The sequence below is a fragment of the Candidatus Eisenbacteria bacterium genome (assembly GCA_016235265.1).
Lineage (GTDB): Bacteria > Eisenbacteria > RBG-16-71-46 > RBG-16-71-46 > JACRLI01 > JACRLI01.
In genome coordinates this window covers 283,650-378,915 of the sequence record JACRLI010000014.1, presented here as the reverse complement: position 1 = coordinate 378,915, position 95,266 = coordinate 283,650, and the positions used below count along the sequence as shown (strand labels likewise).

Below are 95,266 nucleotides of genomic sequence, written 5' to 3'. Positions count from 1 at the left end.
CTGGGGTGGAAGAAGCCGATCTTCTTGAATCGCCAGCCGCTTGTGTGGCAATGGAATGGGCAGGACGGGTTGGGGCAATGAGGCGGACGGAAGGTGGCCATGCAGGGCATACCCTGCATGGCTCATGCTAGACACATTCTTCGAAGCACAACCTCTGTGTTATGGCGCGTCCCCGGGCCCGCCGCACTCAGATCCCGCCGCCCTGGTCGAACCGGTCCGGCACCGGACGGGGCTCCTCCAACGGGTCGCTCATGGCCCGGAAGGCCTCCTCGATCTGCTCCATGGTGAGACCCTCGGGAATCGTCAGCTGGACCGGCTTCTGGCGCAGCTCCGCCACCTCGCGCCCCAGCTCCTGGAGCTGCTCGTGCAGCGCGGTGATGGCCCGCGCGGTGGGGTCGGGAATGCGGTTGTGCTCCAGTTCGTGCCCGGGGCGCTGTTCCTCCGCCTTCGACTCCTCGAGCACGCGGCCGGGGATGCCCACCACCGTGGAACGCGGCGGCGTGGACTTGATCACCACCGAGCCGGAGCCCACGCGCGTGTGGTGGCCCAGCGTGATGTTGCCCAGCACCTTCGCTCCCGATCCCACCACCACGTGCTCCTCCAGCGTGGGATGGCGCTTGCCCTGGCTCAGGCTGGTACCCCCCAGCGTCACCCCCTGGTAGATCAGGCAGTCGTCGCCGATCACGGACGTCTCGCCCACCACCACGCCCATGCCGTGGTCAATGAACACGCGCCGCCCAAGGACCGCGCCCGGGTGGATCTCGATGCCGGTCAGGAACCGCGCGAGGTGCGAGATGAACCGCGGCAGGATGGGCACGCGCCACCGCCACAGCCGGTGCGCCCAGCGATACATCCACTGCGCGTGCAGGCCCGGGTAGCACAACAGGATTTCCAGGGCCCCGCGTGCGGCGGGATCCTTGGAGCGGATGGTGCGGATGTCCTCGACGATTCGCAGCATGCGGCCTCGATGCGCGGCCCGCGCGTCCTGCGGAGAATGGCGCCGGCGCGGCGGGCGCGGTCCACGCCCCGGTGGTCCGGATTCCCCGCCTACGGCCCGACCGGCGCGGCGTCCTCCGGGAAATCGAACAGCGGCGTCGAGAGGTAGCGCTCCCCGTGGCTGGCGAGCACCGCCACGATGCGCCTGCCGGCCATCTCGGGCCGCTTCGCCACCTGGACCGCGGCCCACGCCACGGCGCCCGAGGAGATGCCCACCATCAGGCCCTCCTCGCGGCACAGCCTGCGGGCGAACTCGAAGGAGTCCTCGTTGGTCACCTGGATCACCTCGTCAATCACCGCGGTATTGCGCACCTTGGGGACGAAGCCCGCACCGATGCCCTGGATCTTGTGCGGTCCGGGCGCCCCGCCGGAGAGCACCGGCGAATCCTTGGGCTCCACCGCGATCACCCGGCACGCCGGGCTCCTCGCCTTCAGCATCTCCCCCACGCCGGTGATGGTGCCTCCGGTGCCCACGCCGGCCACCAGCGCGTCCACCTTGCCGCTGGTGTCCTCCCAGATCTCCACCGCGGTGGTCACGCGGTGGATTTCCGGGTTCGCGGGGTTCTCGAACTGCCCGATGATGATCGAGTTCGGGATCTCCCGGTGCAGCTCCTCGGCCCGCGCGATGGCCCCCTTCATCCCCTTCGCGCCCTCCGTCAGCACCACCTTCGCACCGAACGCGGCCAGGATCTTGCGCCGCTCGAGGCTCATCGTCTCGGGCATGGTGAGCACCAGCGGGATGCCCTTCGCCGCACAGATGAAGGCCAGCCCGATCCCGGTGTTCCCGGAGGTCGGCTCCACCACGGTGGTCACGCCCGGCTTGATGAGCCCGCGCGCCAGTGCGTCCTCGATCATCGAGTACCCGATGCGGTCCTTCACCGACGACATCGGGTTGAACGACTCCAGCTTGAACAGGAGCTCCGCCTTCACCTCCTTCTGGAGCACGCGGGTGCGCACCAGCGGCGTGCGGCCGATGGTTTCGAGGACGCTGTCGAAGATCCGAGGCATGGTGGGATTCTCCCGCGGCCGGAAGTCGGTCGGTGCTAGGGACCGGGTTGCACGCCCTTCACGCGGGACGCGTTGATGAGCACCCGGATGTTGTTGCTCGCGGCGTCCAGCGGCAGAACGAAGTAGTACGCCCGCGTGGGCGGGAAGTGATGGGTGATGCCAACGATGGTCTCTCCGTCCTCGAAGGTCACCCGGATGGTCCTGGCGCCCCGCAGCCGCGCGTCGGCGGGATCGGGGCGGGTCGCGTCGGTATACTTGGCGTTGCCCGAGAGGTCCTTGACGAAGAAGAGGGCCTTGAGGTCCGCCAGCCTCACGTCCACGGTGACGCCTTCGGGCGTGCGCACGTGGCACACGGGACGCGACGGATCCACGTCCATGCTCGTGCCCTTCACCACCCTGCCGTCCGCGTGTCGCGCTACGACGAAATTCGGCATCCGTGCCCTCCCGGGGATCGTGTTGGCTTGGATGATTCCCGCGCGGCGGGGGTGCGCATCGGGGCCGGTTTCCAGGCCGCGCGTGCGTTCAATCCCGCGTTTTCAGTATGTTTCAGCGTCGGGAGCCCGCCGCGTGCGCCGCGGGGGCTCCCGCCGGCCTCAGGAATGCAACTCCACCACGTCCCGGTCCACCAGCACGTGGTGGCGGTCCACCTGCTGCCCGTCGAAACGGGCATGGCCCCAGATGCGCGCGTACTTCATGCGCCCGGCCACGTCCTTGTGCACGTGCAGCGCCAGCTCGTGCACCGTGGCGCCCTGCGGCAGCACGAACGGGCGCTCCATGTCCGGCTTCCTGCCCGGCTCCTTGGCGTAGACGCGGATCATGTGCAGGTCGCGGAACAGCAGCGCGCGCAGGTCTTCGAGCCCGGAGCCGCGCTCGGCCGACACGCGAAACACCGGGATGTCGGCGGGCAGCGACTCGCGCGCCATTTCCAGGAATGTGCCGTCGTCGTCCAGGTCCGCCTTGTTCAGCAGCGTGTAGACGGGCCGCTGCACGATCAAGGGCGAGACGTCCGCGGGCAGCGGGCGCGTGAGTGGCCACACGCGGGCCTTTTCCAGCACCGCGGCGCAGGCCTCCACGGCCTCCGCCAGGCCGTCGTCGGTGGGGTCGAACACGAGCAGCACCCCGTCGGCGTTGTGCGCCACGTTGGCCATGTACGGCTCGGTGCGGTGCGCGGCGACAGCGGGTGTGTCCACCAGTTGCACCTGCACGTCCTCGAAGGGCATCATGCCCGGTTGCGGCACGTGCGTGGTGAACGGGTAGGGCGCCACCTCGGGGTGCGCGTGGGTGAGCGCGCGAAGCAGCGCCGACTTGCCGGCGTTGGGCGGGCCCAGCAGGGCCCACTGCCCCGCGCCCTCCCGCTTCACGTGGCCGGGATCGGCGCGCTTGGTGCCGCCCTTCGCCCCGTGCTCGGCCTCGTCCTCCAGCTTGGCGATACGCCGGCGGATGTCCGCCTGGATCTTCTCCGTGCCCTTGTGCTTGGGCAGGAGTTGCATCATCTCGCGGAGCGCGGCCAGCTTGTCCTCGTGGCTCACCGCCGCGCGGAAGCGGTCCTCCGCCTCCTTGTACTGGGGCGTGAGATTCGCGGGCATTGGTAGATCCTACGTGACACCGTGGGTCACACGGTGCGGGGTAGAACCCCCTTTCAGACCGTGCGTGCGGATTTCCCGCACACGGCTTACGGGTGGGATCTCGGATGGCTGCATTACGCGGTCCCCGGGTAACAGACGGTGCCTCGCAGGCGGTGCAGCCCGTGCTGATGGAAGAACTGGCGAGTCCAGAGGTCGGCTTCGCCCGCTCGCAGATGGCGACCCTTGCGCTTCACCATGAAGCCATGGAGCCGCTGCCAGACGTACGTGTCGACCCGATTGAACTTGTTGTTGGCGTTCCCGGTCTGGAAGTAGGTGCCCCAGCCACGAAGCACCGGGTTGAGGTCGCGGATCAAGACCCGCACATCCTTCACCCCGTTGCGTTCCCGGCCGGTCAACTCCTTCACCCGCTGCCGTACCCGTTGCATGCTGCGCTGCGAGGGCCACCGCTGGAGAAAGTACACCCTTTGGCGTTCTCTCGCCCAAATCGGTCCGCTCAGTCGCTTGCGCAGGTGACAGCCGAGGAAATCAAGCCCCTGCTGTCCCCAGCTCAGATCCAGCCGCTTCGTCTTCTCCGGGTGCAGCTCCAGCCCCAGCCGCGTGAGGATCCCCTTCACCCGGCGCTCGGCCTCCTCGCACGCCGACTTCGTCCGACACATCACCACGAAGTCGTCCGCGTAGCGCACCAGCATGCCCAGATGGGCCCACCGGCGTTCCCACACCGTGTCGAGAGCGTTGAGGTAGATGTTCGAGAGCAGCGGCGAAATCACTCCTCCCTGGGGTGTCCCAGAGAGGTTCTCCCGCATCTGTCCCTCTTCCATCACCCCGGCACAGAGCCACTGCCGCAGCAGCTTGAGTACCCGCCGATCCGAGACCCGCTGTTCCACCAGAAGCATCAGCTTCCGATGGTCGATGCTTCCGAAGTAATCTCGAATGTCCGCATCCAGTACGTGGTTGTAGCCCCGAGATCCCAGCTTGCGCAGGCTCTCCAGGGCCCCGGTGGCGCTCCGCCTCGGCCGGAACCCAAACGAGCACGGACGGAAGTCCGCCTCGAAGATCGGCTCCAGCACCAGCTTCGCCGCCGCCTGCACCACCCGGTCCCGTACCGTCGGTATGCCCAACGGCCGCTTCTTGCCATCCGCCTTCGGGATGTACCGGCGCAACACCGCTGCTGGCCGGTACCTGCCTGCTCGCAGCATCTCGCCAAGCTCTTCCAGGAAGCGCTCGACTCCGTACTGCTCCAGCCCGGCCAGCGTCTCTTCATCCACGCCTGCCGCGCCTCGGTTCCGCCTCACCCGCTTCCACGCTTCCCGAAGGACGTCACCCCTCCAGATGCGGTCATACAGCGCGTGGAATCGGCGCCCCGGCTGCCGCTTGGCCGCCACCCACAGCCGACGTTGAAGTTGTCGCACTTTGTCGCGGGACTCGCGCCCCGCGGGGTTGTTGGGTCCGGTCTTGCCGGCCATGCCCTTGCGCTTACCTCCGCCTTCGGCTCTCCCGCCCCAGGGGCCCTTTCCTCCAGCGGCGTTCTTCGTCACCGCCATCCTCGGCACTACGACCCCCTCGGACTCCCGCTGTGCAGCGCTCGACTTCACCTTCGGCTTATACGAGCCACCTCGCCCCGACGCGGGGCCACACAGACGGGCCTCTCCTGTTCCGCACCGAACCTTGACCGCGTGCCGCGCCCCCTACCCCGGCAGGACTCGCTGCGCGTGTTCCTCGAAGTCTCGCGCTGCGAACATGGCCTTCGCCGTGACATGCTCGGCTCGGCTCCCGCATTGTTTATCTGTCGAGGCGGCAGACTTCACTTCATGTTGCGGCCCGCAATCTCGCTTCCTCCGTAGAGGCTCTTGACGCCCCGCTCAGACGCAGGAATCTCTCCCAACGCCCGGGACCTGCTACCAGAGGCTTCGATCTTCTCTGGGCGGGACTCTCACCCGCTGGCTCGGTGCAGCGTGAACGGCTGGGAGCCGTTCGTCAGGACGCACCATGGCGGGATGATAGCAGGATACCGGGCGGGGAGTGTAGCGGGGGCTGCTCGGGGTGGATCGGCCGCGGGCCTGGTCGACCGCGCGGGGCGGATCGGCTGTGGCGCCCGGGCTATTGCCCCGACCGGGCGGCCCGCGGCGATGCGTGCCGGTCAACGCGACGGCAGAATCCGTGGCACCGCCTCCGCGGCGGGCATCCGGAGCGCCACGTCCACCTCCAGGGAGGTGTCCTCCGGGTTCACCTCGATGGCCTTCGCGCCGCTCGAGCGGACCGCCGCCACGATGCCCGCCGCGGGGTACACCGCGCCGCTGGTGCCGATGACCAGCACCGCGTCCGCGCCCGCAACCGCGAGTTCCGTGGACTTCACCGCCTCCGAAGGAATGGCCTCCCCGAACCACACCACTCCCGGTCTCTCCGGCGCGTGGCAGCAGGGCGATCGCGGCAGTTCCGGGTACTCGAGGTCGGCGACCAACCGCTCCTCCCGGCACTCCCCGCACCGGTTGTGCCACAGCGAGCCGTGAAAGCGCACCACCGCCGAGGTGCCGGCGCGCTCGTGCAGGCCATCCACGTTCTGGGTGATGAGCGTGCCGCGCCCCAGCTGCGACCACGCCGCGATGGCCCGGTGCGCGGCGTTCGGCTCGCAGGCGCGCACCGTGCGGCGACGCTCCAGGTACCAATCCCATACCAGCCGGGGGTCCGCAGCGAACGCCTCGGGCGTGGCCAGCTCCATGAAGCTGCGGTTGCGCCAGTAGCCGCCGGCGCCACGGAAGGTGGGAACGCCGCTCTCGGCGGAGATGCCCGCGCCGGTGAGGATCACCAGGCGGCGCGAGGCGCGGAGAACTGCGGCGGCGAGACTTGGTGCCGTCGGGGAATCGGCCATGGCGGGAGTGTAGCATGGGCCCGCAGCGCTGCCGGCCCGCCCCCTACTTCGGCCGCCTTCCCGCCCTCGCCTCCGCCACCGTGAACCCCGCCGGCTGCACGTGCCCCGGGCTCCGGCCCGGCGTCACCTCGGCAGCCCAGTCTCCGCGGCCCACCGCGTCCTGGATCGCAGCGACGGCCTCCGCGGGGAGCCCGTCCACGATGCCCGTCTCGCAGCCGTGGGCGAAGGCCGCATAGGCGAGCTGGAGTGCGAACATCGCGTGGGCTTCGTCCGGATGCCCCTCATCCACGATGTCCACCGCCAGCGCCTCCGGCTGCCCGATGACTCCCGTCACCTGGTGCAGGGAGTAGTCCTGGTTCGCGGAGCACGCGGCGGGAGTCGCCTCCCGTTCCTCCGGGCTCTGCCACGAGCGAATGATCATCGGCTGCCGGCCGATCCCCTCCAGGTCGGAGAGGATCGCGCGCACCTTCTCGGCGAATGGCGGGTACACCTCGGCCAGCTTCTCCCGGTTGCGCGCGGCGCGTTCGAGATCCCGGGCCCCTCGCGAGCGTCCCTGTGTGATTGGCATTCGATACTCCGTCTCGGGCTCTTCCCGCTTCGGGCCCGCTCCCGCCCACCGGGAACCGGCGGATGGGCAGCGTGAGCCCAGTCTTGCGTGCTCGACTCGAGTTTCGCCGGCGGCCATGGCCCCGGGGTGTCCCAGTGCGGAGAGCCAGGTGGCGCGTCGCGGAGCCGATCTGTCCGCGAGATTGCTCCACCCAACCGAGCGCCCCCCTCGGGCCATGGGCCTGCCGGACGATGCCTCGGCGGAACCGGATTCCGCCGGTGTCATGGCCGGAGCGGGCGCACCCCCGCGGGTTCGTGACCGGAGCCCGCCCTCGGCGGGGTCGTCCCTGCCGGCGCCCCTCCCGGGCGCTTTCCTGCCCTGGCCTCTCCCAGGGACAGCCCGGCAGCCTGGACGTGCAGCGGGTTCCAGCCCAGCTTCACGCGCGCGCCCCAGTCGCCGCGGGCGATCGCGGCCGTCACTGCTTCGGCAAGATTGTGAGGAAGGCCCATGAGGATGCCGGTCTGGCAGGAGTGCGCCTGGGCGGAGCTGGCGAGCTGGAGAGCGAAGGGAATGCGGATTGCGTCCGGATCGTCGTTCTCGACCACGTCCGCCGCGAGCGACTCGGGTTGATTCAGGCGCCCGGAGATGCCGTGCATTCCGTGCACGCTCTGGCTGATGCCGGCCTTGTACGCCTTGAGCTCCTCTTCGGGACTGCGCCACGCCACCTGGATCCGGGGCCGGAAGCCGGCGGCTTCCAGTTCCGACAGGATGGGTCGAACGCTGTCCGCGAAGTGCGGGTACAGCTCGGCGAGCTTCTCGCGGTTGCGGGCCGCGCGCTGCGTTTCCTTCTGGCCGATCTCCGGCTCCGTCCCGATGTTCACGGCTCACCACCTCCTTGCGTGGCACGCGGCGTGTGGAGTTCCCGCGCGCATTGCGGCCGGTGCTGCAGCTACCTGAGGTCGATCCTCCACTTGTCCAGGCTGTCGAGCAGCGCCGGCAGCAGCCGGTGCGCGCCGCTGAGTTCGCCGAAGGGCGCGTCCAGGCCGGCGACCAGGCGCCAGGGCGCGCCCAACGAGCCGGTGCGGACGTCTCGCGCATCGAGCCAGGCCAGCAGCCTTCGCTGGTCCGGAAGCCGGAGTCGGTCCACCGGGTCCACGAACAGAGTCCCACCGGCAGCTGGCGAGTCCGGGTGCCGCAGGATCGAGAAACTGGTGGCCGGCACAGGGGAGGACCCGTCCACGCATCGGAACGCCCCCCCCGGTCTGACCCACTCCCGGTGGAGAAGCCGCGCGAAGCTCTCGCGAATCCGCGAGGATCCGCCGATCACCAGCACCGGGCCACTCCACCGGGAGGTCCGATCCGCCCACACCTCGAACTCTCGAAGCCTGGCGGACCGGCCGCCGGCCACCGGGTACCCGGTGAACTGCGTGCTCACAGGGGGATGCTCAATACGGTTGAGGTCGCGGTCAGGATCATGAGATCGAGCAGCGACAGCGAGGTGGAGGTGGTGCACGTCGCGGGAATCGGCTGAGGATTGTCAGGCTCTCCAGCCAGGGCCGCTGCGGGAGCAAGGAGTGTCGCGACGCAGACGAGCACGAGGCCGGTGCGGAGCAAGCGGGAGCGGATCGAGGCCATGGGCTACCTCCAAAGTTGCGGTTGTGGACCGCGCGATGATCACGCGGCCGACCTAAGCCGGTGCCGGCCTATAAGGCACCGAACGTGCCGCCATGAAGCGATGGGTCTTCGGTTCAAGATCGAAGTAACTATCTATTTTATCATAATACGAGACAGCATGTTACGGCTGGGGTTGAGATTTTGCCGTTTCTTGAGAGCGAGCTCTCTGGGATGGTATTCGTAGAGTTCTACGAGGAGTGTGCGGTAGTGAGCCGACTTCGAGATAGTAACTGATGGTATTACAGCATATTACGGTCATGTAACATAGATTCGTAAGGATTTACGACAATTCGTGAGGATTTGCGTCTCACGCGCCTCCGCGGGTCCTCAGCGCGCCACTTCGTTGGCCGCAGCCGAGTTGACCTTGCCCCTTCCCGCTCCTAGACTCATCCGCATGCCTTACGGTTCTGACTGGCTGCCACCGGGATTCTCATGGCAACGCGGCCTTGGGCATGGTGCGGAGGGAGAGGTCCACCTGGTGCTGGATCTCGCTTCGGGCACACCCCGGGCGATCAAGGTGCTTTCCAGCTCCGAGGACGCGCAGTCTCGCGCTCGCTTCGAGCGAGAGTTCGAGACGCTGGTGTCGCTGCGCCATCCGCACATCGTGGCGGCTCACGATTTCGGCTACCTCGCGGACGGCCGGTTGTTCGTCGTTCTCGATCACCTGCCGGGCGGCAGCCTATTGCAGCAGCAACTGCCGGCCGCACCCGCTATCGCGGACCTCTGGCTTGCCCAGTTACTGGAAGCGCTGGAGTTCCTGCACCTGCAGGGACTCCTCCACCTGGATCTCAAGCCTGCCAACCTGTTGTTCACCGAGCCCGCTGGTGACGGTCCGCCGACGCTCTGCGTAAGTGACTTCGGTCTGCTGGGCCGGCTGGGCGAGGTTCCCCTTCGGGCCGGCACACCCGGCTACGTGGCACCCGAGGTGCTGCGGGGCGAGACCGCCGATTCGCGGGCGGATCTCTACGGCGTGGGCACGCTGGCGTACGAGCTCTATACCGGCCGGGCGTGTTTTCCGGGCGCGACCCCGCAGGAGCGGACGGAACGGCAGCTGACGGACCGGTGGGACGCGGCTCCGCTGCGCGGTCGGCCCGAGCTGGTGGCCATCCTGCGCAGGCTCCTGTCCCCGCGACCGGATCTGCGGCCGGCAGATGTGGCGACTCTCCGTCGCCTCCACCCCGAGTGGGCTACCCCTGCGGAGGACGCAGGGGTCACGGCAATCCCTGGCTCCCTCCCCGGCGCAGAGTTGGCCGCGGTCCTGGAGGCGACCTCCGCGGACTCGCCCCGCGACGTGCGCATCACCGCTCCCCCGGGCACGGACCCCGGCGCGCTGTTGCGGACCGCACTGGGACGTCTGAAGACCTCGGGGCGGCGCACAGTGCTGCTCGACCGGGAGGTGCGGGACGCCTGGCGACTGCTTTCGCGCGAGCCGGCCGTCGAGATTGCCCTCATCGACGGGTTTCACGAACTTCCGGAACGGGTCCTCGCGGATCTCGGGCAGTGGCGGGAGACCGTTTCCGCGTCTCGCGTGGTGGCATCGTGCGACGAGGCGCTGATGGATGCCTCCCACCGCGCGGCCCTGCGTCGCCTCGCTCCGAAGGCAACGTTTGTCAGGCTGGAACCGCAGGCCGGCGGAGGCGGCGCGGCAGGGACAGGTCCAGGCGATCCGCTCGCGGAGATACTCCTGCGGCTCCCGGGGGACGTGCGGCGGTTCCTCTTCGTGGCCGCCTGGATCGGAGAAGCGGAAGCGCGCCGTCACGCCGGCGAGTTCGCGCCCCCGCTGGCGCCCCCGGCATCGCTGCGCGAGCTGCGGGGGTGGTTACGTACCCCTCCGAGACTTCGGGCAGCCGCGAAGCGCGCATTGGAGCAGGCCGAATCGGCGGAGCTCGCCACGATGTGCCTGCGGCTTTCCGAAGCCCTGGATCCCCGCGACCGCGCCGACCTGGCGGAGCTCTGCAGTGATTCGAGCACCCGGCAGGAGTGCCTTCTGGACGCAGCCCGGGCCTCGCGCCTTCCTCTCATCTGGGGACGGGCCCTGGATGTGCTTCCTCCGGGCGAGCAGCGGACCGCGATCCTGGACGAGGCCCTGGAAGCCTTCTCCGCGGCGGGAGGAGATCCGCGGGAGGAAGCGTGCCTGCGCGAGCGGCTCCAGGGCCGGCTGGAATCCAGGCGCCGCTGCGAGCTGCTGCGGAGGCTCGCATGGTGCCGGCTGCGGGCAGCGGACACGAGTGGGGCGCGGGAACCGTTCGAGCAGGCCGTGGAGGCCGCCGGTCAGGATGCCGTTTCGCGTGCCGCGGCGCTGGCGGACCTGGGATGGCACCGGGCCGTGGCCCACTCTCCCGGGGAGGCCCGCGCCTGCTACGAGGAGGGCCTCCGGGCGGCGCCAGGGGACGCGCACGTGACCCGCAGCCGCCTGCTGAACCGTCTCGGGGTCCTCACATGGCGCGCGGGCGAGCGGCGGCACGCGGAGGACTTCCTGCACCAGGCTGCCATCGAAGCGAGGGCCGCCGGGGATGTCGACGCGGAAAGCGCGAGCTGGTCGAACCTGTGCCTTCTGCTGCAGGAAGAGGGCCGCCTCGAAGAGATCATGATTCGAGGGAAGGAGCAGCTGGCGAGGTTCGAGGGCGAACCCTCGGCGACAACCCATGTGCCCTACCTCCTGTACCGGATGGCGGTCGCATCCCACCGAGCCTTCCGCTACGGCGAGGCTGTGAAGCTCATCCGGAAGGCCCTTGAGGCGGCCGAGCACGCCGGCTCCCGCCAGATGACGTCCCTGTACCTGGTGGTGCTGGCAAGTTACGAATCCCACCTCGGCAACCTCGACGAAGCCGACTCCCTCCTCGCCGAACTCCCCCGCGACGGCGGGGGCCCCGACCGCGGCTACGCGCTGGAAGTACGCGGCGAGATCACTCTGCGCCGCGGCGACGCAGGCCTGGCTCGCCGCCTGCTGGAAGGCGCTCATCGCGTGCGCATGCGACACGGCGAGGTCGCCTCAGCCTCATCCCTCCTGCCCGGGCTGCTGGAAGCGGCCATCGCCGCAGACGACCGCGCCGGCGCGGAGAGGTGGCTCGGCACGGCCGGCAAGGTTCTCGAGTCCGGCCTGCCTCGGCGCACCACCCTGCTCGTGCGTGCCGGCGCACTCGCAGCGCGGGCGGCCCTGGGCATCGACGCCGAGGGTACGCGGGCCGCGCAGCGAGCCCTGGCCCTCGAGTTGGACTCCACCGAATTCGCGGAGATCCGCTTCCGCAACGCCGTGACCGGCGCCGAGCTGGCCCTGGAGGAAGGCGACCTGGGCCGTGCCGAGGCCGCGATCGAAACCATGGAGGCACTGCTGGAGGGGGCCGGAGCCCCCGTGGAATCAACCCGCGTGGAAGAACTTCGCGGCGCCCTGCACGCCGCCCGCGGCGAGCGGGAGCTGGCTCGAGACACGCTCAACTCCTCGGCCCGCCGCTTCGCCGCGCTGGGCCACAAGCTGGACGAGGCCCGGGTGCGCGAGCGTCTCCTGGGGCTCCTCTGGGACGCCGGCGAAGGCGCCGCCGTGGGCGAGAACGTCCTGCTGGAACTCGCCCGCCTGGTGCACTCGCTGAACTCCCTGGAGCAGCTCTTCGAGCGCACCATGGACCTGCTGCTCCAGACGCTGCCGGCGGAGCGCGTGGCGCTGTTCCTGCTCGACCCGGCCCGCGGCACCATGGAACTGGCCGCCGCGCGCGGCGTGGGCGACGAATGGCACCACCAGGCGAAGCGAGCCAGCGCGTCGGTGGTGTCCCAGGTGATGCAGTCCGGCAAGACCCTGGTGGTCTCCGACGCCATGGGCGACGCCCGCCTCTCGGGGCAACCCAGCGTGATGGAGCTGGGCATCCGTTCCGTCCTGTGCCAGCCGCTGTTGCTCGAGGACGCCGTGATCGGCACCGTGTACTTGGACCATGTGAGCCGCGCCGGGATGTTCGGCGAGCACCACCGCGCGCTGCTGCGCGGGTTCTGCCGCCTGATCGCAGTGGCCGTGGAGCAGGCGCGCAACCGGGCGCGGCTGGCCCGCGCCGAGGAACTGCTGCGCCGCGAGAACCAGCACCTGCGGCAGAACACGCGGGGGGTGGCGCGCGCCACGAACTTCGTCAGCAAGTCCCCGGGGATGAGGCGCATCCTGGAGGAAGTGACCCGCGTCGCGGCACACCGCACCACCGTGCTGCTGCTGGGCGAGAGCGGCACGGGCAAGGAGCGACTGGCGGAGATCCTGCACGCCGGGAGCCCGCGCGCCGAGGCCCCGCTGGTGCGCTTCAACTGCGCGGCCGTCGCGCCCAACCTCATGGAGGCCGAGATCTTCGGCATCGAGGCCGGCACCGCCAGCGGAGTGGGCTACCGCGTGGGGATCTTCGAGTGCGCCGACGGCGGCACGCTGCTGCTCGACGAGGTGGGCGACATGGACCTGAGCCTGCAGGCGAAGCTCCTGCGGGTGCTGGAGAACGGCGAGGTGAGGCGTGTGGGTGGGCGGCGGACGAGCCAGGTGGACGTGCGCGTGATCGCGGCCACCAACCGCAACCTGCGCGGGTGCGTGCAGGCGGGCACGTTTCGCGAGGACCTGTACTTCCGGTTGAGCGCCGTGACGCTGGAGATCCCGCCGTTGCGCGACCGGCGCGAGGACATCCTGCCGCTGGCGGAGCACTTCCTGGAAGTGTTCGCGGGCCAGATGGGCCTGCCCCGGCCGGAGGTCTCCCCGGCGTTCCGCGAGTACCTGCTGGACCATCCCTGGCCGGGCAACGTGCGCGAGCTGCGCAACGTGATCGAGCGGGCGCTGGTGTCCCAGGCCGGGCCGCTGCTCACCGTTCCGCAGCCACTCACCGATTCCCGGCCCGCGCCCGAAACGATGGGCATGGGCGAGCGCCGGGCCCGGGCCGAGTCCGAGGCGCTCCGATACACGCTGGAGAGTTGCGGGTGGAACCAGACCCGGACGGCGCGGAAGCTGGGGGTTTCGGAGGGAACGGTGAGGTACAAGATGCGGGCCTACGGAATCACCCGTCCCGAGTGAGGAGAATCTCGTCCATGCCCACCTTCACATTCGACCAGCAGCAGGACGACGTCTGCGACGCCACCCGCGCCATGATCAGCATTCAGCCCGGCGCGCGCGTGGCGGGAGCCATGCTCCTCCTGCTGCCGCTGCTGGGATTGGTGTCGGCGCTGATGTTGCACTGGAAGGCGGGGGCCGCAGTCCGGACCCTGCTGCCGGTCGCCGTCGGCGCCTGGGGGATGCTGTTCGTGGGACGGCCCCTCTCCTGCTGGTGGATGGCCCGGAGCGCGCAGCGCGCCGCCGAGGCCGCCGGACCGCGCCGAACGGTGATCGTGGACGACGCGGGCGTGGAATTGCAGACTCCGGGAGGCTCGGGGCGCCTGCGCTGGAACGAGGTGGCACGGGTGGATGAGACGCGGCGGTTGTTCCTCTTCCACGTCAGCCCGGGAAGGGCGGTGATGCTGCCGAAGCGTGTGATGTCCGAAACGGAGGCGGAGGGGATCCGGGGGATCGTGCGGCAGCGAACCTCCGGCTGAAGCCCGCGTCGAATCCACGGAGCCGCGCCTGCACCTGCCGCTCGAAGGTCCGGAAATCTACCGCCGCTTCTTCCCGCCCCCGGTCATGCGCTCCATCAGCCGACCCCACTTCGAAGCCGGCTTCTCGGGCTCGGTCTCACGCTGGATCGAGCCGGACCGCGCCGCGCCGGGCCGCCCACCGTGCACGCCGCGCTCCGGTCGCCTCGCGCCGGAAGGCTGGCTTCCGCTGCGCGCGCCCTCGTGCCTCGCACCGCTCGCGGGTCGCTCGGGGCGCGAACTTCCGGGCCTGCCGCCGTGCTGCGTACCACTCCCGCCACCGCCGCGACGCGCCTCGCCCTGCGCGGGACGCCCGCCGCCGTAACCGGACTCCCGCCGCCCGCCGTCGCCGCGCCTGCCGGGCTCGCCGCCCGGACGCCCGCCGCGCTGCCCCTGCGGCTGGCGCGGTCCGCGCTCGCCGCGCGGCTCGGACGCTTCCGCCTGCACGGCCTCGTCCACCGGCCGGCGCGGGATGCCGCGGCCGATGAACCTCTCCAGTGTGCGCAGCTCCCCGTGGTCCTCGGAGGTGACGAAGCTCAACGCGTCGCCGATGGCCGCGGCCCGGCCGGTGCGGCCGATGCGGTGCACGTAGTCCTCGGGTGCCGCCGGAAAGTCGTAGTTCACCACGTGCGAGATGCCGTCCACGTCGATGCCGCGGGCGGCGATGTCGGTGGCCACCAGCACGCGGTAGCGGCCCGACTTGAAGCCCTTGAGCGCCACCTGGCGCTGGCTCTGACTCTTGTTGGAGTGCAGGGTCGCCACCGTCACACGCTCGTTCTCCAGCTTGCGCGCCAGCTTGTCGGCACCGCGCTTGGTGCGCGTGAAGACCAGCACCGTGTCCAGGCCCTTGTCCTTCAGCAGGTGCACCAGCAGCGGCGTCTTGCGCGAGCGCGACACCTCGTAGACGAACTGGGTCACGGTGTCCACCGGCGTGGCGCGCTTGCCCACGCCGACGGCCTCCGGCTGGCGCAGGAACTCGCGCGACACCTTCTCGATCTCGTCCGAGAACGTGGCCGAGAACAGCAGTGTCTGCCGCTCCTTGGGAAGCTGGCGGACGATCTTGCGGATGTCCGGCAGGAAGCCCATGTCCAGCATGCGGTCGGCTTCGTCCAGGATCAGGACTTGAAGCCCGTTGAACACGCCGGGGTGCCGGTCCATGAGGTCCAGCAGGCGCCCGGGGGTGGCGGCGATGATGTCCACGCGCGCCCGCAGCGCCTTGATCTGCGGGACCTCGGACACGCCGCCGTACACCGCGGCGCACTGCAGCGGCAGGTGCTTCGCGTACGTGCGGACGCTGTCTTCCACCTGTACCGCCAGCTCGCGCGTGGGCACCAGGACCAGCACCCGGATGGAGCGCGCGGACGCCGGGGTGGCCGTCCGCACGGGCGCGGGCGAGCCGGGGCGGGCGGGCGCGTGGGCGGGCGCGGGTGTGCCGGCGCGGGCGGGAGCATGGGCGGGCGCGGGTGAGACGTGCCGGGCGGGCATGGCCGCGGCCAGCTTCTCAATCACCGGCAGCACGTACGCCGCGGTCTTGCCGGTGCCGGTCTGCGCGGTGCCGATCACGTCCCGGCCCTTGAGCACGATGGGGATGGCCTTGGACTGGATCGGGGTGGGCTCGGTGTAGCCGGCTTCCTGGATGGCCTTGAGAATTGCGGGCCGGAGTCCGAGGGAGCTGAAAGGCATGCAGGGCTCCTTGATTAGGGTAGCCCCCATGGTACATGGGGGCGGGCGGGGCGTCCAATGAGCCGCAGCCGCCAGGCCCCGCGCACAGGCGGGCCACCCGGGCCCGCAGGCGCTGCCTACGCCCCGTACTTCTCCAGATCCACCCGCCCCAGCGCGTCGAACCCCACGCCCTCCCCTTCCAGCAACCCGCGCTGCTCCCCCGGTCCGCGTCCGGGGCGCGGGCTGATGCGGCCCTGGCTGTTGATCACCCGGTGCCACGGCACGAACCCCGGCGCGCGGGACATGGAACTGCCCACCCACCGTGCCGCCACGCCCGCGTAGGTGCGCGCGGCCACGCCCGCGGGCCGCTTGAGCTGCTTCGCGATTCCGCCGTAGGTCATCACCTTTCCGCGCGGGATGGCGCACACGACGGCATACACCGCGGCGTCGAATTCCTGCGGGCGGGGCGGCGAGGTGAAAGCCATGCGGGTTCCCCGGGAGGGAGGCGCCCCCTACCGGTCCATCTCCCCCAGCAGCACCGGGTACACCTTCCCGGGCCGGGCGTAGGGCTGATCCGGGTCGGCCAGGTCGTGGCCCACCTGCATCGAGCGCGGGAACTCGTGGACGCGCACGCGCGCGCCATGGCGGCTCCAATCCCGCACCACGGCGGAGGTGACGGAGTTGCTCACCGCGAGGTCGCTGCCGGAGGTGATCACCGAGATCTCCCCGGCCGCCGGGGTCTGCCGCCGGGCGGCAGCCTGCACCACCAGCCCGAAGTGGAGGATCTCCGCGAGGGCGCGCGTGGAGTAGCGAGGGTACACCTGCTTCGGGCCGGCCAGATTCTCCCGGGCCCGCGGGTCCCACCACAAGTAGCGGTTGGGCAACGTCCGGAGCACGCGGATGAAACCGGGGGTCAGAAGGGGGTGGATCACCGCCACGCCGAACACCGGCGAGATTAGCACCGCCCGGCTCACGTCCTTGCGGTACTGCCCCACCCATGCGGCCTGCAGCCCGCCCGTGGACAGGCCGGCCACCACCACGCGCTCCCCCAGGCCCTGCGCGATGTCCACGGCCTCGTCCGCGGCGCGGGCGAGGTCCCAGGCAGTCAGGTTCGCCTGCTCGTCGGTCATGCGGTCCACGTTGCCGTGATAGGGTGCTCGGGGGACGAGCACGTTGCAGCCGCGCGCAAACAGCGAGTCGGCGAGGCGCTCGAACTGCTTCGGGCAGTTGGCCAGCCCGTGGAACAGCACCACCACGCGGGCGGTGCGCCGGCCCTGGAGCATGGCCCGGGCGCGGCAGTCGGGCCGGACCGAGATCCCGTCCAGCGCCGCCATGGCGTCCCAGCGCCTCACGGCTTCCGCGTAATCGCGGACGGGCGAGGGCGCGGGGACAGGCCCGCGCGGTTCGTACGGGCGGCACAGCACCGCCAGCGCGGCGAATGCGAACACCAGGCACACGACCAGCATGCGGCCCCCCAGGTTCCCTTTCGTGTCATGCACGCGTGGACTATACTACACGCCGTGCCAACGATCCTCCATCTGCTCGCTTCCAATCCACTGCTGCTCCTGTTCGTGGTCGTCGGACTGGGCTACCTCGTGGGCAATCTCCAGTTCGCGGGCTTCAGCCTGGGCGTGAGCGCGGTGCTGTTCGTGGGACTGGCGTTCGGAGCGCTGGATCCCTCCATGGCCCTTCCGGACTACGTCTACGTCATCGGCCTGGTGTTGTTCGTGTACGCGGTGGGGTTGCAGTCGGGGCCGGGGTTCTTCGCCTCGTTCGGGCAGCGCGGGCTGAAGATCAACCTGGTGGCCACCGGGGCGGTGGCCGCGGGAGCCGCGGCGGCGGTCGTCTTCGGCAACCTGTTTCATCTCCCCGGCGCGGATATCGCCGGCATGTTCTGCGGCGCCCTCACCAACACCCCCGCGCTCGCTGCCACCGTGGAGGCAATCAAGCAGCTCGGCGGCAGCCAGCCGGCCGGGCAGCTCACCGCGCAGCTCAGCCGGCCGGTGGTGGCCTACGGCCTGTGCTACCCCTTCGGGGTGCTGGGCGTGATCCTGGCCTTCTGGATCTTCGCGAAGCTCTCCCGCGCGGACTTCGCCCGGGAAGAGGCCGAACGGCGCAGGGCATCCGGCACCGGCGAGATCGTGCACCGCGCCTACCGCGTCACCAATCCGGGCGTGTTCGGCCTCACCGTGGAGGAGGCGCTCCGCAGCCTGCACGAGCCGGGATTCCTGATCAGTCGCCTCCGGCGCGGCGGGGTGACCCAGGTGGCGCTGCCCGACATGCCGCTGCTGGAATCCGACGAGATCGTGGCCGTGGGCACGCCCGCGTCGCTGCTGCGCGCGCGGCTGCTGTTCGGGGAGGAGTCCGCGGACGCGGAGGTGGCCCAGGATCCCGGCATCATCTTCCGGCGCATCTTCGTGTCGAATCGGGACGCGGTGGGCCGCACCGTGGGGCTGGTGCTGGCGGAGAAGGCGTTTCACGGCGCCATCACGCGGCTGCGCCGCGGCGACGTGGACTTCGTGCCCACCCCCGGCACGGTGCTGGAGCTGGGGGACCGGGTGCGCGTGGTGGCGCCGGCCGCGGAGATGGACGACATCACGCGCTTCTTTGGCGACTCGGTGCGCGCGCTCTCCGAGACCGACTTCCTGAGCATGTCGCTGGGGATCGTGCTGGGGGTGCTGCTGGGAATGGTGCCGCTGCCGCTGCCCAACGGGATGAGCTTCAAGCTGGGCTTCGCGGGCGGACCGCTTATCGTGGCGCTGGTGCTGGGACGCCTCGAGCGCACCGGGCCCATCACCTGGGGGCTCCCCTTCAACGCCAACCTGGTGCTGCGCCAGCTGGGACTGGTGTTCTTCCTCGCGGCCATCGGCACGCGCGCCGGGCAGGGGTTCGGCTCCACCTTCACCCACGGGGGCGGGCCGTTGATCGCCGCGGGTGCGCTCGTCACGGCGTTCGTGGCGGTGGCGGGTCTGCTGGCGGCCACCCGCTACCTCAGGCTGCCGGTCTCGGCGGCCATGGGCCTGGTGGCCGGCGTGCACACGCAGCCCGCGTGCCTGGCGTTCGCGGCGCAGCAGGCCGGGAACGACATGCCCAACGAGTGGTACGCGAACGTGTACCCGTCTTCGATGATCGCCAAGATCCTCCTGGCGCAGGTGCTGGTGACGACGCTGCTGCGGGTGTAGGGGAGCGGCGGGAGCCGCGCGGACAGGGGTGATGCGGGCAGACGGAGGACCGGGCGGCCCTAGGCCGCGTTTCGCACTTCCCGCCCGTCCAGTGCCGAGCGCACCGCCGCCAGCATGTCGCTCGGCAGGAACGGCTTCTGCAGGATGATCGAGCCCGGCGGGAGCTTGCCCGGGCCGGTGATGCTGGCGTCGGCGTAGCCGCTCATGAACATCACGAGCACGTCCGGAGCCAGGGCGCGCACGCTCTCCAGCACTTCCTTCCCGTTCATTCGCGGCATCACCAGGTCGGTGAGCACCAGCGAGATCTCCTCCCGGTGGAGACGGAAGAGCTCCACGCCCGCCTCTCCGTCCTCCGCTGCCAGCACCCGGTAGCCGCCCGCGGTGAGTGCGGTGGTCAGCAGCCGGCGCACGGATTCCTCGTCTTCCACCACCAGCAGCGTCTCGTGACCCCGCGGAGCCGACGCGGAGAACGGGGATGCCGACTCCGCGCCGGGGTCCTCCGCCACCGCATCCACTCGCGGCAGCAGCACGCGGAACCTGCTCCCCCGTCCCGGTTCGCTCTCCACCTCGATGTGCCCGCCACTCTGCTGCACGATGCCGTAGACCGTCGAGAGACCCAGCCCGGTGCCCTTGCCCTGTTCCTTGGTGGTGAAGAAAGGCTCGAAGATGCGCCGCTGAAGCTCGCGGTCCATTCCGACACCCGAGTCGGACACCGAGATCACCACGAACCGGCGCGGCCCCTCCCCGGTGCACGGCTGCATGGAGTCCGGCTGGCGCACGGTCTCCCCGGTCTCCACCACGAGGCGCCCGCCGTCGGGCATGGCATCGCGGGCGTTGACCACCAGGTTCAGCACCACCTGCTCCAGCTGTCCCGGGTCCGCCTTCACGTTCCCGGGCGATTCGGACAGGTGCGCCACCAGCTCGATGTGCTCGCCGATGAGCCGGCGCAGCATCCGCTCCATGTTGGTCACCACGGCGTTCACGTCGAGCACCTGCGGCGCCAGGATCTGCCGGCGGCTGAATGCCAGCAGTTGCCGGGTCAGGCCCGCCGCGCGCTTGGAGGAGGCCAGGATCTCCTCCACGTAGCCTCGGAGGGGCGTGTCGCCGGGCAGCCGGTGCAGCAGCAGGTCTCCATAGCCGTGGATGGCGGTGAGCAGATTGTTGAAGTCGTGGGCCACGCCGCCGGCCAGCTTGCCGATGGCCTCCATCTTCTGCGACTGCAGCAACTGCTCCTGGCTGTGCCGCAGCGCCTCCTCCGCCCGCTCGCGGTCCAGGATCTCCAGCTGGAGTTCGCCGAGGCGCCGCTCGAGCTGCTCCTGCGCCTCGCACAGCGCCCGGTCGCGGACCTGGATCTGGGACACCATCTCGTTGAATGCGTCGGTAAGCCGGCCCACTTCGTCCTGGCCGTGCTTTTCCACGCGGATGGAGTGGTTGCGGTCGGCGGACACGGCGCGCGCGGCCTCGGCCAGCTCCACGATCGGCCCGGACACCACGCGCTGCGCCCGGCGCGAGACCAGGAAGGCGCAGCCGATGGACACCAGGAGCACCACGAACCCGACCAGGACGTAGCGATTCGAGCGCTCCGTCGCCTCGTCCGTGTCCGCCAGCAGGCACAGCGTGCCCAGCCGCTCGCCGCGCAGGCGGACGGTGTGGACCAGGCGCAGCTGGTGGCCCTGGATGGTGGATCCCTCCGCCAGGCCGCGGCCGGAAGCGGGCAAGGGCAACCCGCCGGGGCGGTCGTAGCTCGCGAAACGCGTTCCGTCGGCAGCATACAGCGCGGCGCCCTGCAGGTGCTTGCGCGCTGCGAGCGCCACCAGCACCTCCTCCGCAGCCCTCGGGTCGCCGAACATCAGCGGGGCCTGGCAGTTCTTCTCCACGATCTCGGCGAGGCTGTCCATGTCGGAGATCATCCGGCTGCGGAAGGTCTCGAGGTCGTACACCACGAAGGTGCCGCACGCGAGCAGCAGCACCGTGGCGCTGGTGAGGGTGATGATGGCGGTGAGCTTCTGGCCCAGGGGAGCGTCCCGGAAGTGCATGGGCTACTCCTCCTTCCGCGCGTCCGGGTGGACGGTGCGGGCCACCTGGAGGAGCCGGGAGCTGATCTCGAGGTGCGCCTCCGAGGCCGGGGCCAGGCTGACGTCGAACTGGACCCGCTCCTGTTCCGTGCGGAACCGGATCATGCCGCCACCGCGGAGGAACCCGCGGCAGTCGCCCACGGTGAGCACCGGCAGGCCCCTCAGGCGCTCGAAGAGCGCGGCCAGCCGCTTTTCCTCCCCGCCGGCCAGGTACACCAGCTGGCAGGCGGCGGCCTCCTCGGGCGTGTTCACGCGCCGGATGACGATGCGCATCCCCTGCACCGTCTTGCTCTCGAGCGCCCGGGTGACGGATGCGCCGAAGGGATCCTCGCCCAGGACCCCGATGGCGAACACGCCTCTTGGGGGGCTCTTTTCGGGCCAGGTGACGAACTTGGTGAAGTTGTAGAGGTAGGCGGCGCGCACGTCGAACTCGCCCGCGCCCTCCCCCTCGCGCGCGGAGACCTGCGCCGGAGCGGCGCGACCGGGCGCGACGGAGCCGGCGATGGCGAGGGCGATGAGCGCGAGGGCGGCGAGCGCCGCCGCGTGTCTCGAGACGGTTCGCATCAGTGGGCCAGTGACACCCCGTAGCCCAGCACCACGTTGAATCCGGGCGCGTCCATGCCGGAGCCGTGGTAGCGGTAGGTCTTGTCGAGCAGGTTTTCGAGCCCCAGGGTGAGCCGCCCCGCGCGGCCCAGGTCCATGCCCCCGCGCACGTTGAGCGTCACGTATCCCGGGGTTCCGTGGGGGGACATGCGCGGATCGGTGAGGTCTCCCGGCGCCAGGCGGGCCTGGGTCCCCCCGAACAGCGAGTACAACTCCGCCCACGCGGTCCGCGACGGCAGCCACTTGAGCCCCGCGGCGCCCATCACCGGCGGAATCCTGCGCATCGGCTCGTCGGTCTGCGGGTCGGAGCCGCGCGTCCAGCCCAGGTTCGCATAGCCGGAGACATCGTGCCTCAGCAGCACCTCCAGCTTCGCCTCGATGCCGTGAACCCGCGCCCGGCCCTGGTTCTGCCGGTCGAAGACCAGCGGTTCCCCGGGGTCCTGCACCCCGTTCCCGTTGGAGTCCAGGAACGGCAGGCCATTCTGGGTCGTGGGCCGGCGTTCGATCAGGTCGTGGATGTCGCTGAGGTAGTAGAACAGGGTGCCCGCGAAACCGCCGCGCTGGGCCTTGATCCCCACTTCGTAGTCCACGCTGTGCTCCGGCTGCAGCCGGGGCGACGGGACTTCGTATCCCCCGCCGAACGTGCCCACGACGGTGCCATCGTTGAGGCTGGGAGCCCGGAACCCCTGCCCCACGCCGCCCACCAGGTGCACGTTGTGCGAGATGCGGTACAGCGCGTGCACGCTGCCGGTGAGCGCGGACGGATCGAGGTTGATGCTCCGGGAGTCGGGCGCGGCCGAGGAGTCGTAGGCGTCGAGGTCGATCCAGCTCTGGCGCAGCCCCAGGGTCACGTGCAGGGCTTCGGACACCTGCAGCTCATCCTGCACGTACACCGCGACGGTGCGGTACGAGGACTGGTCCAGCACCGTGCCGCGCTTGCTCTGCCCCGCCCCGGTGACGTCGTCGTGGTCCGTGCGGCTGCTGGTGATCCGGTCGCGGTAGGCCTCGGACCCGTAGGTGAACAGCTGGTGCGCCCCGATCCGGGAGCTGGCCTGCACCGCCAGTCCCCACGTCTTCACCCGGTCCAGGTAGTGGCGCGTCACCGTGGGAGCGGACGCCAGGACGCGTTCGACCTGCTCGCCCTGCACGTGGTACGAGAGGCGCAGCGAGAGCGTGTCGGCGAAGGCCCATGGCCGCGTGGCCCCGAGGTGGAGGTAGCCCAGGATCCGTTCCTCCGGGCTCCAGTCGTAGCGGATGTGATCGCCGCGTGGCGCCACCATGTCCGTGCGCGGCAGGTCCGACTGCCGCACGTACTGGAGCGCCGCGGTGGCCCGGGCCCTCGGTGCCAGCGCCGCCTCCAGCTTCAGGTCGCCGTCCAGCTCGTGGTAGCCCGTGTGTGCCTGCCGGCCGACGAGGCTGCCCGCCCTCAGGTCCCCGAAGGACCGCGCGCCGATGCCGCCCACCACGCCCAGCGAGGCGGATGTGGAGGAGAACTCCAGCCGGCCGCCGAGGCTGCGATCGGCGGTGGCGGCGCGCACGCGGGATCCGCTGCGCACCGCCGCGGACGAGCCGCCGGGATGTGCATCGCGGGTGAGGATGTTGACGATGCCGCCGAGCGCGTCGCTGCCGTAGAGCGTCGAGCCGGTGCCATGGATCACCTCGATGCGCTCCACCTGCGCGATATCGATGGTGTTCAGGTACTGGTTCGGGCCCAGGCGGTAGAAGCCGTTGTTCATCCGCACGCCGTCCACCAGGATCAGGACCTGGTTTCCGATGAGGCCGCGGATCACCGGTGAGCCACCCCCGTAGTTGGTCTCCTGCACCAGCACGCCGGCGAGACCCACCAGCGCCTCCGGCACGGTGCGGAAGTTGCCGCGGCGGAGGTCCTCGGAGGTGATCACCGACACGGAGCGGGGAGAGTCGATGCGGCGCTGCGCGTGGCGCGCGGCGGAGACCACCGTGACCCGCGTCAGCTGCTCGAGGCTCAGCTGCATCAGGTCCGAAACGGAGTCGGCGTCCTGCGCGAATCCCGGGCGAGCGGCGGGACCTGCCGTCGCCAGGGCAAGCGCGAGCGCGGACACGGTCCGGAGGGGAATCCGAACGTTCATGCGGGGCTCCTGGGTGGTGGATCGCATGCACCGGGGGCGGAGCGTGCAGGAACCTGGTCCGTGGCGCGGCTCCATGAAACCGGGAACGCTTCGTCTGCTTCACGGTTCTTATCGGCCGCCGTTCGTGCGGAATTGAGCGGAATTGAGACTGCGAAGGCTTGTTTCGGGGCTGCCGCTCCCGACATGCGCAGGGCGCCCGGGCCGCGACGGACTGCGGCGGGCGCCCTGCGGGAACCGGCGGGGAATCAGGGGGATCCGGGATTCGGGAAGCCGGGGTTACTCCGACATCGCCGGTGGCTTCCCGGGCTCCTCGTGCTTCTCGCGTTCGGTGAAGCGCGCCAGCATCGTGTACACCACCGGCACGAGCACCAGCGTGAGGAACGTGGAGAACAACAGCCCTCCCACCACCGCGATGCCCAGCGGCCGGCGGGACTCCCCGCCCTCCCCCAGGCCGATGGCGATGGGCAGCACGCCAAACACCGTGGCGAACGAAGTCATCAGGATGGGCCGCAGCCGGATCTTGGATGCCTCCACCACCGCCTCGGCCACGGCCATGCCGCGGTGCCTCAGCTGGTTGGAGAATTCCACGATCAGGATGGCGTTCTTGGTGACCAGCCCGATGAGCATGATCAGCCCGATCTGCGAGTAGATGTTGAGGCTCTGGCGGAACACGAACAGCGAGACCAGCGCGCCCACCACCGCCAGCGGCACCGAGAGCAGGATCGTGAGCGGGTGCACGAAGCTCTCGAACTGCGCCGCCAGCACCAGGTAGATGAACACCACCGCGAGCAGGAACAGCAGGTACAGGCTGTTGCTCGACTCCCGGAAGTCGCGCGACTGCCCGCCCAGCTCGTGCTTGACCGTGGGCGGCAGGCTGGTGCGGGCGATGCCGTCCAGGGCGTCCAGCGCCTGTCCCAGGCTCACCCCCGGCGCCAGGCTGGCGGTGAGGCTGGCGGAGCGCACGCGGTTGTAGTGGTTGAGCTCCTTGGGCGCCACCGACTCCCGCACGCGAACCACGTTGGCCAGTTGCACCAGCCCGTCGCGACCCCGCACGTACAGGTCGCGGATGGCGTCGGGCGTGGTGCGCTCCGCAGGGCGGAGCTGGGTGATCACGTCGTACTGCTTCGCGGCGCGCTTGAAGTTGCCCACCACACGCCCGCCCAGGTAGGTCTCGAGGGTGGTGCCGATGTCGGTCACGGACACGCCCAGTTGCGCGGCCCGGTCGCGGTCGATGGAGATCTCCAGCTGCGGCTTGTTGAGACGCAGGTCGGAGTCGAGGTTGATCAGGTAGCCCAGCTTCTGCGCCTGGCCCATCATGGAGGCCACCGAGGCCTGCAACTGGTCGTACGAGTCGGCCTCCAGGACGTACTCCACCGGCGAGGACGAGAAGCCGCCCCCCAGGCTGGGCGGGTTGATCACGAACGCCAGCACGCCGGGGATGGCGAAGAGCTGCGGGAACATCTCCCGGACGATCTGCTGCTGGCTCCGCTTGCGCTCCTCGTGGGGCTTGAGGCTCAGGAACATGAACCCGTTGGTGACCCGGCCCGGCCCGCCGAAGCCCAGGCCCACGGCGCTGAACAGCCCGCGCCGCTCGGGCAGCGCCATCAGCTTGCCCTCCACTTCGTGCATGTAGCGGTCGGTGTAGGCCAGCGTGGAACCTTCGGGCGCGATGAGGATGCCGAAGGCGGTGCCGCGGTCCTCCACCGGCACCAGCTCCCGCGGCAGCATCTGCGCCACCCCGACGCTCAGCAGCACCAGGAGCAGGGCCACCCCCAGCACCGCCCAGCGGCGGCGCAGCGCCCCGTTCAGGATGCGGTCGTACACCCGGTTGAGCCCCTCGAAGAAGGCGTCGAAGGAGCGCGTGGCCCACGAGTTGCTCGCACCGTGCAGCGGCTTGAGCATGCGGGAGGAGAGCATCGGGGTGAGCGTGAGCGCCACGAACCCGGAGATCAGCACCGCCACCGCCACGCTGATGCCGAACTCGTTGAACAGCCGTCCCACCGCCCCGGTGAGGAACGCCACCGGCACGAACACCGCGACGAGGGTGATGGTGGTGGCCATGACCGCGAATCCGATTTCCTTGGAACCGTCGAAGGCCGCCTGGCGGCGCGACTTGCCCATTTCCATGTGCCGGAAGACGTTTTCGAGCACCACGATGGCGTCGTCCACCACCAGCCCGATGGCCAGCACCATGGCCAGCAGGGTGAGGATGTTGATGGTGAACCCGGCGAAGAACGCCACCGCCAGCGTGCCGATGATGGACGTCGGGATGGCCAGGGTGGGGATCAGGGTGGCGCGGAAGCTCTTCAGGAACACCAGGATGACGAGGATCACCAGGCAGATGGCGATGATCAGCGTGTGCACCACCTCGGTGATCGAGTTGCTGATGAAGGTGGAGGAGTCGTACGCCACGCTGAGCTTCATGCCCGCGGGGATCAGCTTCTGCAGCGCCGGGAGCGCCTCGCGCACCGCCCGCGCCACGTCCAGCGTGCTGGCCTTGGACTGCTTCACCACGCCCAGCCCCACGGCCGGCTGGCCGTTGAAGCGGGCGGTGCTGCGCTCGTCCTCCGCTCCGACCACGACCTGGGCCACGTCCGAGAGGCGCACCGTGCCGCCGGCGCCCTGGGTGACGACGATGGCCCCGAATTCCTCCGGGGTCACCAGGTCGCCCTGCGTCTTCACCGAGAACTCGCGCGTGGCGCCTTCCACGCGCCCGCCGGGAATCTCCACGTTCTCCCGGGCCAGCGCGCGCTCCACGTCCTGCGTGGTCAGCCCGAAGGCGGCCATGCGCCGCGCGTCCAGCCACACGCGCATGGCGTAGCGCCGCTCCCCACCGATGAACACCGCGCCCACGCCGGGCAGGCGCTGCAGGCGCTCCTTGAGCACGCGGTCGGCGACGTCGGAAAGCTCCAGGTTGCTGTGGCGGTCGCTGGACAGCGCGATCCAGAACACCGGCTGCGCGTTGGCGTCCACCTTGGAGACCACCGGGTCGTCCACCTCGCGCGGCAGCCGGCCGCGAATGCGCGCCACGCGGTCGCGCACGTCGTTGGCGGCCTCGTCCGGCTTGCGCTTGAGCTCGAACTCGACGGTGATCACCGAGCCCTGCTCGCGGCTGGAGGAGGTGATGGTCTTCACCCCTTCCAGCGTGGCCAGCTGCTCCTCGATCACGTCGGTGACCTCGGTCTCCACCACGCTGGGGCTGGCGCCACGGTAGAGGGTGACCACCGAGACGATCGGCGGGTCAATGTCCGGGTATTCCCGCACCGGCAGGCGGGTAAACGCGATCACGCCGAAGAGCACGATCGCGAGGCTCATCACCGTCGCGAAGACGGGGCGCTGGATGGACAGTTCGCTCAGCTTCATCGCTTCGTTCCCGCCGCCTTGCCGGGTGCCGCCGTCTTGCTGCCGGCCGCGGGGGCGCCACCGGGCTTGCCGGGGGCGCCGGCGCCGGGCTTGCCGCCCGGCGGGCCGCCGGCGCTCATCATCTTGAGCATCTCGGCGGTCATGGGCATCACCTTGGCCCCCGGGAAGAGCTTCTGGTGCCCCGCGCGCACCACCAGCGCGCCGGCCTCCAGGCCCTTCACCACTTCCACGGCACCGGCCTGGCGGCTGCCCAGCGTGAGGTTCGTCTTGAGCACCGTGCTGTCGGGCTGCACCACGTAGACGACCGACTGGTCGCCCTCCTCGAACACCGCCTCGCTGGGCACGGTCAGCGCGGCGGGCCGCGCCGCCAGCACCACCGAGACGTTCGCGGACATGCCCGGCAGGAACCGGCCGCCGGGGTTGGCGATCCGCGCGGTGATGCGCGCGTTGCGCGTGCCCGGGTCCAGCACCGGGTCGATGACGTCGATCCGCCCGCGCACCTCGGAGCCGGGCACCGCGGGCGTGGACACCGTCACCGGCGCGCCCTGGCGCAGCACGCCCAGGTAGCGCTCCGGTGCGGAGAACTTCACCCGCAGCTCGCTCAGCTGCGCGATGTCGGCGATGGGCTGTCCGCTGCGCAGGAACGCCCCCTGGCTCACCCGTCGCGCGCCCACGCGCCCGTCGAAGGGTGCGACGATGCGGGTCTTGGCCAGCCGGGCCTTCGCCACGTCCAGGTTGGCCTCCGCCACCTTGAGGGCGGCGGCGGCGTTGTCCAGGTCCTGCTGGGAGCCGGCATTCTGCTCCACGATGGACTTCACGCGGGCGAAGGCCACGCTGCCCTGCACGCGCAGCGCCTCGGCGCGGTTCACTTCCGCGCGGAGCTGCGAGTCGTCGAGCTGGGCGATCAGGCCGCCGCGGCGCACCGTCTCGCCCTCGCGATAGGAGATGCCCACCACCGAGGCGTCAATCTCGGAGACCAGCGTCACCTGCTCGGCGGCCTCGAGCGTGCCCACGGCCTCGAAGCGGTCCGTCACGCCCTCGACCTTCGCCTCCGCGACTTCCACGGGCGTCGGCGGCATCTGGAATCCGCCACCGCGCGGGCCGCAGCCGGCCAGCGCGGCCAGCAGGGCGGTCGCGACCAGGGTTCTTCCGGGAATCTTCATGGATGGCGTCCTCACGGGTGGGTCGCGGCGGGGAAACCGGCCCCGGTGAGCCGGCGCAGTTCGGCGACGGCCTTCGCGGCCCGCACCAGGGCCTGGGAGTAACGTTGCTGCGCGGCGGCCAGGTCGGCCCGCAGGCGCACGATTTCGAAGGCGGTGGTCCGGCCCGCCTGGTATTCCAGGGAGCCGATGCGCACCTGCTCGGTGGAGGCCTCGGCCCCTCCGCGCGCGGCCTCGAGCCGCCGCGTGGCGTGGCGCAGTTCGCGCGAGGCGGCGCGCACCCGCTCCTCGAGCGCCCGCTCCGCGGCCAGCCGCTGCTGGCGGGCCCGCTCGGCCTCGGAGCGCAGCCGGTCGCGCTCGCCGCCGTCCTGCCGGAACCCGATGGGCACCGAGACGCGCACCCCCGCCACCCACGCCGGGTATTGCCGCTTGCGCACCTGGTCCCAGGTGTCACCGAAGCCGCCGGTGGCGCTGTTGTGCAGCGTGTCGGCGCCGAAGATGATGTCGTGCCCGGTGCCCGCGACGCCGTTGGCGGCCAGCGTGCCGAACACGTCCAGCCGCGGCAGCGCGTCCCAGCGTGCGCCTCGCGCCAGGGCCCGCGCCGACTCCTCGGACTGCCGCGCGGCGCGCACCACTCCGTTGTCGCGGAGCGCCCGGGCCACCAGCGTGTCCTCGGGCTCCACGGTGAAGTCCCCGGGTGGCTCGGTGGCGGGACGAAAGCGCGACCCGCCCTCGGGTCGGCGACCCATCAAGGAGCCCAGTTGGTCGGACACCTGGTCCAGCCGCTCCTCGCGGTCCAGCACCGCCTGCTCCTGCTCCGCCAGGAAGACGCGCGCGTTGGCCGGCTCCACCGGCCCCGCCAGTCCCGCGCGGGCGCGCAGCTCGGCCTCCTTGAGGAATGCCGCGGCGCGGTTGCGGCTGAGCTGCTGCACCGCCAGGTCGCGGCCCGCGGCGTACAGGTCCCAGTAGACCTGCTCCACCTGGGAGCGCACCGCCAGCGTGGCGTCGTCGTAGAGCGCCTCGGCGGCGAGCATTCCATGTTCGGCGGACGCCAGCCGCTTGCGCGCGGAGGGCCCGAAACCCTTCAGCAGCGGCTGTGTGAAGGTGAGCGCGCCCACCGTGGTGTATCCGGGGTTGAGCGAGGAGAACGACGGGTTGCTCTCCAGGCGCACCGTTCCCAGCGACAGGTCCAGCTCGGTGCCCAGGCGCGTGCGCATGCGGGCGCCGCCGGCCACGCGGCTCTCGTCGCTCTGCACCCCGGCGCTGCCCAGGAACGGCGAGGCGCTGGGCCGCTCGTCGTGCGACTTCTGCGCGCTGGCGTAGAGCTCGGGGTCGAATACTCCCCGCTCGCGACGCAGCGCGCCCCGGGCGGCGTCCAGGCCGGCGCCGGCTTCGCGGGCCTGTGTGGCGTGCTGCAGCGCCAGCGCCACCGCCTGGTCCAGCGTGATGGGCGAGCCCGGGATGCCGGCGAGCGTGCGCGCCAGGGCGCTGTCGGGGTTGGCGTCCGAAGCGGACGCCATCTCCGCGGCGCGAGACTCCCGGAATGGGGCCAGACATAAGACAAGCAGCATCCCCGCCAGCCAGGGGGGCCGGCGCCGGGGACGGATGGGGGAAGAGATCATTCGCGCCTATCCTCGGTTAAGTGACTGTGCTGCGACGATATAGGTTGGATGCGCGGGCTCCTGCGCGGTTGCGATTCCCGCGGCCTATTTCAGCCCGGCGAGCTCCCGGAACCGGGAGGACTCCCGGACCGGGGTGAAGTCGGTATCGGTGCGCGCCTGGACCCCCAGCTTCGGGTCCCTCGCCACCGCCCGGGCCAACTCCTCCAGCGCCGCGTCCGGCTTGCCCGCGCGGCACAGGTAGCATGCCAGGTGGTAATGCGGCGCCCCGGTGATGCTGTCCACCGCCAGCGCTTCGCGGCCCAGCGTGAAGGCCAGTTCGAACCTGCCGGAATCGCAGGCGGTGTAGCCGTCGCGGATCAGCGCCTCGGGCTTCCACAGGTTGTAGAGCCGCCGCAGCTCCGAGAACGGGTTGGCCGCGTCGTCCACGCGCAGGTCGCAGTAGCGATCGTTGAATCCGCCGTAGCCGCCGCCCGCGCGCACGATCAGCAGCGCCGCGGACTGCATCCCGCGGCTGTCCCCGCCGGCGGCCTGCCCGGCGTCCAGCGCCGCCAGCAGGCGATCGCCCAGCAGCCCGCGGGTCTGCTCGAACGCCCGCGCCATCCCGTCCACCACGCCGGGGCCGGCCAGGATGTTGCCCTGGCAGGCGTAGTGGCGACCGGTGCGCCCGCCGGCCCACTTCTGGCATTCGGTGCCGGTGAACGTCGCCGAGGTGCCGCGGGAATTCACGACGCCCACCTGGCGCTGCTTGCCCTGCGCGTCCGTGGAAAGAAGCGAGTCCAGCACTTGCGCGGGCGGGATCCCGGCGGCCAGGAGCGCCAGCCCGCGCGGGCCGAACGTGGTGTTGCCAAACGCCTGCGTGGCAATCGCCCCCGCGCCCGCGCGCGCCCACGGCACCACCGAGCCCACGGCGAAGAAGCGCGACTGCACCGCCACGCCGAGGTCGCCGGTGGCGGAGTCGCAGGCCACGATGGAGAACGTGGCGATGTTGGAGTGCAGGTCGGCGGCAGCGGCGGAACCGGAACCACATGCCGAACCGAGCAGGGCGGCGAAAAACATCAGACAGCGGACCGACACGAGAACCCTCCCTCGCCAGCACCGCGGTCGCGGCGGTGGCGCTCGCAGAATACCCCCTCCCACCAGCTGCGGGAAGGGCGCCCCACCTCACCGTGGCCACTCGTCCCCCACACTGCCTCAGGCCCGCGTCACGATCGTCACCAGGATCCGCCCGCGCGCCACGCGAATCCACGCGGGCATGGCCTCCACCACGTTGGAGACCGAGTCCTGCGCGCCCATCTCCAGGCGCGCGCCGCTCAAGGGGTAGCGCAGCCCCTCGGTGCTCACCCCCTCGGCGGGTTCGCCGAGCGCGAAGAAGGACACCACCGTACCCGCCGGCTCCACCAGGCGCACGTCACCGGCGGCGGCCCAGGATCGTCCGTGCTCGTCCTCGAGCACCAGCGGCGCACGGCCCAGGTAGCGCAGCAGCACCGAGAGGTTCCCGAGGATGTGATCCAGACGCCCGGCGCCGGCCCCGAATACCCGGATCTGCTCGAAGGGGCCGCGGGCCAGCACCAACTCCACCGCTTTCTCGAAGTCGGTGCGCGAGGTGTCGGTGTCGCGGTGCACGGGCACGTCGTGGTAGTGGGCGAGAGTCTCCGGGGTGATGGAGTCCAGGTCTCCCACGATGGCGTGGGGCGTCACGCCCAGGGCGCGCGCGGCGTCTGCGCCGCCATCGGCGCACACGAACAGCGCGGCGGACGCCACCGCCGGGCGGAGCAGGTCCGCTCCGGGGGGCGTGCCGTTGGCCAGGATCACCGCCGTTCGAAGGTTCTTCATCGCACCCGGCAGGGTACAGGAGACTTGACAGCATTTCCACGCCGCCGCATGCTGGTTCCTGCCGTTAGGGGTGGCCGGATTTCCGGCCTGAGAAAACACCCTAAGGAACCTGATCTGGGTCATGCCAGCGTAGGGAAACGGCGACAGTGAAGGCTTTCTTTCCTGCCGCGCTCCCCTGCCTGGGCGCGGTTTCCGTTTTCCGGAAGGAAGGCCAGCCCATGCGTAACCTCCCACTGTTCATTGCTGCGGCGCTGCTGCTCGCGGCCGCGGGCCCTTCGTGGGCCCGCCAACCGGATCCTCCCACGGTTCTCCGCGGGCGGGTCTTCGATACCGCCGGCGCGCCGCTCGCCAACGCGCGGGTCCGGGTGCTCGACCCCGCCATCGAGACCTTCACCGACTTCCAGGGGAGCTTCCTGCTGGCCGTGCCCGCGCCTCCCTCCGCGCCGTGCGTGGTGGAGGCGTCCCGGGCGGACTACAGGGCTTCGCGCCAGGCCGTCGCGCGCCTCGACGCCGGCGAGGCGCTCGAGTTCCGCCTGGAGCGCCGCCCCATCCCGGTTCCCCAGGTGGAAGTCACCACCACGCGGGCCGTGGAACGGAAGTCCGCCGTGGGCTTCACCGAGCTGGACCGCGCCGGGGTCTCGGAGAAGTACTGGGCCCAGGACGTCCCGATGCTGCTGGCCGGGACCCCCAGCGTGTTCGCCTACTCCGACGCCGGCAACGGCGTGGGCTATTCCTACGTGCGGGTGCGCGGCTTCTCCCAGCGCCGGGTGGCGGTGAGCATCAACGGTGTGCCCGAGAACGACCCCGAGTCTCACGAGGTGTACTGGGTGGATCACCCGGACCTGCTGGCCAGCACCTCGCTGCTGCAGGTGCAGCGCGGCGCCGGCACGGTGCTCTCGGGCGCCAGTGCGGTGGGCGGCTCCATCAACCTCGAAACCCCGCTGGTCACGCCGGAGCGCGCCTTCCGGCTCTCCGCCGGCTATGGCAGCTTCAACACGCGGCGCTACGCCGCGGAGTACGAGTCGGGGCTGTTCGAGGACCGCTACGCGGTTTCCGCGCGTTACTCCCGCATCCTGAGCGACGGCTACCGCGACCAGTCGTGGTCCAGCCTGTGGTCGTACTTCCTCTCGGCGGTGCGTCTCGACAAGGGCCTCACCTCGCGGCTGAACATCTACGGCGGGCCGGAGCAGCTCCACCTGGCCTACTACGGCGTGGATCGCCCGTACCTCGACGGGGCCGTGAGCGGGGACCGCGACCGGGACCGCCGGTACAACCCGCTGGAGTGGAAGGGCGAGACCGACAACTTCTTCGAGCCGCACTACGAGCTGATCCAGAGCGCGCGGCTCTCCGACGCGGCCACGCTCACCTCCACGCTGTTCCTGTACACCGGCGAGGGCTACTACGACGACATGCCGTGGGGCCCGCAGGACCTGGCCTCGCGCCACTTGCCCACCTTCGAGGTGGCGGACTCCGCGCTCTTTCCCTCGGGGTACTACGAGGCGGACACCGCGGGAAACCCCGTGCGCCTGCCGGACGGGAAGTTCCGGGTCACCGCGTCCGAGCTCACCCAACGGCTGTGGGTGCAGAACCAGCACTACGGCTGGGTGCCGCGGGTGAGGTTGGCGCACGCCGGCGGCCGCGGCGAGCTGACCGTGGGCGGCGAGGCCCGCGGGCACAGCGGGCGCCACTTCGGCGAGCTCACGTGGGCGAGGGCGCTGGCCCCGGGCGTGGAGCCCAACCAGCGGATGTACGACTACACGGGCCACGTGCGGGTGCTCTCGGCGTTCGCGCAGGAGACATACCTTGCGCGCCCCGACCTGCGGGTCACCGCCAGCCTTCAGCTGCGCAGCACGCGCTACGCGGTGGACCAGGACCGCTTCAACGGCTACGACTTCGCGCTCGACTACACCTTCCTGAACCCGCGCGTGGCGGCGAACTGGAACCTGGACCCGCGCTGGCACGCGTTCGCCAGCTTCGCCCGCGTGGCGGCCGAGCCCATCCTGGGTGAGATCTACCGGGCCGACGATCCCTCCAGCAAGCCGCTCTTCGGCGAGCTGGACCCCGCGCGGGGCATCTACAACGACCCGCTGATCCACCCGGAGAGGATGAACGACTTCGAGGCGGGTGGCGGCTACCGCTCGGGGGCGGCCTACGCGCGCCTGACGGCATTCTGGATGGACTTCCGCGACGAGATCGTGCCCAACGGGCAGGTGGACCGCTATGGCGTGCCCATCACCGGCAACGCGGCGCGCTCCTCCCACCGCGGGATCGAGCTGGAAGGCTCGTGGCGCGCGAGCTTCGGGCTCTCGATCGAAGGCAACCTGACCGTGAGCCGCAACCGCTTCGGCGCGTACCTGGAGCACGTGGACTCGGCCACCACCAACGATTACTCGGGCAACGTCATCGCGGGCTTCCCCGGCCGGATGGCGAACCTCACCTTGGCCTGGCGGCGCGGCGGGTCGCGCGTGGGCCTCACGCTGGCGGGCGTGGGCACGCAGTACCTCGACAACACCGAGGACAACCGCAGGACGCCGGAACTGCGCGCCGTCCCCGGCTACGCCGCGCGGATCGTGCCGGGCTACGCCCTGCTGAACGCCTCGGCGACGCTGGACCTGGGGGCGCTGGCGGGCGCACGGGGCCTGCTGCTGGACTTGCGCGCCAACAACCTGCTCGACAGGCGCCACGAGACGTCCGGTTACGTGTACGGCGACGTGCCGTACTTCTACCCGGCGGCCACCCGCAACGTGTACGCCGCGGTGAAGGCGGAGTTCTGAACCCGTCGCTGCACCCGGTGGACCTGGCGCTGATCGGCGCCTACGCCGCGTTCCTGCTGTACGTGGGCGTGCGGCTGTTCGGCACGGCCCGTCGGGAAACCGCCGAGTACCTGGTGATGGGCCGCACCCTGGCGCTGCCCTCGTTCGTGGCCACGCTGGTCACGACGTGGTATGGCGGCATCCTGGGCGTGGGCGAGTACAGCTATCGCTACGGCATCTCGAACTGGCTGGTGTTCGGGGCGCCCTACTACCTGGGGGCTGCGCTGTTCGCGATGTTCCTGGCGCGGCGGGCGCGGCGCTCGCGGCTGTATTCCGTTCCCGACCAGCTGCACCGCGCCTACGGCCGGTCCGCGGGGCTGGCCGGCGCGGCGGTGCTTCAGATCCTCTCCTCCCCCGCGCCCTACGTGCTGATGCTCGGCGTGCTGATCCAGATGCTGTTCGGCGGGCCGCTGTGGGTGGCGGTGCTGGTGGGCACCTTCTTCGGCACCGCCTACTCGCTGCGCGGCGGCATGCGCTCCGTGGTCAACGCGGACAACGTGCAGTTCGTGCTGATGTTCGCCGGCTTCATGGTGGCCCTGCCGCTGCTGGCGGCCCGCTTCGGGGGCTGGGGCTTCCTCAAGACCCACCTGCCCGCCGCGCACTTCACCTGGCATGGCGGCAATTCCGCGCAGTACGTGTTCGTGTGGTACTTTATCGCGCTGCAGACGCTGGTGGAGCCCACCTTCTACCAGCGGGCCTTCGCCGCGAAGGACGAGGCCACCGCGCAGCGGGGGGTGCTGATTTCCATCCTGTTCTGGGCGCTGTTCGACTTTCTGTCCACCTTCACCGGCATGTACGCGCGGGCCCTGCTCCCGCACCTCCCCAACCCGGCGCAGTCCTACCCGGCGCTGGCGCTGGCGTTCCTGCCCCCGTTCCTGCAGGGCCTGTTCTACCTGGGGCTGCTGGCCACGGTGATGTCCACCGTGGACGGTTACACCTTCATCGGCGGGGTGAACTTCGGGCGCGACCTCGTGTGGCGCTGGCGGCGCGAGCCGGACGAGCGGCGGGTGAACGCCTACGTGCAGGCGGGCTTCGTGTTCACGGCGGTGGTGGCCGTGGCGCTGGCGCTGTTCTTCCAGTCCGCGGTGGACCTGTGGCACGACGTGGGCTCGGTGGGCGTGCCCGCGCTGCTGGTGCCGCTGGCGGCCTCCTACAGCGAGCGCTTCCGGATGCGGCCCGGCTTCGCCCTGGCCTCGATGCTCCTGAGCGGCGGGACCTCCCTGGCGTGGCTGCTGCCGGCCCGGCTCTCCGGGGCGACTGCTGGATACGCGCTGGGGCTGGAGCCGATCTACGCGGGGTTGAGCGTGAGCGTGATCCTGTATGCCGCGGACACGATGGGGCGCGGGCGCACTTCCGGGAGCCGCTTGCCCATCCCGCCGCCCGGCCGCTAGCATTCCCCCCATGGAGAACCTACAGGACAAGTACGCGCCCCGGAATCGCTGCTACGGCTGCGGCCCGGACAATCCCGAGGGACTGCAGATCAAGAGTGTCGTCGAGGGCGACGAGGTGGTGTGCCGCTGGAAGCCGAAGCCGCACCACCTGGCCTACGAAGGCGCGGTCAACGGTGGCATCTGCGGCACGCTGCTGGACTGCCACAGCAACTGGACCGCCGCGTGGCACCTGATGAACCAGGCCGGCGCCGACACCGTGCCCTGCACCGTCACCGCGGAATTCCACGTCAAGCTGCGCAAGCCCACGCCGATGGACGCGGTGCTGGAGCTGCGCGCCAAGGTGGTGGAATCCACGCCCGACCGCGCCTGGGTGGAGACCACGCTCTTCGCCAACGGGGTGCCCACCGCCACCTGCCGCGGGCTCTTCGTGGCGGTGAAGGAAGGCCACCCGGCTTTTCATCGCTGGTAATCGCCGCGCGCGGGAACGGTCGCTTCGGCGCGCGCGGGAGCCCGTCGGGCCGCCGAGCCGTTCATCAGAGGGGAAGAAACGAATCCGGGGCCACCCTGGCGGCGGCCCCGGACGTGGTGCGGGTGGGGAGTTCCCGACCTTGCTAGCGCTTGCGGAACCTGCTCATCGCCAGCACGCCCATGCCCAGCAGCGTGAGGGTGGCGGGCTCGGGCACCGGCGAGGCAGGGTTGCACAGCGGGTCGACGACCGTCGGCGTGATCCAGCCTTCCGACGGCTGGCCGCCGCCGCCCTCACCCACGCTGGGAGAGCTGCCGATGGGCGTGGAGAGCGTGGTCGCGAATGACGGGACATTGCCCGGGGCCACGGGCGTCAGCTCCTGGCTGTCCCCGCCGTTGGTCAGGCCCAGATCCTGCAGCATCATCGCGCCGGCGGGGCCGGCGAGGGCTCCAACCAGAACCGCAACTGCCGCAGCGATAACAAGATGCTTCATTTATGAACCTCCTGGATGGGGGTGGATCCCATGGAAGTGCGGATGGACTTCCGACTCCCATGATTATACGATTTATTTATATGCCGTCAAGTTTATTTTTCACGGATTCCAGCCTCGGTATCCGCGGCCGCAAGTGCTGCCGCCCCATCCGGACCCTCCACGGCGCACCTGTGGTACCCTCAGCACGAAGTTCCGGGCTTTCCCGAGCGGGAGGGCCTTTGCGAGCGTTCCGAGCCCGGGAAACACACCTGTCTGGAGGCAGCATGAATCGACTTCTGGCTCTCGCCCTGTGCCTCGCCATCCTGCTGCCCGCGGCCGCATGGGCCGGAGAGTGCGGGGGTGGCGACGCTCCCGGATGTTGCCGGGTAGGCCATGACCGTGACCGCGGCGAATGCCGCGGCAGTGACCGCGACGAGTACCGCGGCAGCGACCGCGGAGAGGGCCGCGGCGGGTACCGCGGTGAGCACGGCAGGCGGGATTACCGGCATCGCCGCGACTGGAGCCACAGGCAGCGCGGGGGCACGGAGTTCCTGTTGGGCGTGGGGTTCGCGGGCGTCACCGACACCCGCGATTACATCGCGTACATGGACATGGCCGGGATGGGCCACCGCGGTGACGGGCTCGAGGGGGGCCTCGCGGTGGATCTCGGCTTGCGGCACTGGCTCACACCGGAACTGGGGCTGGGAATCGAGGCCGGCTACCACGGACTGGGACGCGGCGCGATCCAGGACGGCGGGATCATGCCGCTGGCGGGTGGGACCGCCACCCCGTTGGTCCCTTCCCCAGGCATCGCGCCTCCCCCGTACCCGGTGTATTCGCACCGCGACCACGACTACGTGATCCCGATCACCGCGGTCGCCACGCTCCGCGCGCTCCCGTACTCCTCCGTGCGGCCCTACGTGAAGGCCGGGGCCGGTGCATACCTGGTGCACGGCGCACCGGATCGGGCCGACATCTGGGGTCTCGGCCACCGTGGCCTGGACGTCCGCTTCGGCGGGTTCGGAGGCGCCGGCCTGGAGTTTCGCTCCCGCGGGCTGAGCTACGGCATCGAGGGGAACTGGCACATGGTGGACGCCGGCCACGGCGAATTCGACCACCTCACGCTTTCCGCGGGGATTCGGTTCCGGTAGGGGTTGATTCCCGCGGGAGATTCGCCAGCAGGCAACGAGATCGGCCGCCGGGGCTCCCCCGGCGGCCGATCTCGATCTTCGCGGAAGGGCGGGCGCCCCCATCCTCCGTGCGCTCAGCCCACGCGACGGCGGGACATCCACCCCGCTCCCGGGAGCCCCGGGCCCATCACTTCGAGGCCAGCGGCGCCCCGCGGGCCGTCTTCCCCGCGACCGGCGCGGATCCAACGGTTTCGGCCTCGGCCGGCGGCTCCCCGGCCTTCGCGCCGGCCAGCTTCACCCGCACGTCCACCGCCACGGCACCCTCCCCGGGGCGCTGCACCCGCAGCGGGTTCACCTCCATCTCGGAGATCTCGGGGAAATCGGCGGCCAGGCGCGAGAGACGCAGCAGGGCATCCAGCGCGGCCTCGCGGTCCGCGGGGGCGATGTTGCGGAACCCGCGCAGGCGCCGCCCCGCGAACGTGGCGTCGATCATCGCCTCGGCTTCGCCGCGCGACAGCGGACAGAGGCCAAACGCCACGTCCTTCGCCCCTTCCACCTCCACCCCGCCGGCGCCGAACATGGCCAGCGCACCGAACTGCTCGTCGCGAACCGCGCCCACGATCACTTCCTGACCGGTGAGGACCATCCGCTGCACCGTGGCGCCATCGATGTGCGCGGCCGGCACGGCCTTGCGTCCGGCCTCGGTGACGCGTCGGAACGCCTCGCGCGCCGCCGCCTCGTCGGCCACGCCCAGCACCACGCCACCCACGTCGGACTTGTGCGAGATGTCGGCGGAGGCCACCTTGATCGCCACCGGGAAGCCGTTCTTCGCGGCCCACGCGGCGGCCTCGTCCGCCGTTCGCGCCAGCGTCTCCGCGGGGCCGCGCAGCCCGTAGGCGGCCACCACCTCGGTGGCGGCGGTGCCCAGCAGCAGCTCGCCGGGGGCGTCGCGCAGCAGCCGGCCCACCGCCGGGGCATTCACGCCCTCCAGGACCGGCGCACGGTGCGGCGGGCGGTCGAGGAACGCCTGTCGCTTGTGCAGCGCCGCGAGCGCCGAGGCCGCGTGCTCCGGGAACTTGTAGTCGGGGATGTGCGCCGCCCGCAGCACGCGCAGCGTGTCGCCCACGGTGGCGTCGCCCATCACCGCCACGACCACCGGCTTGCCCGCGTGCCGGGTGGCCGCGACCACCGCCTCGGCCACCGGGGCCTGGTCGCCGATGGGCGGCGGCACGCTGATCACCAGCACCGCGTCCACGCCGGGATCGGCCAGCAGCGGCGGCAGAAACCTCGCGTAGTCCGCCGGGCCGCCCGAGGCCAGCATGTCCACCGGGTTGTGGAGCGCCGCGTGCGGATGCGCCACCGCGCGCATGGCCTGCACGGTGGGCTCGGCCAGGGAGGCCAGCTTCAATCCGAAATCCTCGATGGAGTCCGCCGCCAGGATGCCCGGCCCGCCCGCGTTGGTGAGCACCGCCACGCGGTCGCCCTTCATCGGCGGACTCCACGCCAGCGCCTTGGCCCACCCGAACAGGTCCTCCACCGAGCCCGCGCGCAGCACGCCGCTGCGTTCGAACGCCGCGACGTAGGCGGCCGCCTGCCCCGCCAGCGCGCCGGTGTGCGACGACACCGCCTTGCGCCCCGCCGCGGTGCGCCCCACCTTGAGCGCCACCAGGGGCTTGGCGCGCGACGCCAGCTCCGCGGCGCGCAGGAATGCCACCCCGTCCTTCACGCCCTCGAGGTACATGGTGATCACGCGGGTGCGCTCGTCGCGCGCCAGCGCCCCCAGCATCTCGTGCTCCGAGACATCCGCCTGGTTGCCCAAGGACGCCACGTAGGAGAACCCGAAGCCCATGCCCGCGCCCCAGTCGATCACCGCCTGGCAGATGGCGCCCGACTGGGACACGAACGCGACGTCGCCGCGCACGGGCTTGCTGATCAGGAAGGTGGTGTTGACCGGAAGGTGGGTGTGGATGACCCCGATGCAGTTGGGCCCGATGAGGCGGATGCCGTGCCGCCGTGAGATCTCCAGCGAGCGCCGCTCCAGCTGCCGGCCGTGCGCATCGGTCTCGCCGAACCCGCCCGAAACCACGATCGCCCCGCGAATGCCCCGGGCGCCGCACTGCTCCAGCACCTCCGGGACCTTCTCGGCGGGCACGATGATCACGGCGAGATCGGCGGGATCGGGCACATCGGAGATGGAGCGCCAGCAGGGATGCCCGAGGATCTGGTCGGCCTTTGGGTTGACGAAATGCATGGCGCCGCGGAAGCCCGATTCCACGAGATTCCGCACCACCCCGTAACCCAGCTTCCCCTCGTCCCGGCTGGCGCCGACCACCACCACGCCTCGAGGGGTGAAGAATGGATCGAGCGTGTTCATGGTCGGGGGCATGGTAGCAGATGGCCCCGGGGAAGCGAAACCCTCGCCTGGCTCACGGCCGGGGCCATGAAGTCAGGCGAGGGTTCCATGAAGCCAACCGGACGGAGCTAACGGACGAGCACGATCCGGGCAGCCCTCTCCGCGCCACCCGCGCGCAGCTTCGCGAAGTAGAGCCCCGCCGCGGCCACCCTGCCGTCCGCGTCGCGCCCGTCCCACGAGGCGCTGTGTTCTCCTGGAGGCTGGTGGCCGTCCGCGAGCGTGGCCACGCGCCGTCCCGAAAGGTCGAACACCTCCAGGCGCACCGCGGCCGAGGCCGGCAGCGAGTAGCGCAGGGAAAGGCGCCCGCCGGCCGGGCGGAACGGGCTGGGTGCCGGGCGCTCGAAGCGCACCGCGGCGGCGAACCACCCGTCCACCGCGGTCACGATCGGCGTGGTCGGGTACACCGACACGTTGGTGATGACACCGCCGCCGGTCAGCACGCAGTCCACGTACACGTGCGCCTTGCCACCCTCGCGGATCACCTGCGCCACGGTGCCACCGGTGGCCGCGTAGTTCGAGTCGTGATCCACCATGTGGAACACCAGCCGCGAGTGATCCCAGGTCTCGTTGACGCGGTTCCGCACCGAGCAGGTGAGCTGCGTGCGCGTGCCGTCGTTGGGCCCGGTCCAGGATTCGCTGAGCGAGTCGGTGGTGGTGCCGGCATACAGGATCCGCGTGGGTGTGATCACGCTGTTGTGCACCCGGAAGATGCGGTAGGCCCGCCGGTTCGACGAGGCGCACTGCAGGCCCAGGTCGAACGGGATGCTCCGGTTGGTCTTGTCCGCCACGCTGTGCACGTGGCCCCAGATGGCGCCGTCCAGCCCCAGGGTGGCGAGGTTGATCTGCTTGCCGGAGTTCCCCTGGTTGAAGTCGTAGTGATAGAAGAACAGCTTGCGCTTCCCGGTGGCCGCTGCCAGGTCCGCCTGCAGCCAGTTCATCTCCTCCGCGGTGAAGCTGTCCGTGCCGTAGGTGCCGGGCAGGTAGTTGTCGTAGTTGTTGTACGCCTCCATGCCGGCCACGTGCAGCGAGTCGTAGTCGAAGCTGTACACCTGGGAGTGGTACGGAAACCCGGCGGGCGGGCTGGCGAACGAGGGCCAGCCGAAGAACCGCCACCAGTCCACGCGCGCCGTGCCGATGGGCACGGGCGTGGCGGTCCATCCACCCACGTCGTGGTTGCCCGCCACCAGGAAGATGGGGTCGCGCAGCCGGTACATCAGCTGCTTGGCGCGCGCGTACTCGTACATGTGGTAGAGCCGCTGCAGCGCTCCCTCGTTCACCAGGTCGCCGGTGTGCAGCACGAACTCGGGGTGGATGTAATTGAAGTCGTTGACCACCGCGTTCCAGTCGGCCACCTGCGCGGTGTCGCAGGTGGACCAGCCGTTGTTGCTGGAGAAGTTGTTTGAGGGCAGGTGGGTGTCGGTGATCTGCGCGAAGTAGTAGTCCTTGCGGAACGCGGGGATGACCTTCACCGCGTGGCGCGCGGTGTCGGTGGCGGTGGCGTTGGAGGCCAGCACCAGGTCGTACACTTCCTCGGCGGTGCCCGCGGGAACGGTGAAGCCGAGCACCCAGAAGTTCCTGCCCGCGTCGAATCCGCCGCCCGCGGCCGGCAGGGGAATCACCAGCGCCCCGAACTTGAGCGAGGCCGCCCAGCCGGTCACCGAGGACGCCGCGTTGGCCCACACCGTGAGGGTGTCCCCCGGCCGCAGGATGGTGGGCACGTTCACGATCGGCTTCCAGATCACCTTGAGCGCGCCGGTGGTGTACATGCCGTCGTCGTACTTGCAGGTGGAGTCGAGGGCGGCGGTGGCGGCCCGGGAGGAGGCGAAGCATGAGGGCAGCAGGACCAGGGCGAGGGCGAGCGCAACCAGGTGCGAGGGAATGCGACGCATCAGGGGATACCTCCGGCGCGGAGCGGCCAGGTTGTGATGATCCGTACCTTGATTCGCCGGTAAGAAGTGGTCCGGGAAAGAAAAAGCACCTTGCCGACCGCTCCAGGAGCGGTTAAGTGAAGGAGGAGTTCCGAGGCTTCCCCTTCACCAGCGAGGTGCACGGATGAACCTACGCCAGGCCCGCCTCCCGTTTCAAGTCCAATTGGTTGATTCCGCCGATTTCCTGACCGCCCACGCCGGGCTTCCCCTGCTCCTGGAGGCCTTCCGGGCCCTGGGTCTGCGGGACGCCGTCCACAGGCACTTCAACTTCAAGCAGCGGGCCCGGGGTTACTCCGAGGCGACCTGCATCGAGACCCTGGTGGCCCTGCTGGCCGCGGGCGGCGAGTGCGTGGACGATGTCCGGGTGCTGCATGCCGACGGCGGGCTGAAGCGGTTGATGGGCCGTAAGGCCCTCCCAGCAGCCGAGACCCTGCGGACCTTTCTCAACCGCTTCCACGACCCGGCTGCGGTGGCTGCACGCCTGCCCCACACCGCCTTTGTGCCTGCCGACTCCGAGGGCCTCCGGGCTCTCGGCGCCATCCAGCAGCAACTGCTCCGCGAACTCCAGAAGCGCTCCCCTCAGAGCTCCGCCACACTGGATGTGGATGCCAGCATCATCGAGTCGGACAAGCGCACCGCCCTACCGGTCTACGAAGGCGGCACCGGCTACCAGCCGCTGCAGGTGTGGTGGACCGAGCAGGGGGTGTGGGTGAAGAGCCAGTTCCGGGACGGCAATGTTCCTGCCCAGAGCGGGATCCTCGGGATCCTCAAGGACAGCGTGGCCCGCCTGCAGGAACTGGACATCACCGACTTCGCCGTGCGCAGCGACTCTGCCGGCTACCAGCACTCCGTGCTCGACTGGCTGCGGGAGAGCCGGATCCCCTTTGCCATCAGCGCCGACATGAGCCCGGAACTGCGCCGCAAGATCGTGGCCCTGCCGCAGAGCGCCTGGAAGCCCTTCCGGCAATGGAAAGGTCCCGAACTGGTGCATGCCGATCGCGACTGGGCCGAGGTCGAGTTCGTCCCCAGCGACGGCACCGTCAAGAACGGCGTCCTGCCCGACCGCTACCTGGTGATCCGGGCCCGACTGCGCCAGGGAGAGCTCTTCGCCGACGGAGCCCTCGTTCACTACTACGCCACCGTCACCAACCGCTGGGACTGGGACGGCGAGAGACTGCTGCGCTGGTCCCACGAACGCTGTGGCACCGTCGAACAGGCCCACGATGTGCTCAAGAACGAACTCGGCGGCGGAGTGCTGCCCAGCCAGCGCTTCGGAGCCAATGCCGCCTGGTGGCAACTGGCCATCCTCACCGCCAACCTGCTCACCGCCCTCAAGAAGATCGCCCTGCCCCAACACTGGAATGCTCACCGGCCACGGAGACTGCGCTTCCTGCTGCTGCACTTCGCCGGGCGGCTGGTCCAGCATGGCCGACGCCTCATCCTGCGCATCGCCAGGAACCACCCGGGAGCCGAAGCACTCCTCAGCGCTCGCGAGAAGCTCTTCGCCACCTGAGCACCCGAGGCCGCCCGGCTCCGATCGACCCCGGGAGCAGACTGCCCGCACGCCGGCTCGAAGCGCTCAACGGGGCTGCCCCCACCCCCACACCTGCCGAGCGCTCAACGGGGCTGCCCCCACCCCCACACCTGCCGGGCTCGCCACCTGACCCTGGCAAAAACTGCGTTCCGAGCCTCACCAGGCCAACAACAAGCCTCGCCACCACTACTCCAACTGGCTTATCGACGGATTACGGGGTGACGGGTGGCGCGCACCACGCTTCGGCGCCGGCATCCGTGCCTGGCCCACATCCGCTACTCGATCACGCCGCCCGCCAGCACCCTGTCCCCTGAGTACAGCACCGCGGACTGCCCGGGCGTGATGGCTCTCTGCGGCTCGTCGAACCGTGCATCGAATGAGTTGCCATGTCGCACTGCGGTTGCCGGCTGGGCGTGGTGCAGGTATCGAATCTGGCACTCCACGCGGCGCGTCTCCCCATCGGGCCAGTGCACCAGGAAGTTGGCACCCGCGGCACGGAGTGTGGCCGAGCGGAGGTCCTCCTCCAGGCCCACCACCACCTGGTTCCGCTCCGGAAGGACCTGCACCACGTAGTGGGGGCCGTCGCCGCCCAGGCCCAGGCCGCGGCGCTGGCCGACGGTATAGCGCGCGGCCCCGGCGTGGCGGCCGAGCACGCGGCCCCGGCGGTCCACGATCTCGCCCGGCTCGAGCCCCGGCGCCGACCCGGCGCGGTGCTTCAGGAAGGCTCCCAGATCGCCGTCCACGACGAAGCACACGTCCTGGCTCTCCTGCTTGTCGGCGACCGGGAGGCCCATGTCGCGGGCCGCCTCGCGCGCCCGCTCCTTCGTCAGGTCCCCCATCGGGAAGCGCACGCTGCCCAGGTCGGCGCGGCGGATGCCCCACAGCACGTAGCTCTGGTCCTTGGCGCGCTCGCAGGCGCGCAGCAGCGCGGGCTCGCCGTCCACGATGGCGGTGCGCGCGTAGTGTCCGGTGGCGGTGAATGCGGCGCCCAGCTCCCGGGCCCGACGCAGCAGGAAGTCGAACTTCATGTGGGTGTTGCAGCGCACGCAGGGATTGGGGGTGCGGCCGGCCAGGTAATCGTCCACGAACGGGTCCATCACCTTCGCGGTGAACTCGGCCTCGGCGTCCAGGACGTAGTGCGGGAACCCGGCCCGATCGGCCACGCGCCTGGCGTCGGCGATGGACTCGATGGAGCAGCACGGCCGGTCCGAGGCGCCCTCGCCGAAGCACCACAGCTTGAGCGTGATGCCCACCACGCGCTCGCCCGCGCGCGCCAGCAGCGCGGCGGCCACCGAGCTGTCCACGCCACCGCTCATGGCGACGGCGGTGAGCGGGGCGCTCACCGCGCCGGGCCGCCCGGGGCCATGGCGCGCAGCCGCTCCAGGCAGGCCGGCAGGATCTCCAGCACCCGGTCCACGTCGGCGCCGGTGGTGCCGCGACCCAGGCTCAGGCGCACCGCGCTCTGGGCCAGGTCCGCCGGAACGCCCATGGCGGCCAGCACGTGCGAGGGGTCGGTCGAGCCCGCGGCGCACGCGGCGCCGCTGGAGACCGCGATGCCCTCCATGTCCAGCGAGAGGATCACCGACTCGCCGTGCACGCGCTCGAAGCAGCAGTTGAGCGTGTTCGGAGTGCGCGGCGCGCCCGCGGACATCACGTGGATCCCGGGCACACGCTCGCGGAGGCCGCGCTCCAGGCGGTCGCGCAACGAGGCCATGCGCGGCCCGGAATCGGCGAGTTCGCGCCGCGCCAGCTTCGCCGCCGCCCCCAGGCCCACGATGCCGGGCACATTCAGCGTGCCCGGGCGCAGGCCCTTCTCCTGCTCGCCGCCGTACTGCACCGGACGCACGCGCACGCCCTTGCGCAGGTAGAACGCCCCCACGCCCTTCGGCCCGTAGAACTTGTGCGCCGAGAGCGCCAGGGTATCCACTCCCAGGGCCTCCACGTGCACCGGCACCTTTCCGATGGCGTTCACCGCGTCGGTGTGGAACAGGATCCCCCGCCGGCGCAGGTCCGACGCCACCGCCGCCAGCGGCTGCAGCGCGCCGGTCTCGTTGTTGGCGAGCATCAGCGCCGCGACGGTGGTGTCCGGGCGCAGCGAGTCGAGGAAGCCGGCCGGGTCCGTCACGCCGTCGGGGCCCACCGGCGCCAGGCTGTGCTCGAACCCCTCCGCCCGCATCGCCTCCAGGGCGTGCAGCACCGCGTGGTGCTCCACGGCGGACGCCACCACGTGCCGGCCGCGCTCGCGCCGCGAACGGGCGCCGCCGAACAGCGCCAGGTTGTCGGCCTCCGTGCCGCCGGAGGTGAAGGTGATCTCGCCCGGTCCGCACCCCAGCAGTAGCGCCACCTCGGCGCGCGCCTCCTCCACCGCGGCCCGGGCGCGCTGTCCGAAGGCGTGGGCGCTGCTGGCGTTCCCGAACTCGTCGGTGAGCCAGGGGCGCATGGCGTCGAATACTTCGGGGGCCACGGGCGTGGTGGCGTTGTGATCCAGGTAGATGCGGGACATCCGTTCTCCTGCGGCGGCGGGTTGGAGGATAGTATAGCATTCGGGCGGCGGCCCGCGTGGGACCGCCGCTCACCCGTGTCCCGGGAGGTCCATGACCCCGATTTCGAGCTTCTTCGCGCACCCGGCACGCCCCGGCCGCGGATCCCGCCCGCGGCGCTGCCTGGCGGCGGCGCTGGCCCTGGTCGCACTCGCCTTCTCCGCACCGCGGACCGGTCGCGCCTCGGAACCGCTGGACGAGCGCCAGGTGCTGGCCCGCTGGCTGGCCGCCCTGGGCGGCAGCGCGGCGGTGGAGAGCGTCCGGGTCACCTACGTGTGGGCGCGCATCGAGGGCGCCGGCCTGCGCGGGCGCAGCGAGGAGTGGAACACCGCCCGCGGAGAGCTGCGTTCGGTGGCGGACTTCAACACGTTCCGCCGGATCACCGGCTACGACGGCGCCCGCGGCTACGTGGTGGACGAGAACCGAAAGGTGCGCGAGCTCACCGGCACGGCGCTGGCGAACCTGCGCACCGAGGTGTATCTCGCCTCGTACTCGCCGTTCTTCCCGGGCCGCGTGCCGGGCTCCATCCGCTACCTGGGTGAAGAGACAATCGCCGGAGCCCGATTCCACACGCTGGAGGCCCACGCCGAAGGCGGCCACCCCGTGCGCGTGTACCTGGACGCCGGCACGTTCCTGCCCGCCCGTATCCGGCGGGTGGACGACACGGACACCAGCTGGACCCTCTACCAGAACTACCGGGCCGTGGACGGCGTCATGGACGCCTTCCTGCTGCGCGGCGTGGCCCCGGCCGGCGGGGACACCACGCGCTTCGTGGTGGAGGCGCTGCTGCACCCGAAACAACCGCCCTCGCCGGGGCTCTTCGACATGCCGCCGGACACGCTGCGCGATTATGTCTTCGCGGGCGGAGCGGACTCGGCGGAGGTGGCGGTGGAGAGCTGGGGCGAGCACCTGGTGGTGCGCGCGGCCTCTCACGGGGACGCGGGCCTGCCGTTCCTCCTCGACACCGGCGCCGAGGCGTCGAACCTCGAGGCGTCGCTGGCGCGCCGCTGGCGGCTGGCTTCCCGGGCGCCGCTGCAGATCCGCGGCACCGGCGGCACCGAGGACGCCTCGCTGGTGGCCCTCGACACGCTCCGGTTCGGCGGCGTGGCGCTGCTGAGCCAGCACGTGGCGGCGGTGAACCTCTCCGGAGTGCGCCCCACCGACCGAAGACTGGCGGGCGTGCTGGGCTACGACTTCTTCAGCCGCTTCGTGGTGAAGCTGGACTTCGAGCGGTCGGTGATGACGCTCTACGCGCCCCACCGCGCGCCGGTGGCCGCTGGCGTGGTTATCCCGATCGCACTCGACACCTTCGTCCCGCGCGTGGAGGCGGTGGTCAACGACACCCTGAAGGCGAGACTGCAGGTGGACACCGGCGCGCCCGCCAGCGTGGTGTTCTTCCGGGGCTATTGGAGCACGCGGACGGTGCTGGAGGAGCGGGCGCCGCGACGCGAGATCGAGACCGCCGGCCTGGGCGGCCGCGCGAAGAGCATCGAGGCCACGTTCGCCTCCCTGGCGCTGGGGCCCTACCGGGTGGAGAAGCCGCTGGGGATGTTCCGTCAGAGCGAGGCGGGCGCCACGCGCAGCCGCGAGGACGCGGGGCTGCTGGGGATGGGCTTCCTGCGCCGCTTCCAGCTTGTGCTCGACTACGGGCAGCGGCGGATGATGCTGCGGCCGAACGCTTCGTACCAGGCGGCCCCGCGCCCCTAGACCCCGACCGAGCCACCGCTTCGCGGCGCCCGGGCGCGGCCCCGGAACCCTGCCGCGGCGCTCCCTACTTCGAGCCCCTGGCCTTCACCGCGCGGATCTTCCCCGCCGGCGCGGCGCTGCGACTCGCGTCCTTCACCGGCAGGGCCTTCAGCTGCTTCACGAACTCGGGCTGATCGGCGAAGAACTCGTACACCGTGTTCAGGTTCTCGTTGACCATCTGCGCCTCGGGCGAGCCGGGGCCGAACGCCTGCACCTTCTTCCACTCCCGCACCGCCTCGCGGTACATCTCCTGTTCGGCGTAGGCGTTCCCGAGCATGAAGTGCGCCTCGAGGTATTCAGGTTTCACCGCGAGGGCGCGCCGGTAGTAGTCCATGGCGTCCTTGCGCAGACCCCGCGCGTACAGGGAGTTGGCCATCTTCACGTAGGCGAAGGGCTCCTTCGGGTTGAGCCGGATGGCCCGCTCGAACGCCGGGCGCGACGCCTTGTCGAAGTTGAGCTCGTCCAGCACGGTGCCCAGGTTTACCCAGGCCTTCCAGAAGGTGGAGTCAATGTCCACCGCCCGCTGGAACTGGTCGCGCGCGTCCTGCAGCCGGCCGCGGTCGTAGTAGGCGTTGCCCAGCTCGAAGTGCCGGAGCGGGTTCAGGGAGTCCGCCAGCACCGCGTCCATGAGCGGCTTGATTTCGTTGGCCACGCGCGCCGAGTCCTGCGCGGATGTCGGGGGCGCGGGCGCCGCCTCGGGCGCCGCTCCCGGGACCGGGGCCGTCGCGGGGGCGGGGGTTTCACCGACGGTGGTGCCCTGCGCGGCGACCGGCGCGGCGGCGGCGAGCGCCGCCAGCGTGACCATGATCCATCCAGAACCGAGCTTCATCACACCTCCAGGTCCAGCTTCCATCCGAATCGTGCGCGCCCCAGCGGCGCGGACACCGAGTTTACACCAGCGGGGCCGCCGCAGTCACGGGGCCCGAGACGGCGCCGGGCGCCGCGGGGCGCCGGCAGTCATGCGGGCCGGCGGTTGCGGGCGGCCGATCAGCGCCCCAGCGCCTGCTCCAGGTCGGCGATCAGGTCCGCCGGGTCCTCGATGCCGCACGAGAGGCGGATCATGCCGTCGCGGATGCCTGCGCGGCGGCGCTCTTCCGGCGGCACGTGGAGGTGCGAGGTGAGCGCCGGATGGCAGCACAGCGACTCGACGCCGCCCAGGCTGGCGGCCAGCCGGATCAGCTTCAGCCGGTCCGCCACGCGCGTCGCGGCGCGCAGGCCGCCGCGCACCTCGAAGGTCATCATGCCGCCGAAGCCGCTCATCTGGCGGCGGGCCAGGGCGTGCTGGGGGTGGCTCCGCAGCCCGGGATAGAGCACGCGCAGCACCTGCGGGTGGCGTTCCAGCCGCCGCGCCACCGCCAGGGCCACCTCGTTCTGCCGCCGCACCCGCACCTCCAGCGTGCGCATGCTGCGCGACAGCAGCCACGCCTGGTGCGGATCGGGGATGCCACCGAGCAGCTTGCGCACGGTGTACACCTTCCGCATCAGCCCGCGCGGCCCGGCCGCGGCGCCGGCCACGATGTCGGAGTGCCCGCCGAGGTACTTGGTGGCGCTGTGCAGCACTACGCTCACGCCCATGCCCAGCGGCCGCTGGTTGATCGGCGAAGCGAATGTGCCGTCCAGGAGGAACGGCACGCCGCGGTCGGAGGCCACCCGGGCCAGCGCCCGGATGTCCAGCACCGTCAGGGTGGGGTTCACCGGCGACTCGGCGTACAGCAGGCGCGTGCCGGGCTTGAACGCCCATCGAACCTGGTCCAGGTCCGTGCCGTCCACGAAGGTCACGCTCGCGCCCAGGCGCGGCAGCATCCCGGAGAAGAATTCGTAGGCTCCGCCGTAGATGCCGCGGGTGCTGACCACGTGGTCGCCCTCGCGCACCAGGGACAGGATGGCGCTGGTGATGGCGGCCATGCCGCTCGAGAACAGCAGGCATGCGTCCGCGCCCTCGAGCGCCGCGATCTTGCGCTCCGCGGCCTCGAACGAGGGGTTGCTCCAGCGCGTGTAGGCGCCACCGGGTCGCTTGCCCGCGTAGGTGGCCACCAGGTCGCGGGTGTTGCGGAACCCGAAGGTGGCCGACTGCACGATGGGGGTGTGGAACAGCCCGCTGACCGGATCCAGCTTGTCGCCGGCGTGCACCGCCAGCGTGGCCGGGGACATGGGGCGGGCAGCCCGGCGCACGGCCGCCCCGCGCCCGCCGCCGCGGCGCGCCGCGCCGCCTGCCGGACGTCGGGTCTTGCGGCCGGCCGCCGCACGCGTTCGCTTCTTCGTCGCCATGGCCCGGTCCCTCCTCGAGGTCCGTGTCAGTCCTTGTCCGGAAGCCCGCGCGGCCCCGGTCCGTGGATCGCGGCGCGCAGCGCGTCCGCAAGCGGCCGCTGGTCCACGCGGCCGTAGCCGAGCTTGCCCGCCAGCTCCGGCGCGGTCGTCTCCTGGCCCGCGTTCCACAGCGTGCGCAGCTCCTCGCCCGCCTTCGGGCTGGCGTACCACGCCGGCCCGTACTTCGCGCGCAGCCGCGCCTTCAGCATGGCCTCCAGGAACCACGCCTGCAGGTAGTCGGCCTCGTAGAAGCCCTCATCCTCCTCGTAGCAGTGACGCGCGTCGTGCTCGTCCATGGGGTAGCCCAGCGCCAGGCGCATGTTGCGCAGGTAGGCGTCCTCGGGCCGGACCCCGCCGCGGTGGAGGTCCATCTGGTACAGGAATTTCCCGGCGTAGCGCCGCACCAGCAGCAGCCGCAGGAAGGACGCCTGCGAGGCGTAGTTCCACAGGTCGTCGCGGTCCATGTACAGGTTGGCGCTCACCCACGCGGGATCCTCCAGCAGGTACTCGGTGGCGAAGGCCATGCACTCCGTGTACGCGGCGGTGCCGAGGTAGCGGAACTCCATCCGCTCCTGGCGGGTGCACGCGGCGTGCTCGGCATGTCCCATCTCGTGGAACAGCGCCATGTAATCCTGCAGGCCCCCCGCGGGCTTCACGGAGACGCGGACGTCCCCGGGCACGCGCACCGCGAAGCACGCCGCGCGCGGGTTCTTCTCCGGGCGCGCCTCGGCGTCCACTCGGATGTTGCGCTGCCGCGACACGTCCACACCCATCGCCGCGAAACCCTGCACCATCACCGGCAGCATGCGGTCGGCCCGGAAGTACTCGTCGTAGCGGGTGAGGCGGTTGATGCGACTGATGTCGGGACGCCGCAGCTCCTCGCGCGAAAGCTTGAGCTGCCCGGCGAACGCGGTGAGCCCGCTGTCATACACTCCCTGCGTGGCCGCCAGGAACGCCCGGACCTCCTTTTCGAGGTCGGTGAAACGGATGCCCTTCTGCTCCTGGTAGAACTCGAAGCGCGAGGCGTAGCCGAGCGCGGACGCCTCGCGCCGGAGCAGGTCCAGCCGCGCCTGGCGCACCGGCTTGAGCGCCTCCAGCAGGCTGTCCTGGCCGGCGTAGGCGGCCAGGCGCTTCGCGTGGTCGGGCTGGTTCGCCATCCAGCCCTGCAGCTGGAACCACGGCACGCGGCCGGTGTCCACGGGCACCGTGGCGGACAGCATGGCGTTGGCCAGGCTGTCCTCCAGCGGCACGCAGGCGCGGGCCACGCACTCGCCCTCCAGGAAGCGGCGCAGGAATGTGAGCGCCTTCCTCTCCCGCGGATCGCGCGTGGCGTTCTGCGCGCCCTTCACCCGGGCGATGGTCGCGGGTGTGAAGAGGTCCGCGTGGCGCGCGTACACCTCGGTCAGCCGCGAGGGCTCTCCTCCCGCCCAGTTGGCCCAGTTGGCTTCCTCGCGCTCCTGGAGGAACTGGTCCACTCCCGAGCGCAGGCCGGCCAGTGGGTCGGACTTTCCGGAAGCCACCGGGCGCGCCGCGGCGGCCGGCTTCGGCGCCCGGGCGGCGCCCGCGGTCGCCGCGGGGCGCACGGCGGCGGCCGGGGGAGCGCCGGCCGGAGAAGCGAAGCCTGGCCCCGGCACGAGGGCCGGGGCCAGGCAGAACGCCGCAACGAGGCGCAGCCGTGCGCTTCGCTTCACGCGCGGAACCTCACTTCGCCGCCTTCACGTTGAAGTGGGCCGTGAACTTGGTCATCAGGTTGGAAGCGGTCGGGAAGTAGTTCAGCGCGTGCTGCACCTGGGTGTCCTGCTGCACCAGGACCCGCATGAGCGTGTTCCGGTCCCACAGCACCCCGGCCAGCTCGGCCTTCAGGTAGTTCTCGATCCCGGCGCCGTCGGCGGTCCAGTCCTTCTCGCTGAACTCGACCTTCTTGCCCTTCACGAATGCCTGGTAGTCGGCGAGCATCGTCGGCGAGGGCTTCCAGTCGCGCACGAACACCTCGGCGTCGTTCTTGTTGATCTCGCCCGCGTGGTGTCCCATCCAGCGCGTGGCGTACTCGAAGAACATCCGCTGCCCCACCATGGCGGCCATGAGCTTGCTGAAGCGCGGCGGGTACGGCTCGAAGACGTCCGGCGTGATGCCGCCGCCACCGTACACCGTGCGCCCGGAGACGGTCTTGAACTTCGGCCGCTTCGCCAGCACCGAGTCCGCCGGCGGCGCGGAGTCCTCCTGCGCGGCGTGCATGTACGCCTGGCGGTCGCTGTAGTCGCGCTGGATCAGCCGCCCGCTGGGCGTGTAGTAGCGCGCCACCACCAGCAGCAGCGTCGAGGAATCGGGCAGCGGAATGGGGTTCTGGACCAGCCCCTTGCCAAAAGTGGGCAGCCCCACCACCAGCGCGCGGTCCAAATCCTGAAGCGCGCCCGAGACCACCTCGGAGGCGCTGGCGCTGCCGTGGTCCACCAGCACCACCATCGGCGTGTCCAGGTGCTTGGGACCGTCGCCGGAGAAGTAGTCGCTGTTGAACTCGCGGGTGCGGCCGCGCGTGTACACCGTGCGCTCCCCGGCCGGCACGAACTTGTCGATCACGTCGGAGGCCTGGTTGAGCAGCCCGCCGCCGTTGCCGCGCAGGTCCAGCACCATCCGCTTCATCCCGCGGGCCTCCAGGTCGTGCATCGCCTTCTCCAGCTCCTCGGAGGTGGTGCTGGAGAAGCGGATCATGCGTATGTAGCCGGTCCCGGGCGCGATCATGAAGTGATACGGCACGCTGTAGATGGGAATGCGCTCGCGGATGATGTCCAGCTCGATCGGCTCCTCCTCGCCCTCGCGCCCCAGCGTGACGCGCACCTTGCTGCCGTCGGGGCCGCGGAGCTTCCCGAACACCTCGTCGGTGGTCAGCCCGTACGCCGAGACGCCGTCGATCTTGAGGATCCGGTCCCCCGGGCGGACTCCCAGCCGGTGGCTCGGCGAGCCCTCGATCGGGGAGAGCACGGTGATGTACTTATCGCGGATCTCGAACTCGATGCCGATGCCCGAGTAGTTGCCGCGGAATTCCTCGGTGAACCGGTTGGAGCGCTGCTTGGGCATGTACGAGCTGTGCGGGTCGAGCTGCTCCATCATCCCGGAGATCGCGCCCTCGATGAGCTTGCGCGGGTCCACATCGTCCACGTAGCGGTTCTTGACCAGCGCCATGACTTCGCTGAACAGCTGCAGCTGCGAATAATAGCTCTCGCTGGCCGCGCGCACCTTGCCCCAGCTGAGCCACAGCACGCCGGCGGTGACGACCATGCCCAGAAGCAGGCTGGAGAGCTTCCTGTGACGGCGGAACAGACTCATGTGCCTTCCTCGGTTGCGGGGCGCGGCGCGGTGCGCGCCGGCCCGGTCCCGGGCCGCCGCCCGGGATGGGCGCGGCCCGCTGGAGCTTGGGAGATCTCCTCTTAGGATGCGCCCGCACCCCGCCGCGTTGCCACGTGGCGGGCTGCCAAATACGGCAGCCGGGCCAGCCGCTCCGCGGCGGCAGCCAGCGTCGATTCGGTCTTGCAGAAGCAGAACCGGACCCGCTGGGAACCCCCCGGCGGGCGGTAGAAACTGGATCCCGGCACCACCGCCACCCCCACCTCGGACACCAGGAAGCGGGTGAAGGCCACGTCGTCCGGGAAGCCGAAACCCGAGATGTCGCACCAGATGTAGTAGGCGCCCTCCGGCAGCCGGCACGGGATCCCCGCGGATCTCAGGGTCGCGAACAGGTTGTCGCGGCGCGCCGCGTACTCCGCGAGCAGCCGGGGATAGTACTCCTCGCCCTCTTCCAGGGCCGCCGCCGCGGCGTCCTGCAGCGGCGCCGGGGCGCACACCGTCAGGAAGTCGTGCACCTTGCGGATGGCCGCGGTGATCTCCGGCGGCGCGATGCAGTATCCGATCCGCCAGCCCGTGACGCTGAACGTCTTGGACGGTCCCCCGATGGTCACGGTCCGTTCGCCCATGCCCGGCAGCGTGGCGATGGAGACGTGCTCGCGGCCGTCGTAGACCAGGTGCTCGTAGATCTCGTCGGTGATCACGACCACGTCGTGAGCCACCGCCAGTGCCGCGATGCGCCCCAGCTCGTCCCGCGTGAACACCTTGCCCGCGGGGTTGTTCGGGGTGTTCAGGACCAGCGCCCGGGTGCGCGGGGTGAACGCCGCGGCAAGTTCGTCGAAGTCCACGCGCCAGTCGGGCTCGTGCAGCGGCACGAAGCGCGGCGTGGCTCCCGAGAGGATCGCGCCCGGCCCGTAGTTCTCGTAGAAGGGCTCGAACACGATCACTTCGTCGCCCGGGTCCAGCACCGCCATCAGCGAGGCCACCATGCACTCGGTGGAGCCGCACCCCACCGTGATCTCGGTCTCCGGGTCGGCTTCGATGCCGTTGAACGTCTTCGCCTTCGCCGCGATGGCCCGCCGCAGCCGCGTGGAGCCCCAGGTGATCGCGTACTGGTTGATGCCCCGCCCCACCGCATCCTGCGCGAAGCGTTTGATGTTCTCCGGCGCGCCGAAGTCCGGGAATCCCTGCGCCAGGTTTACCGCCTTATGGTCGCGGGCCAGGCGCGTCATCTCGCGGATCACCGACTCGGTGAACCCCGCGGCCCGCCGGGATGTGCGCGGTCTCATGGGCAAGGACAGATCCTGTGAAGGGGTCGTGTCGGGACGGACCACGGGGCCGGCCGCGCCCCGCGCGAGGAGCGGCCGCCGGTGGCAGGCTTATGATACGGTATCGTCCGGGCACGGACAAGGCGAGCCGGGCCCGCCAACCCTGGAGGTCCCGTGCCGCGAAAGCTGCCATCCATCGAAGCCCGGCACCTGGGCCGGCTGTTCATGGCCCCCGTCCCCGCCACCCGCGCCGAATGGTCCTCGGCCGACACCGCGGGCGTCCCCCACTTCATCGTGTTCCGCCGGGACTTCCGCTCCGCCGCCGGGCTCGCGGCCCTGAACGCCCGGCTGGCCGCGAGGGCCGGGCACACCCGGCTGGGCGCGCCGCTGCTGGCGCTGGACGAGGAGGGCGGGCTGGTGTCTCAACTGCGGGCGCTGGGCCTGGAGTCGCCGGGCCCGCGGGTGCTGGCCCGCGGCGAGGCGGCCGTGCCCCGCGGGCCGGCATCGGACACCGCCGCGGGTGCGGCCCACCGCGCGGAGGCACCGCGCCGGACTTCTCCCCTGGCCACCGTCTCAGGCCGCGCCACGGCGCTCACCCTGCGCTCGCTGGGCTTCAATCTCAATTTCGCGCCCGTGGCCGACGTGGACACCGCCACCGACAGCCCCGTAATCGGGGCCCGCGCCGTGTCCTCCGATCCATCGGAAACCGCCGCGTGGTGCGCGGCCTGGATCCGCGCGCACCAGGCCGCCGGGGTGGCGGCCACCGCCAAGCACTTCCCCGGCCACGGCGCCGCCGAACTCGACTCGCACCTGACGCTGCCCGGGGTGGACCGCCCGCGCGCGCTGCTCAAGCGCCTGGACCTGCCCCCGTTTCTGGAGGCGGTGCGCGCCGGGGTGGGCGCGGTGATGACCGCGCACGTGCGCTACGCCTCGCTCGATCCGCGCCTGCCCGCCACCCTCTCGCCGCGGGCCCTGGCGCTGCTGCGCGGCACGCTGGGCTTCGACGGGGTGGCGGTCACCGATTCGCTGGACATGGCCGGCGTGCGCCGCTTTGGCGACGCGGCCGCCGCGGTGCGCTCGCTCCTGGCCGGCTGCGACCTGCTGCTGTACGGACTGCCCGGCAGGCTGTGGCTCACCGGCCACCGCGCGGTGACGGCCGCGGTGCGCTCCGGGCGATTGCCGCGGGAACGCATCGAGCAGGCCATGGCACGGGTGGATCGTTTGGCCCGCGACTACCCCACGGCGGCCGCGCGGCGTCGCGCCCCGCGGGCGGCCGCGCGGGTGGTGCCTCCATCCGCCGCGCTGCGCCGGAAGTGGGACCTGGCCGTGCGCCAGGCCACCGAGTTCCGCGGGCTTCCGCCGGGCTCCCCTTCCACCGTGGAGGTGGCCGGCAACCCGGCCTACGCCGCCCCGCTGGCGGCCGCCTTGCGCGGGCACGGCGTGGACGCCCGCGAGCAGGAGGGCGCACGAAGCGGAATGAAGTCCGGGAGCCGCGCACGCAGCGGCGCGCAACGGGGCGGCGCGCAGAGGCGTGGCGCCCGCGCCGGCCTCGCGTTCGGCCTCCTGGTCATCGGCGGAAGGCGCGGATGGGAGTCCGCCGAGACGCGCCAGCTGGAGATCTGGCGACGCGAAGGCCGCCCGTTCGGCGTGGTCTCGCTCCTCTCCGAGCGGCGCCTGAGCGAGCCCCCCGCCCGTGGCGCGCTGCTGCTGGCCTGCCCGTTCGAAGACACCCCGCGCGCCCTGGAGGCCGTGGCCGCCCTGGTCGCGGATTCCCCGCCCCCGCGCGGCCCGCGAGCAAGACCCTAGGACCCACACCCCTCGAGGAGAGACCCCGTGCCCAATCTCGAACCCATCGGCGCCGTGCGCGCGCCCTACACCGACACCGCCCAGATCCCCCGCGGCCCCGGAGCCGAGCACCGCGCCGAGGGCGTCCTCGAACTCCGCCCGGAATTCGAACCCGGCCTGTCCGACATCGAAGGCTTCTCGCACCTGTTCGTAATCTGGGTCTTCGACCGCGTCCAGGGCGTCGAGCTCATGCCCACCCCACCCACCGACGACCGCCCCCACGGAGTCTTCACCACCCGCTCCCCCAGCCGCCCCAATCCCATCGGCCTCACCGTGGTGGAACTGCTGCGCCGCGACGGCCCCCGGCTTCACGTCCGCGGCGTGGACATGCTGGACGGATCCCCCATCCTGGACATCAAGCCCTACCTGTCGGGAGTCCCCCGGGAAGAGGTGCGGCGCGGATGGATGGAGGAGGCGGAGAAAAGAAGGGGGAAGTAGAAGGGCGAGCGCAGCGATGCCGGGACAGCGCGGGGAAAGCGGGGTCGTGGGATTGCCCCCCAGCGGGATTTCCCAGAGATCGAAGAAATGCGGGCACGGAACGAAGCTACCTCGGCAGCACGCGCCAAACCAGGAAGCGGATCAAAGCTCAACATCGAACTCGGTTGAACAGCTGTCCTCCAACAGCGGAACTCCCCTGAATCGAAGAGACACTTCTTCCGGCAAGCGATCTGGCGGGGGCCAGCCCAGCCATTTGCGGACATCGCGCTGATTGGTCGAGTAGTGGAAGACGGCTGCATAATGCCCCGGCTTGGCGAACTTCCCCAGGTCCGGATCCCAGCCTCCCGCGAATGGGTCGAACTCTTCTCCAGGTTTGACTTCTACAAGATCCGAGGCTCCGAGGCCGTTCATGTTCCCGCAGAAACGCCACCCCCGCGGGGAGTCTATCCCGCCTACCGGCCCACGAATCTTGATTGAGACTTGCGGGAAGCGGCCGCCGTCGGTTGAGCCGTCGAGGCTTGGCACCAGAAACAACGCCTGCTTGCTATGGTTGGTCAGCCGCACAGAGAACCGCGCGGGTTCGCCGACCCTGGGGCTCTTGTGAATCGGCTTGATCTGGAATTCAATATCGCTGGGCTTGATCGAGAGGGCGACGCCGATAGATTCCTTCGCCGCCTCGGCAACGCTCAGGCCCCGCAACTCGACGAGGATCTCGACGCGTGTATCTTCCCCCGCCCTGGCCTGGACAGTAACGGGCCGTGACCGCACCAGGAGGCCCTGCACGCGGATAGTGTAGGCTCCGGGCTTCAAACCCTCGAATCGAAAGGTCCCGTCTTCCCCGAGCAGCATGCCGCGCTTTGCCTCGACGACTGCGACCGCTCCTCCCGCGAACGGAAGGCGGCTTTCCGGGCGTAGAGCCACGCCGGAGATCGTGCCACTCTGCTCAGCCGCGATACACGAGGAGCCCTCAGCGCAGGGCATTCCGATCAGGGCTATCAAGATCAGGCCAACATCTCGCAGGGTTCGCAAGCGCACTCTTCCTTGTTTCGGCGGGATCATGTTGCAACCGGTACCGGTCCGCCAGAAATCCACACGGTCTGGTGAGCTTCAACGAGAGCGCACCACCATCCCTCCCGGCCCTCCCCCGGCCGCAGCCCGATCACAAGATGACGACCGCGGCCACCAGATGTTGTCCGAGTTATGAAGTCTGCTCCAGGCTCCATAACTCGAATGCCCCGAAACCCGCCCAACCCCGGATCACCAAGCCCTTACGCCGCAATACCCGCCACCCGATTTGACTGAGATCCATGACTCGACGAGTCTTCGGCCCCGGAGAGCACTCCCGGGAGATCAGGCGACGCGGCGCAGCAACGCAAAGCACGAAGCGAGCGCGGCGAGGCGGACAAGGAAGCGGCGAGGCGGGAAGGCAGGCGTGCCGCGGACCAGCACGCAGCGTCCCCGGGCGGGTGAGACACCCCTGCGCGGTGCGTCTGCGACCGACGAAGCCAGGAAGGCGAAGGAGGGAGCAGCCGCAGCGAAGGAGCGCCAGGATGGCGCGACGAGCGGGCCGCGCAGGGGTGTCTCACCCGCCCGGGGACGCCACCACTACGATCAAGCGATCGCCACGATCAAGCGATGACCCCGACGCAAGCAACTAACGCCTCGAGTACATGCAATCGATGCGGGTCCTACACCGGCACCCGCGTCTGCACCTGCTTGCGAAATTCCAGCGGCCGCGCAATGTCCCGAAACGACTCCCGCGTCCCCCCGGTCCCCGTGACCGTGATCGTCCCGAACCCCAGCACCCGCCCCCAGAACCCCTGGTCCACCCCGATCCCCTCCACCTTCGTGAGCAGCAGCTCCAGCGTGTGCCGCCGCACCAGGCCGATCTTGATCAGCACCCGCCGGTTGGTCACTGCGAACTCCGACGACATCACGTAGATCCGCGCGAGCAGGCACCCGGTGAGGCCCAGCAGGAACATGAACGCTCCCACCAGGCCCAGCGCGTTCCACGCACCGTGCGCCAACCCCGCGGCCGGGCCGCCGGCCGCGGCGCCCGCGCCGCCCGCGGATCCGGCGGATCCCGCCTGCCCGGCACCCGCGGACAACTCCGGCATCACTCCCGCCACCGCCAGCGCGAGACCCGCCAGGCACAGCAGCCCCGGACGGATGTAACGCACCCAGTGCACGCGGGCCCGGTATCCGATCTCCTCGCCCTCGACCAGGTTCGATTCCACGTAGCCCACGACGACCCCCGTTCGTTCAGAGTTCGGCGGGCCGGCCCGCCAGCATGCCTTCGAGCCGCAGCTTCACGGCGGGCCACTCCGCGTCGATCACGCTGTAGTACACGGTGTCGCGGACGAACCCGCTCCAGGTGACCATGTGGCGGCGCAGCACGCCCTCCCGCAGCGCGCCGATGCGCTCGATGGCGCGCTGGGATTGGAGGTTGCGCGCGTCGGTCTTGAGCTGCACGCGCACCGCCCCGAGGTCCTCGAACGCGTGCCGGAGCAGCAGGTACTTGCACTCGGTGTTGACCGTCGTGCGGCGCACGGCCGGAGCCAGCCAGGTGGAACCGATCTCCAGGGCGCGGTCGTTGCGGCGGATGTCCATGAAGCGGGTGGAGCCCACCGCGCGGCCCGCGACCATGCCCGCCGCCTCCAGCGCGCGCCGCAGCACCACGGCAAACGCCACCTGCGAGCCCCCGTCCATGGCCTGCCCCGCCTGCGCCACCCACTCGCGCGCGTCGTCGGCGCTGGCCAGGTGGGTGCGGGCCATGTAGGCCCAGGTCTCCGGATCGCGGCCCACCGTCCACAGGTCCTCGGCATGTGCTGCGCACAGCGGCTCCAGTCGCACCCGCTCGCCTTCGAGCGTCACCGGCCGGGGGTCGAAGCGCGCGGTCACACGCCCTCGGCCACGACCATCTCCGTCCGGGCAGAGAGCTGGCGGAGGCGGCGTGCCTCTCGGTATTCCGGGGAATTCACCCACTGCTGCGCGCGCTCCACGCTGTCGAACTCGAGGATGACGAGCCGCGTCGGCTTCCACGTGCCCTCGAGCGTCTCCACCCGGCCCCCCCGCGCCACGTAGCGGCCGCCGTGGGCCTTTATGGAAGCCGGGGCCAGGTTCTTGTACTCCTCGAAGATCACCGGGTCGTGCACGTGGATGTCCACGATCACGTAGGCAGGCATCAGGTCAGCTCCTCCGCGAACGCCAGCACATGGCCGTCCGGGTCGAGCACGTAGCCCGCCCGGTGGCCCCAGTCGCGCGGGGCCGGCGCACTCAGTTCGCGCCCGCCGGCCTCCAGCGCCCTCCGATGGTACTCCTCCGCGCCGTCCACCACGAGATACAGCTCGGCGCGCGGCACCCCTGCGGCGAGCGCGGGGTCCGGCAGGGCGGCCCCCAGCAGGCGCCGGATGCCGGTCTCCGGCATCAGGCCCAGCACGGCGCCCCCGGGCAGGCCGAACTCGGTCATGCCGGGGACATCCAGCGAGGGCTCGATTCCCAGCGCGCGGGAGTAGAACGCGCGGGCGCGCCGCGGGTCATGGACGTAGAGGATGAAGTGGGCGCGGTTCACCGGACGGCCCTGCCTTTCCGGTGAACGGTACGCGGTCGCGTCCGGCCCGCGGGCCGGGGCCGGCCCCATCCGCCGCCACCGGGCGACTCCACCCGCAGCACGTCGCCCGGGAGCAGCTCCAGCTCCGCCTTGCCGGGCAGCGGGTGCGCGCGCCCTCCGCGCACCAGCCAGTTGCGCCCCACCGCTCCCGGTCCGCCACCGCGCAGCCCGTAAGGCCCGTGGACTCGCCGTTCCGAGACGAGCGCGACGCGGCACGCCACCAGCACCTCGATCTCGCGCACCAGCCCCTCGCCTCCGCGGTGGCGGCCCGCCCCGCCCGAACCCCGGCGCAGCGAATACTCGCGCACGCGCAGCGGGTAGGCGTGCTCCAGCGCCTCCACCGGCGTGTTCCGCGTGTTGGTCATGTGCACCTGGATGCCGCTGGCCCCCGGCCCCGAAGGGCCCGCGCCCGCCCCGCCACCCAGCGTCTCGTAGTAGGCGAAGCCGGCGCCGGTGCGCAGGTCGGTGCCGCCCGCGGTGAGGTTGTTCATGGTGCCGGCGCTGGCCGCCGGGATGCGACCGGGGAGCGCGCGCGCCAGGGCGCGCAGCACCACGTCGGTGATCCGCTGCGAGGTCTCCACGTTGCCCGCCGCCACCGCGGCGGGGAAGCGCGCGTTCACCACGGTGCCCTCCGGCGCCACGATCTCGATGGGCCGGAACAGCCCGTCGTTCTCCGGCACGCCGGCCGGCAGCAGGCAGCGGAACGCGTACACCGAGGCGGAGCGCACCACCGCGGCGGTGGCGTTGAACGGCCCGGCCACCTGCGGGCTTGAACCGGTGAAGTCCAGCCGCGCGGTGTCGCGGCGCACCGTGAGGCGCACGGCGATGCGCACGTCGCGCGCGCCGCAGCCGTCGCCATCCAGCACGTCCGCCGCGCGGTAGCTGCCGTCGGGGATGGCCCGGATCGCGCCGCGCAAGGCCCGCTCCGTGCCCGCGCACAGCGCGCGGCCGGCCTCTGTCACGCGCGCGGCGCCGTGGCGCTCCACCAGCGCCCCGAGGCGCCGCAGTCCCACGGCGAGCGACGCCCGTTGCGCCATCAGGTCGCCGCGCCGCTCGGCCGGCGTGCGCACGTTGGCCAGCAGCAACTCCAGCACCTGCTGCTGGTCCTGGCCGCCGCGCACCAGCAACGTGGGCGGAATGCGCACGCCCTCCTGCACGATGTCGGTGGCCAGGCCCATCGAGCCCGGGTGCGCGCCGCCCACGTCCGCGTGGTGCGCGCGGGAGGCCACGTAGAAGAGCGGCTGCCCGCGATGCGCCAGGGCCGCCACCAGGGTGAGGTCCGGCAGGTGCGTGCCGCCCTCGTAGGGGTCGTTCAGGATGGCCACGTCACCCTCGCCCAGCCGCAACCGCCGCGCCACCGCTTCCACCGCGCCGGGCATGGCCCCCAGGTGCACCGGGATGTGCGCCGCCTGCGCCAGCAGCCCGCCGCGCGCGTCGAACAGCGCGCACGAGAAGTCGCGCCGTTCCTTGATGTTGGGCGATGAGGAGCTGCGCTGCAGCACGGTGCCCATCTCCTCGGCCCCCGCGGCGAACCACTCGGCGAACAGCGCCAGGTCCACGGCGTCGAGCATCAGCGGCTCCCGGGTGAGCGGCGCGCGGGCTTCGCGGCCGGGTTGCCCGGCGCGCGGCGGGGGCTCTTCGCACCCGCGCGGCCCGGTGAGCGGCGGGCGCCCCGCGTCTCCGCCGCCACCAGTTCCACCGCCCCGGCTGCGGCCCGACCGGCCTGCCAGCCCTCGGGCACGACGATGGTGGACGCAAAGGTGAGCACGAAGGCCGGGCCCTTGAGGACCTCCCGGGGGCCGAGCTCCGCCGCGGGCACCACCGGGACGGGCCTGCCGAAATACACCGTGGGGCGCAGGAAGCGCCTGAGATAGGGCTGTTTCTCGAAGCCCGGCAGCGGCGCCCGCGGCGCCGGGCCCGCCCCGCGCACGCGCAGGCTCACCACCTCCACCGGGCGCGAGGGATCGCACACGCCGTAGGCGCGGCGATGGGCCGCGTCGAAAGCCTGCCGCAGCCGCGGGCCGAAGGGCACCGTCAGCTCGTAGGACTGGCCCGCGTAGCGCAGGTCCACCCGCCGCACCAGGGTGACGCGGCGCGCCCCTTCCCGTCGCAGTCCGGCGCGCACTCTTCGCTCCAGCGCGTCCAGCAGCCGTTCCAGCCGGGCCGGGGGCATCTCGTCCAGCCGGCGCAGCACCGGGGCGCTGTGCTCCGAGCGCGCCGCCGAGCCCAGCAGGCCCCACGCCGAAAACGCGGCCGCGTCCAGGGGCGCCAGCACCCGTCGCACTCCAAGGCGCGAGGCCAGCCGCGCCGCGTGCAGTCCGCCGGCGCCACCGAAGCTGACCAGCGTGAAGTCCGAGGGGTCATGGCCCCGTTCCACGCTGATCCGCCGCAGCGCCCGCTCCATCACCGCGTCGGCCACGTCCAGGGCGCCGCGCGCCGCCCGCTCCACGCTCAACCCCAGGCGGCCGGCCAGCCCGGCAAAGGCATCCTCCGCCAGATCCCGATCGGCGGGCGGACCGAGCAGGAATTCCGGCCACAGCGTGCCCAGCACCAGGTGCGCGTCGGTCAGGGTGGGTTCGTCCCCCTCCCCCCACGCGGCCGGGCCGGGATCGGCGCCGGCGCTCTCGGGCCCGGTGCGCAGCGCTCCGGTGGCGTCCGCGCGCACGTAGGATCCGCCGCCCGCGCCCACGGTGTGGATGTCCAGCATGGGCACGCGCAGCGGCAGGCCTTCCAGGGTGCGCTCCAGGGACGGCTCCGGCTCGCCGTCCAGCAGCGCCACGTCGGTGGAAGTGCCGCCCATGTCGAAAGTGATCAGGCGCGTGCGGCCCAGCGCGCGGCCCAGGCGCAACGCCGCGGCCACTCCCCCGGCGGGGCCGGACAGCAGCGTGCGAACCGGCTCGCGCGCCGCCCGGTCGGGCCGCATCAGGCCACCGGAGCTGGACATCACCCACAGCGTGCGCCCTGCCCCCAGGCGCCGCGCCAGGCGCGTGAGGTAGAGCTCCAGCACCGGCTGGACGTAGGCGTTGGCCACGGTGGTGGCGGTGCGCTCGTACTCGCGGAACTCCGGCGCCAGCTCGTGCGAGACCGAGACGCGCAGCCCGGCGCGCCGCAGGGCGGCCGCCACGCGCCGCTCGTGCGCCGGGTTGGCGTAGGCGTGCAGGAGCGCCACCGCCACGGCGTCGGGCTTGAGGCCCGCCACCTTGCGGACCGTCGCGCGCAGCGCCGGCTCCCCCAGCGCGCGCAGCGTCTCGCCGCGCGGGCCCACGCGTTCCGCCAGCCCCAGGCGCAAACGTGCCGGGACCAGGGGCGCGGGCACGCGGGGCTCCAGCCGGTAGAGCTCCGGGCGCGCCTGGCGCCCGATCTGCAGCACGTCCTCGAAGCCCGCGGTGGCGACCAGCGCCACCCGCGCGCCACCCCGGGTGAGCAGCGCGTTGGTGGCCACCGTGGTGCCGTGCAGCACGATGCCGCCGCGCGCCCCCAGGGCCCGGCGGATGCCCTCGAGCACCGCGCGGGACGGATCGTCGGGAGTGGATGGAAGCTTGAAGCGGGTGAGCCGGCCGGCCTCCTCCACCACGAAGTCGGTGAAGGTGCCGCCGGTGTCCACGCCGATGCGAATCACGGGGCCCCGGTCATCGCACCGGCCGCGCGCGCGTGAAGGGCCCGCGCGCGGCGACGGGACGGGATGCTCCCGCGGGCAGCGAGTAGTCCGGGAGCGGGGCCCGGACCACGCGCCGGGCGGACGGGCCGAAGCCCGGCCGCGGCAGCAGGCGCACCGCCGACTCCGGCCAGGTCACCGGTGCGGCGTGCAGCGTGCCGCGCACGCGGCGAACGCGCTGGGCGATCATGTCGGACACCAGCAGGTCTCCCGACGACAGGGCCACGATGCCCGCGGGGTACTTCCACATGCTGGCCTCCCCCGGCCCGTCGAGGAATCCGCTCACCCCGGTGCCCGCCACGTTGGAGATGTACCCGGTGGGGCTGGCCGAGCGCACCTGCCGGTTGCCCGTGTCGGCGACGTAGACGTAGCCGTCCGGGCCCACCGCGACCGCAAACGGCTGGTCGAACTGCCCGTAGGGCCGCGGCCCGAACAGGCTGCCCGGGATGCCGTTGCCGGCCACCGTGGACAACACGCCGTCCGGGGAGACCTGCCGGACGACGCTGCCGCTGGTGATCGCGCCGGAGCCGCGCTCGCACACGTACAGGACGCCGCCGGGCCCGATGGTCAGCCCGGCGGGCTCGTCCATCCGACCCGGCTTGCCGTCCACGTAGCCGCTCACCAGCGGCGTTCCGCACAGGGTCTTCACCCGCCCGCCCGGCTCGATCACCCGGATCACCGAGTTGCCGCGATCCGCCACGAAGATCCGGCCCGTGGCGTCCACCGCCACGGAGGTGGGAGTCCGAAAGTACGCCTCGTCGGCGGTGGAGTCCACGTAGGCGGGAAACCCCGGCTGCCCCGCGACCGTAGTGACATTGCCCCCGGTGTCGACGCGCCGGATGCAGTGGTTGCCCTGGTCGGCCACGTACAGCAGGCGGCCCGGCCCCACCGCGATGCCCGCGGGGAACCGGAACTGCGCCGCGGCGCCGCGGCCGTCGGCGAAGCCGGGGCCGCTGCCCGCCAGGGTGCGCACCTGCCCGCGCTCGATCACGCGGATGCGGTGATTGCCGTTGTCCACCACGTACACCGAGCCCAGCGAGTCCACCGCCAGGCCCATGGGGTTGCGGAAGGTGGCGACCGCCGGGTCCCCGTCCTGCTCCCCGGCGGACCCGGCGCCGGCTTCCGTGCTCACCGTGGGGGCGGCCAGGACCGTCAGTCGTGCGGTGCCGCGCACGCCATCCACCTCGGCGGTGACCGTCGCGGAGCCGGCCGCCAGGCACAGCACCTGGCCGTCCGGGCCGACGGATGCCACCGTGGCCGGCTCCACGCTCCAGTGCACCGGGGCGGGCACGAAGCGCCCCGACGCGTCGCGCGGGTCGGCGACGAAGGGCTGGCGGTCCCCGGCCAGGAAGGTGGCCGAGGCGGGGGTGACCGTCACCTGGGCGGCCGGCGGCTCCCCCGCGTCCACCCGCACCGTCGCGGCGGCTTTCAGGGCGCGCGTGCGCACCTCCACCACCGTGCGGCCGACGGCCTTCGCGGAGACTACGCCCTGGGAGTCCACGACCGCGACGGCGGTGTCCGCCAGCGTCCAGTGCAGCGCCACCGACACCTGCGTGCCCCGCGCGTCTCGCGCCACGGCGTGAAAGGTGGTTTGCCTCCCGGGGACCAGCAATGCAGAATCCGGCGACACGGTTAGTTGGACGGGTTCACCGGCGGGCACGGGTTCGGACGAGGATCCGCAGCCGCAGACAAGAGCCACCAGAACGAGGGGAAGGGACGGGAAGAGCGCGCGTGGATGAAGAACGGACATGTTCCCCCCAGGCCGGGCCGGAAGCCCAGGCCGGCGTAGGCCCCGATGCCGGCGGCGGGCCGGAGAGCCCCGGAGCGGGTCCTGATTGCGACAGCCCGATGGTGGCCACGAGACCGCAAGGGCCGTCCGGGGGGGCCTGGACGCTGGCGGGCGCACTGTGCGTGGTCGCCCTGACCCTGGTGTGGATGGGGCTGCTGACGTACCTGGACAGGAGTCTAGGGCACCCGCCGGGCCTGCGACAAGCGGCCACGCCCCTCTCGTTCGCCCTGGCCGCCGTGCCCGTGATGGCCTGGACTTCCCGCCGCCCCGGCTCCGGCCGGGCCTGGCTGCTCCTGGGCCCGCCGAAGGCCGGCACGTGGGCGCAGGTGGTCCTGGCGGCGATCTGCGGGCTGGTGCTGCTGGTGGCGGTGGCGCTGGTGTGCTGGCAGCTTCCCGCCTACCGCTCGCTGCGGGAGACGCAGGTCCAGATGACCGCGTGGAGCACCCCGCCCCAGGCGCTGGCGCTCCTGGGCACCCACGCGGTGATGCCCGCGTTGTTCGAGGAACTGTTCTTCCGGGGCTGGACCCTGGAACGGCTCCGCCGCAGTTGGAGCCCCAGTACCGCGCTGCTGGCCCAGGCGGCCGTCTTCGCGGCCGCTCACGGCCCCGGCGCGCCGGTGGCAGGGGTGATCGGGGTGCTGAACGGTTGGCTGGTGATCGTCTCCGGCAGCCTCTGGCCCGGAATCGCGCTGCACTTCCTCATCAACGCCCTGGCGATAGCGGGGAGCTACCAGCCGGTCCCCTAGCCGGGGCAGTCGAGCCTCACCGCTCGCAGCCCGGACGGTTTGGGGGCGGGTTGTCGGCAGAGCGAACGTTGGAGGGCGCTGTGCTTCCCAGGCGCCCGACCGAGAGCGTGCCGACAAGCCGCCCCCAAACCGTCCGGGCGCGCTCAGCGGAAATTCACGAACTGCAGCGGCAGCTTATATTCCCTGGCCTTGAGGAATGCGATCACCTGCTGCAGATCGTCCTTCACCTTCCCGCTGACCCGCACCTGGTCCTCCTGGATGGCCGCCTGCACCTTCAACTTGAGGCCCTTGATGTCCTTGACGATCTCGCGGGCCAGCTCGCCCTCCAGGCCGGAGGCGAGGGTGATCTCCTGGCGGACGGTGCCCTTCTGGGCCGGCACCACCGGGCCGTAGTCCATGCACTTCAGCGAGATGCCGCGCTTGATGAGCTTGCCCTGGACGATGTCCACCACCGACTTGAGCTTGTGCTCGTCGTCGGAGACCAGCACCAGCTTCTCCTCCTCGGCCAGCTCGATGGAACTGGCGCTGGCCTTGAAGTCGAAGCGCTGGCTCATCTCCTTCTGGGCCTGCTGGACGGCGTTCTTCAGTTCCTGCAGGTCCACGCGGGACACCACGTCGAAGGAACTCTCATTGGCCAATGGGAAGCCTCCAGGTGGAGCACCGGACCGGGCTGAGCCCCGCCCGGGGGGCAAAAAAAATGCGAAGAGGGCGAGTGCATGCCACCCACCCTCTCGCAATATCGAGACTCTGTGCGTCCAGACGAAACGAGTGCCGGACGGGGAGTCGAACTACTGATGAGCAGCCGTGTCCGCCGGGGCAGGAGTCGTAGCAGCGCCGGACTCCGCCGGGGCAGGAGTGGTCGTGCTCGTCGTCGCCTCGGTGGTGGTACCCTCGGTGGTGGTGCCCTCCTCCGCCTTCTTCCCACAACCCATGGCGGTGGCGAGAGCAACGGTCAGGATCGCCATCAGGAAAAATGCCGCAAGCTTCTTGATCACCTAGCTCACCTCCTTCAGAGTGTATTTTGTTGAACGACGGGTGCTGAACCGAAGCTGTCGCTTGGAATTCGGTGATCTCAGTACCGTCTGACGCACATTCCTTGTGCCACGCGCCGCCATGTTGGACGTACCGGGCGCCACAGAGGAATCTCAGGTCGGCTGCTCAGCAGGATGTCACTACCCGGGGCACAGGAAACCCCATCCACTCAACAAGGCCGCAGGATAGGCAATGACCCTTGGGGTGTCAAGGACTTTTTTCCCCACCTATCCCCAATGTTGTCAAGAACTTAGCCGAAAAAATCACGAATATCAGGCCTCGCCGGCCACGGGCTGCACCGCCCGGAGCGCCTGCTCCAGGTCGGCCAGCAGGTCCTCGATGTCCTCCACCCCCACGGAGAGCCGGACCAGCCCGTCGGTGAAGCCCCACTTCTCCCGTTCCGCCTTCGGCACCAGCGCGTGGGTCATGGAAGCGGGGTGGGAAATCAGGCTTTCCACCCCTCCCAGGCTCTCGGCCAGGGTGAACAGGCGGACCTGGTTGAGGAGCCGGCGGCCGGCCTCCAGGGAGCCGGTCTCGATCGCCAGCATCCCCCCGAAGCCGGACATCTGGGTCCGGGCCAGGGCGTGCTGCGGATGGCCGGGCAGACCCGGGTAGAAGACCTTCTGGACGGCCGGGTGCCTGTCCAGGAAGGTGGCGATCTTCATCGCGTTGGCGGTGTGCCGTTCCATCCGGAGGGCCAGGGTCTTGATGCCCCGGAGCACCAGGTAACAGTCCATGGGGCCCGGGACCGCCCCGACGGCGTTCTGGAGGAAGCCCAGGCGCTCGGCCAGTTCCGGCTCCGAGGTGATCACCGCCCCGCCGACCATGTCGCTGTGGCCGTTGAGGTACTTGGTGGTGCTGTGCACCGCCAGGTGCGCTCCAAGTTCCAGCGGGCGCTGGTAATAGGGGGTCATGAAGGTATTGTCCACGGCCATCCAGGCGCCGCGGGCCCGCGCCAGCCGGGCCAGCGCCTTGAGGTCCGAGAGCACCATGAGCGGGTTGGTGGGCGACTCCACGAACAGCAGCTTCGTCTCCGGCGTGAAGGCCCGCTCCACCGAGGCGGCATCCGAGGTGTCCACGTAGGTGAACTGGATCCCGTAGCCCTTCAGGATGTACTCGAACAGCCGGTAGGTGCCGCCGTACATGTTGTGCGAGGCCACCACGTGGTCCCCGCCCTTGAGCAGGTACAGCACGGTGGAGATGGCCGACATGCCGGAGGAGAACGCGAACCCCTTGATCCCCTTCTCCAGCACCGCGAGGTTCTCCTCGAGCGCGTGCCGGGTGGGGTTGGCGGTGCGGGCATACTCGTAGCCGCTGGACTTGCCCAGCTCGGCCTGGGCGTAGGTGGAGGTCTGGAAGATCGGGACCGAGACCGCCCCGGTGCGGGGGTCGGGCGCGTTGCCGGCGTGGATCGCGTCGGTGGAGAAACCCATCAGGCCGCCTCGTATTCGATGATGTCGAACCGCGTGAGAATGCCGACCACGTCGGACTGGTCGGTCACCAGGAGCGCCGGGGTGCGGCGCGCGAGCATGCGTTTGGCCTCGGTCAGGCTGGCGTCGCGCGCGATCCGCGGCAGCGGGTCGGTCATGACGCTGTCCACCGGCCGGTGCAGGGATTCCAGATCCTCCAGGGCCGCGCCCAGCACGTCGGCGTCGTTCAAGGTGCCCACCACCTGGCCGTTCTTCATCACCGGCACCAGCGAAATGTCGTACTGCTGGATCAGGTGCAGCGCCTCGCTCAGCGGGTGGCCGCTCTGAACCGTGACCAGCTGCGGCACTGAAAGTCGCTTGCCGCGGATCACCTGGTCCACCAGCACCGTGTCGGGGTCCAGCATGCGGTTCTCGCGCATCCAGTCGTCGGAGTGCACCTTGCTGAGGTAGCGCTCGCCGGTGTCGGGCAGGATGACCACGATCAGGTCGTCCTTGGTGCCCTTCGCCGCGATCCTGAGCGCGGCGACCACGGCGGTGCCGCAGGAGCCGCCCACCAGGATCCCCTCCTCGCGGGACACCCGGCGCGCCATGTTGAGCGATTCACGGTCGGAGACGGTCAGGATGTCGTCGAGCATGTTGAAGTCGAGCGCGCCGGGCAGGAAGTCCTCGCCGATGCCTTCCACCTTGTAGGGCCGCGCCTCCCCCATGGTCTTCTTGTAGAAGTACTCGCACAGGATGGAGCCCTCGGGGTCCGCGCCGACCACCTTCACGCGGGGGTTCTTCTCCTTGAGGTAGCGCGCCGTGCCGCTGATGGTGCCGCCGGTGCCCATGCCCCCCACGAGGTGCGTCACCTGCCCGCCGGTCTGCTCCCAGATCTCGGGACCGGTGCTGCGGTAGTGCGCCTCCGGGTTGGCCATGTTGTGGTACTGGTTGGTGAGGCAGGCTCCGGGGGTTTCGCGGTGAATGCGCTTGGCCACCTCGTAGTAGCTCTCGGGGGAATCGGGCGGGACCGCGGTGGGGCAGATCACCACCTGGGCGCCGTAGGCGCGCAGCAACTGGCGCTTCTCTTCGCTCACCTTGTCGGGCATCACGAACACCGCCCGGTAGCCCTTCACCGCCGCCACGATGGCCAGGCCCACCCCGGTGTTGCCCGAGGTGCACTCCACGATCATCCCGCCGGGCTTGAGCAGGCCCTGCCTCTCGGCGTCCTCCACCATGGCCAGCCCGATGCGGTCCTTCACGCTGCCGCCGGGATTGGTGGATTCCAGCTTGCCCAGGACGGTGGCCGCGCACCCGCGGGTCACGCGGTTCAGGCGGATCAGCGGCGTGTTCCCCACGCAGCCCAGGACATCCGGGGCAAACTTCACTTTGGACAGGTCCAATGCTCCTCCCGCTAGTGCGCGATCCGGGCCCAGTACTTCGCGTAATTGAACTTCGGGGACTGGTCCGCGTTGTGGCAGCGCGTGCACGAAGCCCGGGCGCCGTTCACGAAGGCGGGGTCGCCGGTGTTGTGCTCGGTGCCCATGCCGTGGCAGGCCTCGCACTGCACCCCTTCCATCCGCCGCATCTGGCCGTTGATCTCGATACCCGGGTTCTGCGAGCTGAAGTAGCCGCCGTTCTCGCGGTAGCCCGTGACGTGGCAGGGGACGCAGTCGGCCACGATCTCCTTGCGGCGCTTGACCAGGGTGTCGAAGGCCCGCGCGTGAGGGGAGCCGATCCACTTGTCGTAGGCGGCCTTGTGGCAGTCCACGCAGGCCTCGCGCCCGAGATAATGGTCCACCCCGCGCTTGCGCGCCTCCACCATGTCAATTTCGCGCTGGCGCTTGGCCACCCGGGCGTTGAGGCTGTCCTCGAATGACTTGACCAGGTTGGCGTAGACGTCCTGCTCGGGGTAGCGCGCGTCCAGCGGCGTGCTCTCCGAGGTGACCGCCGTCACCTTGCCCGCCTCGAGCGTCACCAGCGCGCGCGCCGCGTGCTGCCCGCGGATGCCCGCCGACACCACGGTGGCCGTGCCGGCGGTGGCCCCGCGCGAGATGACCTGCGGCCCCTGCCCGCCCACGATCACCACGTCCAGGCCGGGGATCTTGGCGGCCAGCGCGTCCGCCTCACGGTTGCCCACGTTCAGCATGCCCACCAGCACCTGCACCTTCGGCCGCAGCTCATTGACCATCCGGCGCACCGTCGGCTCCACGTCCAGGTACTCCAGCGAGTCCTTCTTACCGGAGATGGGCGAAGGGGTGTACCCGTTCTGCGGCGACAGCACGCTGAACACGCCCACCTTGATGCCCGACACCGTCTCGATGCTGTACGGCTGGAAGAGCAGCTTGTGCGTGCCGCGGTCCACCAGGTTGGCCGAGACCGGAAGCAGGCCCAGCGCCAGCGCGCTGTCCTTGTACATCTGGACGCCGTAGGCCAGGTCCTTCTCTCCCACGCCGATGGCGTGGTAGCCCATTCGCGCCATCATGCGCATCAGGAACAAGCCGCGCTCGAGCTGGAACGCCTCGTTGGTCTCGAAGAGGTTGCCCCCGTCGAGGAGCAGGAGGTTGCTGGTCAGTGCCGTGGTCGAATCGATAAAGGAGGCCCGCCGGGCCACCCCGCCCTTTTGGCCGGAGTGTCAGCCACAGGCCTTGAGCTCGGACCAGCAGTCCGTGGTGATGACGATCCCGAGCTTGTTGGGCGCAGTGGGCGTGTCGCCAGCCTTGCCGGTCACGCTGGCCAGCAGGACCACGAGGACTCCCAGAATAATCTGCAACGAAAGGCGCAAACGCATCGGCGGTATCTCCTTGGCGGCAGGTACGGGAAAAGTCTAGGGCGGGTGCGGAGGGGTGTCAACGGCGCTGAGCGCGGGGTCTCAGGGTAATGCTCCTTGACTCGCCCTTGCGCGCGTGTTCCTCTTCACATGCGCGGAGTCCCTCCGCGCGATGGACAGCTCCCGGCCCCCCACTGGCCCAGGACCGGACAACGCCTCCCACGAGCAACTCAACCGCCGCCCCGCAGCGAGAGCGTACTCATGCCTGCAGCGCCCGGCACGATCCGACGTGTCCTGTCTGCGTTTGCCCTGGCGGCCTGCGCGGCCCTCCTCCCCATGGCGCGTCCCGCAGCCGCGGACGCGCCCGGGCCGATCGGCCCGCCGATCCTGGTGGACACCTCCACCACTCCGGACTTTCCGCACGTCGCCGCGTACATGACCCTCTCCAGCGACGGCCACCAGCTGGACTCCGACGCCATGGTCGCGAAGCTGGCCCGCTTCAACCTGGCGGTGATCCCGTCCAGCCCGGCCACCGAGCGGCTGGCCGGGCGGCTGCGGCAGCTGCGGACGCTCAACCCGAAGATCGTCCTGCTGGCCTACTTTCCCGCCGACTTCATGTGGGACGGCTCGCTGTACCCGGTGGGGAACATCTACGGCGACTGCTGGCGCATGTTCCAGTCGCACGACTGGTGGCTGCACAACACTTCCGGGACCCCGTTCAGCTTTTTCGGGCACACCTTCGACCTCACCAACCCGGTGGTCCAGGACAGCCTCGCCGCGTTCTTCCAGCAGCGGGTGATGTCGAGCGGGCTGTGGGACGGCCTGTTCCTGGACGATTTCTGCGAGTCCATATGGTGGAAGCAGGCGTACGCCGGCCAGAGCATAGACCTGAACCGTGACGGCCAGCCGGATGCGCAGGCGGTGTTCGACCCCATCTGGAAGACGGCCACCGACTCGCTGGCGGCGAAGGTGCGACGGCGGATCGGGTGGCAGACCACGTTCGTCGGCAACTGCGCCTACAGCTCCAAGTGGACCACCATGAACGGCTGGATGCGCGAGGACTTCCCCCGCGCGGGCTCCTGGACCGCCAACATGTTCTCCACCTCCGGCGGATACCTGGTGAACGAGCAGAAGTACCTGGCGCCCCGCTTCAACTTCATCTACAGCACCTCCGCCCCCCCGCCGGCCCAGTACGACCCGACGAACATCGCCTTCATGCGCTACTGCCTGGCCAGCACGCTGCTCGGCAACGGGTACTTCATGTTCGACCCGCGGGTGGACACGCTGCTGGTGAGCGACTTCTGGTACGACGAGTACGACGGCGGCGGGCGCGGCGCGGGATACCTGGGGCAGCCGCTGGGGAGCCTGTATCAGCAGATCGGGATCCTCTCCACGGCCAACGTGCTGACCAACACCGGCTTCGAGTCCGGGTTCACCGGCTGGCATGCCTACAACCTGGGGGGCACCTGGGTGACGGACGCCTCCACGCACACCGAGGGCCTCGTTTCCGCGCACGGGCTGATCCCGTCGGCCACTGCCGGCGGCAGCCAGGTGCACCTGCAGCAAACGGTGACGCTGACCTCGAATGGCACCTGGTCGGCCACGTTCTGGGCGAAGGCCGCCGCGCCGCGGACCATGTGGGTGCATGTCCAGCGCGTCGCCAGCCCCTACACCATCCTCTGCTACACGCCGGTGACCCTGGGAACGGCGTGGCAGCAATACCAAGTCGCGTTCAACAACACCGCCGGGTCGGTCCAGGCAAATATCCAATTGCAGTTCGGGCAGCAGGCGGTGGACGTGTGGGCGGACGACGTGCGATTACAGCGCGGCACGTCCAGCGTGTACCGGCGGGACTTTCACAACGGAACGGTGCTGGTGAACTCCAGCAGCCCCAGTGTCACGCTGCCCCTGGGCCGGACCTACTACCGCCTGTTCGGAGACCAGGACCCCATGACCAACAATGGCCAGCCGCTGACCGAGGCCGTGATCGGTGGCTACAGCGGCATGATCCTGGTGACCGCGGCACCGGTGTACCCCATGGGGGTCCCCGCCCCGGGGGACACCCCGCCCTCGACCCTCGCGCTCGCGGCGCTGCGCAACCCGGCGCGCGGCCCGCTGGAATTCGAACTCCGGCTGACCTCCGCCGCCGACGTCGAGGTCACGGTCTACGATCTCGCCGGGCGCGCCGTGGCGCAGCCGCACCGCGGAAGCCTCCCCGCGGGCACGCGCACCCTCAACTGGGACGGCCGCGGCGCGGGCGGCGCGCGGTGCGCCGCGGGCCTGTACTTCGTGCGGGCCGTGGCCCGCTCCCAGGCGGCGACGACCGTTCGCACGACACGGATCGCCCTGCTTCCGTAGGCCGCGCCGCCGCGCCCGGCTGGCGCCGGCGCACGCGAACCGGGCGCTGCCGCCCGCCGGACCATCTCCCTGGGTCACGGTGCCCACCCCCCCCGGCACCTTCCCCTAATTCCCGGGCCCGCCCGTGCCGATAAACCCGGCGGAGGGTATGCATGCACGCTTCGACATCATTGCGCCGTCGGCCGCGCATTTGGAATCACCGGTCTGCCCTGGTCTTCGCCATCATGGTGGCGCTCGTCGGGGCGGCCCTCGCACCGCGCGTCGCGCCGGCCCAGGGCTTCGTTGCGGACGGCAGCCTCCAGCCGGTGGGCGATGTGAACTTCCTGCAGGACTTCCCCCACGTCGCGGCCTACATGCGGCTCTCCAGTGACGGACATCAGCTGGACTCCGACGCCATGGTGGAGAAGCTGGCGCGCTTCAACGTGGCGGTGATCCCCGCCAGCCCGGCCACCGAGTACCTGGGGGCGCGGCTGCAGCAGCTGCGGGCGCTCAATCCCAGGATCATCCTGCTGGCCTACTTCCCCTCCGACTTCATGTGGGACGGCACGCTCTACCCGGTGGGCAACATCTACGGGGACACCTGGCGCATGCTCCAGTCCCGCGACTGGTGGGTGCACAACACCACCGGGGCGCCGTTCACGTACTTCGGCAACACCACCGACATCACCAACCCCGAGGCGCAGGACAGCCTGGCCCGCCTCGTCGCCGACCGCGTGCTGGCGTCGGGGCTGTGGGACGGCCTGTTCCTGGACGACTTCTGCGAGTCCAACTGGTGGAAGAACGGGCTCAACGGCCAGGCCTTCGATCTGGACCGCAACGGGGTGGCCGACGATCAGGCCAGCTTCGAGGCGCTGTGGCGCCCCGCCACCGACTCGCTGGCCGCGAAGATCCGCCGCCTCATCGGGCCGGCCATGCCCATGGTGGGCAACTGCGCCTACGGATCGAAGTGGACCACCATGAACGGCTGGATGCGCGAGGACTTCCCGCGCCTGGGCACCTGGACCAGCAACATGCTGTCCCCCTCGGGCGGCTACCTGGTGAACGAGCAGAAGTTTCTTTCGCCGCACTACAACTTCGTGTACAGCACCTCCGCCCCGCCCCCGTCCATCTACGACGCCTCCAACCTCAGGTTCATGCGGTACGGCCTGGGCAGCGCGCTGCTGGGCGACGGTTACTTCATGTTCGACCCGCAGGTGGACACCGTGCTGGTGAGCGGGATCTGGTGCGACGAGTATGACGCCGGCGGCCGGGGCCGCGGCTACCTGGGCCAGCCGCTGGCTGGCTACTATCAGCAGGTGGGCACCCTGGGCACGCCGGACCTCCTCACCAACACCGGTTTCGAATCCGGCTTCACCAACTGGCACGCCTACAACTACGGGGGCACGTGGCTCATCGACCCCTCCACGAAAGTCGAGGGCGCGGTGTCCGCGCACGCGGTGATTCCCGTCGCCACGCCCTACACCAGCATGGTGCACCAGCAACAGACCGTCAGCCTGCCCTACGGCACGTGGGCGGTCACGTTCTGGGCCAGGGCGGCGGCGGAGCGGGACATGTGGGTGCACGTGCAGCGCACCGAGAGCCCGCTGACCATCCTGTGCTACACGCCGGTGCGGATCGGGACCTCCTGGAAGCAGTACCAGGTGGCCTTCAACAACAGCATCGGCACGGTGCCGGTCAACGTGCAGGTGCAGTTCGGGCAGCTGGCGGTGGACGCGTGGGTGGACGACATGCACCTGCAGCAGGGGGCATCCAGCGTGTATCGCAGGGACTTCCAGAATGGCACGGTGCTGGTGAACAGCACCGGCAACAACGTCACCGTGAGCCTCGAGAGACCTTACCAGCGACTGTCCGGCACGCAGGACCCGGCCACCAACGACGGCAGCACCGTGTCGCAGCTGGTGGTGCCCGGCAACAGCGCGGCCATCCTCACCAACCCCACCTCGCCGGACCTGACGCCGCCCGGGGCGGTCTCGGACCTCCGCCTCAGCGGGCCGCCCGCAGCGCCCCGGCCGGTGCGCGCAAAATACTGACGGCGCGCGCGACCCGGGGACCGCTCGTGCAATTCGGCAATGGCCCACGCGACGCGAAATCGGAACGCTCCCCGCAACGACGGCACATGAACGGCCGGCCTCCCGCGCGGGAACTGCACGCGGGAGGCCGGCCTGGCTTCCTGGCCACCGTTACTGCCCGAACAGGTTCCCGAACGGGCTGCCCGAACCCAACAGGCCGCCCAACCCGCTGCTGCCGGTCGAGTATCCGATCTCCGGCCGGTTCTTCACCCCGATCCGCAGGTAGTACTCCGAGATGCCGGGCTGGATGCGGCGGCTGAAGCGCGCCTCCCAGCAGTGCAGGTCGCGCCGCACGGTGAACTCCTGGTACACCGCCAGGCCCTTGGTGAGGTCGTACTGGTTGGCGTACTCCGCGTGCCAGTTGGGGCTCAACTCGTAGCTGGCGCGCGAATTGAGCCGCTGCGTCTGGCTCCACACCGAGGTGCCGTCGTAGGCCCGGTACGAGCTTCCGCCGTAGGAGAACGACAGCGACAGGCTCCATGCGCCCGCCCCGCCGGCCGGCCGCCCCGGCGTCGCCCGGGGTGACGCGGGCGCGCCCGTCCCACTCTCGCCCCGCTGCACGCCGATCTGCGGCAGGCCGGCGCCAGCGCGCGCCGAGTCCGCCGCCTCGGTGGTCTCGAACGAGGCCCTGCCGCTGCGCGTGAAGCTGGTGCTGAAGCTCAGCGCCTGCAGCGTCCGCCCGGTGGTGCGATAAGGGTCGTAGGTGGCGTTGAAGTCCAGCCCCCCCACCCCGCCCGGGTAGATGCGCAGCGAGGCGCTCACCACGTCCCACGGCCGCACCGGCTGCCCCACCGGCGTCTGCTCCTTCGCCAGGAAGTTGTAGCCGGTGTTGAGATCCAGGTTCGCGAAGTTGTCCAGCCGCTTGATCTCCCCGCCCGACTTCAGCTTCAGCTGGAACGTGTTGCTCACCCCGATGTTGAGGCGGCTCTGGCGCACCCCCGAGAGCCCGATGCCGGCGATGCTGGGGAAGCGCGACAGGGTGCGCCCGGTGCTGTCCACGTAGGTGAGGTGCTTGAACTCCGGCTGGTAGGTGTAGCTGACGCGCGGCGAGAGCACGTGGCGCACGCCCTCGAACGGCCCCCAGTGGGGCTGGAATGCGCCGTAGAGCGTGGTGCCCACGCTGAACGAGGCGCGCCACACCGCGCCCATCGCCAGCTTGTTGCCCAGCGCATCCTCGTCCACCAGGGCGTGGTCCATGCTGACCTGCGGGCTCACGTTGAGCCAGCCCAGCAGGCGCCGGTTGTCCGAGAGGCCCAGCGAGCCGCCGAAGGCGGAGCGGTCGCTGCGGCGCAACCGCGTCTCGTGGACCTGGCGCGCCAGCCGGGCGCTGTAGCCCAGGTACACGGTGGACAGCGCCTCGCGCTTTCCGCCCTTGCCGGCGGCATCGGCCTTGCGCCCCAGTGGGAACGCGGCGAAGGACACCTGCAGCGAGGGCAGCGCCTCGTCCAGCAGCGCGCTCAGCGTGTCCGCGGGGTCCACGGCCAGGTTCTGGTTGCGGTCCAGGGACAGGTTCAGGCTCCCGCCCGCCCAGGCGTGGCTCAAGGCCAGCAGCGAGTGCATGTTGCGGCTCACCCGCTGCTCCGGCGCCCGTCCCAGCCCCTGGTCCTGGAGATACTGCGCGTCGCTGATGAAATCCGCCGACACCGACAGCGCGGTCCGCTCGCCCAGCTGCTGCTGGTGGGTGCCCTGCAGCTGCCACTGCGTCGTGCCCGCGCCCACGTCCTTGCTGATGCTGGAGTAGAGCGAGCCGTTCAGCCGGTAGCGCAGCGCGTAGCGGCCGTCCATGTGCAGCGTGTAGCGCGGGCCCAGTTCGTAGTAGTCGCCATAGGCGGCCAGGTCGGCGTACTCGTTCATGGCCCAGTAGTAGCCCGCGTTGCGGAAGAACCGGCCCTGCGTGGAGCTGAACCCCAGGTCGAACTGCGGGAAAAGGATGCCGGAATGCCGCCCCTCGCGGATGGGGAACACGTAGAAGGGGAGCGCCAGGACCGGCAGGTCCTTGATGTAGAACACCACCGGGCGCAGCACCACCTTGTCGTGCAGGTAGATCTTCATCTCGGAACTGTGGATGCGGTAGTGCGGCTCGGGGTCCTCGCAGGTGGTGTAGTCCCCGCCCTTCACGTTCAGGACGTTGTCGTCCACCTTCTTGATGTCGTCCCCGGTGAAGATGCCGTTGGAGTAGCTGGTGCGGGCGCCGGACACGTGGCCCTGCTTGTTCTTCAGGTCGTAGCCCAGCTCCCCGCCCTCGATCTCCTGCGAGGGGTCCTTCAGGCGCGGGTTGCCGCGTGCGGTGAGCACCGAGCGCTGCATCTCGTATTCCACCGAGTCGGCGCGCAGCACCAGGTCCTTGTACTCCATGCGCGCCTCGTCGCGCAGGTACACGCGGTCGCGGTCCAGGTCATAGTCAATGCGGTTGGCCACGTAGCGCACGTCCTCGGCGGACTTGTCCTTGCGCGTGCCGGGCTCGTAGCGATAGCGCCCCGCGCGCGCGCCGTGCACGGTGGCCAGCCGGGCCTCGTTGTCCACGAAGTACACGGTCATGGAGTCGCCCTCGGCGGTGTTCACGTCCTCCTCGGCGGTGGCGAGCGTGCGGCTCCGGAATTCGTTCTTCACCCCGTGGCGAACGGTGAGGCTCTTCGCCTTCTGGTCCTCGAGCGCCAGCGCGAGCCAGCCGCCGGTGGCTTCCGAGGACTCCTCCTTGCCTCCTGAGGGGCGGCTCTTGTACAGCACCCGCGCGTTCGCACGGGCCTCGACGCGGTCGATCTCCTTGCCGGTCCAGTGCATCACCAGGGTGTCGCCGGTGGTCTCGCCGTGCTTGTCGGAGGCCCGGGGGGCGCCGACCAGGACCGCGCGGTGCTCGTCCCGGTACAGCAGCGCGCGCTCCGCTTCGGCCACCAGGCTGTCGCGGCCGATCCGCACGTGTCCGACGGCGTCGGCCACCTTCAGCTTGCCGTCCCAGGAGAGCGTGTCGCAGGTGATGAGCGTCACCTTGCCCTGGTCGGTGAGGCGCAGCTCGGAGGGCTGGGGGGAGCGCAGGCGCTCGGTGTCCCGGTTGTAGAGCACGCGGGGGGCGGTGAGCACCGCCTCGTTGTCGTGGTCCTCCAGCCGCACCTGGCCGTCGGCCACGATGTCCCTGGTGTCCTTGTAGTAGAACACCTGCTGCGCGGTGACATCCCGCTTGCGGTCCTTGGCACTGACGTTGCCCTCGAGGACCAGGCGTCCCTCGCGGCGGTAGTAGGTAGCGCGGCTGGCGGTCATGGTGCCGGACGTGTCGCTCACGGTCACGCCGCCGGTGAGCACCACCGTGCGCTCGCGGTCGTAGTTGTCCGCCATCGCGGCGCGGATGAGCAGCGGGCCGTCGGTGTAGCGGACGCCGCCGGTGAGATTCTGGTGGTGGTTGTCGCGGTCGTAGAAACCGGACTCGCCGGTCAGCGTGGCCGTGCCCTGGCGGAGCACCACGTGGCCGGTCAGCGTGGTGAAGCCCTTGCCGCCCTCGGCCTGGTCCGCGGTGATGCGGATGGGCTCCTCGGGCTCGGCGGCCCTCGCGGGGCCCGGCCCGGGAAGGCAGGCCAGCGCGAGGCACGCAACCAGGAACGTGAGCAGGCGCGGCGCGCCCGCGCCTCGGCTACAGCCGGTCCGCCACATGGTGACCCAGGGCCCGCATGGCCTCCCCCACAGTGTACAGCGAGCCGGTAACGAACACCGGTTCCCCCGGACGGCGCTCCTGCAGCGCGGCCCGCACCGCGGCCGCCACGCCGGGCACGACCGAGTGGGGAACGCGTCCCACCGCGCGCGACAACCGCTCCGCCGGCATGGCGCGGACGGTGTCCGGCGCGGTGACCACCAGCCGCCGGGCGCACGGACGCAGGGCCCGGGCCACGGCGCGGGCGTCCTTGTCCGCCAGCATTCCCAGCACGCCCACGCCGCGGCGCGGCATCACTTCCCTCCAGGTGCGGGCGAAGGCCGCCGCCGCCTCGGGGTTGTGCGCCACATCCAGCAGCACGCGCCGTCGCGCCAGCCACTCGAACCTCGCCGGCCAGCGCGTCGCGGCCAGACCGCGCGCCACGTGCAGCGGGTCCACCGCGAAGCCGCGCGCGCGCAGCTGCAGCGCCGCCGCCGCCGCGCACTCGAGGTTCGACACCTGGTGGCGGCCGATCAGCGGGGTCGACAAACGCGCGCCCGAGGGCAGTTCCAGTTCCATCCCCTCGAGTCCCATGGAGCGCACCGAGAGCCGGGCGGCGCGGCGCGCGCGCACCACTCGGGCTCCGCGCGCCGCAGCGGCGGCTTCCAGCAGGTCGCGGGCGCGCGCGCGGCCCCCGGTCACCACGGGCCGCGCGCGCCGGGCAATGGCGGCCTTTTCCCAGGCGATCTCCTCGAGAGTGTCCCCGAGGTACTCGGTGTGCTCGAGGCTCGCACCGGTGAGCACCGACACTTCCGGCGAGACCGCGTTGGTGGAATCCAGCCGCCCGCCCAGGCCCACCTCCAGCACCGCGATCTCCACGCGCGCGTCGGCGAAGTGGCGCAGCGCCATGGCCGTGGCCACCTCGAAGAACGAGTGCCCGTGGTGTTCGCCGCGGGGCACGAAGCGGCGCAGCAGCGCCCCCAGCCGTTCGGCCGGCATGCATCGGCCGTCCACGCGGACGCGCTCCCGGAAGTCAACGAGGTGGGGGGACGTGTACAGCCCGGTGCGGAAGCCCGCCTCCCGGAGGATGCGGTCGAGCGCGGCCGCCGTGGAGCCCTTGCCGTTGGTGCCGCCCACCAGCACGGTGGCGTAGCGGCGCTCGGGGCGCCCGCACCAGGTCAGCAGCGCCCGGATGCCACGCAGTCCCCACAGGTAGCCGCGGCGCTCGAGCCGGAACAGCCGGCCGAGCCGCGGATCAGGCACCCCGGCTCCCGCGGTCCCTCGCGGCGTAGAAGCGGAGCAGGAACGAGAGGGTGGCGCGCAGGTCCTTGCGGTGCACCACGCGGTCCACCATGCCGTGCTCCAGCAGGAACTCGGCCCGCTGGAACCCGGGCGGGAGCTCCTGGCGAATGGTCTGCGCGATCACCCGCGCGCCCGCGAAGCCGATCAGCGCCTGGGGCTCGGCCAGGATCACGTCGCCCAGCGACGCGAAGCTGGCGGTGGTGCCCCCGGTGGTGGGGTGCGTCATGATGGAGATGAACGGCACGCCCGCCTCCTCCAGCTCCGCGAGCCGAACGCAGGCGCGCGCCAGCTGCATCAGCGACAGCACGCCCTCCTGCATCCGCGCGCCTCCCGACTGCGAGGACACGATGAGCGGCCGGCGCGTCGTGAGCGCCCTCTCCCCCAGGCGCGCGAACTTCTCGCCCACGGCCGAGCCCATGCTGCCGCCCATGAAGCCGAAGTCCATCACCCCCAGCCAGTAGGGCTGTCCTTCCAGCTTCGCCTCGCCGGTGAGCAGCGCCTCGTTCAGGCCGGTCTTGGCGCGCGCCTGCCGCACCTGGTCCTTGTAGGTCTTGGCGCTGCCGCGGAAGTTCAGCGGGTCGGCGGAGATGACCTCCCGGTCCACCTCGGCGAACTCGTCGCTGAGCATCTTCACGAACGTCATCGCCGGGACGCGGAAGTGGTGGTTGCAGGACGGGCACGTCCACAGCGTCTTCTCGAGCTCCTTCTTGTACAGGATTTCGCTGCACCCGTCGCACTTCACCCACAGTCCGCCGGGCAGGTCGCGCTTGGGCACGCCCTTGAGTTTCTCGCGCGTCTTCTCCAGCCAGGTCATGCGTCCCCTTCCGTGTGCCTCGCCGCCAGGTCCAGCGTCATCACCAGCGCGTCCTCGCGGCCCACCGTGTAGTATCGCCTGCGCACGCCCATGCGGCGGAAGCCGTTGCGCTCGTACAGCGCGATGGCCGCCAGGTTGGAGGCGCGCACTTCCAGCGTGATCATCTCGGCCCGCATCCGGTCCGCCTCGGCCAGCAGATCGTCCAGCAGCGCCTGCGCCACCCCCTGGCGGCGGAACTCGGGCACCACGCCCACGTTCGTCAGGTGCACCTCGACACTCACCCGCCACGCCACCAGGTACCCGGCCAGCAGCCCGTCCCGGCGCGCCACGCGCACCCACGAGAGCAGCGGATCGGCAAGCTCGTTGCGGAACGCCGACTCCGGCCACGGGTCCACGAAGATCCGCCGCTCCACGGCGGCGACCTCCGGGACATCTTCCGGCCTCAGGGGCCCGATTTCAAGTGGGCCGGACGCGCTTCCGGAACGCGGGTCGATGGCCATAGACCGGCAGGAACTCCCGCGCGGGGGCCGCCCGGCCCGCGCGCTCAGCGTAGACGCCCACCCAGGCCGCCCGCGGTTCCAGCACCACCAGGCGCGCGGCGGCCCCGACCAGCTTCCCGGCAGCCACCGGGTCGCACACCCAGACCTCGCCGGCGGCGGCCGGGGCCGAGACCAGTTCGGCGTAGCAGATGCGCTCCAGGGGCGCGGCGGCGACGGGCACGGGAAGCCCCCGGCCAGCCGCAGCAGCGCTCATCGAGGCGGGCTCCAACCCGGTGGAGGCCACCACCTCCACAACCCTGCCGGAGGCCGCCGCCAGCGCCTGCGAGAACGCCACATCTCCCGCGGCGGCCATCACCACCCGCGCGGGCGACGCCACCTCCACCGCCGCGCCCAGCGCCAGGGCCAGCGTGGCCGGCACCGGCACGATGGGAATGCCCCGGGCGTCGGCCAGCGCCCGGCCGAACGCCGCCCCCACACGAAGGCCGGTGAACGACCCGGGCCCTTCGCAGACCGCCAGCCCGCGCACTTCGGCAAGCGTCACACCCGCTCGCTCCAGCACCAGGCGCACCGCCGGGGTGAGCGCCCCGGACTGGCCCGTGGGGCGCTGTTCGTGGAACTCCGCCAGCACGCGCTCCCCGTCCAGCAGCGCCACGCCGATCCAGTGGGAGGCGGTCTCGAGCGCGAGGCGCATCATGCGCCGCTCCCGGCCGGGTCCGCTGCGCCGGCCGTGCCCGCCGCGTCCGCCGTGCCTGCCGCGTCCCCCGCGTCCGCCGTGCCCGCCGCGTCCGCCGTGCCCGCCGTGCCGGCCGTGCCCGCCGCGTCCGCCGCCCAGCCCGCCGCGCGCCGCACCGGGCCTTCGCCACGGGCTTCCATGCGCGCCACCCGGCCGTCGCCTTCCGTCTCCAGCGTCACTTCCCAGCGCGCGTCCGGCAGCGCCGCCCCGGCCCGCTCGCCCCATTCGACCACCAGCACGGCGTCGCGCTCGCGGTACTCGTCCCAGCCGATGCCATCCAGATCTTCGGGGTGGCGCAGGCGGTAGAGGTCCAGGTGCACCAGCGGGATCCGGGCGCGGTATTCCTGCACCCATGCGAAGGAGGCGCTGCGCACATGGGAGGCGCTGCCCAGGCCGCGTGCGAGACCGCGCACCAGCGTGGTCTTGCCCGCGCCCAGCGGGCCGGTCAGCACCACGACGTCGCGCGGCTCCAGCAGCCCCGCCAGCCGCTCCCCCAGGCGCTCGGTGGCGGCGGCATCGGGCAGGAACTCGCGGCGCGACGCGCGCGGCGCCTCCTTGAGGCCCACCGATCCCCTACGCCTTTCGCGGCTCCAGCACCGCCAGCGGCAGGATCATCTCCTCCATGGAGATGCCCCCGTGCTGGAAACTGCCGCGGTACTGCCGCTCGTATTCGTGGAACCGGTTGCGGTAGACGAAGTAGAAATCCTCCTTCGCCATCAGGTAGTGCTTGTTGAGGCCGGTGTCCGGCAGCATGCACTCGGCGGGGTTCTTGATGTGCATACTCTGGCGGTCGTCGCACACCAGGTTGTTGCCGTACTTGTAGCGCAGGCTGGTGGACGTCTCGCGGTTGGCCTTCACCAGCGCCGAGCGCTTGGCCAGGATGGAACCATGGTCGGTGGTCACCACCACGGTCACGTCCTGCACCGCCAGCTGCCGCAGCGTGTCGAACAGCGAGGAGTGGTTGAACCAGGTGGCCACGTGGGCGCGGAAGGCGGCCTCGTCGGGCACGAACTCCTGGAGGATCTCCACTTCCGAGCGGCCGTGTGAGAAGGTATCCACGAAGTTGTAGACCATCGCCACCAGGGGGAGCTTCCGCATCCCGCCCACCTGGCGGCGCACGCTCATGCCCTCCTCGGCGGTGTACACCTTGAAGTACTTGAGGTTGCCCGCGTCGGGCACGCCCAGGCGTCCCAGGTGCTGCTCCAGGAAGAACCGCTCGTGGCGGTTCTTGCTGCCCTCGTCGCCCTCGCTCTCGCTCCAGTGCTCCGGGAACTGCCGGTGCATCTCCAGCGGCGTGAGGCCGCTGAACAGCGCGTTGCGCGAGTACGGCGTGGCCGTGGGCAGAATGGAGTAATACTCCTCGCACTTGATGTCGAAGTGCGGCTCCAGCAGCTTCTCCAGCGCCAGCCACTGGTCCAGGCGCAGGCAGTCGATCACCAGCAGCGCCACCTGGCGGCCCTCCAGCAGCCGCGGGACCACCACGCGGCCCACCACGTCCACCGAGAGCACCGGGCGGTCGGGATTGGCCTTGTCACGCACCCAGCGACCGTAGTGCTGCTCCACGTAGCGGCCGAATTCCAGGTTGAAGCTGCGCTTCTGCTCGGCCAGCGCGTCGGCCAGGCTGCGGTCGCGCAGCGACTCCAGCTCCAGCTCCCACTCCACGATGCGCCGGTACAGCTGCATCCATCCGCGCCAGTCCAGCCCGCCCACTTCGGTGGTGCGGATGCGCGTGAGCTCCGCCACGAAGTCGCGCGTGAGGCGGCGGTCCTCGAGCTTGCCGCCCTCCAGCACCCGCTTGAGCTCCAGCTGGATCTGCGTGGGGTTCACCGGCTTGATGAGATAGCCGCTGATGCGCCGCCCGATGGCGTCCTCCATCAGCTGCTCTTCCTCGCTCTTGGTGACCAGGATCACCGGCAGGCCCGGCGAGATCTGCTTGAGGAGGTCCAGGGTCTCGAGGCCGCCCATGCCGGGCATCATCTCGTCGAGCAGCACCGCCTCGAACGCCTCGGTGCGCACCTTCTCCACGGCGTCGCGGCCGTTGGACACCGGCGTGACGTCGTATCCCTTGTCCTTCAGGAACAGGATGTGGGGCTTGAGAAACTCGATCTCGTCGTCGGCCCAGAGGATTCTTCTGCGGAGTTCCGCCATGGCGCCTTTCGATCCGGAAGCCGCCGGCATCGGCGGCCCTAGGTGGGGAACGAGATGACGAACGCGGTGCCCTTGCCCTGCTCGGTCTGGGCGATGTCCACGCGTCCCCCGTGGTATTCCTCGACGATGCGCCGCACCAGCGTGAGCCCCAGGCCCCACCCGCGCTTGCGCGTGGTGAAGCCGGGCTCGAAGGCCCGCTCGCGCTCGGCGGCGGTCATGCCGCGGCCGTTGTCGCGCACCTCGATCTCCACCGCCTCCCGCTGCCTCCGGCGGCGCACGGTGACCTGCACGCGCCCGTCCCCGGGCCCGCTGGCGTTCAGCGCGTTGTTCAGGAGGTTCTCCACGGCCCAGGAGAGCAGCTCCCGGTTCACGTTGACCGGGGGGACTTCGTCGTAGTGCTCGGCGACGGACACGCGCGTGGACTGCTGCGGCAGGCGTTTTCGGAAGTATAGCACGGCCTCGCGCACGATCGGCACGACGTCCTGCTGGGTCAGGATGGGCTCCGAGCCCACGCGGCTGAACCGCGCGGCCACGGTGTTGAGCCGGTCCGCGTCGTTCTGCATCTCCTCCAGCGTCTCGCGGAAGGACTCGGACGGCAGGCGCACCTCCGGGCCCTCCTGGTGCGAGGTGCGCTCGCGCAGCAGCTCCAGCCAGCCGGCCAGCGAGGAGAGCGGCGTGCCCAGCTGGTGGGCGGTCTCGCGCGCCATCCCCACGTAGATGCTGCGCTGCTCGTGCAGGCGCACGCTCCGCAGCAGCCAGTAGCCCAGCACCACGAACACGAGGATCGCCAGCACCTGCGCCACCGGGATCCAGCGCAGGCTGCGCAGCGCGGTGGGATTGCCGTAGTGCACGTAGCCGATCACACTCCCGTTCTCGGGGCTCTTCATCGCGATGGGCGTGTTCAGCTGGTCCAGGCGGCGCGCCTCGTCGGCCACTTCCGCGAGCACGGCACGCACGCGCATGGGAAGGTCGGTGGTGCCCACGCGGTTGATGTCGTCCGCCGAGACCGCGGTGGGGCTCACGCGGATGCCCTTCCACGCGCGCGGGCGCCCCTGGTCGTCGGTGATCACCAGCGGGAACTTGATCCGGTCCACCAGCTTGCGGAAGATGGGCGCGATGGTGGTGTCGGCGCTCGCGGGGAACGACGCGTCGGCGCAGAACTGCGCCACCCAGCGCGAGAGATCCTCGGTCTGGCCGCGCAGCTGGCCGATGATGCTGTTGGTGAGGAAGAACACCGCCACGAGGAGCCCGAGGCTCAGGGTCACCAGCAGGACCCTCAAGCGGGGCGGCAGGCGGGTGGAGCGGGACGTCGGCACTCCGTTGCCTCCGGGTGGAGGGCCGGGCCGCGAGGGCGCACCCGGGCCCTAGTCCTCCAGGTACTCGCGTCCTTCCAGGTACGGCCGCAGCGCCTTCGGCACCCGCACGCGGCCGTCGGGATCCTGGTGCTGCTCCAGCAGCCCGACGACGATCCGCGGCAGCGCCAGCAGCGAGCCGTTCAGCGTGTGCACGTGCTCGGGCTTGGACTTGGCGTCGCGCCGGAAGCGGATGTTGGCGCGCCGCGCCTGGAAGGCCTCGAAGCAGCTGCACGAGCTGACTTCCAGCCAGCGCCCCTCGGCGGGCGCCCACACCTCCAGGTCGTAGCACTTGCTGGCCGCGAAGCTCATGTCGCCCGAAGCGAGCAGCAGCACCCGGTAGGGCAGCTCCAGGGCCTTGAGCAGCTCCTCCGCGTCGCCCACCAGCGCTTCCAGCTCGTCGTAGGAAGTCTCGGGCGCCACGAACTTCACACCCTCCACCTTGTCGAACTGGTGCACCCGGACCATGCCGCGGGTGTCGCGGCCGGCCGCGCCCGCCTCGCGGCGGAAGCTGGGGCAGTACGCCGTGAGTTTGATGGGCAGCTGCTCGCCGGGCAGGATCTCGTCGCGGTAGATGTTGGTGACCGGCACCTCGGCCGTGGGATTGAGGTACAGGTCCTCGTCCTGCAGCTTGTACATGTCGCTTTCCAGCTTGGGCAGCTGGCCCGTGCCGAACAGGCACTCCGGCCGGATCAGGTAGGGCGGTGACACCTCGCGGTAGCCGCGGCGCCCGTTGGCATCCAGGAAGAACTGGATCAGCGCCCGCTCCAGCCTGGCACCCAGGCCGGTGTAGAGGATGAACCCCGAGCCCGAGACCTTGCTGGCGCGCTCGAAGTCCAGCACCCCCAGCTTGGCCCCGATCTCCCAGTGCGGCAGCGCCTGCCCCGCCGGGGCCGGCGTGCCCCACTCCCGCACCACCACGTTCTTCGAGGCGTCGCCCGCGGGCACGCTCTCGTGTGGCACGTTGGGGATCCAGCGCGCGAGGCCGTCCTGCTCCTCCTCCAGCGCGGTCAGCCCCTTCTCCAGCTCGGCGATGCGCGCGCCCACGTCGCGCATCTTCGCCTTCATCCCCTCCAGCTCGGTCTTGTCGCCCCCGGCCTTGGCCTTCCTGCCGATCTCCTCGGAGGCGGCGTTGCGCTTCGCGCGCAGGTCGTCCACTTCGGTGGTGATGCGGCGGCGGTCCTCGTCGAGCGCCAGGAAGCGGTCCACGTCGGCGCGCGGGTCCGCGCCCTTCTGCTCCACCGCCCACCGCACTCGGTCGGGCTGGTTGCGGATGAACTTGACGTCGAGCATGGCGGCCCTAGCTCTTCTTCTCGGCCTTCTTCTTGGCCGGCTTGGCCTTCTTCGGGGCGGCCTTCTTCGCCGCGGACTTGGCGCGCGCGGCCTTGGAGGCGGCGACCTTCGAGGCGGCGGGCTTGGTGCGCTCCTTCTTCTTCTTCGGCTTGCTCATCTTCTCGGGAAGGCGGATGCCGTGCGCGCGCAGCAGGGCCGCCACCTTCTCGCTGGGCTGGGCGCCCTTCTCCAGCCAGTACTTGGTGCGGGCCTCGTCCACGATGAACTCCGCAGGGTCCCGCAGCGGGTCGTAGTGGCCCAGGATCTCGATGTGGCGCCCGTCCCGCGGCGCGCGCGAGTCCGCCACGACCACCTTGTGGAACGCCAGGTGCTTACGTCCGCGGACATTCAGACGGATGACGACTGCCATGCAACCTCCCTTGGGTCGTTTGGAGTGTGTGGCAGGCATTCGTGCCTGCCTGTGTATTGGAACATCTTTCGGCAGGAAGGAACGCCTTCCCTACCTGAAGGCCGGCAGCCTGCCCCGGCCCATCTTCTTCATCTGCCGCATCATCTTCTGCATGTCGGTGAACTGGCGCAAGAGCTGGTTCACCTCCTGCACCGAGGTGCCGCTGCCGCGCGCGATGCGCTTGCGGCGGCTGCCGTCGATGATCTTCGGCTGGTGCCGCTCCCTGGGCGTCATGGAGCGGATGATGGCCTCCACGCGCTTCAGCCCCGACTCGTCCACTTCCACGTCGTCGGGCAGCTTCGCGGACACGCCGGGGATCATGCGCAGCACCTCCCCCAGCGGGCCCATCTTCTTGACCGCCTGGAGCTGCTCCAGGAAGTCCTCGAAGGTGAAGGTCTCGCGGCGGAGCTTCTCCGCCATCGCCGCGGCCTGCTCCATCTCGACGGCGTTCTCCGCGCGCTCCACCAGCGTGAGCACGTCGCCCATGCCGAGGATGCGCGAAGCCACCCGGTCGGGGTGGAACAGCTCCATCGCGTCCAGCTTCTCCCCGCTGGAGAGGAACTGGATGGGACGGCCCGTCACGGCCCGGATCGAGAGCGCCGCGCCGCCGCGGGCGTCGCCGTCCACCTTGGACAGCACCAGCGCGTCGAAGTCCACGCCATCGCGGAAGGAGGTGGCCACGTTCACCGCCTCCTGGCCGGTCATCGCATCCACCACCAGCAGCGTCTGGTGCGGCTTCGCCTCGTCCTTGAGCTCGCGCAGCTCCAGCATCAGCGCCTCGTCCACGTGCAGCCGGCCCGCGGTGTCCAGCAGCAGCACGTCGAAGCTGCCGGCGCGCGCGCGGTCAAAGGCCCTCGAAGCCACCTCGCGCGGGTGCGTGGCGGTGCGGTCCACGAACACTTCCACGCCCAACTGGCGACCCAGCGTGGCCAGCTGGTCCATGGCAGCGGGTCGCGCCAGGTCGCAGGCCGCCATCAGCACGCGGCGCTGCTTCTCCTTCATGTAGCGCGCCAGCTTGCCGGTGAAGGTGGTCTTCCCCGAGCCCTGCAGCCCCACCATCATCCAGGTCGTGGGCGGCGTGGGCGCCAGCGGCAAGGGATGGGCCTTGCCGCCCAGCATGCTCATCAGTTCTTCGTGCACCACCCGGACCACCTGCTGGCCGGGAGACAGCCCCTTGAGGACCTCCTGCCCGCTGGCCCGCGCCTCCACCTTGGCGGTGAAGTCCCGCGCCACCTGGAAGTGGACGTCCGCCTCCAGGAGGGCGCGCCGGACCTCCCGGAGAGCATCCTTGATGTTCTCCGGCGTCAGGCGGCTCTCGCCGCGGAGCTTCTTGAACGCCTCCTCGAGGCGGGAGGTCAGTTGCTGGAACACGAAGTGCTTTCTTGCATTACCGGCCGGGCAGGGCGTGGTGCGGCCACCCGCGAGGCACGGAGGTCGTTGCCGGATCGGCGGAAGAACCCGAATTTGGGATTGTAGCAGATGGGGACGGGGAATTCACGGGCGATGCTGGGGTGGTGTGCGTCCAACGTATGTCATTGTAGAGATAGAATATAGGAGTGTCGTCAGCCACTCTCTCGCGCAGCGCCGGGCAGGGCAGGCCAGACCTGACGGACGAGCGGCCCGGCTCCTGGAGGAACCCCTGCCGTGTGGGAGCTTCAGTACGCCGCCCTCCCGTGGAAGGCCCATTCAGGGGCACCAACCCAAGCCTCTACAACCGGCGGACGCGCAGCGTGTTCGTGAGCCCCCCCTCCCGCGCCGCCCCCGAAACCTCCACCACCATCTCCCCGGCCAGCGCCGGCATCCGCCGCAGCACCCGGTCGCCCGAGGCCAGCATCGCGTCCAGGGAACGCGCCAGCGGGATGCGGAACGACACCACGTGCCGCAGCAGCGACATCTTCCGCCGCACTTCCTCGCTGGGTGTGAGCGCCACGATGGGAATTGATAGTGAGTTCTTGGACAGGATGCGGGCCGTGCGGCCGGACTCAGTGTACACCACCAGGGCACGCGCGCCCGAGAGCTCGGCGGCGTGAATGGCGGTCTCGGTGATCACGCGCGGGATGTCGTCGGCGGCATCCTCGCAAACCGTGCCAGGCAGGTCCCAGCTCCCGGGCGCCTCGGCGGCGCAGGCGATCTCGGACATGACGCGCACCGCCTGCAGCGGGAACGAGCCGGTGGCGGTTTCGCCGGAGAGCATCACGGCGTCGGCGCCGTCGTGCACCGCACCCGCGACGTCGGAGACTTCCGCGCGCGTGGGCGTGGCGCTGGAGATCATGGTCTCGAGCATCTGGGTGGCCACGATCACCGGCACGGCGAGGGCGCGGCCCAGCGAGAGGATCTCGTGCTGCAGCATCGGCACGGCGGCCAGGCCCAGTTCCACGCCCAGGTCCCCGCGCGCCACCATGAGCACGTCGGACTCGGACGCGATGGCCACCAGGTCGCGCACCGCCTCGGGGCGCTCGATCTTGGCCACCACCCACGGGCGCCGCGCCCGCGGGCCCCGCGACACCAGCGTCTTCACGTGGCGCACGTGCGCGGCGGAGCGCACGAACGAGAGGCCCAGGAAGTCCACGCCGGCGCGCACGCCCTCCTTGAGGTCGCGGCGGTCCTTCACGGTGAGCGCGGGCGCCGAGAGTTCCGAGTGCGGGAAGTTCACGCCGGCCCCGCCGCGCACGCGCCCGCCCACCATCACGCGCGCGGAGAGCGAGGACCTCCCTCGGCGCGTAACGCGCAGCCGGATGCGCCCGTCGTCGATGCGGATCTCCGCCCCGGGATGCACGTCGCGCAGCAGCGCCGGGTAACTGACCCGGATCCGCCGGCCTTCGCCGCGGCCGGCGCCGGGCACGATCTCCACGCTCTGCCCGGTCTTCCACTCCACCACACCGCCCGCGAGCGGGACCACACGGATCTTGGGTCCACCCAAATCCAGCAGCACTCCCACCGGCCGCCGGACGGCCCGCTCCGCGCGGCGCACCCGCGCCACCAGCGCGGTGATGTCCCCGGGGCGGCAGTGCGCGCCATTGACGCGCACCACGTCCACGCCGGCGCGCAGCAGGCGCTCCAGCACGCCGGGGGCCTGCGACGCGGGCCCGATCGTGGCCACGATGCGGGTGGCGCGGTGGTGCAGTGCAGTCTCGCCCCGGGGTTTCATGCGGCCTCCGTGCGGCACGGGGAATCGGCCGGGCGGGGTGCGATCTCCGCTCGAACGGGAAACTCCACTTTCACCTTCCGCCAGTAGGGGCAGCTGCCGGCTTCGGCTTCAGGAACCGCCCGTACCAGTCCAGCCAGCGGCGCAGCCGGTCCTGGATGTAGCTGGGCCGGCGGAACCCGTGGTTCTGCCCCGGGTAGATCACCATCTGCGTCTCGCGGCCAAGGCTCTTCAGGGCCTGGTACATCTGCTCGGTGTTGAGCAGCGGCACGTTGAAGTCCTGCTGCCCGCACATGAACAGGGTGGGCGTGACGATGCGGTCGGCGTGCAGAAACGGCGACGAGACCCGGAGGTACTTGTCGGCGGCGGTCCACGGCGGCCCCAGTTCGCTCTCGTACTCGCGCACGTACATGTCGGTGCCGTATCCGGCCAGGATGTTGGAGATGCTGGCACCGCTCACCGCCGCCTTGAAGCGCCTGTCCTGGGCGATCACGTAGTTGGTGAGCATGCCGCCGTAGCTCCATCCGCCCAGCCCGAGGCGGTCGGGGTCGGCCACGCCGAGCGCCACCGCGTAGTCCACGGCCGCGAGCACGTCCTGCGCGTCCTTGTTGCCCCAGTCGGCGTAGATTGCGGTGGAGAACTTCTGGCCCCGTCCGGAACTGCCGCGCGGGTTGGCGGCCACGACCGCGTACCCGTTGGCGGCCAGCAGCTGCCAGGTGCACTCCTCGCCGGAGGCGAACTCATCCTGGAACTGCCCGACCGGCCCGCCGTGGATGCGCAGGATGGTCGGGTGGCGCGCGCCCTCGCGATAGTCGGCGGGCTTCACCAGGAAGCCGTGGATCTCGGTCCCGTCGCGGCTCTTGAAGGTGATCTTCTCGGCAGGGCTCAGCTTCAGCGCGGCCATGAGCGAGTCGTTCTGGTGCGACAGCTGGCGCGCGGCTCCCCCCTCCAGCGCGTACACCTCGCGCGGCGCGCCGGGCGTGCCGAGGATCAGCGCCGCCCGCCCGGAGGCGCCCACGTCGAAAGTCCCCACCACGCCTGCCCCGCGCAGCACGGGCTCGGGGGCTCCTCCCGCGGCGGGCACGCGCGCGAGGAAGGCGGAGCGATCCTCCTCGACCTGCACGTACAGGTACTTCCCGTCCGGGGACCAGGCGGGATCGGCCGTCCACTGGTCGAGACCGGGCGTGAGCACGCGCGCGCCGCCGCCCGCGGCAGGCACCACGGCGGGACGGGTCAGCGCGTAGTAGATCAGCTTCGGCGGACCGCCCTGAAGGAACGCAATCTGGCTGCCGTCGGGGCTCCACGCGATGCGGTTCTCGCCTCCGGGGTTGTTGACGATGCCCTCGAAGCGCGTGACCTGCCGCGGCTGCGCGCCCGCGCGCGCCTCGACCACGAAGATCTCCCAGCTGCTGGTGCGATCCGCGTCGGGGCCCTGCTTGCTCAGGAACGCGATTGACCTTCCGTCCGGCGACCACGCCGGCTGCAGGTCGTCGTGCTCGCCGGAGGTGAGCTGCTCCGCCTTGCGCGTGGCGAGGTCGAACAGGAACAGGTGCGTGCGCTTGCGCGTCACGTAGCCGGTGACGTCCTCCTTGAAGTAGAAGCGGTCGATGAGGATCGGCGGCGGAGTCTTGTCCTTCTCCGCCGCGCCGAGGGTGGACACGGAGTCGGTGTCGCTCACGGCGAGCACGAAACGCGATCCGTCGGGCGACCACGCGAAGTCCGAAACTCCCTGCTTGAGCTCGGTGAGCTTCGCGGCCTCCCCCCCGGCCAGGGGCAGCAGCCACACCTGGTCGGACTCGTTCTCGTCGCCGCGGCTGGAGAGGAACGCCAGGTGCCTGCCGTCGGGGCTAAAGCGCGGAGCCGAAGCGGACTCCTTCGCGCGCCGGGTGAGTTGCAGCGTGGTGGCACCGTCCCAGCTGGTCATCCACACATCGGTCTGGCGCTTGTCCGCCTTGAGGTCCTGGGTGGTGACGGTGTAGGCCACCCACCTGCCGTCGGGGGAAACGCGGGGGTCCTTCACGTCGCGGAAGCGGGTCACGTCCTCGACGGTGATGAGGCGGCGGGCTGGGGCGGGTGCCGCCGCGGCGGGTGGCGCCGGGGCGGGCGCGGACGTCGCGGGCGCGACAGGAGCGCGGGTCTCCGCGGCCAACGCCTGTGCGGCCCAGGCGGCGAACAGCACGGTCACTGCGAGACTGCCGGCGCGCGGGAGTCGCGGCATGAATCCTCCTCGAAGGGGGGCGCGGCGCGCCCGTGGATGCTCCCGGCGCGGCCGGGCCTATGGAGTGGAGACTGCGGCCCGGATCGCGGCGATGGCCGCCGCAGGGTCCGGCGCGCGGAACACGCTGTGGCCCGCGACCAGCGCGTCGGCGCCGGCGCGGGTCACCGCGGCGGTGGTCTGCGGCCCGATGCCGCCGTCCACCTCGAGGTCGAAGTTGAGGCCGTGCTTCACGCGCGCCGCGTGGGCGGCGGCGATCCTGGGCAGCATGTCCTCGCGGAACGCCTGGCCGCCGAAGCCCGGCTCCACCGTCATCAGCAGCAGCAGGTCGATGTCGGCGAGGAACGGCTCGGCCAGTTCCAGCGGGGTGCCCGGCTTCACGGATACGCCGGCGCGCAGACCCAGCGCGCGGATCTCGCGCAGCGTCTCGGCGGTGCGGCCCACCTCCACGTGAATGGTGAGCCCGCCGGCGCCGGCCCTCGCGAACGGCTCGGCGAAGCGCCACGGCTCGGTGACCATCAGGTGGGTATCCAGGTACAGCGGGGTGAGCGACTTCAGCGCGGCCACCAGGCCGGGGCCGAAGGTGAGGTTGGGAACGAAGTGGCCGTCCATGATGTCCACGTGCAGCCAGTCGGCGCCGGCGGCCTGGATCATCCGCACCTGTTCGCCGAAGCGCGCGTAGTCGGCGGAGAGCACCGAGGGCGCGACGCGCACGGGCCGGGGACGGAAACTCACCGCGCGGCCCTGCCGGTGCCCAGTGTCACCAGGTC

At 70.8% G+C, this 95,266-nt stretch carries 73 protein-coding genes, 1 pseudogene and 1 riboswitch (1 of these 75 running past the window's edge); of the genes and pseudogenes, 14 read left to right on the top strand and 60 right to left on the bottom strand.

What is annotated here, in order from left to right; translation table 11 throughout:
* Positions 1 to 187: 187 nt before the first annotated feature.
* The 10 genes from cysE to HZB25_08080 all read right to left on the bottom strand — a co-directional run bounded on the left by cysE (position 188) and on the right by HZB25_08080 (position 8,638).
* Positions 188 to 958 (bottom strand): serine O-acetyltransferase, encoded by a 771-nt coding sequence (gene cysE / locus HZB25_08125; protein MBI5837197.1) that lies wholly within the window; start codon positions 956 to 958, stop codon positions 188 to 190.
* An 89-nt stretch (positions 959 to 1,047) separates the two neighbouring features.
* Positions 1,048 to 2,004: a cysteine synthase A gene (gene cysK / locus HZB25_08120; protein ID MBI5837196.1), complete on the bottom strand. Its 957-nt coding sequence runs from the start codon at positions 2,002 to 2,004 to the stop codon at positions 1,048 to 1,050.
* 35 nt (positions 2,005 to 2,039) lie between these two features.
* A complete protein-coding gene (locus HZB25_08115) occupies positions 2,040 to 2,438 on the bottom strand; it encodes a hypothetical protein (GenBank protein ID MBI5837195.1) in 399 nt (132 codons plus the stop codon).
* A 159-nt stretch (positions 2,439 to 2,597) separates the two neighbouring features.
* The gene (locus HZB25_08110) at positions 2,598 to 3,590 is read right to left on the bottom strand and encodes a 50S ribosome-binding GTPase (protein ID MBI5837194.1); all 993 of its coding nucleotides are present in this window, start codon (positions 3,588 to 3,590) and stop codon (positions 2,598 to 2,600) included.
* A 113-nt stretch (positions 3,591 to 3,703) separates the two neighbouring features.
* Positions 3,704 to 5,053, bottom strand: coding sequence for a group II intron reverse transcriptase/maturase (gene ltrA / locus HZB25_08105; GenBank protein MBI5837193.1), 1,350 nt, complete (start codon positions 5,051 to 5,053; stop codon positions 3,704 to 3,706).
* A 674-nt stretch (positions 5,054 to 5,727) separates the two neighbouring features.
* On the bottom strand, positions 5,728 to 6,456 hold the full coding sequence (locus HZB25_08100; GenBank protein ID MBI5837192.1) for an NAD-dependent deacylase: 729 nt from the start codon (positions 6,454 to 6,456) through the stop codon (positions 5,728 to 5,730).
* Between the two features lie 43 nt (positions 6,457 to 6,499).
* The gene (locus HZB25_08095) at positions 6,500 to 7,024 is read right to left on the bottom strand and encodes a hypothetical protein (GenBank protein ID MBI5837191.1); all 525 of its coding nucleotides are present in this window, start codon (positions 7,022 to 7,024) and stop codon (positions 6,500 to 6,502) included.
* Positions 7,025 to 7,284: 260 nt separating this feature from the next.
* Positions 7,285 to 7,884 (bottom strand): hypothetical protein, encoded by a 600-nt coding sequence (locus HZB25_08090; protein ID MBI5837190.1) that lies wholly within the window; start codon positions 7,882 to 7,884, stop codon positions 7,285 to 7,287.
* 68 nt (positions 7,885 to 7,952) lie between these two features.
* A complete protein-coding gene (locus HZB25_08085) occupies positions 7,953 to 8,438 on the bottom strand; it encodes a hypothetical protein (GenBank protein ID MBI5837189.1) in 486 nt (161 codons plus the stop codon).
* The gene (locus tag HZB25_08080; protein ID MBI5837188.1) at positions 8,435 to 8,638 is read right to left on the bottom strand and encodes a hypothetical protein; all 204 of its coding nucleotides are present in this window, start codon (positions 8,636 to 8,638) and stop codon (positions 8,435 to 8,437) included. The genes HZB25_08085 and HZB25_08080 overlap by 4 nt, the downstream gene beginning before the upstream one ends.
* A 433-nt stretch (positions 8,639 to 9,071) precedes the next feature.
* Here HZB25_08080 and HZB25_08075 point away from each other — a divergent pair, with 433 nt between their 5' ends.
* Positions 9,072 to 13,700, top strand: a complete 4,629-nt coding sequence (locus tag HZB25_08075) for a sigma 54-interacting transcriptional regulator (GenBank protein ID MBI5837187.1) — start codon at positions 9,072 to 9,074, stop codon at positions 13,698 to 13,700.
* Between the two features lie 14 nt (positions 13,701 to 13,714).
* Complete coding sequence (locus tag HZB25_08070; protein MBI5837186.1) at positions 13,715 to 14,215, top strand: YcxB family protein; 501 nt, start codon at positions 13,715 to 13,717, stop codon at positions 14,213 to 14,215.
* 57 nt (positions 14,216 to 14,272) lie between these two features.
* Here HZB25_08070 and HZB25_08065 read toward each other — a convergent pair whose 3' ends face one another.
* From HZB25_08065 to HZB25_08055, 3 genes are all read right to left on the bottom strand, one after another.
* Entirely contained in the window at positions 14,273 to 15,934 is a 1,662-nt protein-coding gene (locus HZB25_08065) for a DEAD/DEAH box helicase (protein ID MBI5837185.1), read from the bottom strand.
* A gap of 116 nt (positions 15,935 to 16,050) precedes the next feature.
* Positions 16,051 to 16,398 carry an MGMT family protein gene (locus tag HZB25_08060; protein MBI5837184.1) on the bottom strand — a complete coding sequence of 116 codons (348 nt, stop codon included), beginning with the start codon at positions 16,396 to 16,398 and terminating at the stop codon, positions 16,051 to 16,053.
* Positions 16,399 to 16,425: 27 nt separating this feature from the next.
* The gene (locus HZB25_08055) at positions 16,426 to 17,412 is read right to left on the bottom strand and encodes an alpha/beta fold hydrolase (GenBank protein ID MBI5837183.1); all 987 of its coding nucleotides are present in this window, start codon (positions 17,410 to 17,412) and stop codon (positions 16,426 to 16,428) included.
* 21 nt (positions 17,413 to 17,433) lie between these two features.
* Between HZB25_08055 and HZB25_08050 the strand changes: the two genes are divergently transcribed.
* The gene (locus HZB25_08050) at positions 17,434 to 19,095 is read left to right on the top strand and encodes a transporter (GenBank protein MBI5837182.1); all 1,662 of its coding nucleotides are present in this window, start codon (positions 17,434 to 17,436) and stop codon (positions 19,093 to 19,095) included.
* Between the two features lie 59 nt (positions 19,096 to 19,154).
* Here the strand turns inward: HZB25_08050 and HZB25_08045 are convergent, their stop codons facing one another.
* From HZB25_08045 to HZB25_08010, 8 genes and pseudogenes are all read right to left on the bottom strand, one after another.
* On the bottom strand, positions 19,155 to 21,131 hold the full coding sequence (locus HZB25_08045) for a response regulator (GenBank protein ID MBI5837181.1): 1,977 nt from the start codon (positions 21,129 to 21,131) through the stop codon (positions 19,155 to 19,157).
* A 3-nt stretch (positions 21,132 to 21,134) separates the two neighbouring features.
* The gene (locus HZB25_08040) at positions 21,135 to 21,734 is read right to left on the bottom strand and encodes a YfiR family protein (GenBank protein ID MBI5837180.1); all 600 of its coding nucleotides are present in this window, start codon (positions 21,732 to 21,734) and stop codon (positions 21,135 to 21,137) included.
* Positions 21,734 to 23,881, bottom strand: a complete 2,148-nt coding sequence (locus HZB25_08035; GenBank protein ID MBI5837179.1) for a TonB-dependent receptor — start codon at positions 23,879 to 23,881, stop codon at positions 21,734 to 21,736. The genes HZB25_08040 and HZB25_08035 overlap by 1 nt, the downstream gene beginning before the upstream one ends.
* Before the next feature lie 276 nt (positions 23,882 to 24,157).
* Positions 24,158 to 27,244, bottom strand: coding sequence for an efflux RND transporter permease subunit (locus HZB25_08030; GenBank protein MBI5837178.1), 3,087 nt, complete (start codon positions 27,242 to 27,244; stop codon positions 24,158 to 24,160).
* Positions 27,241 to 28,407 (bottom strand): efflux RND transporter periplasmic adaptor subunit, encoded by a 1,167-nt coding sequence (locus HZB25_08025; protein MBI5837177.1) that lies wholly within the window; start codon positions 28,405 to 28,407, stop codon positions 27,241 to 27,243. The genes HZB25_08030 and HZB25_08025 overlap by 4 nt, the downstream gene beginning before the upstream one ends.
* An 11-nt stretch (positions 28,408 to 28,418) precedes the next feature.
* The gene (locus HZB25_08020; GenBank protein MBI5837176.1) at positions 28,419 to 29,924 is read right to left on the bottom strand and encodes a TolC family protein; all 1,506 of its coding nucleotides are present in this window, start codon (positions 29,922 to 29,924) and stop codon (positions 28,419 to 28,421) included.
* A 477-nt stretch (positions 29,925 to 30,401) separates the two neighbouring features.
* Positions 30,402 to 31,082 (bottom strand): annotated as a pseudogene (locus tag HZB25_08015) (DUF1028 domain-containing protein).
* A gap of 135 nt (positions 31,083 to 31,217) precedes the next feature.
* Positions 31,218 to 31,859: a thiamine diphosphokinase gene (locus tag HZB25_08010; protein ID MBI5837175.1), complete on the bottom strand. Its 642-nt coding sequence runs from the start codon at positions 31,857 to 31,859 to the stop codon at positions 31,218 to 31,220.
* Positions 31,860 to 31,915: 56 nt separating this feature from the next.
* A riboswitch (TPP riboswitch) is annotated at positions 31,916 to 32,012 on the top strand.
* 65 nt (positions 32,013 to 32,077) lie between these two features.
* Between HZB25_08010 and HZB25_08005 the strand changes: the two genes are divergently transcribed.
* From HZB25_08005 to HZB25_07995, 3 genes are read left to right on the top strand one after another with little or no spacing between them, the layout of a single operon-like run.
* Positions 32,078 to 34,633: a TonB-dependent receptor gene (locus HZB25_08005; protein MBI5837174.1), complete on the top strand. Its 2,556-nt coding sequence runs from the start codon at positions 32,078 to 32,080 to the stop codon at positions 34,631 to 34,633.
* Positions 34,634 to 34,650: 17 nt separating this feature from the next.
* Complete coding sequence (locus tag HZB25_08000; protein ID MBI5837173.1) at positions 34,651 to 36,063, top strand: sodium:solute symporter family protein; 1,413 nt, start codon at positions 34,651 to 34,653, stop codon at positions 36,061 to 36,063.
* Positions 36,064 to 36,073: 10 nt separating this feature from the next.
* The gene (locus HZB25_07995) at positions 36,074 to 36,532 is read left to right on the top strand and encodes a PaaI family thioesterase (protein ID MBI5837172.1); all 459 of its coding nucleotides are present in this window, start codon (positions 36,074 to 36,076) and stop codon (positions 36,530 to 36,532) included.
* 142 nt (positions 36,533 to 36,674) lie between these two features.
* Here the strand turns inward: HZB25_07995 and HZB25_07990 are convergent, their stop codons facing one another.
* Positions 36,675 to 37,022 (bottom strand): PEP-CTERM sorting domain-containing protein, encoded by a 348-nt coding sequence (locus HZB25_07990; GenBank protein MBI5837171.1) that lies wholly within the window; start codon positions 37,020 to 37,022, stop codon positions 36,675 to 36,677.
* 263 nt (positions 37,023 to 37,285) lie between these two features.
* Here HZB25_07990 and HZB25_07985 point away from each other — a divergent pair, with 263 nt between their 5' ends.
* Positions 37,286 to 38,152, top strand: a complete 867-nt coding sequence (locus tag HZB25_07985; GenBank protein ID MBI5837170.1) for a hypothetical protein — start codon at positions 37,286 to 37,288, stop codon at positions 38,150 to 38,152.
* 166 nt (positions 38,153 to 38,318) lie between these two features.
* On the opposite strand, the gene HZB25_07980 is transcribed toward HZB25_07985, so the two are convergent.
* Together HZB25_07980 and HZB25_07975 are read right to left on the bottom strand one after the other, a co-directional pair.
* Positions 38,319 to 40,517, bottom strand: a complete 2,199-nt coding sequence (locus HZB25_07980; protein MBI5837169.1) for an acetate--CoA ligase family protein — start codon at positions 40,515 to 40,517, stop codon at positions 38,319 to 38,321.
* 95 nt (positions 40,518 to 40,612) lie between these two features.
* Positions 40,613 to 42,433 carry a metallophosphoesterase gene (locus HZB25_07975; GenBank protein ID MBI5837168.1) on the bottom strand — a complete coding sequence of 607 codons (1,821 nt, stop codon included), beginning with the start codon at positions 42,431 to 42,433 and terminating at the stop codon, positions 40,613 to 40,615.
* Positions 42,434 to 42,596: 163 nt separating this feature from the next.
* Between HZB25_07975 and HZB25_07970 the strand changes: the two genes are divergently transcribed.
* Complete coding sequence (locus tag HZB25_07970; protein MBI5837167.1) at positions 42,597 to 43,985, top strand: IS1380 family transposase; 1,389 nt, start codon at positions 42,597 to 42,599, stop codon at positions 43,983 to 43,985.
* Between the two features lie 296 nt (positions 43,986 to 44,281).
* Here the strand turns inward: HZB25_07970 and mnmA are convergent, their stop codons facing one another.
* Together mnmA and HZB25_07960 are read right to left on the bottom strand one after the other, a co-directional pair.
* The gene (gene mnmA, locus HZB25_07965) at positions 44,282 to 45,322 is read right to left on the bottom strand and encodes a tRNA 2-thiouridine(34) synthase MnmA (GenBank protein ID MBI5837166.1); all 1,041 of its coding nucleotides are present in this window, start codon (positions 45,320 to 45,322) and stop codon (positions 44,282 to 44,284) included.
* Positions 45,323 to 45,345: 23 nt separating this feature from the next.
* Complete coding sequence (locus tag HZB25_07960) at positions 45,346 to 46,509, bottom strand: cysteine desulfurase (protein ID MBI5837165.1); 1,164 nt, start codon at positions 46,507 to 46,509, stop codon at positions 45,346 to 45,348.
* 91 nt (positions 46,510 to 46,600) lie between these two features.
* On the opposite strand from HZB25_07960, the gene HZB25_07955 reads away from it, so the two are divergent.
* Positions 46,601 to 48,253, top strand: a complete 1,653-nt coding sequence (locus HZB25_07955; GenBank protein MBI5837164.1) for an aspartyl protease family protein — start codon at positions 46,601 to 46,603, stop codon at positions 48,251 to 48,253.
* 64 nt (positions 48,254 to 48,317) lie between these two features.
* Here the strand turns inward: HZB25_07955 and HZB25_07950 are convergent, their stop codons facing one another.
* The 5 genes from HZB25_07950 to HZB25_07930 form a co-directional block, all read right to left on the bottom strand.
* A complete protein-coding gene (locus tag HZB25_07950; GenBank protein MBI5837163.1) occupies positions 48,318 to 49,121 on the bottom strand; it encodes a tetratricopeptide repeat protein in 804 nt (267 codons plus the stop codon).
* Between the two features lie 158 nt (positions 49,122 to 49,279).
* Positions 49,280 to 50,560, bottom strand: a complete 1,281-nt coding sequence (locus tag HZB25_07945) for an aminotransferase class I/II-fold pyridoxal phosphate-dependent enzyme (protein ID MBI5837162.1) — start codon at positions 50,558 to 50,560, stop codon at positions 49,280 to 49,282.
* A gap of 26 nt (positions 50,561 to 50,586) precedes the next feature.
* Positions 50,587 to 52,290: a hypothetical protein gene (locus HZB25_07940; protein MBI5837161.1), complete on the bottom strand. Its 1,704-nt coding sequence runs from the start codon at positions 52,288 to 52,290 to the stop codon at positions 50,587 to 50,589.
* A 10-nt stretch (positions 52,291 to 52,300) separates the two neighbouring features.
* Positions 52,301 to 53,923: a S41 family peptidase gene (locus tag HZB25_07935; GenBank protein ID MBI5837160.1), complete on the bottom strand. Its 1,623-nt coding sequence runs from the start codon at positions 53,921 to 53,923 to the stop codon at positions 52,301 to 52,303.
* Positions 53,924 to 54,024: 101 nt separating this feature from the next.
* Complete coding sequence (locus HZB25_07930; protein ID MBI5837159.1) at positions 54,025 to 55,227, bottom strand: aminotransferase class I/II-fold pyridoxal phosphate-dependent enzyme; 1,203 nt, start codon at positions 55,225 to 55,227, stop codon at positions 54,025 to 54,027.
* A 153-nt stretch (positions 55,228 to 55,380) separates the two neighbouring features.
* Between HZB25_07930 and HZB25_07925 the strand changes: the two genes are divergently transcribed.
* Both HZB25_07925 and tsaA read left to right on the top strand, forming a co-directional pair.
* Positions 55,381 to 57,012, top strand: coding sequence for a hypothetical protein (locus tag HZB25_07925; protein ID MBI5837158.1), 1,632 nt, complete (start codon positions 55,381 to 55,383; stop codon positions 57,010 to 57,012).
* A gap of 27 nt (positions 57,013 to 57,039) precedes the next feature.
* Positions 57,040 to 57,489 (top strand): tRNA (N6-threonylcarbamoyladenosine(37)-N6)-methyltransferase TrmO, encoded by a 450-nt coding sequence (tsaA, locus tag HZB25_07920; protein ID MBI5837157.1) that lies wholly within the window; start codon positions 57,040 to 57,042, stop codon positions 57,487 to 57,489.
* A 141-nt stretch (positions 57,490 to 57,630) separates the two neighbouring features.
* Here tsaA and HZB25_07915 read toward each other — a convergent pair whose 3' ends face one another.
* The 8 genes from HZB25_07915 to HZB25_07880 form a co-directional block, all read right to left on the bottom strand.
* Complete coding sequence (locus tag HZB25_07915; GenBank protein MBI5837156.1) at positions 57,631 to 58,518, bottom strand: carboxypeptidase regulatory-like domain-containing protein; 888 nt, start codon at positions 58,516 to 58,518, stop codon at positions 57,631 to 57,633.
* Positions 58,519 to 59,177: 659 nt separating this feature from the next.
* Positions 59,178 to 59,735 carry a PH domain-containing protein gene (locus HZB25_07910; protein MBI5837155.1) on the bottom strand — a complete coding sequence of 186 codons (558 nt, stop codon included), beginning with the start codon at positions 59,733 to 59,735 and terminating at the stop codon, positions 59,178 to 59,180.
* Between the two features lie 16 nt (positions 59,736 to 59,751).
* Complete coding sequence (locus HZB25_07905; protein MBI5837154.1) at positions 59,752 to 60,390, bottom strand: GNAT family N-acetyltransferase; 639 nt, start codon at positions 60,388 to 60,390, stop codon at positions 59,752 to 59,754.
* On the bottom strand, positions 60,387 to 60,674 hold the full coding sequence (locus HZB25_07900) for a DUF1330 domain-containing protein (GenBank protein ID MBI5837153.1): 288 nt from the start codon (positions 60,672 to 60,674) through the stop codon (positions 60,387 to 60,389). Before HZB25_07900 ends, HZB25_07905 begins: the two co-directional genes overlap by 4 nt.
* Positions 60,674 to 61,129: a VOC family protein gene (locus HZB25_07895; GenBank protein ID MBI5837152.1), complete on the bottom strand. Its 456-nt coding sequence runs from the start codon at positions 61,127 to 61,129 to the stop codon at positions 60,674 to 60,676. The genes HZB25_07900 and HZB25_07895 overlap by 1 nt, the downstream gene beginning before the upstream one ends.
* Positions 61,057 to 62,670, bottom strand: coding sequence for a hydantoinase B/oxoprolinase family protein (locus HZB25_07890; protein MBI5837151.1), 1,614 nt, complete (start codon positions 62,668 to 62,670; stop codon positions 61,057 to 61,059). Before HZB25_07890 ends, HZB25_07895 begins: the two co-directional genes overlap by 73 nt.
* A complete protein-coding gene (locus HZB25_07885) occupies positions 62,670 to 64,718 on the bottom strand; it encodes a hydantoinase/oxoprolinase family protein (protein MBI5837150.1) in 2,049 nt (682 codons plus the stop codon). Before HZB25_07885 ends, HZB25_07890 begins: the two co-directional genes overlap by 1 nt.
* Before the next feature lie 10 nt (positions 64,719 to 64,728).
* Complete coding sequence (locus HZB25_07880; GenBank protein MBI5837149.1) at positions 64,729 to 66,366, bottom strand: Ig-like domain-containing protein; 1,638 nt, start codon at positions 66,364 to 66,366, stop codon at positions 64,729 to 64,731.
* 299 nt (positions 66,367 to 66,665) lie between these two features.
* On the opposite strand from HZB25_07880, the gene HZB25_07875 reads away from it, so the two are divergent.
* The gene (locus HZB25_07875; GenBank protein ID MBI5837148.1) at positions 66,666 to 67,289 is read left to right on the top strand and encodes a CPBP family intramembrane metalloprotease; all 624 of its coding nucleotides are present in this window, start codon (positions 66,666 to 66,668) and stop codon (positions 67,287 to 67,289) included.
* Positions 67,290 to 67,432: 143 nt separating this feature from the next.
* On the opposite strand, the gene HZB25_07870 is transcribed toward HZB25_07875, so the two are convergent.
* The 6 genes from HZB25_07870 to HZB25_07845 all read right to left on the bottom strand — a co-directional run bounded on the left by HZB25_07870 (position 67,433) and on the right by HZB25_07845 (position 72,515).
* Entirely contained in the window at positions 67,433 to 67,927 is a 495-nt protein-coding gene (locus HZB25_07870; GenBank protein ID MBI5837147.1) for a YajQ family cyclic di-GMP-binding protein, read from the bottom strand.
* A 150-nt stretch (positions 67,928 to 68,077) separates the two neighbouring features.
* Positions 68,078 to 68,284, bottom strand: coding sequence for a hypothetical protein (locus tag HZB25_07865; GenBank protein ID MBI5837146.1), 207 nt, complete (start codon positions 68,282 to 68,284; stop codon positions 68,078 to 68,080).
* A 309-nt stretch (positions 68,285 to 68,593) separates the two neighbouring features.
* Positions 68,594 to 69,754 (bottom strand): PLP-dependent transferase, encoded by a 1,161-nt coding sequence (locus tag HZB25_07860; protein MBI5837145.1) that lies wholly within the window; start codon positions 69,752 to 69,754, stop codon positions 68,594 to 68,596.
* Entirely contained in the window at positions 69,754 to 71,118 is a 1,365-nt protein-coding gene (locus tag HZB25_07855) for a cystathionine beta-synthase (protein ID MBI5837144.1), read from the bottom strand. Before HZB25_07855 ends, HZB25_07860 begins: the two co-directional genes overlap by 1 nt.
* A 26-nt stretch (positions 71,119 to 71,144) precedes the next feature.
* Complete coding sequence (locus tag HZB25_07850) at positions 71,145 to 72,344, bottom strand: hypothetical protein (protein MBI5837143.1); 1,200 nt, start codon at positions 72,342 to 72,344, stop codon at positions 71,145 to 71,147.
* Between the two features lie 21 nt (positions 72,345 to 72,365).
* Positions 72,366 to 72,515, bottom strand: coding sequence for a hypothetical protein (locus tag HZB25_07845; protein MBI5837142.1), 150 nt, complete (start codon positions 72,513 to 72,515; stop codon positions 72,366 to 72,368).
* 321 nt (positions 72,516 to 72,836) lie between these two features.
* Here HZB25_07845 and HZB25_07840 point away from each other — a divergent pair, with 321 nt between their 5' ends.
* Together HZB25_07840 and HZB25_07835 are read left to right on the top strand one after the other, a co-directional pair.
* Entirely contained in the window at positions 72,837 to 74,858 is a 2,022-nt protein-coding gene (locus tag HZB25_07840) for a carbohydrate binding domain-containing protein (GenBank protein ID MBI5837141.1), read from the top strand.
* Between the two features lie 152 nt (positions 74,859 to 75,010).
* Positions 75,011 to 76,888, top strand: coding sequence for a hypothetical protein (locus HZB25_07835; protein ID MBI5837140.1), 1,878 nt, complete (start codon positions 75,011 to 75,013; stop codon positions 76,886 to 76,888).
* A 150-nt stretch (positions 76,889 to 77,038) separates the two neighbouring features.
* Here HZB25_07835 and HZB25_07830 read toward each other — a convergent pair whose 3' ends face one another.
* The 15 genes from HZB25_07830 to HZB25_07760 form a co-directional block, all read right to left on the bottom strand.
* Entirely contained in the window at positions 77,039 to 80,569 is a 3,531-nt protein-coding gene (locus HZB25_07830) for a hypothetical protein (protein ID MBI5837139.1), read from the bottom strand.
* A complete protein-coding gene (locus HZB25_07825; GenBank protein ID MBI5837138.1) occupies positions 80,550 to 81,809 on the bottom strand; it encodes a bifunctional folylpolyglutamate synthase/dihydrofolate synthase in 1,260 nt (419 codons plus the stop codon). The genes HZB25_07830 and HZB25_07825 overlap by 20 nt, the downstream gene beginning before the upstream one ends.
* Entirely contained in the window at positions 81,802 to 82,662 is an 861-nt protein-coding gene (locus HZB25_07820; protein ID MBI5837137.1) for an acetyl-CoA carboxylase carboxyltransferase subunit beta, read from the bottom strand. Before HZB25_07820 ends, HZB25_07825 begins: the two co-directional genes overlap by 8 nt.
* The gene (gene rimI, locus HZB25_07815) at positions 82,659 to 83,075 is read right to left on the bottom strand and encodes a ribosomal protein S18-alanine N-acetyltransferase (protein ID MBI5837136.1); all 417 of its coding nucleotides are present in this window, start codon (positions 83,073 to 83,075) and stop codon (positions 82,659 to 82,661) included. Before rimI ends, HZB25_07820 begins: the two co-directional genes overlap by 4 nt.
* Positions 83,076 to 83,118: 43 nt before the next feature.
* Positions 83,119 to 83,856: a tRNA (adenosine(37)-N6)-threonylcarbamoyltransferase complex dimerization subunit type 1 TsaB gene (tsaB, locus tag HZB25_07810; protein MBI5837135.1), complete on the bottom strand. Its 738-nt coding sequence runs from the start codon at positions 83,854 to 83,856 to the stop codon at positions 83,119 to 83,121.
* The gene (tsaE, locus tag HZB25_07805; GenBank protein MBI5837134.1) at positions 83,853 to 84,461 is read right to left on the bottom strand and encodes a tRNA (adenosine(37)-N6)-threonylcarbamoyltransferase complex ATPase subunit type 1 TsaE; all 609 of its coding nucleotides are present in this window, start codon (positions 84,459 to 84,461) and stop codon (positions 83,853 to 83,855) included. The genes tsaB and tsaE overlap by 4 nt, the downstream gene beginning before the upstream one ends.
* A gap of 7 nt (positions 84,462 to 84,468) precedes the next feature.
* Positions 84,469 to 86,043 (bottom strand): PglZ domain-containing protein, encoded by a 1,575-nt coding sequence (locus tag HZB25_07800; protein ID MBI5837133.1) that lies wholly within the window; start codon positions 86,041 to 86,043, stop codon positions 84,469 to 84,471.
* Between the two features lie 38 nt (positions 86,044 to 86,081).
* Positions 86,082 to 87,359: a HAMP domain-containing histidine kinase gene (locus HZB25_07795; protein ID MBI5837132.1), complete on the bottom strand. Its 1,278-nt coding sequence runs from the start codon at positions 87,357 to 87,359 to the stop codon at positions 86,082 to 86,084.
* Between the two features lie 48 nt (positions 87,360 to 87,407).
* On the bottom strand, positions 87,408 to 88,688 hold the full coding sequence (serS, locus tag HZB25_07790) for a serine--tRNA ligase (protein MBI5837131.1): 1,281 nt from the start codon (positions 88,686 to 88,688) through the stop codon (positions 87,408 to 87,410).
* A 7-nt stretch (positions 88,689 to 88,695) separates the two neighbouring features.
* Complete coding sequence (rpsP, locus tag HZB25_07785; GenBank protein MBI5837130.1) at positions 88,696 to 89,097, bottom strand: 30S ribosomal protein S16; 402 nt, start codon at positions 89,095 to 89,097, stop codon at positions 88,696 to 88,698.
* Between the two features lie 90 nt (positions 89,098 to 89,187).
* On the bottom strand, positions 89,188 to 90,507 hold the full coding sequence (gene ffh, locus HZB25_07780) for a signal recognition particle protein (protein ID MBI5837129.1): 1,320 nt from the start codon (positions 90,505 to 90,507) through the stop codon (positions 89,188 to 89,190).
* Positions 90,508 to 90,844: 337 nt separating this feature from the next.
* Positions 90,845 to 92,284: a pyruvate kinase gene (pyk, locus tag HZB25_07775; protein MBI5837128.1), complete on the bottom strand. Its 1,440-nt coding sequence runs from the start codon at positions 92,282 to 92,284 to the stop codon at positions 90,845 to 90,847.
* A gap of 70 nt (positions 92,285 to 92,354) precedes the next feature.
* On the bottom strand, positions 92,355 to 94,499 hold the full coding sequence (locus tag HZB25_07770; protein ID MBI5837127.1) for a S9 family peptidase: 2,145 nt from the start codon (positions 94,497 to 94,499) through the stop codon (positions 92,355 to 92,357).
* A 57-nt stretch (positions 94,500 to 94,556) separates the two neighbouring features.
* Positions 94,557 to 95,210, bottom strand: coding sequence for a ribulose-phosphate 3-epimerase (gene rpe / locus HZB25_07765; GenBank protein ID MBI5837126.1), 654 nt, complete (start codon positions 95,208 to 95,210; stop codon positions 94,557 to 94,559).
* 17 nt (positions 95,211 to 95,227) lie between these two features.
* Positions 95,228 to 95,266, bottom strand: the 3' portion of a protein-coding gene (locus HZB25_07760; GenBank protein MBI5837125.1) for a PASTA domain-containing protein. Its footprint extends 696 nt past the window's final position; the window shows 39 of its 735 coding nt (coding positions 697–735); its start codon lies beyond the right edge, outside the window; the stop codon is at positions 95,228 to 95,230.

What these genes read in the sequence shown, in the direction of transcription:
- HZB25_07820 (MBI5837137.1), bottom strand. Translation starts at nt 82,662, where the DNA reads ATGACCTGGCTGGAGAAGACGCGCGAGAAACTCAAGGGCGTGCCCAAG.
- HZB25_08065 (MBI5837185.1), bottom strand. Translation starts at nt 15,934, where the DNA reads ATGCCTTTCAGCTCCCTCGGACTCCGGCCCGCAATTCTCAAGGCCATC.
- serS (MBI5837131.1), bottom strand. Translation starts at nt 88,688, where the DNA reads ATGCTCGACGTCAAGTTCATCCGCAACCAGCCCGACCGAGTGCGGTGG.
- HZB25_07860 (MBI5837145.1), bottom strand. Translation starts at nt 69,754, where the DNA reads ATGGGTTTCTCCACCGACGCGATCCACGCCGGCAACGCGCCCGACCCC.
- HZB25_07995 (MBI5837172.1), top strand. Translation starts at nt 36,074, where the DNA reads ATGGAGAACCTACAGGACAAGTACGCGCCCCGGAATCGCTGCTACGGC.
- HZB25_08025 (MBI5837177.1), bottom strand. Translation starts at nt 28,407, where the DNA reads ATGAAGATTCCCGGAAGAACCCTGGTCGCGACCGCCCTGCTGGCCGCG.
- HZB25_07890 (MBI5837151.1), bottom strand. Translation starts at nt 62,670, where the DNA reads ATGCTCGACGCCGTGGACCTGGCGCTGTTCGCCGAGTGGTTCGCCGCG.
- HZB25_07955 (MBI5837164.1), top strand. Translation starts at nt 46,601, where the DNA reads ATGACCCCGATTTCGAGCTTCTTCGCGCACCCGGCACGCCCCGGCCGC.
- mnmA (MBI5837166.1), bottom strand. Translation starts at nt 45,322, where the DNA reads ATGAGCGGTGGCGTGGACAGCTCGGTGGCCGCCGCGCTGCTGGCGCGC.
- HZB25_08095 (MBI5837191.1), bottom strand. Translation starts at nt 7,024, where the DNA reads ATGCCAATCACACAGGGACGCTCGCGAGGGGCCCGGGATCTCGAACGC.
- HZB25_08045 (MBI5837181.1), bottom strand. Translation starts at nt 21,131, where the DNA reads ATGCACTTCCGGGACGCTCCCCTGGGCCAGAAGCTCACCGCCATCATC.
- HZB25_07830 (MBI5837139.1), bottom strand. Translation starts at nt 80,569, where the DNA reads ATGTGGCGGACCGGCTGTAGCCGAGGCGCGGGCGCGCCGCGCCTGCTC.
- HZB25_08030 (MBI5837178.1), bottom strand. Translation starts at nt 27,244, where the DNA reads ATGAAGCTGAGCGAACTGTCCATCCAGCGCCCCGTCTTCGCGACGGTG.
- HZB25_07960 (MBI5837165.1), bottom strand. Translation starts at nt 46,509, where the DNA reads ATGTCCCGCATCTACCTGGATCACAACGCCACCACGCCCGTGGCCCCC.
- HZB25_07900 (MBI5837153.1), bottom strand. Translation starts at nt 60,674, where the DNA reads ATGCCTGCCTACGTGATCGTGGACATCCACGTGCACGACCCGGTGATC.
- cysE (MBI5837197.1), bottom strand. Translation starts at nt 958, where the DNA reads ATGCTGCGAATCGTCGAGGACATCCGCACCATCCGCTCCAAGGATCCC.
- HZB25_08070 (MBI5837186.1), top strand. Translation starts at nt 13,715, where the DNA reads ATGCCCACCTTCACATTCGACCAGCAGCAGGACGACGTCTGCGACGCC.
- HZB25_08035 (MBI5837179.1), bottom strand. Translation starts at nt 23,881, where the DNA reads ATGAACGTTCGGATTCCCCTCCGGACCGTGTCCGCGCTCGCGCTTGCC.
- HZB25_07980 (MBI5837169.1), bottom strand. Translation starts at nt 40,517, where the DNA reads ATGCCCCCGACCATGAACACGCTCGATCCATTCTTCACCCCTCGAGGC.
- HZB25_07945 (MBI5837162.1), bottom strand. Translation starts at nt 50,560, where the DNA reads ATGGCGACGAAGAAGCGAACGCGTGCGGCGGCCGGCCGCAAGACCCGA.
- HZB25_08010 (MBI5837175.1), bottom strand. Translation starts at nt 31,859, where the DNA reads ATGAAGAACCTTCGAACGGCGGTGATCCTGGCCAACGGCACGCCCCCC.
- HZB25_07770 (MBI5837127.1), bottom strand. Translation starts at nt 94,499, where the DNA reads ATGCCGCGACTCCCGCGCGCCGGCAGTCTCGCAGTGACCGTGCTGTTC.
- HZB25_08005 (MBI5837174.1), top strand. Translation starts at nt 32,078, where the DNA reads ATGCGTAACCTCCCACTGTTCATTGCTGCGGCGCTGCTGCTCGCGGCC.
- HZB25_07975 (MBI5837168.1), bottom strand. Translation starts at nt 42,433, where the DNA reads ATGCGTCGCATTCCCTCGCACCTGGTTGCGCTCGCCCTCGCCCTGGTC.
- HZB25_08020 (MBI5837176.1), bottom strand. Translation starts at nt 29,924, where the DNA reads ATGGCGTCCGCTTCGGACGCCAACCCCGACAGCGCCCTGGCGCGCACG.
- HZB25_07835 (MBI5837140.1), top strand. Translation starts at nt 75,011, where the DNA reads ATGCACGCTTCGACATCATTGCGCCGTCGGCCGCGCATTTGGAATCAC.
- HZB25_07930 (MBI5837159.1), bottom strand. Translation starts at nt 55,227, where the DNA reads ATGAGACCGCGCACATCCCGGCGGGCCGCGGGGTTCACCGAGTCGGTG.
- HZB25_08060 (MBI5837184.1), bottom strand. Translation starts at nt 16,398, where the DNA reads ATGGCTTTCACCTCGCCGCCCCGCCCGCAGGAATTCGACGCCGCGGTG.
- rpsP (MBI5837130.1), bottom strand. Translation starts at nt 89,097, where the DNA reads ATGGCAGTCGTCATCCGTCTGAATGTCCGCGGACGTAAGCACCTGGCG.
- HZB25_07800 (MBI5837133.1), bottom strand. Translation starts at nt 86,043, where the DNA reads ATGGCGGAACTCCGCAGAAGAATCCTCTGGGCCGACGACGAGATCGAG.
- HZB25_08040 (MBI5837180.1), bottom strand. Translation starts at nt 21,734, where the DNA reads ATGCGAACCGTCTCGAGACACGCGGCGGCGCTCGCCGCCCTCGCGCTC.
- ltrA (MBI5837193.1), bottom strand. Translation starts at nt 5,053, where the DNA reads ATGGCCGGCAAGACCGGACCCAACAACCCCGCGGGGCGCGAGTCCCGC.
- cysK (MBI5837196.1), bottom strand. Translation starts at nt 2,004, where the DNA reads ATGCCTCGGATCTTCGACAGCGTCCTCGAAACCATCGGCCGCACGCCG.
- tsaB (MBI5837135.1), bottom strand. Translation starts at nt 83,856, where the DNA reads ATGATGCGCCTCGCGCTCGAGACCGCCTCCCACTGGATCGGCGTGGCG.
- HZB25_07970 (MBI5837167.1), top strand. Translation starts at nt 42,597, where the DNA reads ATGAACCTACGCCAGGCCCGCCTCCCGTTTCAAGTCCAATTGGTTGAT.
- HZB25_07935 (MBI5837160.1), bottom strand. Translation starts at nt 53,923, where the DNA reads ATGAGTCTGTTCCGCCGTCACAGGAAGCTCTCCAGCCTGCTTCTGGGC.
- HZB25_08080 (MBI5837188.1), bottom strand. Translation starts at nt 8,638, where the DNA reads ATGGCCTCGATCCGCTCCCGCTTGCTCCGCACCGGCCTCGTGCTCGTC.
- HZB25_08100 (MBI5837192.1), bottom strand. Translation starts at nt 6,456, where the DNA reads ATGGCCGATTCCCCGACGGCACCAAGTCTCGCCGCCGCAGTTCTCCGC.
- HZB25_08075 (MBI5837187.1), top strand. Translation starts at nt 9,072, where the DNA reads ATGCCTTACGGTTCTGACTGGCTGCCACCGGGATTCTCATGGCAACGC.
- HZB25_08115 (MBI5837195.1), bottom strand. Translation starts at nt 2,438, where the DNA reads ATGCCGAATTTCGTCGTAGCGCGACACGCGGACGGCAGGGTGGTGAAG.
- HZB25_07950 (MBI5837163.1), bottom strand. Translation starts at nt 49,121, where the DNA reads ATGAAGCTCGGTTCTGGATGGATCATGGTCACGCTGGCGGCGCTCGCC.
- pyk (MBI5837128.1), bottom strand. Translation starts at nt 92,284, where the DNA reads ATGAAACCCCGGGGCGAGACTGCACTGCACCACCGCGCCACCCGCATC.
- HZB25_07985 (MBI5837170.1), top strand. Translation starts at nt 37,286, where the DNA reads ATGAATCGACTTCTGGCTCTCGCCCTGTGCCTCGCCATCCTGCTGCCC.
- HZB25_08110 (MBI5837194.1), bottom strand. Translation starts at nt 3,590, where the DNA reads ATGCCCGCGAATCTCACGCCCCAGTACAAGGAGGCGGAGGACCGCTTC.
- HZB25_07840 (MBI5837141.1), top strand. Translation starts at nt 72,837, where the DNA reads ATGGCGCGTCCCGCAGCCGCGGACGCGCCCGGGCCGATCGGCCCGCCG.
- HZB25_07990 (MBI5837171.1), bottom strand. Translation starts at nt 37,022, where the DNA reads ATGAAGCATCTTGTTATCGCTGCGGCAGTTGCGGTTCTGGTTGGAGCC.
- HZB25_07895 (MBI5837152.1), bottom strand. Translation starts at nt 61,129, where the DNA reads ATGGGGCCGGCCCCGGCCCGCGGGCCGGACGCGACCGCGTACCGTTCA.